Origin of the sequence: Cellulophaga sp. Hel_I_12, from assembly GCF_000799565.1 — a bacterium.
Classification (GTDB): Bacteria; Bacteroidota; Bacteroidia; order Flavobacteriales; family Flavobacteriaceae; genus Cellulophaga.
Window position 1 is genome coordinate 2023528 of sequence record NZ_JUHB01000001.1, and the last position, 115343, is coordinate 2138870.

At 35.7% G+C, this 115343-nt stretch carries 86 protein-coding genes (1 of these 86 running past the window's edge); 39 read left to right on the plus strand and 47 right to left on the minus strand.

Annotated features, from left to right (window positions below; genetic code table 11):
* Together GQ45_RS08990 and greA are read right to left on the minus strand one after the other, a co-directional pair.
* Positions 1–182: the beginning of an HIT family protein gene (locus GQ45_RS08990; RefSeq protein ID WP_047416938.1), read on the minus strand. 208 nt of this gene lie to the left of the window's left edge; 182 of the gene's 390 nt are visible here — the first part of the coding sequence; its start codon is at positions 180–182; the stop codon falls past the left edge of the window.
* Between the two features lie 10 nt (positions 183–192).
* Entirely contained in the window at positions 193–669 is a 477-nt protein-coding gene (gene greA / locus GQ45_RS08995; RefSeq protein ID WP_047420239.1) for a transcription elongation factor GreA, read from the minus strand.
* A 113-nt stretch (positions 670–782) separates the two neighbouring features.
* Here greA and GQ45_RS09000 point away from each other — a divergent pair, with 113 nt between their 5' ends.
* On the plus strand, positions 783–1232 hold the full coding sequence (locus tag GQ45_RS09000; protein ID WP_047416941.1) for a hypothetical protein: 450 nt from the start codon (positions 783–785) through the stop codon (positions 1230–1232).
* Between the two features lie 163 nt (positions 1233–1395).
* On the opposite strand, the gene GQ45_RS09005 is transcribed toward GQ45_RS09000, so the two are convergent.
* Entirely contained in the window at positions 1396–2370 is a 975-nt protein-coding gene (locus GQ45_RS09005; protein ID WP_047416943.1) for a Gfo/Idh/MocA family protein, read from the minus strand.
* A 138-nt stretch (positions 2371–2508) separates the two neighbouring features.
* Positions 2509–4665 (minus strand): TonB-dependent receptor, encoded by a 2157-nt coding sequence (locus GQ45_RS09010; RefSeq protein ID WP_156125492.1) that lies wholly within the window; start codon positions 4663–4665, stop codon positions 2509–2511.
* Between the two features lie 628 nt (positions 4666–5293).
* Here GQ45_RS09010 and GQ45_RS09015 point away from each other — a divergent pair.
* Both GQ45_RS09015 and GQ45_RS09020 read left to right on the plus strand, forming a co-directional pair.
* Entirely contained in the window at positions 5294–7792 is a 2499-nt protein-coding gene (locus GQ45_RS09015) for a TonB-dependent receptor plug domain-containing protein (protein ID WP_047416946.1), read from the plus strand.
* Between the two features lie 282 nt (positions 7793–8074).
* Positions 8075–10618 carry an MG2 domain-containing protein gene (locus GQ45_RS09020; RefSeq protein ID WP_047416949.1) on the plus strand — a complete coding sequence of 848 codons (2544 nt, stop codon included), beginning with the start codon at positions 8075–8077 and terminating at the stop codon, positions 10616–10618.
* 131 nt (positions 10619–10749) lie between these two features.
* On the opposite strand, the gene GQ45_RS09025 is transcribed toward GQ45_RS09020, so the two are convergent.
* The 5 genes from GQ45_RS09025 to GQ45_RS09045 all read right to left on the minus strand — a co-directional run bounded on the left by GQ45_RS09025 (position 10750) and on the right by GQ45_RS09045 (position 14412).
* Entirely contained in the window at positions 10750–12291 is a 1542-nt protein-coding gene (locus tag GQ45_RS09025) for a DUF4301 family protein (RefSeq protein ID WP_047416951.1), read from the minus strand.
* Positions 12288–12851, minus strand: coding sequence for an AAA family ATPase (locus tag GQ45_RS09030; RefSeq protein ID WP_047416954.1), 564 nt, complete (start codon positions 12849–12851; stop codon positions 12288–12290). The genes GQ45_RS09025 and GQ45_RS09030 overlap by 4 nt, the downstream gene beginning before the upstream one ends.
* Complete coding sequence (gene pnuC, locus GQ45_RS09035) at positions 12812–13444, minus strand: nicotinamide riboside transporter PnuC (RefSeq protein ID WP_047416957.1); 633 nt, start codon at positions 13442–13444, stop codon at positions 12812–12814. Before pnuC ends, GQ45_RS09030 begins: the two co-directional genes overlap by 40 nt.
* Positions 13428–13688, minus strand: a complete 261-nt coding sequence (locus GQ45_RS09040) for a thiamine-binding protein (protein ID WP_047416959.1) — start codon at positions 13686–13688, stop codon at positions 13428–13430. Before GQ45_RS09040 ends, pnuC begins: the two co-directional genes overlap by 17 nt.
* 88 nt (positions 13689–13776) lie before the next feature.
* A complete protein-coding gene (locus GQ45_RS09045; RefSeq protein WP_047416962.1) occupies positions 13777–14412 on the minus strand; it encodes a 4'-phosphopantetheinyl transferase superfamily protein in 636 nt (211 codons plus the stop codon).
* 76 nt (positions 14413–14488) lie between these two features.
* On the opposite strand from GQ45_RS09045, the gene ahcY reads away from it, so the two are divergent.
* Positions 14489–15805: an adenosylhomocysteinase gene (ahcY, locus tag GQ45_RS09050; RefSeq protein ID WP_047416964.1), complete on the plus strand. Its 1317-nt coding sequence runs from the start codon at positions 14489–14491 to the stop codon at positions 15803–15805.
* 85 nt (positions 15806–15890) lie between these two features.
* The gene (locus GQ45_RS09055) at positions 15891–16997 is read left to right on the plus strand and encodes an SDR family oxidoreductase (protein ID WP_047416966.1); all 1107 of its coding nucleotides are present in this window, start codon (positions 15891–15893) and stop codon (positions 16995–16997) included.
* A gap of 196 nt (positions 16998–17193) precedes the next feature.
* Here the strand turns inward: GQ45_RS09055 and rpmA are convergent, their stop codons facing one another.
* The 3 genes from rpmA to GQ45_RS09070 form a co-directional block, all read right to left on the minus strand.
* Positions 17194–17454: a 50S ribosomal protein L27 gene (gene rpmA, locus GQ45_RS09060; RefSeq protein WP_047416970.1), complete on the minus strand. Its 261-nt coding sequence runs from the start codon at positions 17452–17454 to the stop codon at positions 17194–17196.
* A 48-nt stretch (positions 17455–17502) separates the two neighbouring features.
* Positions 17503–18195, minus strand: coding sequence for a 50S ribosomal protein L21 (gene rplU, locus GQ45_RS09065; RefSeq protein ID WP_047416972.1), 693 nt, complete (start codon positions 18193–18195; stop codon positions 17503–17505).
* Positions 18196–18376: 181 nt separating this feature from the next.
* On the minus strand, positions 18377–18835 hold the full coding sequence (locus GQ45_RS09070; RefSeq protein WP_047416975.1) for a DUF4199 domain-containing protein: 459 nt from the start codon (positions 18833–18835) through the stop codon (positions 18377–18379).
* A 217-nt stretch (positions 18836–19052) separates the two neighbouring features.
* Between GQ45_RS09070 and GQ45_RS09075 the strand changes: the two genes are divergently transcribed.
* From GQ45_RS09075 to GQ45_RS09085, 3 genes are all read left to right on the plus strand, one after another.
* Positions 19053–20375, plus strand: a complete 1323-nt coding sequence (locus tag GQ45_RS09075; protein ID WP_047416982.1) for a pitrilysin family protein — start codon at positions 19053–19055, stop codon at positions 20373–20375.
* A gap of 8 nt (positions 20376–20383) precedes the next feature.
* A complete protein-coding gene (locus tag GQ45_RS09080) occupies positions 20384–22453 on the plus strand; it encodes a pitrilysin family protein (protein ID WP_047416987.1) in 2070 nt (689 codons plus the stop codon).
* Between the two features lie 177 nt (positions 22454–22630).
* Positions 22631–23047: a hypothetical protein gene (locus GQ45_RS09085; protein WP_047416989.1), complete on the plus strand. Its 417-nt coding sequence runs from the start codon at positions 22631–22633 to the stop codon at positions 23045–23047.
* Between the two features lie 350 nt (positions 23048–23397).
* Here the strand turns inward: GQ45_RS09085 and gldD are convergent, their stop codons facing one another.
* The 4 genes from gldD to mutY are packed head-to-tail and all read right to left on the minus strand — an operon-like array spanning position 23398 to position 26822.
* Positions 23398–23958 (minus strand): gliding motility lipoprotein GldD, encoded by a 561-nt coding sequence (gene gldD / locus GQ45_RS09090; protein ID WP_047416992.1) that lies wholly within the window; start codon positions 23956–23958, stop codon positions 23398–23400.
* Positions 23948–25273, minus strand: a complete 1326-nt coding sequence (locus GQ45_RS09095; RefSeq protein WP_047416994.1) for a gliding motility-associated protein GldE — start codon at positions 25271–25273, stop codon at positions 23948–23950. The genes gldD and GQ45_RS09095 overlap by 11 nt, the downstream gene beginning before the upstream one ends.
* A gap of 22 nt (positions 25274–25295) precedes the next feature.
* On the minus strand, positions 25296–25760 hold the full coding sequence (locus tag GQ45_RS09100) for a single-stranded DNA-binding protein (RefSeq protein WP_047416996.1): 465 nt from the start codon (positions 25758–25760) through the stop codon (positions 25296–25298).
* Between the two features lie 24 nt (positions 25761–25784).
* Positions 25785–26822, minus strand: a complete 1038-nt coding sequence (gene mutY, locus GQ45_RS09105) for an A/G-specific adenine glycosylase (protein WP_047416999.1) — start codon at positions 26820–26822, stop codon at positions 25785–25787.
* A gap of 290 nt (positions 26823–27112) precedes the next feature.
* Here mutY and GQ45_RS09110 point away from each other — a divergent pair, with 290 nt between their 5' ends.
* The 4 genes from GQ45_RS09110 to GQ45_RS09125 all read left to right on the plus strand — a co-directional run bounded on the left by GQ45_RS09110 (position 27113) and on the right by GQ45_RS09125 (position 30201).
* A complete protein-coding gene (locus GQ45_RS09110; protein ID WP_047417000.1) occupies positions 27113–27403 on the plus strand; it encodes an HU family DNA-binding protein in 291 nt (96 codons plus the stop codon).
* A 276-nt stretch (positions 27404–27679) separates the two neighbouring features.
* Complete coding sequence (locus GQ45_RS09115; protein ID WP_047420245.1) at positions 27680–29230, plus strand: ribonuclease E/G; 1551 nt, start codon at positions 27680–27682, stop codon at positions 29228–29230.
* A gap of 83 nt (positions 29231–29313) precedes the next feature.
* Positions 29314–29724, plus strand: a complete 411-nt coding sequence (locus tag GQ45_RS09120; protein WP_047417003.1) for an RDD family protein — start codon at positions 29314–29316, stop codon at positions 29722–29724.
* Positions 29725–30201: a regulatory protein RecX gene (locus GQ45_RS09125; protein WP_047417005.1), complete on the plus strand. Its 477-nt coding sequence runs from the start codon at positions 29725–29727 to the stop codon at positions 30199–30201.
* A gap of 382 nt (positions 30202–30583) precedes the next feature.
* Here the strand turns inward: GQ45_RS09125 and GQ45_RS09130 are convergent, their stop codons facing one another.
* The 3 genes from GQ45_RS09130 to bioB are packed head-to-tail and all read right to left on the minus strand — an operon-like array spanning position 30584 to position 33156.
* Positions 30584–31078 carry a DUF6646 family protein gene (locus GQ45_RS09130; RefSeq protein ID WP_047417007.1) on the minus strand — a complete coding sequence of 165 codons (495 nt, stop codon included), beginning with the start codon at positions 31076–31078 and terminating at the stop codon, positions 30584–30586.
* Positions 31079–31134: 56 nt separating this feature from the next.
* Positions 31135–32004, minus strand: coding sequence for a cupin-like domain-containing protein (locus GQ45_RS09135; RefSeq protein WP_047417009.1), 870 nt, complete (start codon positions 32002–32004; stop codon positions 31135–31137).
* 60 nt (positions 32005–32064) lie between these two features.
* A complete protein-coding gene (gene bioB / locus GQ45_RS09140; RefSeq protein ID WP_047417012.1) occupies positions 32065–33156 on the minus strand; it encodes a biotin synthase BioB in 1092 nt (363 codons plus the stop codon).
* A 200-nt stretch (positions 33157–33356) separates the two neighbouring features.
* Here bioB and GQ45_RS17570 point away from each other — a divergent pair, with 200 nt between their 5' ends.
* Positions 33357–34748, plus strand: a complete 1392-nt coding sequence (locus GQ45_RS17570) for a sensor histidine kinase (protein ID WP_052188174.1) — start codon at positions 33357–33359, stop codon at positions 34746–34748.
* Positions 34745–35422: a LytTR family DNA-binding domain-containing protein gene (locus GQ45_RS09150; RefSeq protein ID WP_047417015.1), complete on the plus strand. Its 678-nt coding sequence runs from the start codon at positions 34745–34747 to the stop codon at positions 35420–35422. The genes GQ45_RS17570 and GQ45_RS09150 overlap by 4 nt, the downstream gene beginning before the upstream one ends.
* Positions 35423–35477: 55 nt before the next feature.
* On the opposite strand, the gene GQ45_RS09155 is transcribed toward GQ45_RS09150, so the two are convergent.
* The 4 genes from GQ45_RS09155 to bioA are packed head-to-tail and all read right to left on the minus strand — an operon-like array spanning position 35478 to position 40013.
* Positions 35478–36920, minus strand: coding sequence for a flotillin family protein (locus GQ45_RS09155; RefSeq protein ID WP_047417018.1), 1443 nt, complete (start codon positions 36918–36920; stop codon positions 35478–35480).
* A gap of 4 nt (positions 36921–36924) precedes the next feature.
* Entirely contained in the window at positions 36925–37503 is a 579-nt protein-coding gene (locus tag GQ45_RS09160) for a hypothetical protein (protein ID WP_047417021.1), read from the minus strand.
* 20 nt (positions 37504–37523) lie between these two features.
* Complete coding sequence (locus tag GQ45_RS09165; protein ID WP_052188175.1) at positions 37524–38744, minus strand: beta-ketoacyl synthase N-terminal-like domain-containing protein; 1221 nt, start codon at positions 38742–38744, stop codon at positions 37524–37526.
* Complete coding sequence (gene bioA / locus GQ45_RS09170) at positions 38745–40013, minus strand: adenosylmethionine--8-amino-7-oxononanoate transaminase (protein ID WP_047417022.1); 1269 nt, start codon at positions 40011–40013, stop codon at positions 38745–38747.
* A gap of 193 nt (positions 40014–40206) precedes the next feature.
* Between bioA and GQ45_RS09175 the strand changes: the two genes are divergently transcribed.
* Positions 40207–41694, plus strand: coding sequence for a glycosyltransferase family 39 protein (locus tag GQ45_RS09175; protein ID WP_047417025.1), 1488 nt, complete (start codon positions 40207–40209; stop codon positions 41692–41694).
* Here GQ45_RS09175 and bioD read toward each other — a convergent pair.
* Genes bioD through GQ45_RS09190 form a run of 3 tightly spaced genes read right to left on the minus strand, consistent with a single transcriptional unit; the run spans position 41686 to position 43869 of the window.
* On the minus strand, positions 41686–42303 hold the full coding sequence (gene bioD, locus GQ45_RS09180; protein ID WP_047417028.1) for a dethiobiotin synthase: 618 nt from the start codon (positions 42301–42303) through the stop codon (positions 41686–41688). The genes GQ45_RS09175 and bioD overlap by 9 nt on opposite strands.
* Before the next feature lie 2 nt (positions 42304–42305).
* Entirely contained in the window at positions 42306–42686 is a 381-nt protein-coding gene (locus GQ45_RS09185) for a hypothetical protein (RefSeq protein WP_047417030.1), read from the minus strand.
* Positions 42679–43869, minus strand: coding sequence for an aminotransferase class I/II-fold pyridoxal phosphate-dependent enzyme (locus GQ45_RS09190; protein WP_047417032.1), 1191 nt, complete (start codon positions 43867–43869; stop codon positions 42679–42681). The genes GQ45_RS09185 and GQ45_RS09190 overlap by 8 nt, the downstream gene beginning before the upstream one ends.
* A 243-nt stretch (positions 43870–44112) precedes the next feature.
* On the opposite strand from GQ45_RS09190, the gene GQ45_RS09195 reads away from it, so the two are divergent.
* The 11 genes from GQ45_RS09195 to GQ45_RS09245 all read left to right on the plus strand — a co-directional run bounded on the left by GQ45_RS09195 (position 44113) and on the right by GQ45_RS09245 (position 68953).
* On the plus strand, positions 44113–46569 hold the full coding sequence (locus GQ45_RS09195) for a TonB-dependent receptor (RefSeq protein WP_156125391.1): 2457 nt from the start codon (positions 44113–44115) through the stop codon (positions 46567–46569).
* 77 nt (positions 46570–46646) lie between these two features.
* Positions 46647–52211 carry a fibronectin type III domain-containing protein gene (locus GQ45_RS09200; RefSeq protein ID WP_047417035.1) on the plus strand — a complete coding sequence of 1855 codons (5565 nt, stop codon included), beginning with the start codon at positions 46647–46649 and terminating at the stop codon, positions 52209–52211.
* A complete protein-coding gene (locus GQ45_RS09205; RefSeq protein WP_047417037.1) occupies positions 52212–52691 on the plus strand; it encodes a hypothetical protein in 480 nt (159 codons plus the stop codon). It abuts the gene before it with no gap.
* 171 nt (positions 52692–52862) lie between these two features.
* Complete coding sequence (locus GQ45_RS09210) at positions 52863–53459, plus strand: hypothetical protein (protein WP_047417038.1); 597 nt, start codon at positions 52863–52865, stop codon at positions 53457–53459.
* 200 nt (positions 53460–53659) lie between these two features.
* Positions 53660–54055, plus strand: a complete 396-nt coding sequence (locus GQ45_RS09215; RefSeq protein WP_047417040.1) for an endonuclease domain-containing protein — start codon at positions 53660–53662, stop codon at positions 54053–54055.
* Positions 54052–59112 (plus strand): hypothetical protein, encoded by a 5061-nt coding sequence (locus GQ45_RS09220; protein WP_047417041.1) that lies wholly within the window; start codon positions 54052–54054, stop codon positions 59110–59112. The genes GQ45_RS09215 and GQ45_RS09220 overlap by 4 nt, the downstream gene beginning before the upstream one ends.
* Positions 59113–59275: 163 nt before the next feature.
* The gene (locus GQ45_RS09225) at positions 59276–61339 is read left to right on the plus strand and encodes a fibronectin type III domain-containing protein (protein ID WP_156125393.1); all 2064 of its coding nucleotides are present in this window, start codon (positions 59276–59278) and stop codon (positions 61337–61339) included.
* A 3-nt stretch (positions 61340–61342) separates the two neighbouring features.
* Positions 61343–66196, plus strand: a complete 4854-nt coding sequence (locus GQ45_RS09230; protein ID WP_081980909.1) for a T9SS type A sorting domain-containing protein — start codon at positions 61343–61345, stop codon at positions 66194–66196.
* An 81-nt stretch (positions 66197–66277) separates the two neighbouring features.
* The gene (locus GQ45_RS09235; protein ID WP_047417051.1) at positions 66278–68089 is read left to right on the plus strand and encodes a M61 family metallopeptidase; all 1812 of its coding nucleotides are present in this window, start codon (positions 66278–66280) and stop codon (positions 68087–68089) included.
* A gap of 85 nt (positions 68090–68174) precedes the next feature.
* Positions 68175–68747 (plus strand): DUF2975 domain-containing protein, encoded by a 573-nt coding sequence (locus tag GQ45_RS09240; RefSeq protein WP_047417054.1) that lies wholly within the window; start codon positions 68175–68177, stop codon positions 68745–68747.
* A 2-nt stretch (positions 68748–68749) separates the two neighbouring features.
* Positions 68750–68953, plus strand: a complete 204-nt coding sequence (locus tag GQ45_RS09245; RefSeq protein WP_047417056.1) for a helix-turn-helix transcriptional regulator — start codon at positions 68750–68752, stop codon at positions 68951–68953.
* Positions 68954–69003: 50 nt separating this feature from the next.
* On the opposite strand, the gene GQ45_RS09250 is transcribed toward GQ45_RS09245, so the two are convergent.
* The 6 genes from GQ45_RS09250 to GQ45_RS09275 form a co-directional block, all read right to left on the minus strand.
* Positions 69004–69285 carry a F0F1 ATP synthase subunit epsilon gene (locus tag GQ45_RS09250; protein WP_047417058.1) on the minus strand — a complete coding sequence of 94 codons (282 nt, stop codon included), beginning with the start codon at positions 69283–69285 and terminating at the stop codon, positions 69004–69006.
* A gap of 81 nt (positions 69286–69366) precedes the next feature.
* Positions 69367–70875 carry a F0F1 ATP synthase subunit beta gene (gene atpD, locus GQ45_RS09255; RefSeq protein WP_047417060.1) on the minus strand — a complete coding sequence of 503 codons (1509 nt, stop codon included), beginning with the start codon at positions 70873–70875 and terminating at the stop codon, positions 69367–69369.
* Between the two features lie 213 nt (positions 70876–71088).
* Positions 71089–73968: a TonB-dependent receptor domain-containing protein gene (locus GQ45_RS09260; RefSeq protein WP_047417062.1), complete on the minus strand. Its 2880-nt coding sequence runs from the start codon at positions 73966–73968 to the stop codon at positions 71089–71091.
* A gap of 196 nt (positions 73969–74164) precedes the next feature.
* The gene (glmS, locus tag GQ45_RS09265) at positions 74165–76012 is read right to left on the minus strand and encodes a glutamine--fructose-6-phosphate transaminase (isomerizing) (RefSeq protein WP_047417065.1); all 1848 of its coding nucleotides are present in this window, start codon (positions 76010–76012) and stop codon (positions 74165–74167) included.
* 115 nt (positions 76013–76127) lie between these two features.
* Positions 76128–78017, minus strand: coding sequence for a DUF4270 domain-containing protein (locus tag GQ45_RS09270; RefSeq protein WP_047417068.1), 1890 nt, complete (start codon positions 78015–78017; stop codon positions 76128–76130).
* A 5-nt stretch (positions 78018–78022) separates the two neighbouring features.
* Positions 78023–78832 carry a glycogen/starch synthase gene (locus tag GQ45_RS09275; RefSeq protein WP_047417071.1) on the minus strand — a complete coding sequence of 270 codons (810 nt, stop codon included), beginning with the start codon at positions 78830–78832 and terminating at the stop codon, positions 78023–78025.
* 103 nt (positions 78833–78935) lie between these two features.
* Between GQ45_RS09275 and panC the strand changes: the two genes are divergently transcribed.
* From panC to GQ45_RS09305, 6 genes are all read left to right on the plus strand, one after another.
* Entirely contained in the window at positions 78936–79781 is an 846-nt protein-coding gene (panC, locus tag GQ45_RS09280) for a pantoate--beta-alanine ligase (protein WP_047417074.1), read from the plus strand.
* Between the two features lie 18 nt (positions 79782–79799).
* Positions 79800–80150: an aspartate 1-decarboxylase gene (gene panD / locus GQ45_RS09285; RefSeq protein ID WP_047417077.1), complete on the plus strand. Its 351-nt coding sequence runs from the start codon at positions 79800–79802 to the stop codon at positions 80148–80150.
* Position 80151: 1 nt separating this feature from the next.
* Positions 80152–81120 carry a lysylphosphatidylglycerol synthase transmembrane domain-containing protein gene (locus GQ45_RS09290; RefSeq protein WP_047417080.1) on the plus strand — a complete coding sequence of 323 codons (969 nt, stop codon included), beginning with the start codon at positions 80152–80154 and terminating at the stop codon, positions 81118–81120.
* Between the two features lie 35 nt (positions 81121–81155).
* A complete protein-coding gene (locus GQ45_RS09295; protein WP_047417083.1) occupies positions 81156–82298 on the plus strand; it encodes an alpha/beta hydrolase in 1143 nt (380 codons plus the stop codon).
* A 122-nt stretch (positions 82299–82420) separates the two neighbouring features.
* Positions 82421–83782 (plus strand): DNA repair protein RadA, encoded by a 1362-nt coding sequence (gene radA / locus GQ45_RS09300; protein ID WP_047417086.1) that lies wholly within the window; start codon positions 82421–82423, stop codon positions 83780–83782.
* A 53-nt stretch (positions 83783–83835) separates the two neighbouring features.
* Positions 83836–84885: a proline iminopeptidase-family hydrolase gene (locus GQ45_RS09305; RefSeq protein WP_047417089.1), complete on the plus strand. Its 1050-nt coding sequence runs from the start codon at positions 83836–83838 to the stop codon at positions 84883–84885.
* Positions 84886–84968: 83 nt separating this feature from the next.
* Here GQ45_RS09305 and GQ45_RS09310 read toward each other — a convergent pair whose 3' ends face one another.
* Positions 84969–86009 carry an aldo/keto reductase gene (locus tag GQ45_RS09310; protein WP_047417092.1) on the minus strand — a complete coding sequence of 347 codons (1041 nt, stop codon included), beginning with the start codon at positions 86007–86009 and terminating at the stop codon, positions 84969–84971.
* 73 nt (positions 86010–86082) lie between these two features.
* Entirely contained in the window at positions 86083–86844 is a 762-nt protein-coding gene (locus GQ45_RS09315; RefSeq protein WP_047417095.1) for an exodeoxyribonuclease III, read from the minus strand.
* A gap of 123 nt (positions 86845–86967) precedes the next feature.
* On the opposite strand from GQ45_RS09315, the gene GQ45_RS09320 reads away from it, so the two are divergent.
* On the plus strand, positions 86968–89049 hold the full coding sequence (locus tag GQ45_RS09320) for a TonB-dependent receptor domain-containing protein (protein ID WP_047417099.1): 2082 nt from the start codon (positions 86968–86970) through the stop codon (positions 89047–89049).
* A 149-nt stretch (positions 89050–89198) separates the two neighbouring features.
* On the opposite strand, the gene GQ45_RS09325 is transcribed toward GQ45_RS09320, so the two are convergent.
* Both GQ45_RS09325 and GQ45_RS09330 read right to left on the minus strand, forming a co-directional pair.
* Entirely contained in the window at positions 89199–90740 is a 1542-nt protein-coding gene (locus GQ45_RS09325; RefSeq protein WP_047417103.1) for a glycine--tRNA ligase, read from the minus strand.
* Between the two features lie 37 nt (positions 90741–90777).
* A complete protein-coding gene (locus GQ45_RS09330) occupies positions 90778–91674 on the minus strand; it encodes a hypothetical protein (protein WP_047417106.1) in 897 nt (298 codons plus the stop codon).
* A gap of 45 nt (positions 91675–91719) precedes the next feature.
* Between GQ45_RS09330 and GQ45_RS09335 the strand changes: the two genes are divergently transcribed.
* Together GQ45_RS09335 and GQ45_RS09340 are read left to right on the plus strand one after the other, a co-directional pair.
* On the plus strand, positions 91720–92433 hold the full coding sequence (locus GQ45_RS09335; RefSeq protein WP_047417109.1) for a ComF family protein: 714 nt from the start codon (positions 91720–91722) through the stop codon (positions 92431–92433).
* Between the two features lie 86 nt (positions 92434–92519).
* The gene (locus GQ45_RS09340; RefSeq protein ID WP_047417114.1) at positions 92520–94136 is read left to right on the plus strand and encodes an Ig-like domain-containing protein; all 1617 of its coding nucleotides are present in this window, start codon (positions 92520–92522) and stop codon (positions 94134–94136) included.
* On the opposite strand, the gene GQ45_RS09345 is transcribed toward GQ45_RS09340, so the two are convergent.
* From GQ45_RS09345 to katG, 3 genes are all read right to left on the minus strand, one after another.
* A complete protein-coding gene (locus GQ45_RS09345; protein WP_047417116.1) occupies positions 94120–94896 on the minus strand; it encodes a nitrilase family protein in 777 nt (258 codons plus the stop codon). The genes GQ45_RS09340 and GQ45_RS09345 overlap by 17 nt on opposite strands.
* 2 nt (positions 94897–94898) lie before the next feature.
* Entirely contained in the window at positions 94899–95372 is a 474-nt protein-coding gene (locus tag GQ45_RS09350) for an ankyrin repeat domain-containing protein (protein ID WP_047417119.1), read from the minus strand.
* Positions 95373–95484: 112 nt separating this feature from the next.
* Positions 95485–97737 (minus strand): catalase/peroxidase HPI, encoded by a 2253-nt coding sequence (gene katG, locus GQ45_RS09355; protein ID WP_047417121.1) that lies wholly within the window; start codon positions 97735–97737, stop codon positions 95485–95487.
* Positions 97738–98231: 494 nt separating this feature from the next.
* On the opposite strand from katG, the gene GQ45_RS09360 reads away from it, so the two are divergent.
* From GQ45_RS09360 to GQ45_RS09370, 3 genes are read left to right on the plus strand one after another with little or no spacing between them, the layout of a single operon-like run.
* Entirely contained in the window at positions 98232–98639 is a 408-nt protein-coding gene (locus tag GQ45_RS09360) for a response regulator (RefSeq protein ID WP_047417126.1), read from the plus strand.
* Between the two features lie 27 nt (positions 98640–98666).
* Positions 98667–100502 carry a PAS domain-containing protein gene (locus GQ45_RS17575; RefSeq protein WP_052188177.1) on the plus strand — a complete coding sequence of 612 codons (1836 nt, stop codon included), beginning with the start codon at positions 98667–98669 and terminating at the stop codon, positions 100500–100502.
* A gap of 10 nt (positions 100503–100512) precedes the next feature.
* On the plus strand, positions 100513–100911 hold the full coding sequence (locus GQ45_RS09370) for a response regulator (protein WP_047417129.1): 399 nt from the start codon (positions 100513–100515) through the stop codon (positions 100909–100911).
* A gap of 15 nt (positions 100912–100926) precedes the next feature.
* On the opposite strand, the gene GQ45_RS09375 is transcribed toward GQ45_RS09370, so the two are convergent.
* Together GQ45_RS09375 and GQ45_RS09380 are read right to left on the minus strand one after the other, a co-directional pair.
* Entirely contained in the window at positions 100927–102318 is a 1392-nt protein-coding gene (locus GQ45_RS09375) for a DUF5689 domain-containing protein (protein ID WP_047417132.1), read from the minus strand.
* 11 nt (positions 102319–102329) lie between these two features.
* Positions 102330–105059: a TonB-dependent receptor gene (locus GQ45_RS09380; protein WP_047417135.1), complete on the minus strand. Its 2730-nt coding sequence runs from the start codon at positions 105057–105059 to the stop codon at positions 102330–102332.
* A 116-nt stretch (positions 105060–105175) separates the two neighbouring features.
* Between GQ45_RS09380 and GQ45_RS09385 the strand changes: the two genes are divergently transcribed.
* Entirely contained in the window at positions 105176–106219 is a 1044-nt protein-coding gene (locus GQ45_RS09385; RefSeq protein WP_047417137.1) for an endonuclease/exonuclease/phosphatase family protein, read from the plus strand.
* A gap of 118 nt (positions 106220–106337) precedes the next feature.
* On the opposite strand, the gene GQ45_RS09390 is transcribed toward GQ45_RS09385, so the two are convergent.
* The 6 genes from GQ45_RS09390 to GQ45_RS09415 all read right to left on the minus strand — a co-directional run bounded on the left by GQ45_RS09390 (position 106338) and on the right by GQ45_RS09415 (position 115072).
* Complete coding sequence (locus tag GQ45_RS09390) at positions 106338–106775, minus strand: hypothetical protein (RefSeq protein WP_047417140.1); 438 nt, start codon at positions 106773–106775, stop codon at positions 106338–106340.
* A 95-nt stretch (positions 106776–106870) separates the two neighbouring features.
* Complete coding sequence (locus tag GQ45_RS09395; RefSeq protein WP_047420251.1) at positions 106871–110098, minus strand: carboxypeptidase regulatory-like domain-containing protein; 3228 nt, start codon at positions 110096–110098, stop codon at positions 106871–106873.
* A gap of 174 nt (positions 110099–110272) precedes the next feature.
* Positions 110273–111910 (minus strand): glucose-6-phosphate isomerase, encoded by a 1638-nt coding sequence (gene pgi, locus GQ45_RS09400; RefSeq protein ID WP_047417143.1) that lies wholly within the window; start codon positions 111908–111910, stop codon positions 110273–110275.
* Positions 111911–111912: 2 nt separating this feature from the next.
* A complete protein-coding gene (locus tag GQ45_RS09405) occupies positions 111913–113187 on the minus strand; it encodes a peptidoglycan DD-metalloendopeptidase family protein (RefSeq protein WP_047417145.1) in 1275 nt (424 codons plus the stop codon).
* Positions 113188–113190: 3 nt separating this feature from the next.
* A complete protein-coding gene (locus GQ45_RS09410) occupies positions 113191–114159 on the minus strand; it encodes a tryptophan 2,3-dioxygenase family protein (RefSeq protein ID WP_047420252.1) in 969 nt (322 codons plus the stop codon).
* A gap of 133 nt (positions 114160–114292) precedes the next feature.
* The gene (locus GQ45_RS09415) at positions 114293–115072 is read right to left on the minus strand and encodes a DUF3108 domain-containing protein (RefSeq protein WP_047417147.1); all 780 of its coding nucleotides are present in this window, start codon (positions 115070–115072) and stop codon (positions 114293–114295) included.
* Positions 115073–115343 lie beyond the last annotated feature (271 nt).

The window sequence follows — 115343 nt, forward strand, 5'->3', positions numbered from 1 at the left end:
ATTAAGCCTGTATAGGTAGCCTCATCTAAATCCATAATTTTATTGACTTCCTTTTTGGGAATACAAAGCGTGTGGCCTTTCGCATTAGGGTTTATGTCTAAAAAAGCAAAGAAATTTTCGTCTTCTGCTATTTTGTAGGATGGTATTTCTCCAGAAATTATTTTAGTGAAAATACTTGCCATAATACGCTACTTAAGATCTTGTAATTTCTAGAATCTCCAATTTCAAAACTCCGTTTGGAATGGTAATTTCTGCCACATCGCCTACTTTTTTACCTAATAATCCTTTTCCGATTGGAGAGTTCACTGAAATTTTCCCTGTTTTTAAATCAGCTTCGCTTTCTGCCACCAAGGTATATTTTACCTCGGCATTATTGTTGTGATTTTTAAGCTTCACGGTAGAAAGCACTAAAGCCTTTGAGGTATCTAGTTGTGATTCATCAATCAGTCTCGCGTTGGCATAAACATCCTCTAATTTAGCAATTCTAAGCTCCAGCAAACCTTGCGCCTCTTTAGCTGCATCATATTCCGCATTTTCGGATAAATCTCCTTTATCCCTAGCTTCGGCTATATCCCTAGACGCTTTTGGACGCTCTACATCTTTTAATTGATTAAGTTCATCTCTCAATTTTTTTAATCCTTCTGCGGTATAGTAAGATGTTGTACTCATGATTCTGCGTTTTTGTAAAATACGAAAATCCTCTTTTTTTCTAGAGGATTTAAGACAAATATACATTTTTTTTGTTCAACTTTGTGGGTGTATTCATAAAATACAAAGTTGTTATGCGTAGCTATTTAATTCTTCTAGTATTCCTATTACTTTTTGCCTGTGACAAGAATACCACAAACAGAAATCCGTATTTACAGGAATTTAGTTTTAGGTTTGATATTAATACAAGCCTACCCTTATATAGCAACCTTACCAATGAAGGTAGTGCCATTTATATTGGCAACGAGGAAGCGGGTACAAGAGGTATTTTTGTCATAAAAACATTAGCTTCATTTAGCGGTTATAGGGCTTTTGAAGCCAGTTGCCCAAACCATGTTCCCAATAGCTGCTCGACCATGACTTTAGATACCAGTAGAAATTCGGTTAGCTGTAGCTGTGAAGCCTATAACTACACTTTATTTACAGGTCAACTTTTAAATGCCCCTGAAGATGGCACTCGGTTTTATAATATGCTAGAGTACAGAGTCAATGTTAGTGGAGGTGTTATTTCGGTAACGAATTAGTTTTTTTGGGAGCTGGTTTAAGGCTTCAAAAATTATTTAAGGCTTAAATTTCTTTTTGTTGTACGGAAAAAAATGAATACTCAACATCTAAAACTTAAAACTACTCCTTTTTACTTTCGACCTGGGACTTTCGACTTTCGACTTTGGACATTAGACACCCATTTCACTTCAAAACCGCAGTCATGACCCAACTGGTGTGCAAGGCCGTTTCACTTGTAGAAGGATGCGTTTTACCCTCCAGTAAAGCAGCTTTTAAATTCTCCACATGATATTGCTGCACGTGTTTAGGGTTTTCAATAAAGAGTGATTGTACCCCGTTTGCATTTTGCAAAACAACATCTTCATCATTGAAGACAGAAAACATAATTTTTCCTTTTTCTCCGATAATCTCAACCTTATCTTCCCTTTCTTTGGCGCCAAAATTCCAACTTCCATTCCCCGTAATTCCGTTTTTATGAATCCAACACGAAGTAATTGCATCTTGAGCTGTATATAAGCCTTGTTGATTGGTACTTAGACCATAAACTTCCTTAAAATCACCTAATAAATAGGCAAATAAATCTAAGCCATGACTCGCCAAATCGTCAAAATACCCTCCTGCGGCAACTTTACTATCGGTTCGCCAATTGTAAGCGCCACTTATATCAATAGCACTAGCCGGTTTAGAAAAATTCCAGTGGATATGCCTTACCACTCCTATTTCATTAGCTTTTAGCCATTTTTCTACGTGTAAAAAACGAGGTAATGAACGCCTGTAATAGGCCACAAATAAGGGGATATGTGTAGCTTTAAATGCGGCAACAATAGCCAAAGCCTCCTGGTAACTTGGCGCTAGCGGTTTTTCAATACAGCAAGGTTTACCCGCTTTGGCTACCTGTAAACCGTAAAATTTATGAGTATCTGGTGGCGTGGCAATGTAAATGGCATCAATTTCTGGGTCATTGATCAGCTGTTCCGCTTGATCATAGTATTTTGGTACGCCATGCCGTTGCGCAAAATCTTTCGCCTTTTCAATATCTCTACGCATCACAGCTTCTAAAGAAAAGCCTAGGGTATTTTGGTACGGTGGACCACTTTTTACTTCGGTCACTGCGCCACAGCCAATAATTCCCCAGCGAATATTTTCTTTGTTCATCATGCGAATTTTTTTAAAAACTAAGCTTTGATTACAAATATAAAAAGTAATCAGTAACAGTGTAGACGAAGCTAAAAATCTAGTCGTTTCCCTAGGGTTTAAAACCTAATCCTGGCCACTGTTACTGAAAACTGTTTGCTTCTAAAAGCTCAATGTTGCCCCTAGTAAAAAGTTAGCCCCTGCTTGTGGGTAAAAAACAACAAAACCTCCACCATAATCGGCGCCGTTAGACACGATATCCGAATTAAAAATATTATTGACTAAGCCTGAGAAAGCGATGCTTTTCGCAAATGAATTCATTGGAATGCTATATTGAATATTAAAATCGGTCTGAGAATAGGCTTTCAACACCGAATTTTCATCCTGAATATTATTCATAAACTGCTTCCCTACGTACTTGGTCAATAAAGAAATTTGAAGGTCATTATTTGGTACGTAACTTAACATATTACCTACAATTAAATTTGGAGAAAAAGCGATATCCGTATCGCCCAAAGACTCTAAACCAGTGGCCCCTTCAATAAAAAAATCTACATTTTTATTTGTGCTTAAGGCAACATTGGGTTGAATTTTAAACTTATCTCCTAATTGGATGGCGGCATCTATTTCTAAACCCAAACGGTAACTATCACCTACGTTTTGTCGCAAAGGCGCACCCACATCATTTAAACCACCGGTAAGTACCAACTGATCTTTGTAACGCATATAATAGGCATTGGTATTGATTTGAATCTTTGAATTAATATAACGCCAGCCTAATTCAAAATCATTTAGGCGCTCAGGTTTTGGACTTCCATTTTCATAATCGTTTCTGTTGGGCTCTCTATTGGCAACAGCATACGAAAAGTAGAAATTATGATTAGGGTTCATATCGTAGGTAATCCCTGCTTTTGGATTAAAAAAGTTAAAGGTATCATCAACCAAACCTGTATCCTCACCATTGGCTGTAAAATCAACCCTTCTGTACTGCAAGTCGCCAAACAAACTCCATTGCTGGTTTAGGCTATAGTTGGCTTTAGTAAACATGTTAAAATCGGTCTTCGTTGACCTATCTTCATAATACCGATCTCTGATATTGCTATTGCCGGCAAATCTTGCCCAGATAATTTCACCAAAATGATCCCCAACGTAGTTGTTTAGTCCACCACCCACAATAAAATCGATATTTTCATCTTTGTAATTGGCTGAAAAAACAGTACCATAAAAATCATTATCTAACCAGCGTCTTCGAATTAAATCGGTAGTGTTGACTTCCGCTCCATCGACCTCAATAGGTGTAAAACCATAAGTTTCAAAATCATCTTCTTCTTTAAACTGTTCAAAATAACCACGGCCTCTGGTATAATGTAAAGCAAAGTTGGTGCTCCAATGGGCATTCCAAGTTTCGTTCCATAAAAGCTGAGCGTGGTCTTGTTTGTAGTTATCGGTTTCATTATCATAAAACTGAGTATTCCCATTTTCATCGGTATATTGACCCGCAACATTAAACGTTCTGTTCTCTCGTAAAGTCTGGGCATCAATGCCATACCAAGCTTGGTAGGTGAGCTGATTTCCACCAAAGAGCAAGCCTTTAATTAGGGTGTTTTCATCTTTATAGGCCGCTTGTAAAAAATACGAATCCATGTTCACACGAGCTCTATCTACATACCCATCAGAATCTAATTTTGAGAGCCTTCCTGAAATTTCAACCTGATTATTCAATAAACCAGTACTGAACTTTAGGTTGTTACGTAAGGTGCCAAAACTCCCGATAGAGGATGCTATTTGCGCATAGGCATCTTCCGAAACCGCGTCGGTTAAGATATTTAAACTCGCTCCAAAAGCACCAGCGCCATTGGTGGAGGTACCTACGCCACGTTGCAACTGAATACTTTCTGTAGATGAAGCAAAATCGGGCATATTTACCCAAAATGTTCCATGCGATTCGGAGTCGTTATACGGGATACCGTTAATGGTTACGTTTACGCGTGTAGCATCACTGCCACGCACTCGAATGCCCGTATAACCAATACCTGCTCCTGCATCTGAAGTGGTCACTACCGATGGTAAAAAATTAAGTAAAATAGGAATGTCTTGACCTAAGTTTCGAGGTGCAAGTTCTTCTTTGTTAATGTTTGAAAAAGTTACTGGCGTAGCCTTGGTAACCCGAATAGCAGACACAAAAACCTCGTCTAAGACGACCTTTTTGCCTTCTAACGAATCGAGTTCTTTGTCTTGGGCATGAAGGCCAAGAGCCCCTACTAATAAAATTGTGGTACATATACTTTTAATGCTATACTTACTTTTGGTGTTTAGCATTACTTCGTCTAGAAAACGGACGGGAAAAGAATTGAAAATTGAAAAAAACAGTTTCATTCGTACTAAAATTTAGTGACGAATAAAAGGGGCTGTTATTCTTGTTAATATTAGATTGTTTTGGTTTTTACTTTAAAAGCGCTTTTAAAATAAGAAACCCTGCGTGTTCCTAATGGCGATAAGCTTTAAAAAAACCTATCGTATCCCTTGGCAGCATTACCTGCCCAGGTTCATTGGGTATAATCTCAGCATCTTCTTAGCTACTTTCAGTAATTACTCGAAAATAAATTTAGAATTAGCACCCCTTTGAGATGGGGCAAAGCTACAACTCAATTTTGGAATTATCCTAAAAAAAGAAAAATAAACATAAAAAATATTCTTGAAATTAACAGTTAGTGCTGGACTTTTTTACCAGCCCCAAACCGTCTCTCTGATCCTGCAAAACAATCAAAACCTAAAGCTAAATTTAACTTAGCCATACCTGAACCGTATATTTCACGACGACCTCTAGGCTAAGGTGTAGCTATTTTGAAGTAAAATTATTTATTAAAATTATGTTAAAAACATAAAATTTTAACAAAAAAGGAATAATTGTTGATGTAATAAAAATCTGACGAACAAATCAATTTATATGAAACTACCATACCTTCTTAGCCTTGTATTTATAGTAATATTTTCATTCTTAGGCTTTACACAACAAAATGAACTTCTTCAAAATATTAACGGAAAACTCAATCGGTACACAGCTACTGAAAGTCCCGAAAAAGTCTATGTTCAAACTGATAAAGATATCTATGTAAACGGTGAAACGGTTTGGTATAAAGCTTACCTCTTAGATGGTGTTACCCATAACATCAGTGATAAAAGTAATGTAGTTTATGTAGAATTGGTAAATGCTCAAGACAGCGTAGTCGTACAGCAAAAACTATTTGCAGAAAGTGTTGGTGTTGCAGGAAACATAGATATACCAGAAAGCTTAGGTGAAGGAAATTATAGGCTTAGTGCATATTCTAAATACATGCTCAATGAAAAACAACCAGCCATTTTTTCGAAACAAATTGCTATTTGGAAGCCTGAAAATAAGGTCAGTAAAATGATTCCTGCACCTAGGAGTAAAGAGAGACCATCAACTACGAAACCTGATAACAAGTTAACTGTCGACTTTTTTCCAGAAGGTGGCACCCTAATATATGGCATAGAAAATACGCTTGGCATTAAAATTACAAATGCCAAAGGAAATGAAATTTCGACCTATGGAAAGATTGTAGATCAGAACAACACTTTTATCAAAGATTTTGAAACCTTTGAATTTGGACTCGGAAAAGTTAGTTATTCACCAGAGGCAGGCAAGACCTATTACGCCAGCATAACTATTGAGGGTCAAGAAAAAAAATACAATCTTCCGACACCAGAAAATAAAGGCTATGTATTAAATGTGGTACAGACGCCAGAGTACATTACGATTAAAGCCACTAGCAATATTAATGATGGCCTTAAAGGTAGTTTGTTGGTTGGTCATAGTAGAGGTCGTGTTTTTCTTAGCCATACCAAAGAATCTAGCGACCCTAGTTTTTTAATTAAAATTCCGATGGAAACTATGGTAGATGGCGTAGCCCATTTTACCCTGTTTACGTCAGCCGGAGAACCTGTTTGTGAACGTCTTATATTTATCAATAATCCTGATAACGATTATACGTTAAAAATAGAAACGCCACTAGCTAATTACCAAAAACGACAAAAAGTTGATGTAGCCCTTATTTTAGAAAGTATGCAAGGAAAAGAACCTTCTGGAAGCTTTTCTGCATCGGTAATTAGCAAGGCTGCTAAAACAGGGCATGCCGCTCAAAATATTGAAAGTTGGCTCTTATTAAATTCAGACCTGGGTGGTACCGTTCAAAATGCTGGTTTCTTTTTCGAAGAAGAGACTGCTAAAAAAAGATTTTTATTAGACGCTTTAATGCTTACCCATGGTTGGAGACGTTTTGTATGGAAAGAAATGCTGAATAACAATGTAAGCAAAAACCTCGTTTATGAACCTGAAAAAGGAATTATGATATCGGGTAAAACAACAGCTTTCGACAATAAATACCAGCCAAAAGCGTCAAAAGTTAAATTACTGCTCATAGACGATGATTTTTATCAAGAACAAAAGGCTACTGAGCTTAATGGAGATTTTAGCTTTGGTCCCTTTTTCTTCCAAGACAGCATTCCATTAGTGTTACAAAGTACGCCTATCACTAAAGCCAAAAATAAATCGGATAACGATTTTAGTATTCAAGTAGAAACAAGGCAACCAGCTATCAATTATAGTAATTTATCACAACCTGAAAATAATACCTTAGCCTACAAATATCCTAAAGAATACATTGACATAGCATCCCAAAAAAAGCAAGTAGATTTTATACTAAACCCTAATACCATTAGGCTTGAAGAAGTAGTGGTTACTGAAAAACAAAAAACGCGTAAAGAAATTATCGATGAAAGAATAAGTGAAGTAGTTTTTCACAACGAGCCAGATCACCGAGTTTTTGCAGATTCGATAATAGGTGGAACGGGATCTTATAATTCTGTTTTTGATATGTTGAGAGGCTTGCCAGGTGTTCGGGTTTTTGGACCTGGCTTAGATTCTATACGGATACGATCTTCTGGCACGCCCCTTATTCTTGTAAATGGATCCCCAACACCTATCGAATTTATCAACACTATAAATCCTTTTGATGTTGAGTTTATTGATGTTTTAAAAAACTCAGGGGCAGCGGCCTATGGTCATAAAGCTTTTGATGGTGTAGTTGCCATATATCTAAAAGGGGTGTTAGGCCTTTCTGGCCTTGAAAAGAACAAAACCCCTAATCCTAATATACTCAATAGCACTTTTAAAGGCTTTTATAAAACAAGAGAATTTTATAGCCCTAATTATGCTATTGTTGATCAGAAGGATGGCCTTCAAGATTTTAGAACAACCCTGCATTGGCAGCCAGATATTATAATGAACGAACAAGGAGCACCTAGTCTTAATTTTTACACAGGCGACGTTTCAGGTAGCTATATGATTCATGTTGAAGGCATTACCGAAGATGGCACACCTGTAAGCGCTAGTCAATTCTTTGAGGTAGAGGATGATACTAATTAGGTGTCTATTGACGAGCAAATAATTCAGAAAAAAATACAAACAAAAAAACAAAAGTGGTCTATATTTTTTACAGAAAAAAGATAGACCACTTTCATATGAGTATAATGGTAGATTAACAAATTACAAAATCTAAACCTGATGCGCAGGCTTTAATAAATCGTTTATCTTGTTAAGAAATAAGTATGTAAATTTCTATTTAATATACCGTAAATTCTTATTAAATTATAACAAAAAAGGAATGATTGTTGATATCATAAAAATCTGACTAATAAATCAATTTATATGAAACCATCTAACCTTCTTAGCCTTGTATTTATAGTAATATTTTCATTCTTAGGCTTTACACAACAAAATGAACTTCTTCAAAATATTAACGGAAAACTCAATCGGTACACAGCTACTGAAAGTCCCGAAAAAGTCTATGTTCAAACTGATAAAGATATCTATGTAAACGGTGAAACGGTTTGGTATAAAGCTTACCTCTTAGATGGTGTTACCCATAACATCAGTGATAAAAGTAATGTAGTTTATGTAGAATTGGTAAATGCTCAAGACAGCGTAGTCGTACAGCAAAAACTATTTGCAGAAAGTGTTGGTGTTGCAGGAAACATAGATATACCAGAAAGCTTAGGTGAAGGAAATTATAGGCTTAGTGCATATTCTAAATACATGCTCAATGAAAAACAACCAGCCATTTTTTCGAAACAAATTGCTATTTGGAAGCCTGAAAATAAGGTCAGTAAAATGATTCCTGCACCTAGGAGTAAAGAGAGACCATCAACTACGAAACCTGATAACAAGTTAACTGTCGACTTTTTTCCAGAAGGTGGCACCCTAATATATGGCATAGAAAATACGCTTGGCATTAAAATTACAAATGCCAAAGGAAATGAAATTTCGACCTATGGAAAGATTGTAGATCAAAACAACAGCTTTATCAAGGATTTTGAAACCTTTGAATTTGGACTCGGAAAAGTTAGTTATTCTCCAGAGGCAGGCAAGACCTATTATGCCAGCATAACTATTGAGGGTCAAGAAAAAAAATACAATCTTCCAACACCAGAAAATAAAGGCTATGTATTAAATGTAGTACAGACGCCAGAGTACATTACGATCAAAGCCACTAGCAATATTAATGATGGCCTTAAAGGTAGTTTGTTGGTTGGTCATAGTAGAGGTCGTGTTTTTCTTAGCCATACCAAAGAATCTAGCGACCCTAGTTTTTTAATTAAAATTCCGATGGAAACTATGGTAGATGGCGTAGCCCATTTTACCCTGTTTACGTCAGCCGGAGAACCTGTTTGTGAACGTCTTATATTTATCAATAATCCTGATAACGATTATACGTTAAAAATAGAAACGCCACTAGCTAATTACCAAAAACGACAAAAAGTTGATGTAGCCCTTATTTTAGAAAGTATGCAAGGAAAAGAACCTTCTGGAAGCTTTTCTGCATCGGTAATTAGCAAGGCTGCTAAAACAGGACATGCCGCTCAAAATATTGAAAGTTGGCTCTTATTAAATTCAGACCTGGGTGGTACCGTTCAAAACGCTGGTTTCTTTTTCGAAGAAGAGACTGCAAAAAAAAGATTTTTATTAGACGCTTTAATGCTTACCCATGGTTGGAGACGTTTTGTATGGAAAGAAATGCTGAATAACAATGTAAGCGAAAACCTCGTTTATGAACCTGAAAAAGGAATTATGATATCGGGTAAAACAACAGCTTTCGACAATAAATACCAGCCAAAAGCGTCAAAAGTTAAATTACTGCTCATAGACGCTGATTTTTATCAAGAACAAAAGGCTACTGAGCTTAATGGAGATTTTAGCTTTGGCCCCTTTTTCTTCCAAGACAGCATTCCATTAGTGTTACAAAGTACGCCCATCACTAAAGCCAAAAATAAATCGGATAACGATTTTAGTATTCAGGTAGAAACAAGGCAACCAGCTATCAATTATAGTAATTTATCGCAACCTGAAACTAATACCTTAGCCTACAAATATCCTAAAGAATACATTGACGTAGCATCCCAAAAAAAGCAAGTAGATTTTATTTTAAACCCCAATACTATTAGGCTTGAAGAAGTAGTGGTTACTGAAAAAGAAAAAACGCGTAAAGAAATTATCGATGAAAGAATAAGCAAAGTAGTTTTTCACAACGAACCAACTCACCGAGTTTTTGCAGATTCGATAATAGGTGGAGCAGGTTCTTATAATTCTATTTATGAGATGTTGAGAGGTCTTGTTGGTATTCGCGAAAGATTGACGATGGGTACTTTTAATCCATATGCTGAGCCAGCAAATGATAGTACAAGTACCACAAGTACCCTAGGAGAAGAAAAAATAGGACCGACATATCTTCTAAATGGAGCACCTATACCCTTTGAATTTGTTAATACCATAAACACTTTTGATGTTGAGTTTATTGATGTTTTAATAGGCCCAGCGGCTGCGCCGTATGGGATGAGAGGTGGTGGTCTGGTTATAGCCATATATTTAAAAGGTGTGCTCAACCTTTCCGGCCTTGAAAAAAACAAAACCCCTAATCCTAATATACTCAATAGCACTTTTAAAGGCTTTTATAAAACAAGAGAATTTTATAGCCCTAATTATGCTATTGTTGATCAGGAGGATGGCCTTCAAGATTTTAGAACAACCCTGCATTGGCAGCCAGATATTATAATCAACGAACAAGGAGCACCTAGTCTTAATTTTTACACAGGCGACGTTTCAGGTAGCTATATGATTCATGTTGAAGGCATTACCGAAGATGGCACACCTGTAAGCGCTAGTCAATTCTTTGAGGTAGAAGATGATACTAATTAGGTATCTATTGACAAGGAAATAAGTCAGAAAAAAATACAAACAAAAAAAACAAAAGTGGTCTATCTTTTTTTACAGAAAAAAGATAGACCACTTTCATATGAGTATAATGGTGCATTAACAAATTACAACATCTAAACCTGATGTGCAGGCTTTAATAAATCGTTTACTGTTTTTACCGGATTAAAAGTCACTAAGGGCACTTCTACAAAAATGGTATTCCAGAAGGCCATGGCACCATTCCATAATCCTGGTAATTCTAAAGCCTTTAAATAGACACCGTCTTTGGTTTTTTCGGTGATAAACCCTTGTTTGGCATCTACAAAATCTAATAAATTGTACCCTTCTCCTTTATAATTTTTTACACCACAAACCAAGTCGACCGGATTAAAATGGGTAGAATTTTTAAAAATCTCCATTTGATGGGCATCAGCTGTATTTACTTGGGCCGATTCTATAATTTGCAACGAGATATCCCCTTGGCCATCCTGAATCCAAAAAGGACCACCGCCAGCTTCGCCTTCATTTTTAACCATCCCACAAACGCGGATAGGCCTATTGATTTTATTTTTTAAAATTTCAACTTGCTTGCTGCTATCAAAATTTTTAAAAGTAGTCGCAAAACGCACGTTAAGTTCAGTTTCTAAAAATTGTTTAATTTCTTCGATTTTTGTAGCCTCTAGGTTTGTTTTTTCTTCTAAAACTGATGCGTAGGCAAAAGCTTTTTCTTGAGTTTTCAAAAGTAGTCCTGCCAATATTTTTTTACTATCCGCAATTTTAGCCAACGCTTTATTGGTCACTACATTGTCGATATTTTTTATAAATATAAGATCTGCTTCTTGTTCGTTTAAATTTTCAATTAAAGCACCGTGACCTCCAGGCCTGAATAATAAGGAACCATCCGCATTTCTAAACAAGGTATTATCCATACCCACGGCTATCGTATCGGTTTCTGATTTCTGGTATGAGTAACCAACCGTAAAAGAACAATGGGTTTCTTTAGAAACGCGTTCTTTTATCGCATCAAATTCAGTAGTAAACATTTCGCCATGCTGTTCTGAAATCGTAAAATGAAGTTTCGCTTTACCCTTTGTACTCGCATACAAAGCGGCTTCTTTGAGATGTTCTTCGAAAGGTGTTGCGGCAAAGTCTCCATAATTATGAAAAGGCAAAAGCCCCTTTGGATAAAAACCATAATTTAGCGCCTCCTCTGACAGCATTTCGTTAATAAATAAGTAGAGCTCTTCGCCTGGATTGGTACTTTTTAGGTGTATTCTCCCCTGTATAATTTCATAAAAGGGAAGCTCTTTTAAGTGATCCGAAAAAAATTTAAGGTCTTTATCGTTTGTTCTTTTAAAATAACTTTCTAATGTTTCCTTTTGTGGTTGGTAGACTTCTAAAAAATTAAAAAATGCCTTAAACATTCTTGATGCTGCTCCTGATGCTGGCACAAATTTTAACAAACTGTACTCACTCTTTTTCGCATCAAAAGTCTCCATTAACTTTTGTTCTTCATCGTCAGTAAATTTTCGGATACCGTCACCGACAATCGCAGCTTTGTTTAAGGTTACAAAAGGAATACCTTCTTTGAAGGTCTCTACTTGATTCAGTACTTTTTCTTGTACTATGCCTTTCTCCTTGAGTTGCTGTTGATCTTTTTCCGAAAATGTATTCATGAATCTAAAAGTTTATCGATATGTGCTATTGCCGTTTTTAGCCTGGTATTCTTATCCCCTTTCAACAGTACATATGTTCTATTATACGTATCTAAAGTATTTTTAAAATATTGGAACATCCGTTCCCTTTCCCCGGGTTTATCGCGTAAATCGTCTTTTTCCCACGGAACATCAATATACGTCAAAAAGTACAAATCGTAGGTATTTTCTAATGCATATTTTTCTAAAATAGGATCGCAATGACCAATATAATAAGCTTCAGAATATACTTTAGTTTCCAATAAATCGGTATCGCAAATCAAAACTTTATTCGCCTTTTTAACCAATTTATTTTCCAGTCTCATTTGTCCTTCAGCGATGGGCAGTAGATCTTTAGGCTCGCAAGTTTTGCGCTGCTCGTTCCATTTATCTTGTAAATATTCTCTAGCATACTCAGGTACCCAAACGGAATGATAATGCCGAGCTAGTTGTTCTGATAAGGTAGTTTTACCCGTAGACTCAGGACCAAATAAAACTATTTTTATAATGTTTGAATGGATTTGTTTAAACTTTTCTTCCATGCTAAGTACCCTTGGATCGCTAAAATTGTAAAAATAAGATACTGTAAAGATAGTATTCCTAGTCCACGATAGGCATAAAGTGGCACCGTAATTATGTCGGCAATAATCCAAAGGGTCCAGTTTTCAAGCTTTTTTGTCGCCATAAACCACATGGCTGTAAAAAAGAGACCTGAGGTAAAAATATCGATGTAATTTTCAAGTTTTATCTCTGAATTAAAGGCTTGATACACCAAATAGGTCACTATCATCGTCGCGAGACCCAAAATAACACCTATTATTTTTTCTTTCCCTGAGGTTCTTGAAATTGGGACTAAAACGGTATCTCCTTTTTTTCTACTCCAATTATACCAACCGTATATGCTCATGATTGAATAATAGAAATTCATCATCATATCCCCAAAATATCCTGCTTTGTATAACAAATACACCGTAATAATGGTAGCTATTAATCCCGTGGGATAAACTAAAATATTCTCTTTTTTAGCATAGACTACACTCGCAATTCCGAAGAAAAAAACAAGTACTTCTAAAATAATGACATAGGTTGGACTATCTTGATAGGCCTCTAAAAAAAAATCAAAAATGGGGTACATAGTCGCTTCTATCTGATTTTACTATTTTTAGATACAAAAGTCCTTTATCCATAAGCTCAAAAGCTTCTTTTATTTCTGTATTTAAAATTTTCATTACTAGATCATATTCACCATATACCTGAGTGCTTAATGGGTTTTCAAGTACCCTAAGACCAGAAGCTCTTAGCTTTTTGATGAAATTGATAATAATGGGTTCAAATGTATCTTGTAAGGGGGATAAAGTAAGTTCTACAGAAATATTCATGCTTAAAAAATTTAAAAATAATGTATTACAGGTTAAAAAATAAAGGTGTTAAATAGGCTAGCCCACCAATTGTTGTTTTGAACGTTTTTTACAATTTTACCGCGTACACACAAGTATACCCTTGAAACTCTAAAAAGTCAAAAGCATAGGCAGAATAATCCCCTTTATAATTTATTTCGGCAATACTTTCGGCATCGTCTAAATCGAACTCCTTAACATCAATATGATGCAAAAAACTAAGCCCTTTATGGCTGTAAATTTTATAAAGTGATTCTTTAGCGCCCCAAACTACGGTTAACTTCCTGACAACAGCATCTGAATTTGCTAAGGTTCTATATTCTTCAATGGGCGTAAATTTATGTGCTATTTTTAAAATTTTATCGCGTTGCAATTCAATGTCTATCCCTACTTCATCACTGTGTTGTGCTACAATAATTGCCGTAAAATCATTAGAATGCGTAATTGAAATTTTATTGCCATCTTTCAAATGAGGTTTTCCGTTTTCATCGTAAAATAAATCGTGATCTACGTACCCTGCCTCAGCTAATAAATGTCGGATACTTAAAAAAGCCCTTCGGTGCTGTTCGGATTTCATACCCGCCATTCGTTCAGAACAAACCCTTGTGAGGCTGATATCTTTAGCAAGATCAACTTCAGACTCTGTTACGTTCCAAATGTAAACGGTAATGCTCGGTGTTACGCTAATTGTTTTGTAAAGAGGCATGGCTTTAGTACCTTTGCAACCACTAAAATTTTAGTGGTAAAATTGCTATATAACGAAAGTAAAAATAAAAAAGGATATGAGCACTAAAACTATTCCCTATATACCGTACAAGGTAAAAGATATTTCTCTAGCAAATTGGGGGAGAAAAGAAATTAATTTAGCAGAATCAGAAATGCCAGGACTTATGGCCTTGCGGGAAGAGTATGGTGATGATCAGCCTTTAAAAGGGGCTCGGATCGCTGGATGTTTACATATGACCATACAAACTGCCGTGCTTATTGAAACCTTAGTGGCCTTAGGTGCTGAAGTTACTTGGAGTTCTTGTAATATATTTTCTACTCAAGACCAAGCCGCTGCTGCCATAGCAGACGCTGGAGTTGCTGTTTATGCTTGGAAAGGTATGAACGAACAAGAATTTGATTGGTGTATTGAACAAACCTTATTTTTTGGAGAAGATCGCAAACCTTTAAATATGATTTTAGATGATGGTGGCGATTTAACCAATATGGTCTTAGATCGCTATCCTGAATTAGCAGATGGTATTAAAGGACTTTCTGAGGAAACTACAACTGGTGTACATAGACTTTACGAGCGCATGAAAAAAGGCACTTTACCAATGCCCGCGATTAATGTGAATGACTCCGTAACCAAATCTAAATTTGATAATAAATACGGTTGTCGTGAGAGTGCCGTTGATGCTATTCGAAGAGCAACAGATACTATGCTTGCGGGTAAAAGAGTAGTTGTTGCCGGCTACGGTGATGTAGGTAAAGGAACTGCCGCTTCTTTTAAAGGAGCAGGCTCTATTGTTACCGTTACTGAAATTGACCCTATTTGTGCGCTACAAGCTGCCATGGATGGTTTTGAAGTAAAAAAACTAGAAAATGTAATTGCCAATGCCGATATTGTGATCACCACAACCGGAAATAAAGATATTATTCGTGCAGCACATTTTAAAGCGGTAAAAGACAAAACAATCATTTGCAATATAGGCCATTTTGATAACGAGATTGATATGGCTTGGTTGAACAAAAATTACGGGAATACCAAAGACGAAATTAAACCACAAGTAGATAAATATACTATTGACGGTAAAGATATTATTATTTTGGCAGAAGGTAGGTTAGTGAATTTAGGTTGTGCTACGGGCCACCCTAGTTTTGTGATGAGTAATTCATTTACCAATCAAACACTAGCTCAAATAGAACTCTGGAAATACAGTGAAAAGTATAAAAACGAAGTATATATGCTGCCAAAGCATTTAGATGAAAAAGTGGCTTTTTTACATCTTGCGCGCTTGGGTGTTGAATTAACAGAATTAAGTACGGATCAAGCAGAATATATAGGAGTTACGGTTAAAGGACCTTTTAAACCTGAATATTACAGGTATTAATTTAAAGGGATAAAGCTAAAAATTATAGTTCCAAAAATCCTCGTTTCTATAAAATGGGGATTTTTGGTTTTTTACACCAAGCTAAATGAATATACTTTTAACAGGAGCAACAGGAACACTAGGCTCAAGAGTCTTATACGCGCTATTCGAAGAGCGTTTTAATACCATAACAACTATTTATCTTCCCGTTCGTAAAAAAACCACGGTTCATCCTGAAAAACGTATTCAGAATGTGCTTTTAAGTGAATTTGCCCCGCAATTTATAAAAGATAATTCGGCTGCTATTTTTAATAAAATAATAGTGATTGATGCCGACAATTTTTTAAACCCAGCGTCATTTTTAGGCAATACTACTAAAATAGATTTTTTTATCCACGCAGCTGGCTTTGTCAATTTATCCACCCTTCCAAGTGCAAAAACTGAAATATTTAAAGAAAATTTACAATTCACTAAGGATATATTTTTTGCTTTCCATAAGCACATATCTAAATTTATTTATATCAGTACTGCCTTTGCCTCAGGTAATGTAGGCGGGCGTATTGAAAATGATTTCAGTACTCTAAAAGCAGCGGAGTATCGCAATCATTACGAAGCCTCTAAACATGCTTCAGAGTTATTTTTAATCAAAGCTTGCAAGGAGAAGAATCTTCCCATTCAAATACTACGCCCCAGTGTTTTAGGAGGAAACATATGGGAAAAACCGACCTATTTTATTTCAAAATATATGGTTTTTTACTTGTTTGCGAAATTCTTTAAAAGTGCTCCTACGGATCACAGCGTCCGGATTACCACTACCGAAACTACAGGATTAAATATTATCCCTACGGATTATGCTGCTCAAGTAATTGCCAAAGTAATTTCGAGAGATATTGAACAATTAAATATTGTGCATCGTAAAGAAACAAATATGATGAAGGGTATTGCTCAAATTCTAAACACGGTAGGCTTTACTAATTTTAGTTTCACCACGGATGAAATCAATGCCACAACAGGGTACAAGTCCGAATTAGAGGCTTATTATTATGAAACTATTGGCGTGCATTTACACCCTTATATGACATCTAAACCCAATGAATGGGATACCGAACTTTTAGAAAGTATTTTACCCATTCCGGAGTACACCCTAGAAGAGTATTTGGCAGAAACAGTGGCTTTTGCCGTAAAACATAATTTTAGAAATCAGAAGTGGTAATGGGGCTGTTAGGTTTTAGTTGAGGAACATTCTTTACCTAGTAGCTGTATTCTTTTCCTTATCAAGCCTTGTACTTTTTATAGGCTGGGCTCCCTATTTCACTTCTTACACCCACTACCTAATGGCCATAAGTACGAAAACCCTTCATTATCATTAGTGATAAGAAGGGTTTTATATTGTCGTAAGAAATGAACTCTTAAGCTTCGAAAGGCTCAATAGATACGAAAGATTTTCCTCCCGATTTCTTCTGGAATTTTACCATACCATCTACACGTGCGTGTAAGGTATGATCTTTACCAGCGTATACGTTATCTCCTGGATTGTGTCTAGTTCCACGTTGTCTAACAATAATGTTACCAGCGATAGCGGCTTGACCACCAAAAATCTTAACACCTAAACGTTTTGATTCTGATTCTCTACCGTTTTTAGAACTACCTACACCTTTTTTGTGTGCCATTTTGTTATGGTTTTAAGTTCCTGTTTTGCAACAGGATAAAAGTTATACTTATGCTGGTTTCCCACCATCTAATTCATCTTGCCATTTCTTAAGCTCATCCCACTTACCATCAGCTGCTAATTTAGCTTGTGCTGGCCATGTGTCTGTTACGTGATTTCCACGTACATCAGCGATGATCTCAGAAATTTTAGCTGCGTCGGTTTTAGCCAATTCTGCAAAAGTCGAAATACCTGCCGCTGCTAATGTTTCAGCAATTTTAGGTCCAATACCTTCCACTTTTTTCAAATCATCTACCGCAGTAGCTTTCTTTGGAGCTGCTTTTTTAGGAGCTTCAGCTTTCGCTTTTACTTCCTTCTTTGGAGCTTCCTTTTTTGGAGCGGCTTCTTTTTTAGGAGCTGCTTCTTTCTTTGGAGCTGATTTTTTAGCACCTGAAGTAACAATACTTTCGATAACTAATTCCGTTAAATACTGTCTATGACCGTTTCTAACCTTGTAACCTTTACGTCTTTTTTTCTTAAAAACGATTACCTTATCACCTTTTAGGTGCTTAATGACTTTTGCCTCAACAGCGGCTCCGTCTATAGCTGGGGCGCCAATCGTGATGTTACTACCGTCTTCTAATAAAAGAACATTGTCAAAAGTAACTTTGCTACCTTCTTCTTCTTGTAAACGGTGAACATACACTTTTTGGTCTTTCGCAACTTTAAATTGCTGCCCTGCTATCTCTACAATTGCGTACATAGCTTGTGTTTGTTATTTATCAATAAATCAGTTTGCCTATTTTAAATAGGCGGGTGCAAATATACTGCTAATTACTTAAATTGCAAGATTTTTTTAAAAGAAGTATTTAAAAATTTTATCACTCTTAAATCGCTGGTTTTAAAAGGGTATTTAGCTTCAATGTGAACTGAGTACAGTGCTTTTAATTTTTATGCTGTTTTTTTAAATTATTCGAAGATTTGAATAATTGCATAAATGCCAAGGTTAAGACAATAGAAGTTGCAAAGCCCATGATGGCCACGGTAAAAAAGACAATACCTACTTCTTTGTTGTTATTTTTAAACCACTGCTCTGAAAGCTCTGGTAAAAATTCTAGGTTAATTTCTGTCGCATAGAAAGCAAAAAAAACGGTGAAAATCAAGGTGGCCACGAAGCCCGTAACAATACCGGCTGAAAACCCCCTACCGTAATTAAAGGTATCTCTATTCTCGATGCGCAAGTATTTTATAGCTTCATAAATACCAAAACCGGTAATAACACCATTAAACAGACTGTAAAAAACGTTAGTGTGAAGTCCAAAAAGTGACAGTATTAAAAAATATGCTATTAAAGACCCGCTAGTGGCTATTCCGAATCTTACGGGTAATATAAATCTCATCATTGTTTTACGAATTTTAAAAATGTTGGCTCAAATTAAGGAAAAACTATGAATATTTTTAAAAAGTCATGTTAAAGAGTTAAGATTTTTCTTCATCTAATTAATAAAACTTTTATTTTCGTGTAACAAAATTCAAAATACCGATACTAACCTAGCATGTATATGGTGTATTTGACCAGTTTACAAAAATTGCTAATTTAATTTAAAACACTTATCAAGAATGAAAAGAAATTTATTTCTAGCTGTTACGCTTTCACTAGCGGGAATAACAGCTAAAGCTCAAGAGGTGGCTTATGAAGAATACAAATTGGACAATGGTCTCCATGTTATTCTTCACCAAGACAATAGTGCGCCTTTGGTAACAACATCAGTTATGTACCATGTGGGTGGCAAAGATAGAACAGAAGGAAGAACAGGTTTTGCTCATTTATTTGAACATTTATTGTTTGAAGGAACTGAAAATATCGAAAGAGGAAAATGGTTTGAAATTGTTTCTTCTAACGGAGGCACAAATAATGCAAACACATCTCAGGACAGAACCTATTACTACGAAGTTTTCCCTTCAAATAATTTAGAATTAGGCCTTTGGTTAGAGTCTGAGCGCTTGCTTCATCCCATCATCAACCAAGTAGGTGTTGACACTCAAATTGATGTGGTTAAAGAAGAAAAAAGAAGAAGCTATGACAACAGACCTTATGGTCAAATTTTGCAAGTGGTTGGAGATGCTTTATTTTCAAAACACCCTTACAAAGACCCTAATATTGGGTATATGAAAGATTTAGAGGCAGCTACCCTAGAAGATGTAACTGCTTATAATAAAATGTACTATGTACCTAATAATGCGGTGTTAACCGTAGCTGGTGATATTGATATTGCCAAAACCAAAAAAATGATTCAAGATTATTTTGGCCCTATTAAAAGAGGTGCTGATGTGGTTCGTAATTATCCAAAAGAAGATCCTATAACGGTAGAGACTAAATCAGTTACTTACGATGCGAACATTCAAATTCCAGCCTCTATCATTGGGTATCGCACCCCTGGTTTTAAAGAACGCGATGCCTATGTTCTTCAAATGATTTCTAGTTATTTAAGTGACGGTCCAAGTTCTAAGCTTAATAAAAAAATGGTTGATGATCAAAAACAAGCATTATCAGTAGGTGCTTTTAACATTGATCAAGAAGATTACGGAATGTATCTTGTTTTTTCATTGCCCCTAGGCGAAACAAGTTTAGAGACTTTAAATACAGAGATTGAAGAAGAAATCACGAAAGTGAGAACCGAATTGATTTCAGAAAAAGATTACCAAAAATTACAAAATAAATTTGAAAATCAGTTTGTTAATTCAAATTCAAGTATTGAAGGTATCGCTGGATCATTAGCCACGAATTACATGCTATATGGTGATACTTCTTTAATTAACAAGCAAATTGATATTTACAGATCTATAACTCGTGAGGAAATTAAAACTGTCGCTGACAAGTATTTAAAGCCTAACCAACGTGTTATTATCGATTATTTACCACAAGAAAAACCTGCAAATTAAACACTACAATGAGAAAAATATATATCACCTTAGTTTTTGCATTCGTTGCCTTTGCAACCAATGCACAAATAGACAGGAGTACCATGCCTAAAGCAGGCCCAGCTCCTGAAATTAATTTAAAAGAACCACAACGCTTTGAGCTTAAAAACGGTTTAAAAGTACTAGTGGTAGAAAACCATAAATTACCTAGAGTTTCGGTACAATTACGGATAGACAATCCTCCGGTTGCTGAAGGGAACAAGGCAGGGGTAAGTTCTTTTGTCGCCAGCCTTTTAGGCAATGGATCCACTAATATTTCAAAAGATGCCTTTAACGAAGAAGTAGATTTTTTAGGGGCCAGAATTAATTTTGGCTCACAAAGCGCTTTTGCAAGTTCTTTATCTAAATACTTCCCTAGAATTATGGAATTAATGGCCGATGCTGCCCTTAATCCAAATTTTACTCAGGAAGAATTTGATAAGGAGAAAGAAAAAATCTTAACGAATTTAAAATCTTCGGAAAAAGATATTGGTGCTATTGCAGGCAGAGCACGATCGGCTTTAGCCTACGGAAAAGATCATCCTTACGGAGAATTTACAACCCCTGAAACTGTAGCAAATATTAAACTTGCGGATGTAAAGCAATATTACAGTAACTATTTTGTACCCGCAAATGCCTATTTGATCGTTATTGGCGATGTAAATATAAAGGATGTTGAAAAATTAGTAAAGAAAAACTTTACGCCTTGGACAAAGGCAACACCACCATCATTTCAATTTTCAAAACCAACAGATGCACAATACACACAAATAAATTTTATTGATGTTCCCAATGCCGTACAATCTGAGGTGGCGGTTCAAAGTTTAGTGAACTTAAAAATGGGAGATGCAGACTTTTTCCCTGCATTAATTACCAACCAAATTTTAGGAGGCGGTGGTGAAGGTCGTTTGTTTTTAAATTTGAGAGAAGATAAAGGCTACACCTACGGATCGTACTCCAATATTGGAAATGACAAATACGCTCCCTCAAGATTTACAGCCACAGCACAAGTAAGAAATGCTGTAACGGATAGCGCTGTTGTTGAAATTTTAAAAGAGATTGATAAAATTAGAAAAGAACCTGTTTCTGAGAAAGATTTAGCCAATACAAAATCTAAATATATTGGACGATTTATCATGGCCTTAGAGCGTCCTGAAACTATCGCTGGTTATGCGCTTAATATTGAAACAGAAAACCTTTCTAAAGATTATTACAAAAACTACTTAGAGCGTATTAATGCGGTAACTATTGCTGATGTTCAAAAAGCAGCACAGAAATATTTTAGCACAGAAAATGCAAGAATTGTAGTTGCCGGAAAAGGTAGTGAAGTACTTGAAAACCTTGAAAAGGTAAGCTTTAATGGCAAAACCATTCCTGTGATGTACTATGATAAAATGGTAAATAAAGTAGAAAAACCAGATTACACTGCTGCCATTCCTGAGGGTATGAATGCAAAAACTGTAATTGAAAACTACATGAAAGCCATTGGCGGAAAAGATAAACTCGCTGGTGTATCGTCTTATTCCATGTCAGCAGAAGCCGAAATTCAAGGTATGAAGTTAAACCTTGAAATTAAAAAAACCACCAACGATCAGTTCATGCAAGATGTGAAAATGATGGGGAACTCTATGAGCAAACAAGTTGTGGATGGCAATTCGGGTTATATGGTTATGCAAGGGCAAAGAAAAGATTTAGACGAAACAGAGCTTGCTAAAATAAAAGTTGAATCTGCTCCTTTTGCAGAACTAAACTATGACTTTGAAAATTTACAGCTAGAAGGAGTTGAAGATGTAGATGGTAAAAAGGCGTATAAGATTAAAATTTCTGATGAAAAAGCATCCTTTTACGATGTTACTACTGGTCTAAAAGTACAAGACGTAGTTACTGCTGAAATGAACGGTCAAAAAATGAGCAGTTCTTTTAATTTTTCTAATTACAAGGAAGTTTCAGGAATTTTATTTCCGTTTACTTTAACGCAATCTATGGGTCCTCAAAAAGTAGATTTTAATGTAAATTCAATTAAAGTAAATGAAGGCGTTTCTGATGCCGATTTTGAATAAAGGCCTTAGTCAGTAATGCTAAAAAAGTAGTACTGACCTATCCAAAGGAGAGGGAAACAAAACCTCTAAAGTCTACGTCTAGACTTTAGAGGTTTTTCTTTTTTATTAGTTTAAGTAGATATCATTTAAAGTCTTATGCCGAAAGTATTATCTTTATATTTCAATAAACTTCACATCATGAAAAAATATATTTTAATTGTCTCAGCACTTTTTGTAACTGTTTTATTCTCTTGCAAAGAAAGTACTAAAGCCGAAACTCCGACCCAAATGCAACAGGTAATAGCTGTTCATGACGAAGTGATGCCTAAAATGGGGCATATTGGGAAATTAATTGCTCAATTAGAGGATAAAATTGAAGAAACAGACACCCCTGAAGCTTACATGCAAGCTAGAAAAGACCTACGCGAAGCCAATATAGCAATGATGGATTGGATGAAAACTTTTGGCGATAGTTTTGACGGGGAAGAAATCATGAAAGGAAAAGCCCTAAGTGAAGAAAAACAAAACGTTTTAAACCAGCAAGAAGCTGCCGTAAAAGCACTTAGGGACCAAATAAATACGAGTATTGAGAATGCTGAGAATTTATTGAACTAGGGACTTATGCGATAGGTCGGGCATACTTCATGGACTGCTTATAGCTTACTAACGAAAATCCTCTCAGATTTTCTTTTGAGGAACTAGGTACTATTTTTTATGCTTTGCCCAACAACTAAGGCTACAAAAAACCTTTATCGCAAAGTAATGCAACTTGTTGAAGCGTAAAAATAAAGATCTAAAAAACGCAATAATGCTATGTTTGATGGCCTTTCAAGCACGCCCTCATTCGTGAAAATCAACGATGAAAACGAAAACAAAGAGAAAAGTGCTTGTTTAACCCTTCGGTATAGGTACCAAGCTTTTTAATGGTGTACTAGTGACAATTCACTTTTTAAACCCCTTCTAAGCTATTCTTTCCATCTTAATGTTTCCATAATAGCGCGCATATCTGCTTGTAGGTAATTGGCAGCAGGCAAGATAGAATCGTAATTTGGTTTTGTATAAAAGTAGACCGAACCCGTCACAAAATGATGAATACTATCGGTTACGTAAAACTGCGATTGAGAAGCAGCATCACCTATAATTTGAAAATACGTGCCATATACTTTATCATCTTCATTTATAAAAGTTCTGGGCTCAATATGATCTGCCTTCCTCATGTGTTCGAAAGATAATTTTTGGGCGTCACCAATTAAGGTCTCTAAATTGTTTTGAATTGCTTTATAGGTAATAAAAATAGACCCTTTCATGGCCGGGTAGTCTAAAACAATAGCATTTTTATTTTTGACAACAGGCTTCGCTAATTCGTTATAATTAAAAATAAAACTATCATTTTCAAACTGTGCCTCAACAGGTGTTGGAAAATCTAACCGGAGCATTGCTTTTGGCTTCGGAACATACACCTCTTCTTGACAAGCTATAAATAATAAAAAAAACAGTATTACAAATCCAGAAATTTTAAAGTTCATTTGGTAATGTTATTTTAATTTGCTTTAATCTTTTTTTATCTAAGCTTTCTACTACAAAGGCATACTCTTTAAAACTTATGATCTCGCCGCGCTTAGGAAAGCTACCTGCTATTTCTAAAACAAAACCTGCAATGGTTTCGGACTCTCCTTTACGTTCTTCAAAATCGTTCTCATCATCAATCTTAACCACTCTGTAAAAATCTTTCAAGGTGGTTTTACCATCAAAAACATAATTAGTTTCGTCTAGTTTGGAGTAAATTAAATCTTCATCATCAAACTCATCACTTATATCGCCTACTATTTCTTCGATAATATCTTCTAGCGTAACAATACCTGAAGTACCTCCAAACTCATCCACAACAATCGCTAAATGATTTTTCTTTTCTTGAAATTCTAGCAGCAAATCATCTAACTTTTTGTTTTCAGGCACAAAGTAAGGTTCTCGGATAAGATTCATCCAATTAAAGGTCTTACGGTCAATGTAAGGCAATAAATCTTTTACATATAAAACACCTTTAACATTATCTACATTTTCAGAATAAACAGGAATTCTTGAATAGCCCATTTTTTTTATTTCTTCTAAAACTTCGAGATATTTCATTTCGGTATTCAATGCAAAAATATCAATTCTGGGACGCATAACCTGTTTGGTATCCGTATTTCCAAAAGACACTATACCTTCTAATATTTTCTGCTCCTCTTTGGTTGTATCACCTTCAGAGGTAAGCTCTAAAGCTTGAGATAAGTGATCGACACTTAAACTCGATTTTTGCTTTCCTAACCTGCTGTGTAAAAATATCGTTGCCGAGCGCATAGGTGCACTTAAAGGTGTAAACAAAAAATCTAGTGCCCTTAAAGGAAAAGCCATCATGTGGGCAAATGTTTTTTGATTTCTATTGGCGTATACTTTGGGTAATATTTCACCAAACATTAAAATCAAAAAAGTTACAACGACCACTTCCAGTAAAAAACGAACAGAAATAAACCCTAAAATTCGATAGGTGATGTCTGAAAAAATGACATCGCCAATAGCACTAAACAATAACACAATGGCAATATTAATGGTATTGTTGGCAATTAATATGGTCGCTAAAAGCTTTTTAGGTTTTTCTAAAAGTTTAACAATAATATTTCCTTTAGTAGACTTTTCATCTTCGATGGTATTTACCTCGGTACCTGAGAGTCCGAAAAATGCGACCTCGGCACCTGAAATTAGCGCAGAGCAAAAAAGTAAAATAAAAAGAATACCTATCTTAAAGGCTAAAGCACTATCAAAAACAACACTTAATACGGTACTAAAGGGGTCTGGGTCCAAAGATTATAATTTAGGTTTTAAATTAAAAGGGTAGATCATCTTCTTGATGGGGTTCATTCGAGGGAGAAGATGCTGCTTGTGTTGTACTGCTATTTTGTGTATTTTGAGTGGCAGTATTGGGTTCGTTACCCTGACTATTGCCAGAATTTGATTTGGTTGTCAAAAAAGTAAAATCTTGCACATGTACTTCGGTGGTATAGCGTGGTTGACCATCTTCTCCTTGCCACTGCCTATTTTTTAAGCGGCCTTCAACATATACCTTATCGCCTTTACTTAAATATTTTTCACAGATTTCTGCTGCTTTATTGCGAATCACAATGTTATGCCAGTCTGTATTGACTACTTTTTCACCAGTTTGTTTATTGGTATACGATTCATTGGTAGCTAATGGAAAGCGCCCTATGCAATTACCGCCTTCAAAATAATGAACTTTTACTTCGTCGCCTAAATGTCCTATTAACATGACCTTATTTAATGTACCGCTCATAACCAAAATATTTTGTCAAAAATACTAAAATTTAAATGCATTTATAAAATCTGCGATTAAAACTGGTACAGGATATTCATATACTTCTGAAACAGGTATCCTATCTTTCATTTCATCCGTTATACTCACAATCCAAAAAGTGGTGTATAAATGCTGGTGCGACAGCTTATGAACAATTTCGGTCGTGTTATACTGATACACCTCAAACGCATTTTTAAAATTAAATTGCTTTTCAATTTCACTTTTAATTTTAGACGCCGCTAAGCTTTGATCAGATTCTACTAAGGGAAATTCATATAAGTTTTGCCAAATACCCTTTCCTGTTCTTTTTCTAAGGATTGTTTTCTTTTGATCATCTAGTAGAACAAGGTAATTAAAATACCTTAGCTTTACTTTTAATTTTTTAAGTTTTACAGGAAGCGCATCAATTCTTCCCTCCTTTAAAGCTACACAACTATTTTGCAAGGGGCAAGCCCCACAGTTTGGATTCCTAGGCACACACTGGATAGCACCAAATTCCATAATAGCTTGGTTATATTCACGAATTGCTTCAACATCCATGACGCGCTCTGCTAATGCTTTAAAATAGTGAATACCCTCCGAACTGTTTATGGCTAATGAAACTCCATAATAACGGGCTAAAACTCGATATACGTTGCCATCTACCACAGCCTCGGGCCTATTAAAGCTAATCGACGCTATGGCACTCGCAGTATAATCGCCCACCCCTTTTAACTTTATGAGCTCTTTGTAGGAATCGGGAAAGCGAGCATTGTATTTATCCGTTACTATTTTGGCGGTCGCATGTAGGTTTCTAGCCCTGGAATAGTACCCCAGCCCTTGCCAAAGTTTTAAAACTTTTTCCTCACTAGCAGCAGCTAGATGTTGTACGGTCGGAAAATTATCAATAAATTTCAAATAATAAGGCGTACCTTGAGCAACTCGGGTTTGTTGCAACATAATTTCTGATAGCCAAATATGATACGCATCAGTTGTGTTCCTCCAAGGAAGCTCTCTTTTATTCTTGGCATACCAAAGCAAAATTTGTTTTGAAAATATCATGAAGAAATAATTAACCTATATTTTTGTGCAAAAATACGGAGTAAGAAAAATAATTTGTTTTATTATTCATGTAAAGAGTAGAAATTAAGTATAGCAATAGGTAGCGACCATTTTAAACTAAAAAAAAACCTTAAAAAACCCTATTATTCGACGATAAAATCACACAAGAATCGCTCTATCGCCAAAAGTAATGGTTTATATGCTTAAAAATGAAGTTCTTTAATGCGAACATTGAATTTTAATTTATATATTTGCAACCCGAAAAAACATAGATAAATCTAGTACAGAAAATGACGAAAGCGGATATTGTAACGAAAATCTCAGAAAAACTGGGAATTGAAAAAGGAGATGTACAGGCTACTGTAGAATCTTTTATGGAAGAGGTTAAATATTCATTGGAAAATGGAGACAATGTATATTTAAGAGGTTTTGGTAGTTTCATTATCAAAACAAGAGCTGAAAAAACAGGTAGAAATATTTCAAAAAATACTACCATTAAAATTCCGGCACACAATATTCCTTCTTTTAAACCAGCAAAGGTTTTCGTAGAAAGCGTAAAGAGTAACGTAGAAGTAAAATAAAATATTAATCCTAAAAAGTCATAATTTATGCCAAGTGGTAAAAAAAGAAAAAGACATAAGGTAGCTACACACAAGCGCAAGAAGCGTAGAAGAGCTAACCGTCACAAGAAAAAGTAGTTGTATCAACTACTTTTTCGTTTTAAAACGTTCATTGACATAGAAATTCGTGAACGAATTTCATCAGGTTTTAAAGAACCTGTTACATACATTGTTTAATCATTTATTTAACCACTACCTTATCGTAGGTTGCGCTTAAATAAATAAAAATTGATTCAGGTGAATAGAGAATTAATCGTAAGATCTAGTTCCGATACCGTCGATTTTGCCCTATTAAAAGATGGAAAATTAACAGAGCTTCAAAAAGTAGAAGACAGTAATAATTTCTCAGTTGGCGATATTTTTATCGCAAAAGTTAGAAAACCTGTTACTGGATTAAATGCTGCTTTTGTAAATGTGGGTTATGAAAAAGATGCTTTTTTGCATTATCATGATTTAGGCCCACAGCTTTCTACCATGCTTAAGTTTATAAAAAATGCAAGTACTGGTAAATTAAAAGATTTTTCATTAAAAGATTTTCCGTTTGAAGATGATATTAATAAAGATGGTGTTATTACCGATGTAATAAAAGCAAACCAATCGTTATTAGTGCAAGTTGTTAAAGAACCAATATCTACAAAAGGACCACGAATTAGCTCTGAATTGTCTATCGCAGGACGATACTTAGTTATGGTTCCCTTCTCGGAACGCGTTTCTGTTTCTCAAAAAATAGAAAGCGGAGAAGAAAAAGACAGACTTAAAAGACTTGTTAAAAGTATTAAGCCTAAAGGATTTGGTGTTATTATTAGAACAGTTGCAGAAGGCAAAAAAGTCGCAGAACTCGACAAAGATCTACAAAACCTACTGACAAAATGGTCAGTAATGTGCAAAAAATTATATAAAGCCCCGCACCCGTCAAAAGTTCTCGTAGAACTTAACAGGGCATCGTCTATCCTTAGAGACGTTTTCAACGATTCTTTTACAGGAATTTATGTTGATGATGAAGTGCTTTATGAAGAAGTTAAAGATTATGTGGCAGAAATTGCCCCAGAGAAAGAATCTATTGTTAAATTGTACAGTGATCATACTACTCCGATTTTTGAAAAATTTGGAATAGAACGACAAATAAAAACTTCATTTGGTCGCACCGCGGCTATGAGCAAAGGTGCCTATCTTATCATAGAACACACTGAAGCGCTACACGTAGTAGATGTAAATAGTGGAAACCGCTCTAACAAAGCAAAAAATCAAGAAGATACCGCATTAGAAGTAAATCTTCTAGCCGCTTCTGAAATTGCAAGACAATTACGCCTAAGAGATATGGGTGGTATTATTGTGGTTGATTTTATTGATATGACCAAAGGAGAAAACAGGAGAAAACTTTTTGATCATCTTAGAGATGAAATGAAAGATGATCGTGCAAAGCATAAAATTTTGCCTCCTAGTAAGTTTGGACTGATACAAATTACAAGACAACGGGTAAGGCCCGAAATGAATATTAAGACAACAGAGGAAGACCCCAATCAAAAAGGAAAAGAGGTTGAAGCTCCTATTGTTTTAATCGATAAAATAAATGCTGATCTTGAAAAATTACTCAACGGTCCGGCCAAGGATAATGTTATTACTTTAAACATTCATCCGTTTATCGCAGCCTTTATAAGCAAAGGCTTCCCATCCATACGCACTAAGTGGTTCTTAGAGCATAAAAAATGGATTAAAATACAACCCAGAGATGCGTATACGTATCTAGAATACCGTTTTAAGAATAAAGACGGAAAAACCATATATTAAATTTTAAAAGCGACTCCAAAACGGGTCGCTTTTTTTGTTTAAAAAATATCCTATTTTAGTACTTTAAAATTTTATATAATTTTATGCAAGTTTCATATGCCGTATTACCTGAAAGAGTAAAGGCAGCAATCATTGATAGTATCGTATTAATAGTCATGATGTACGCCGTATCTGAGTTGTTTGGAGTTTTTGAAACTGTTCCAGATTCATTTAGAATTCTAGCGTTCATCTCAATTTTCATACTTTATGATCCTATATTAACAAGCATATATGGAGGAACAATAGGTCATTCTTTTAGCAAAATTTTGGTTAAAAGCGCAAAAAATCCTTTAAAAAATATTTCTTTTCCCTTAGCCATAATCCGTTTTATTATAAAATTCTTTTTGGGTTGGCTATCCCTATTAACCGTTACTTCAAATGAAAAAAGAAAAGCACTCCATGATTTTGCTGTTAATTCAATTGTAATTCGTGAAGAGCCTGAAATCTTAGAATAAATGTTTAACACTACACCTTCATACACCCTTCATGAAGCTACAAAAAAAATTGAAAGCTACTGCGCTTATCAAGATAGGTGCCACAAAGAAGTGGAGAAAAAACTCCGTGAAATGGGGATGATTCCCATAGCTATCAACCAAATTATAGGGCACTTAATTCAAGAAAATTATTTAAACGAGGAGCGTTTTGCAAGAAGTTATGCCAGGGGAAAGTTCAATATTAAAAAATGGGGTAAAAAACGTATTGTAAACGACCTAAAACAGCGCGATATCTCTAAATACAACATAAGCTCGGCATTAAAAGAAATTGATGAGCATGAGTATCTCGAGGCCTTAGACGCGCTTGCCAGGAAGAGATTAGCAGCCATTACCGAAAAAAATAGTCAGAAAAGAAAAAAAAAGTTAGCTGATTATCTTTTATATCGGGGTTGGGAAAGTCATTTAGTATATGAAAAAATCACTATGCTGATAAAATAAAGCGTAGCGATTGGTCTTCGACAAGCTCAGACAGGCATTAGTTTTCATGATTGTCTGTTTAGAAAAAATTATAATTTTAGTATCATTCAAATAATGAAGTTTACAACGATGAATTAAACTACTCTGTTGAGCCCTTCGACTTAGGTCAGGACAGGGCCTATTGAGGCATTTTAGCAAGGTCTTCGACAAGCTCAGACTCACATTAGTTTTCATTATTAGCCTAATAAAAACCTTTTTTTATTTGCAGTATTTTTCAACTTTCTAAAATCACAATTACTAGTTCCATTGCTTTGCTGAACTTGTCGAAGCATTTTTTAAAAACAAAAAAAACCAAACTATTTATAAAAAATAATTTGGTTTCCTAAAAAGATAAAATATTTTACTACAAATTAAATACAGCTCCAAAACTAAACACAAACTGGTTGTGTAATTCTTCAGCTGGTGTTAAAGTTTCTGTTTTATATTTTGCAAATGGCAAAGAGGCTTCTGCAAACAAACCAAAACCATCACTAAAAAAGTAACGCGTTCCTAAATGTCCACCAAAGTTTTTTAAGCCTAAATTTAAACCTGGGTATACATCCATATTGTCAGGCAATTCCATAACGCTACCTAAGTTTGCATTGAAACGTACTTTTACGTCGAATCGATCTACAAAATCAGCATTTATAACTTCTTCTACACCTAAAATATAAGAAGTTGTTGCTCCAATCGAGAAATTTTCTCCCATCCCGTAATCGTAACCCAATACCAATCCTGTTCCGTTCTCTTGAAAGTTGATACCTACTTGAAACTTTGCGTCATCTTTTCCGCTGTATGCCTGAGCATTGACAAAAGAAACTCCAAGAATCATAGTTAAAATGACTAGTGTTTTTTTCATGATTTATTATTTAAGTTTTTGTGATATTCAAATTATGGGCGCAAAGATACTTATTATTAGCTAATTGTATTGCGCAAATAACGGTTTGTTCTTGTAATTGCTTTTTCATTTTTTTTATCAATCCATTTTTGGCCTTGACGCTTACGCATAAAAGTATCGTAATACCGCATGATAAAAATATTATAAAAGGCTTTACCTAAGTTTTTCGGATCCCGAGCTATGGCTCGTAAACTCATGGAAAAGCCAGGGGTTATATATTTCATATAATGCCAATAGCCTTCAGGGATGTACAACACGTCACCGTGTTTTAAATTTGTGGTATACCCGGTTGCATTTTTCAATGCAGGCCATTGCTCAAAATCAGGATCAGAAAAATTGATACTTTCATGGGTGATTAAAGAGTGTGGTACTTTGTACAGATGTTTATTCTGAGATTGATCGAATAAGATAACCTCTTTTTTTCCTTCAAAATGAAAATGAAAAATATTGGCTAAATCAATATCATAATGCATGAAGGTATAAGAATTGGTACCCCCAAAAAATAGCATTGGCAAACTTTTCAGTAACTTTAATCCAAAATCAGGATAGGTAAAATCGTTTTGTAATTGCGGTACTTCTTTTAATATATTCCACAAAAAAATACGAAATTTGGTAGGCTCTTTTTTGAGCAAGTCTACATAATCAGCCATTTTCATTTTGGCATGAGGTTCATTAAAACCATCCTTATGACTTACCGGGCGATCGTCGTACAAGGGCACTATTTTGTCACCAGCAACGGCTTTCATATAGTCTAAATTCCATTTCGTATACGCAGGCCATTCTTCAATAAAACCTTGAATTACTACAGGTTTTTGAGGTTTAAAATACTGCTCTATAAAATCGCTTTTAGAGATACGATCTACTGATGGAATAGCTGTCAAATGCAATGTAAATCAATTTTAAAATGACTTCAAAAATAAAAATACCCACTAAGTTAACTCCAAATACTAAGACGTTTTTGCTTTAGCTTTCGCTGCTTCATTCCGCTCAATGGCATGACCAGGTCTTGACCATTTTGGTTTTTCTCCTAATGTTTTATATTCAGAATCTTGTGCTTCTACAGTTTTGGGTTGCGAAACTTTAGTAAATGGTTTTTGCGGATTTAAGCCTAAAAGCTGAAACATTTCCATGTCTTGATTTACATCAGGATTTGGAGTCGTTAACAATTTGTCACCTGCAAAAATGGAATTTGCTCCTGCAAAAAAGCACATCGCCTGCCCTTCTCTACTCATTTCTGTTCTCCCTGCTGAAAGTCTCACTTGTGTTTCTGGCATCACAATTCTGGTGGTAGCCACCATACGGATCATATCCCAAATAGCAATGGGTTCAATATCTTCCATGGGGGTGCCTTCTACAGCCACTAAAGCGTTTATCGGCACTGATTCTGGTTGTGGGTTAAGCGATGCTAAAGCGACTAGCATTCCTGCTCTATCTTCTAATTTTTCTCCCATCCCGATAATACCACCGCTACATACCGTAACATTGGTTTTACGCACGTTGCTAATGGTATCTAAACGATCTTCAAAAGCTCGGGTAGAAATAACATCTTTATAATAATCTTCAGACGTGTCTAAATTATGATTGTAAGCGTATAACCCTGCTTCAGCCAAACGTTTTGCTTGGTTTTCAGTAATCATCCCTAAGGTACAGCACACTTCCATATCGAGTTTGTTGATGGTCCGCACCATTTCTAGCACCTGATCAAATTCTGCCCCGTCTTTTACATTACGCCATGCGGCACCCATACAAACTCTAGAACTACCAGAAGCTTTTGCTCTAAGCGCTTGCGCTTTTACATGCGGTACGGTCATTAAATCGTTACCTTCTACGTTGGTGTGGTACCGAGCGGCTTGCGGACAATAGCCACAATCTTCAGGGCAACCACCCGTTTTTATAGAAATTAAAGTAGATACCTGAACCGTATTGGGGTCGTGGTGTTCTCTATGTATGGTGGCAGCATCGTATAGCAACTCCATTAAAGGTTTGTTGTAGATGTCTAATATCTCTTGTCTTGTCCAGTTGTGTCTTGTCTCGCTCATGTAGCTCAAATATATCAGGCTCAAAAATAACCTATTTGTTATTCATATCCCAAAAAAGAAAATTTATGATTTTAAAATTTTGACTTTTAAAATTACTATTTCACAGAAAAATAGCTTTATTTAACACCCCTTGAAGTAATTATACCATTGAATTTTTTCTTTACTTGCTGAATGTTAGTTTCGCTTGAAAATAAAAAAACATGAAATTCAATCTTCTATTCAACTCAAAATATAAAATAGCGACTCATATTTTTGTTTTTAGTTTATGTGCTTGGAGTATTTTTAATGTTTTTAGCTTCGCCCAAAAGTTCGACGCTTCGTTCATATGGAGTGAATTATTTCCTGTTCTAATTTTTATAGGTACCCTCTATATTTTATCATGGTGGTTAATTCCAATACTTTTTAAAAACTACAAAAGAGGCATCCTATTTTTAGTTTTATACCTTGGTATTTATGTAACTTTTTTAAGTTTTATTAAAACGATAGAGTATGGTCTTAGTTCTATAAATAGTGCCAAAAGTTACAATGTCTTTGATTGGATTTATTATTCCTTCAGGACGTTTATTCCATTTACAGTGATGTCTTTTGCATACAGTGCTGTTATTATGGATAAAAACTTATTAAAAAAGATTTTTGACATTAAGCGATTAGAACCGATTATTAATACTGGTGCTATTTTTTTTATCATTCTATATTATTTTTTAATGAATAGTGCTCCAAAACTTACAGAGGTGTTATTACTATGTTTGTTCATATCCACTTTTTATGCTAATGTATTTTTTGTTTCACCAATTTTATTCTCAAAAAAAAACAAACTAAAATACACGCCATCCATCATCCTGTTAATTGTAATTTATTTTTTTTTAATATGGCAGTTAGGGTATTGGAAATTGAATTTGGATATTTACTTATTTATTTGGGGTCTTACCTTAATTGGAATTTTGATAGCCTCTACGTATTATGGGTATTTGAGATTAGAAACTAAAAAAAATAAATTGAAATTTGAGCAAAAAGAAAGTGAATTAAAGTTACTTAAATCTCAAGTAAATCCACACTTTTTATTTAACACATTAAACACGCTTTATGCAACAGCTTTGCAAGAAAATGCACCCATAACAGCTGAAAGCACGGCGAAATTAGCAAACTTAATACGCTATATGCAAAATGATATCTCTGAAGATTTTATACCCTTGGAAAATGAAATTAAATACTTAGAAGATTATATTTATATTCAAAAATTACGATGTGAAATAACTCCAGAAATTAATACGAACTTCAAAAATGTCGAGCATCATAAAATAAGTCCAGGTTTATTAATCCCTTTTGTAGAGAATGCTTTTAAATACGGTATTGACCCTAACAAACCATCTAGCTTGAACGTATCGGTAATAGGGACTGGTAAAAGCATTTTTTTTAAATGCATAAATAGCTATGATGATTCATTTAATACCTATTACAAAGAAAAAGGATTTGGAATTGGTATTGAAAACACCAAAAAACGTTTAGCACTTGTTTACCCAAAAAATCATACTTTAGAAGTACTAAAAGAGAATAACATTTTTTCAGTAAAAATAAGTATTGAAAGCAAATGATACGAGCCATAGCTATAGATGATGAACCAAAAGCAATTCAAGTGATTCAACATCATGTGTCAAAAAGCAGTAAAATTTTACTTTTAGCTGTCTTCTCAAATGCCCAAGAAGGTTTGATATTTTTAAAAGAAAACCCTATTGATTTATTATTTTTAGACATAAATATGCCCCATTTGTCCGGTTTAGAACTTTTAGCTGAACTACATGTAAAACCTTATGTAATTTTTACCACTGCCTATTCAGAATTTGCTGTTGATAGTTACATCTATGACGCTGTGGATTATCTATTAAAACCATTTGAATACAATCGCTTTGAAATGGCCATCAAAAAAGTGGAAGATCGCATGGCAAATGCTAAAGAACAAAACGCCTATTTTTTTATAAAAGACGGATTTAAAACTATAAAAATAGCTTTCGAGGACATTCTTTTTATAAAGAGTTCTGGCAACTATTTAGACATCGTAACCCAAATAAAAACACACAATACAAGAATGACATTTTCCGAATTCATAAATAAACAGTTACCCTTTGGTTTTGCAAGAGTACATCAATCTTACCTAGTTCATAGCTCCAAAATTGAAAAAATTGAACATAATCAAATATTTATTGACACTCACAAAATACCTATAAGTACTAAATATAGGGAGCTTTTTTATAAAAATTTAGGCACTTAAAAAAGCCCCAAGAATATAAATTTCCTTGGGGCTAGTGCTACTTAAACATAGCAGACTATTGCTCTGAATCCTTCTTTTTAGAGATACCCGATTTTTTCAAGGCATCTTGTACTTCTTCGGAATCTAGATCTTTCCCTTTTAAATATTCGGGCAATTGCATACCTGCCATATTAAACATTTCTTGTAAAGGAGGTACCGATTTGTACATGCCTGAAATAAAATTGGCGGTAGAGTTTTTGCCATCTTCTGATTTTGATCCAGAATCCCAAACCGTTACTTTATCAATCTTAATATTTTTAATGGCTTCGGCTTGTGTTCTTACCAGTTCCGGTAATTTATCAGCAATAAGTAACAAAACAGCATCTTTAGGGCTATTGCCAGCCGCTTTTACAATTTCGTCTAAACCTTTTGCTTGCTTGGTTAATACCTCTAATATACCTTGTGCTTCGGCCTGTGCTTTGAATAAAATAGCATCAGCTTCCCCTTTGGCTATGCGTCGGGTGCGTTCTGCATCAGCTTCAGCATCAATCTCTACTTTTTTCTTATCTATTTCTGCAGGAACTACAATATCGGCCATTTGTGAGCTTCGCACACGTTCAGCTCTTGCCAATTCTGCCAGTTGCTCTGCAGCATACGATTCTTCTAGGGCTTTTGCGTTTTGTACTTTTTCTGAAGCTGTAGCAGTGCGCTCTGCTTCTGCTTCACGTTGGCGACGTAGGGAATCTGAATTGGCAACGTTTATTTTTGCAATGTTTTCTCCTTCAACCGCCTGTGCGTTAGCAGCGGCAACTTGTGTACGTTCGTCTTGTACTGCATTTGCCTCACCAATAGCACCATCTCTGTTTTTTTCTGCCACCGATTTACGTGCTGCGTTTATCGCGTGTGCGGCTGCTTCTTTTCCTAAAGCTTCAATATAACCCGATTCGTCAACAATATCGGTGATGTTAACGTTGATTAATTTAAGTCCTACTTTCTTTAATTCGGACTCGACACTCTGAGAAATATTGGTCAAAAACTTATCTCTATCTGAGTTTATTTCTTCAATATCCATTGAGGCAACCACCAAACGCAATTGACCAAAAATAATTTCTTTTGCTAAATCTTGTACTTCTTGCATGCCCTGACCTAACAAACGCTCTGCAGCATTCTGCATAATGCCTGGTTCTGTAGAAATTCCAATCGTAAATCGTGACGGTACATTTACACGAATATTTTGCTTACTCAAGGCGTTGACCAAGTTAACTTCTATAGAAATAGGCGTTAAATCAAGAAATTCATAATCTTGAATTACAGGCCAGATAAAGGCAGCTCCACCATGAATACAACGGGCAGAATTTCCTGTACCTACTTTTCCATAAACGACCAATATCCGATCTGAGGGACAACGTTTGTAGCGTCTGATAAAGGATATGATAATGATAAAAAAGAATAAAATTGCAAAACCAATGGTCAGCAAGGTGGCACTACCACCACCTAATTGTAAGGGTAAAAAAAACATAGGGTTATTTATTTAGGAGTTCAACAATTAATATCCCGTTATCGGTAACGGCTTTTACACGAACCACATTGCCTTGGTGCAAATCGGTTATTTCTTCGGTTAGCGCATCTAACTCAGGTAAAGTTCCTTGAACTGTAATACTTACTTTCCCGATAGAAGAACGCTTGGCACCAATAGTGAGGTATACCTCACCTACTTGATTAATCGCATTTTTTAACAATAAAGTACCACTACTCTGCAATTTTGCTAAGTAATAGAATATGGTCGCCATAGCAAACATCATCGCTAAGCCGCAAACTATTGATATAAAAACTACTGCAAATTTTGATAATTCAGCATTTAAGCACGCGATACCTGACCAGCCAAAAATGGTAAAAAATCCCATTAAGTTCTTAAAAGATAAAAACTGAAAATCTATTCCCGTATCGCTTTCAATCTCAGCATCTACATCACCGTCGATGCCGCCGCCATCACCGCCGATTAGTGTTAAAATTAGGAGAATCACAAATATTACAGATGAAATACCTGCTACTACCCAATATATTTTTTCAAACAAGCCCAGGGCTTCAAACCATATTTCCATAGGTTGTAATTTAAAGGTTACTATACACTTTTTAAAACTATACTCACTGCATTTCCTCCAAAACCGACGGCGTTAACCATCACTTTATGTATTTTAGTAGGAACCTTCTCATAGGATACAAAAGGTACCTTTATTGCTTTTTGGTGTTGCAGCATTAAAACAGCAAGTTCTACGCTCAACATTCCAGAAGCTCCGAAAGTATGACCTATCTTCCATTTATTGGTAGTGCAAAAAGGTTTTTTGTTACAAAATATTTTATCGATAGCCTCCATTTCTGATACATCGCCTTTAATAGTACCCGGGGCATGCATCACGATCACATCAATTTCATCAGGGTGTAGCACACCTAAAGCCATTTTCATAGAACGTTGAAAACAAACAGCATCGGTAGAAATAGAGATGTTGTGCTCTAGAAGTTCAGTGGCATAGCCTATACCTTCAATAACCGCCAAGGCATTGTCTGGCAGGCCTTTTTCTAAACATGCCACCGCAGCACCTTCACCCAAAACCATCGTATTTTGAGTTTTATCTAGGTCTAAAGCACGGCAAGGGTAGCCTTCAGATTCGTTAGCACCCGAAGTTTTGGCGTAAATTTTTAGCGCTTTCATTTGCGCAATAGTAAAAGGGGTTAATGGAGCTTCACTACCCCCCACTAAAAATTTATCTGCCATACCGCCGCGTAGCCATGCCACTCCGTTTAAAAGCGAATGCAAGGCCGTAGAGCAGGTGATAGAATGTGAAATTTCAGGGCCTTGAGTTTGTAAATCGTGCGCAATCCACGATGATATATTTCCTAAGGTGGTTGTGGGTGAGGCTAAAGTAACTGCCTTTCCTCTTTCTAGAAACTCTTTGTGGTATTTTTCAAACAAGCCTGTGGCGCCTCTGGAAGACCCTATATTTATCCCAAAATTATCGCCAGCAACCCAACCTGCATGGGCAATAGCATTTCTCGATACGCATAAGGCAAACAAAACACTATCGTCTAAGTTTTTATATTTAGCATCTGATTTTTTTAAGATCTCAATTTCCTCCCTGCTCTCATTTGCTAAAGCCCCCACCCAAACCTCTTCTTTTCCTATCCTTTTAAGATGCACAGAGCTTGTCGCTGTTTGGTAGGCATTCCAAATAGCATTTTGAGAAATCCCTAAAGGTGAAATAGACGAAATTGCGGTGATAGAAATAGCTTCCTTTACGGCTAAATCCGGTTTTTTTTGATTTGTATGTGCTACAGCATTCTTCATTTACATTAGATCCAAAACACTTTTTATGGCATCATAAATTTGTTGTAATTCTGCTTCAGATATTACATAAGGTGCCGAAATGTAAATTGTATTTCCTAAAGGACGTAAAAACACCCCATTATCCATAAAATGCTTCATCAATTTATCCCGTAAATTACCGTATCGCTCCATTTTGACATTTAAATCTAAAGCAAAGATTGTTCCTGTTTGGCGTGTGGTTAACACCTTTGGATGGTCTTTTATCTCCTCATTAAATTTTTGATGCGAAGCGATTACCCGTTGAATATTCCCTTGAATTTCAAAAGATTGTAACAGCTCAATACCTGCTAAAGCAGCAGTGCAAGCTAAAGGATTTGCAGTATAGGTATGCCCATGGAATAAACCCTTAGAAATTTCATTACTATAAAAAGCATCATATACCTTTTGGGTACAGCTCGTTACCGCCATAGGTAAAAGTCCGGCTGTTAAAGCTTTAGACATGCACATCACATCTGGTTTTTCATTTAAATAATCAGAGGCAAAATACTTTCCTGTTTTACCGAAACCTGTCATGACCTCATCGGCTACGGTGATTACATCATGTTGTTTTAAAAGTGCCAAAATTTGATCTAAACCAGCAGCATCATGCATTTGCATGGCGGCGGCTCCTTGAATTAAAGGCTCAAAAATAAAACCTGCAATATCATTTTGTTGTAATCGCTTTTCTAAGTGTGCTAAAATGGTAGTTATAGTATCTTTTGTAGGTGTTGCAATGCGCTCTACATCGATAAAATAATCCTCAAAAGGACCATTATACACCGATAATCCGGAAACCGACATGGCCCCGAAGGTATCGCCATGAAAAGCATCTTCAAAAGCTAACAACACTTTACGACCCGTGCCTTTGTTAAAATGATACTGTAAAGCCATTTTAATTCCGATTTCAGTGGCCGTAGAACCATTATCCGAGAAGAATAATTTTTCTTGATTGCTAGGTAATATGTGGATTAAAGCTTCAGACAATTGAACAGCGGGTTCATGCGTAAATCCACTAAACACCACCTGGTCTAATTGTTGCATTTGGGCGTATACTTTCTCGATAATATAATCGTTACAGTGTCCATAAACACAAGTATACCAAGAAGCTATTCCATCAATATAGGTTTTACCCGCTTCATCCGTGAGCGTACAAGCCTTAGCCTTGGTAATGGCCAACATCGAGTCATGTAATTTATGTTGCGTTAAAGGGTGCCAAATATGCTTTTTATCGCGTTCAGAAATATTTTTCAATGGGAATAAATTTTTGAATCCGTGTTTTTATATATCTTGCAAAGATGCTAATAAAAAATTTCTTGAAAATGAAATTTTTTATTTTGCTTCACCCAAAACTACTCTAAAAAGTAGTTTTGACCTCTCCAAAGGAGAGGTGAGTTAGAAACCCAAGGCTCAGGCCTCGCGCAATCTTTAGATAATTAGCCAAATTATGCTAACCAAGCTTATAAACTATTTGACTCCCAACTACCCACATCTTAAAAACAGGACTGTTTTTTTAATCCTATTTTTCGTTTCTTTTTTTATCAGGCTTCCCTTTTTCTTTAGGGATTATATAGATCGTGATGAAAGCACCTTTATTTTAATGGGACAATCATGGGTAAACGGACATTTACCCTATCTTGAACTTTGGGATTTAAAACCTCCCATGAATTTCTTGTTTTTCGCTGGTATCATCTACTTTTTTGGAAAGAGCATGATCGCCATTCGTTTTTTTGGTGTTCTTATTGTAGCCATAACAGCTTGGTACACGTATAGTATTAGTAATCTTGTGAACTCCAAAAAAATTGGTTTTTGGTGCGCCATCTTTTGTGTTTTTCTTCAAAGTTTATTTGGCAGTATGCAAGGGGTGATGTCCGAACATATTTCTGTGTTGTTTTTTATGCCAGCCCTTTACTTTTTAATAAAATATAAAGAATGGTATTGGTTTCTATTGGCGGGCCTATTAATGGGCTTAAGCACTATGGTAAAATTAAATATGGCCTATCCTATAGCTTTAATTGGTTTGTATTTATCCTATGGATATATCATAAAGAAGCATATTCGTACAGGGTTTTTAAATATGATGATGTTTAGTATTGGGGTCATCACTATAATTCTATGTGCTATTTTACCCTATTACCTCCAGGGAAATTTTGATTTATGGTGGGATTCTGTTATCCAGGCACCCTTACTATATTCAAATTACGGGCGCTCATCTATTCTTATTTTTCTACCGCTTTTGCTATTCTTAGCCTTGTTTTTATGGTTGGCTCGTAAAAAAAATTACATTAATTTTAAAACGGATACGATACAACTACTTACTGTCGCCATTATTGGGATTGTACTGTCATTTATAAAAGGTGGACGATTAAATGGTCACTATTTAATTCAACTTTATCCGAGTTTATTAATTTTGGTCTTTGTTTTTATTAGCGCAATCCCCTCTCTAAAACGTGCTACCTATAAGCCCTTATTTGCGCTATTATTACTTTTAATCCCCATGGAAAGTTATCTTGAATATGTGGCCATTTTAAAGAATAAAATTGACAAAGGCACTTTTTACAATGGAGAAGGCATTGAGGTACCTAGGTATATTAGCGCCAATAATTTAGACTATACCAATATTTTATTTACTGAATATCATATTGGGTATTGGTACTTAGGTACAAATCCACCCTCAAAAACAGCAACTCATCCTAGCAATACTTCCCGACCAGAACTTTTTCAGTATGCACAAAACCCTAGAAAAACGGTCATGGAAGAAATACAGTTTATTTTAGAAGTAAAACAACCACAACTCATTGTAGCTCGGCAAGGTGACCTATTGCTATTTGATACTCTTATTGACGAAAACATTTACGTCAACCACTATCTAAAACAATACTACCAACCTATAAAAACTATAGGTAAGGCTATTATTTATCAACGCTTAAAGTGATTCTAAAACCGACTTAAACGCTACTGCATATTTTTTAATGGTGGCTTTATTAAAACTGGCTTCTTCGTTAATTCTACCAATAACGGTAGCACCTGTTTTTTTTACAATAATTTCTTCGGTTGTTTTATGCTCATTTCCACTAAATAAAATAGCAACATCATAGCCTTTTTTTTGCAACCAACCCACCGTTAGCAAGGTGTGATTTATACTCCCTAAATAATGCCTTGAGACCACAACAACTTTATAACTGGGCATGATAATATCTAAAATGGTATCTTCATCATTGAGGGGCACAAGCAAACCTCCTGCACCTTCAATCACCAAATGATTCGTGGTTTCAGGGGCGTTAATTTCATTGATATCAATTTCAATACCTTCTATAGCGGCAGCGGCATGCGGACTCACAGGTGTTTTTAGCGCATAGCTATTTTTATGAATTAGGGTTTTGGTATTCGAAATTAGATGCTCTACTTTATGGCTGTCAGAATTTTCAAGTTCACCCGCCTGAATGGGTTTCCAATAATCGGCTTCTAAAGCTTCCACCAAAATAGCCGAAGCTATTGTTTTACCAACTTCTGTAGAAATTCCTGTGACAAAAAAAGTATTCATAATTAGGGCTTTGTAATCATGTTACAATGTAAACATTTGTATTTTCTTTTTTCAAAAAAAGGAAAAAGTTTATGAAAAATAGTTTTCCGCTCGTAGTACGACTCTGATTTTTGTGCCTTACAATTAGGGCACTGTATTAAATTTCCCTCATCATCTATGGCATAATGGCGCAATTCGTCATAAATTTCTAAGGCTCGAGCCTCATCTTCCTTAAACACCTGCAATTTTGCGCCGCCAATAGCATAACTTATCATCGGATCAGAATTGAGCACGTTGTGATCTTTCAAAATCACTTGTATGCCTTCGAACTCTAGTTTTGTTTTTAAAACCTGTAAGTCTGACACATATTCAAAAGAAGCAATGGTTACTAATTTACTACTCATGCGCTTTAATTGATGTTTGCAACAAACGCAACACGCCTGTAATTTCTTTTTTAGTATTATAACTATGCAGGCAAAACCGCAAACGCTCTTGCCCTTTCGCTACTGTTGGTGATAAGATAGGTTTTACAGCAAAGCCTTCTTTTTGTAGATAGGATGACACCTTTTTTACCTTTTCAATTCCCGAAATAACACAACAATGAATTGCGGAAGTACTTGGTATAAATTGAGTATCTAGGCCAAATACCTCTATTTGCGCGTTAAAAAAAGTAATGTTCTCTTTTAATTTTTGCCTTGAATTTTTGGTTTTTAATTCGCTATAGGCACTACTTATGGTTGCTAGTGCATGCGGGGGCATACCTGTAGTATAGATAAAACTACGCGCAAAATTAATTAAGTAGTTTTTCAAGTTTGCACTCCCCAAAATAGCAGCGCCATGGCATCCCATAGCCTTACCAAAGGTTACAATTTGGGCAAAAATTTTAGGCTGAAGTGTCGCATCAAAAACTAAACCTTGACCTTCGCTGCCAAAAACTCCTATAGCATGGGCTTCATCAACTACTAAATGATATTTTTCTAAGGCACAAAAATGGGCTAATTCGGTTAAGTTAGGGGTATCGCCATCCATCGAAAAAACAGACTCGGTGACAATGTAAATGTCTATGGTGTCACTACCACTAGATTGATCGGCGCTGACTTCGTTTTTTGATATATGTACTCTTTGCAGTAATGCTTTTAAATCATCTAGGTTATTGTGTTTAAACTTATAGCTCTTCGCCACACCCATGGCAATGCCATCGCGAATGCTGGCATGTATATATTCATCGTATAAAACAAGATCACCACGTTGCGGAACCGAACTAAAAAAACCAATATTAGCATCATAGCCAGAGTTAAACAGCAAAGCTTCTTCAACGCCATGAACATGGGCGATCTGGTTTTCAAGCTCAAAATACAACTCAGAATTACCCGATAGTAAACGCGATCCTGTTGCTCCGTTTTGAATTATTTTTTTCTGAAAAAGCAAATTACTAGATCTTTCAAAAATTGCCTTATTCCTAGCGAAACCGAGGTAATCATTAGAAGAAAAATCAACTAAATTATTTGGCAACCCTAAGGATCTTAGCGCATTATTCGCTGTTCTTTCTTCTAATTTAGCCTGTAGCTTTCTAGGAAAATGTACCATAGCGTAAAGGTAGTAATTCGTTAAATAGCCTTACTCAAAAATTTATGGCTTTTAACACAATTGTACACCTGAGTTCAAGGACGCTACCCTAAAAATCGCACGCTTTTGCATTTGACTTTATAAGTTGCAGTAATTTTCTGATTAAAAATTAACCTTTAAGGGAAAAAAATTGTTGTATTTCATCGAAAATAAATTTAACATTTCTGTTTTTAACGTATTTTTAACTACCTAACTGTGTTTCTATTGAAGAAATTTCTACTCGCTTTTTTTATGTCTTGGACCTACTGCTTTTCGCAAAGTATTAATTTTGACCAGCTTGAAAAAGAGAAATGGTTAAGGTATAATGGCGGTATTTCAGCAAATAGCGTCTTTTATGATGGTACGGCAAATCGTCAAAATTTGACCTACTTTGTTTCTGGGAACTTAAACTTCAATATCGCAGGCTTATACTCCATTCCTTTATCGTTCACGTATTCTAACCAAGATTTTAATTTTCCGAGTCCGTTTAATTTTAATCGCCTAAGCTTACACCCATCTTACAAATGGGTAACGGCGCATATTGGCGATGTAAACATGACATTTTCACCCTATACCCTCAGCGGACATCAATTTACCGGTGGTGGTTTTGAACTTAATCCAGAAGGTAAATTTCAGATAAGTGCCATGTATGGCCGTTTGTTGCGCGCCACAGCATACAATGCAGAGGCACCAGGTGGAATTACTGCGTACAAACGTATGGGCTATGGCGTAAAAACTGCTTACGATTTTGAGTTTATGAAATTGGGCGTAATTCTATTCAAAGCTACTGATGAAGAGAATTCTATTGAAAATTCGTTTCCTGTGGAATTAAATTTAAGCCCTAAAGATAATGCCGTACTTTCTTTCGAGAGTGATTTTCGAGTATTTGATAAAGCCAATTTTCATATAGAATATGCCATCTCAGGTGTTACAGAAGATAGCCGATTAACCGAAGAAAAACCTTCAACCGGATTGCTTGCTTTTCTACTCGATGAAAATATAAGTACCACGTATTACAATGCCCTAAATGCATCGTTTAACTACCCCGCTGGTTCGGGTAGCTTGGGCGTAGCTTATGAACGTATTGATCCAGATTATAAAACTTTAGGTGCTTATTTTTTTAATAACGATCTAGAGAATGTTACGGTAAATGCCAACCAGACTATCTTCAATAACAAACTTAATTTAAGTGTTAATGCTGGTGTACAGCGTGATAATCTTGATAAAGCAAAATCCTCTGATCAACGGCGAATCGTAAGCGCTGTTACGGCTAGTGTCATGCTTTCCGAAAAATTGACATTAAACGGCTCCTATTCAAATTTTCAATCGTTTACCAATATTCGCGATCAATTTGATTTTATCAACCAAGTAGGTGATTTTGACAATGTGGACACCCTAAATTACCGCCAAATTTCACAAAATGCGAATTTAGGTATTAACTATATCCTTAAAAAAACGGAACAAAAACAACACAGTACCAATTTAAATTTAGTGTATCAAAACTCGAGCAACGAGCAAGAAGGGGAAACCATTGCGGATGGGCAAAACGCTTTTTACAATGGTACCGCAGGGTACACACTAGGCTATCCCAACAAAGATTTAACTGTTTCGATAGCCGCAAATACTTCATACAACACAGCAGGAATCGACAAGAGCTTAACCTTAGGCCCTACTTTAGCCGTGGGTAAACAATTCTTTGACAAACAATTGCGCACCAATATTTCAAGTTCCTATAATACCTCTTACAACAATGGTGAACAACAAAATAGCGTATATAATTTTAGGTTAGGTGGTACTTATGTATGGCTAGAAAAGCACAATTTTAGCCTTAATTACCTAATGCTTTTTCGCAATGCGAATCTAAATACGAATCGCGATTTAACCCTAACTTTTGGTTATAGTTATGCCTTTGATAATTTTAAAATACAATTCAATAAAGGCAACAGAAATACGCCGAACAGCAGTATTAATTCTAGAGATATTTGGAATTTTAGATATAGAGGTATTACCTACAGTGGCACGATACCTGAATTAAACGAACAACTAACCAACGTATTTGCCAGCGAACAGTTTAGTACTATCCCTAGATTTAAAAAAGATGATTTAGGGCTCTTATTGCAAATTACCAAAGAACAAACCAAAGAAGCACCTTACAAAGAAAATGGCCTACTTTTCTTGAAAGAATTATACAGCTTTGAAGATTTTCAAGAAGTATATGACAAAACACTTTTTACCGTGATCAGAAAAATACAGCTCGATATGCGTAAAATAGATATGGCGCTAGAGAACTTATTTGTAGCTAAAAAATTAGAAGTCGACAGCCACCCTTTGTTCACTAAAAAGGAAACAGCGTACAGCATCGATGATTTAGCCTTAGCAACCGAATACAAGACACTTTTAAGTGAACAAGAAGACCGCTTAAGAAAGTTAGTGGGTCACCGATGGATGGAAGAAAAATTTAATGACTTTACGGACATTAGCGTGGTAAAAGAACCCAGCGGCTATTTAAAAGAGTTTAAAACAAATACTGCTTTAGCAGCCTATAAAATTTATGATGAAACAGATGACTCCAAAAACCTGGAAAACTATTTAGAAAATGAAATCATAGATTTCTATTACAAAAAGTCACTAGACATAGTGAATCCAGAAGGTTTTGAGTTGCGGTATATTAATAAGAACTAGCCCCTAACCCCCAAAGAGGGAATTTTAAAGGATTAATGGGTAAAAATGCATATCGTTAAGCAAAAAAAAAGATTATTTTGAAGATAAAACTACTTATTAGAATTCTAAAAAAGATAAGCCTTTTAGGCTTACTAGTTTTAGCACTCCCCCTTTGGGGACAGGGGGGCATTTTCCCTGTTCAAATAATTCCGCAAGTAACGCCACCACCACCTATATACCTATCGAACTATGCTGATGCAAGTACCATTAACAGTCCGCTACGGGTACAATTAATACTCAACGACTTTAATATTCAAAGTAGAGCAGTACGACTAAAAACGTATTTTCAGGGCAGTGGACTTAATTTTCAGAGTACCGATTTAGTGACGGGAGCCACACCATTATTTTTAGAAGCGGGCGTACCCTTAATCTTAACGAATACCGAATTAGCCCCTTATTTTAGATTTGAAAACATCGCAGGTATTTCGCCAAATGTATATGGCAATGCTATTCCCGAAGGTACCTACCAATTTTGCTTTGAGGTTTTTGATGTCGCTACCGGCAACCGACTATCGAGTAAAACCTGTGTTACGACGGTAATTTTTAAAAACGAACCGCCTTTTTTAGTCACTCCACGTAATAGATCGAATGTTGCAGAAATAAACCCACAGTATATTGTTTTTCAGTGGACCCCACGAAGCATTAATGTTAGCAATGTGGAATATGAGCTCAGTCTTGTTGAAATCTGGGATACTCAAATAGACCCACAGGCTGCTTTTTTAAGTTCACCTCCTATTTACCAAACCACCACCAATGCCACGACCTACGTTTACGGACCTAGTGACCCGCTATTACTATCTGGAAAAAATTACGCCTGGCGTATTCAGGCCAAAGCGAAACAAGGTACCGAAGAAATAGGCCTCTTTAAAAATGAAGGCTATAGCGAAATATATTCGTTCAGCTATGCCACGGCTTGCGATTTACCAGAAGGTATCAACCACCAAGTAAAAGGCAGTACCATTGCCAATATCTTTTGGGAAGATTTCTCTAATGACGTTCCAGAATACACCATTAGATACCGGAAGGCTCCCTCCAACTCTCCCGAAGGTGGAGAGCAAGAGTGGTTTTATAATAAAACCACTTCAAATACCACCTCACTTTGGGGTTTAGCGGCAGGCACTAGGTATGAATATCAAATTCAGAAAAAATGTGCGGTGACCAAAAGCGATTGGAGTATCGCAAAGCAGTTTACCACCCATATTGCCGATAATGAGGCTAGTGTATACGAGTGTGGTATTACGCCCGATTTTAGTTTAAGCAATACAGAGAAATTAGCAAGTCTGACTAAAGGGGATACGTTTAAGGCAGGCGATTTTCCAGTAAAAGTACTGAGCACAAGTGGTAGTAACGGCAGGTTTACAGGTACAGGTTATGTAACCATCCCGTACTTAAATAGCATTCGCGTCAGTGTACAATTTACCAATGTACTAATTAATACCGACAAACAACTCGCCGAAGGTACGGTGGTTACCTATTATGATGAAAACTTAAGCAATATTTTAGATCTAGATGAGGCCATTGAAACGGTTGGGAATATTGGCGAAGCCGTTGGAGAACTCTTCGAAGGAAATAACGATCTCGATGAAATTCGTATTAATTGGGTGCTCGATCCTGAGAAGGACATTGAAATTAAAGATGGTATATTAGTTATTACCAATCCCGCCAACGGAGCTACAGAAACGAGTCCGCTTGGTGATGACAAAGTTATTGTTGATGCTGCAGGTAATGTATACCATGTAGACGCCGGTGGAAATGTTACGAAAGGCGGACAAATAGACCCTAGTGGCTCGGTAACTACAGGAAATATTACCGGTGTTTCAAAGCAAGGAGAACTAGAAGCCCTAACCGCAGAAGGCATTCAAGTACGTTTTGAAGATCAAGGTACCTATGGCTTTGATAAAATACCTTCAACTGCTAATGACCAATTAAAAAAAGAATACACCACCATCCCTGATGTTACAGGCAAGGAATATACTTTAGCACATATAGCCGTAGAAAAAGGAAATTCGATTAGCGTCACGGCTAAAGTAGACCTAGTGGCCAATTCGGCTTACCGTTTAGCTGACCTAAAATTTAAAACCAAAGCGGGTGAGTTGATCCCTGCAAAAATAAATGAACGTACTAATACGATTGACCTCAGCATAAAAGGCTATTACACCTTAGAAAGTGAAACTATTTATGCCGTAGTCAACTCCAAACAAGACAGCACCCAACAACTCACCGCTGGTGCATTTACCCTTTGGCATTTAACGGATAGAACAGTAAATGTGGTACTCGTTTCGGTAGATGGCGCGCCGCTACCCAATAGTACAACCATAGAGAATATTTTTAAAAAAGGGATTGTTAGTTTAACTATCGAAACGGCAGCCGCCGAGTTAGATGATAGTACCCTAGGCCTGGATAAGCGCCTAGAAATTGGCGATAGCCCATGGCTAACCGCCTACAACGCTGAACAAAAGGAGGTCATAACGCATTTAAAATCACAAATAGACTATGACAAAAGCAAGTACTATGTATTTGTATTCCCTAAATCTTTTGAAACTACAAAACCTATCGCAGGTTTTATGCCCTTACAACGTCAATTTGGTTTTGTATTTAGTGCTGATTTAAATGCCGGCGAAGAAAGTAAAAATAGCCTTGAAGGCGTAACCGCTCACGAATTAGGCCACGGTATTTTTGCCCTACAACATCCATTCACCCAATACGGCACAACAGAAGGCAGCACTAATTGGTTGATGGATTATGGCGAGGGTATAAAATTACCCCACACCCATTGGGCTCAAATGCATAACCCTGCCCTTAAGTTTTATGTGTTTCAAGATGAGGAGGATGGGGAGATAGGAAAAAAAATATGGTTTACACCAGATTGGGAACCATTTACTGTAGGCACATCTCATACTATTTTAACTATAAAATCAGAACACGTTAACGGTACTGTTTGGGGTTTTCAACTTGAAGATAAAGAAAAAACTCAATATAAGGCTACACTTAGAAGTGATGGAAAATACGAATATATAATATATCCAAATGATAACTCTTCCGCATTACCTATCTATCCTATTGAAAAGGTACAACTAAAAGAAAACGCTATCATTTATCTTTTTGATTCTAGTAGTGAATGTAATAAACGCTGGGAGACCAAATATAAAAAGGGACTTACAGGATTTGAAAATTATGCTTTACACGCTTCAAAGCCTTACGAATATCCTTGTGAAAATTGCGATAAAGGACAAGAATTTATTGCTAAATATAAAGAAATAAACGACCCTAAAATTCAAGGTGTAATAATTGAAATATCAAAACTAATATGTGCTCCAAACGCAGACCCTTCATTCATTGATGAATTAGAAAAAAGAGGCATAAGTAATATGTTTGGTTGGCAACAAATGGACTATTACGATGGATTTGGAGATATAAGTTTAGAGGCTTTTAAAAAGTTTAAAAAAGTCTACGAGCTTTACATTGCATACTTCAATGCTGCGAAAGAAATAGTCAAAACATCAGAAGATAGAAAAGCAATTATACAAATAGCATATAATCTTTCTGAAAGTCAACTTACTCTTTTGACCGTTCCTGAGCGCTTGGTCATGCTTAGATTGATGGCTACTGGTCCAATGCTCGGCTACTGGACCAGTTCAGATTATAATGTTGAAGCATTGGCGTTAAAGATCATTCGTTCAATTTCTTTCGAAGAAAGTGACGAATTTATTAATGGATTAGTCGATCAAACCTATTCTATTGATAACCAAGTCTTATACAAAGTTCTTTTCAAAAGGATCGATGATGCTCTTGAAGGTGAAAATTTTACACAGTTAATACTTTATTTAACCGATCTAACCTTACAAAGACATAATATAGACAAATCGGCTGCTAATAGTATTTCTGTAATTGAGGAAAAAGCTCAAGGACGCTTTGTTTGGGATGTTCAAAATGAAAGTTTTTTATGGATATTTAATCGTGTAAACGATAATAATAAAATTTTAATAAAACCAGGGTCAGGTGAAAGTCTGAATTTTAAACAAGGTTGTATTAAATATAATATTCAAGGGACAGGAGAATATGTCACATATGTTTGCAGTGAATATGAAATTGACATTGATTTAAATCCATTTGATTTAGTTTCTATTCAAATAATCAATGACATCACTTTTATCAAAGGAAGTGGAGCATGTGATAATTCAAATGTGGTTATTTGTGGCAAAGAAGTTATGGTTCCTGCTGCATTCTTAATCTTTTTAAACGGTAAAAAGAAAAGTGCCATTACTCAGAATATTGTTACCAATACTTTGACCGCTGCATCTATATATTTCTCTGGTGCTGAAATTTTGGCTGCAAAAGGTGCATTATCAATAGCAACGTATGCTGCTTATGCAGATTTATTCGTAACATTTACGGATCCCTACTTTTCTAGCCCTAATTTTAGATCCCATGCCTCAGAAACAGCTAAAACCATTTTTGATATAAACCAAGAACAGGCTGATGAAATTGCTGATGTACTTCAAATTACATGGACAATAGGGTTAACTGTAATGACTATTGATACTGCCAAAAAATTACCCGACCCAGATGAACATGTAAAAGCTTTAGCTACTTATAAGGCCTTAGTGAATAAAGTTGGAGAATTTGATGCAAAAAAAATGTTGTCTCCTGATCCAGTTTTAGCTAATAAAACTGCCGATGGATTTAAAAATGTTGAGAATGACTTTATTAAGCAAGGACGTGCTAATGAATTGGCTGAAGAAACGAAAAAGGCAGAAGATAATATAAATAAGTTTATAGGGAGAAACGCAAGTTTCAAATTAGGCAAAGTTACAAAAAGTTCAAAAGCTCTCATTATAGAAAATCTACCAGATCCTGCTGGACTTTTTAGACAATTTGCATTAAAAGTTGATGATCAAGTTAAGAATCTTAGGGCGGCAAATTTTGCAAAAAAAGCAGATGAAAGTTTTAATCACTATAGAGATATTACTGGCAAATACTACATTAAACACAATCCTAATACTGGAGAAGTTTTGTTGATTGATGTAATTGACAAAAAATACCTAGCGTATGCTATTGATGAAGTCTATGATTCGCAGAAATTTATTCAAAACGCCACGGAAAATGAATTTGAAAACTTACTAGCAAAATGGCAAACAATCAAAGGTCTTAATGAAATAGATGAGATTTTAGTCAGTGGCAAAAGCATTAAGTTTCCAAAAGATAAAATAACTCTTATTTTAGGCAAATATGAAATCTTAAACAATACTAATAAATATATAACAACAAAAGCGGTTTTAAAAGAACTTGGCTTAAATCATCTAAAATATTGGGAACTTTCAAAAGATTTATTACCAAGCACTCAAAGAATTCATATGCTCAATGTGCCTAAAAACACATACGTAAAAGATACTTGGTGGACGTCTTATAATGCACAGCTTATAGAGGATATAGCAAAAGATCCATCTAAATATAATGTAGTGATCTTAACAAATGTAGCTAATCCAAACTATACAGACGAATTGAAGGTTTTAGGAGGGGCTTATGAAAAAGAAATACTGGAATTAAGCAAGAATTTCCATTTTATTTCTAAAGATGATTTTTGGACCATAAAAACTAAATAGGTGAAAAAAATAGAACTAGAAAAATATTATCATTTAAAGAGTAAAAAAAGGTTGTCAAATAATGAGTTTTTTGAACTTAGTAAGTTGTCTTTTTTAAAAAGACAACACGATTTTGAAAAAATGATCATTCCTAATTTTGAAAATTTTGCTAAAAAATTTGATTTTGAATTAACCCATAGTTTTAAGGAGTTATCTCGTATAGTTTTAAAAAAGGAGGGTTTGGAAATTTTCTTTGTTGAGGAATATCAGCCTAGAGCTATTTACAACATAAATTTCAAATTCTCAATTGATGATAAGGAGATCAATTACAACTTATCTAATATAGTTTTTGAAAATGAAGACAATTTGCAATTAGAGTTAAACTGTTTTAAGGAAATAGATTTGGTAAAAGCATTGTTATTTATAGAAAAAAAAATTAAAAATAACCTAACACCTATTAATGTCAAGACTATACTTGATCAGTTTGAAGAAAAAATATAAATGATTAAAAAAATAAACAAAAAACGAACAAGTGAATTTATTAAAAGAACAGTAATATAAACATTGGAGGTTTTAACCTCCAATGTTTATCTGCAAAGTCTCCAAACTTGGCAGACAAACCAATATCATATCCTTTTATTACAGAAGAGTATGAGTATATAATGTAGTTAAATGAACGTAAAAAAAGTAAGCAAATCATTATATCCCAAATATTGGGCAGGTCGCATTCCTATCTACTTGTTTATGGGGATTATTCCTCTATTGACTGGGATAATGTATTTAAGCCTTTACTTCAGTACCGATGAAAGTTATTTCCAAGATTATAAATATGATTTAAGTGTAACAGAAATAGAATCGTCAATGTCAGAACCTCAATTTATTTTAGAAATCAAAACTATTGATAAAACAGTAAATGATAGGCTTGATTATGATGCTTGGCTTGATTTTTTAGACAACTATGGCAAGCCTGGACTGCGACAAAGGGTGTTAAATACCGAGAATTTAAAATACGCCTTTGACAGGATAAAAAAAGAATCTCCAGAATTGAAGTTCTTTTATAATAACGATAAAAAAAAGATAACTGGTTTAAAGTTTAATGGACATACAATAATATTTCATTACAACCATTTTTTGCTTGGGTTCATAATTACTTTAATAGGATTATTTATGATCATTGGATCACTTTATATGATTATCAAAGATCCTAATGAATGGTATAAAAAAATAACCTCCCGTTCCGCTAAGTCCCCCGACTTTGAGGACGACTAAGGTACAAACAAAGTCGAAAAACTAAAATAAACTAAAAAAATAGAAACAAAACAATTCCCCCTTACAAGGGGGTGCCCGCAGGGCGGGGGATGTAAAATGCTAAACACAACTAGTACGTAAAAATGAGTAGCAATTAATAAACATAACACCAACACCCCTATAGTCCCCTCAAGGGGACAAGTGTTAGTAGAAAAATATCGATGACAAAAAAACGCAACAACATAATACCCTATAACCCTAAGCTAAAAGCCTATGCTAGACAGTTGCGTACTAATAGCACCTTATCTGAAGTTTTACTTTGGCAAAAAATAAAAGGGAAAGCATTAGGGGTACAATTTCATAGGCAAGTACCCATCAATGAATTTATAGTAGATTTTTATTGTCATGAAATACAGCTCACTATAGAAATAGATGGCAGTAGCCACGACAACAAATATGATTATGATTGTAAACGCCAAAACGTTTTAGAAACAAAAGGCGTGCAATTTATACGCTTCACGAATAATGAAATAAACAAACAACTATTTAGTGTTTTACTAGCTCTAGAAGATAAAATAGTAGACTTAATGAACAGCAATCATAACCAACAATTATGACTAAAAAATACATATATACAATTTCACTACTGTGGAGCTTTCTGCTTAGCACAACAATACACGCTAAGCATTACACATCTCGTGCTGAGCGTCCTGTGCTAAGCGAAGCCAAAGTAAGTCGAAGCGTAGAATGGGGATTAAGGGGGATGTTATACACTGTTTCTACAACACCAACCGATTCGGTAAAAGTTAAAAAAACAAATACTAGCCAATTAACCTATTTACAGCAATTAAATAAGGTGTACTCGAGAAGTTCAGCTACTACGAGTACAGCCCTGCCTATAGGAAGTCCCACTTCGGCAAGCTCGGCGCACCGCCTCAAAGAAACAATTATTGATGTAAATAATTCCCCCTTAGAAACAGTAAAGAGGCATAGAACTTTTCCAAGCCTACAAGAAAATCAAAACTTGACTACCGGACAATCAGGTTTCAACTTCCCTTTAGCAACTAGAAAACCCGAATTTACGGAGAAATATATCGCAGCTAATTTCAGCAAAAACCCGAAAGTAGACACCTTAGTAGCTCAAGCCAAAAAAGCATTTGACCAACTAAAAAAATTAGGCAATTTTGTGGATATTATCACAGGTAAAGAACTACTAGAATTACCCGTAGGCTTGCGTAAAAAAGATTCTACCTCTCAAAATAGCGTAGAATTAGCGATTGTAGAAGTAAAATTCACCCCTCAATATGCCGAATTTAAAGCCTGGGGTAAACTAAGCATTCCACAAAAAGGGCCCAATGGAGAGCCACAACGAGAACTTTATTTTGGCGCAGAAGGCATTAAACTATCCCATGACGGGGCATTGTTGGGCGATATGAAATTGGTGTTGTTAGGCGATCAAGCGATTCCTATGCAAGGCGATAATTGGCTCTTGACCTTGAAAGGAGGTATCAATCTTGAAACAGGAGTTTTTGGTGACCAATCGTATATAGAATTCGACTGTGCGGGTCTAAAAGGTATTGGCTTAGAAGGTGACCTACGTATTTCGCGTCAGGTATTGCTGCCGATTACCAGTGGTGGTAATTACACCTGTGGCGATAAGATTGAGAATAAATACCTAAAAGATCAAGAAGGAGTGGTTAATAACAAATGTTATGTCGGGACCAGCTTTAGCGTTCAAGCCAATGGATGGAATGACATTCTACTGGAAGTAAGCTTACCCAAATTTGAAGTAGTGGGACTCAAAGGATGGGGCTTTAATGTACAGAGAGCTGTTCTCGATTTAAGTGATACCAAAAATGCTTCTGGTATTAAGTTTCCCGAAGAGTACAAATCTCTTTACAATAATGCGACCCGCAAGTTATGGCGCGGCTTTTATGCAAAAGAAATAAGTATTACGCTTCCGAAAGGTATTGAAAATACTAAAACTTCAGATGGTCGTGTACAATTTGGCGCAGAACATTTGATTATAGACAGCCAGGGCGTTTCAGGTACTTTTTATGGTGAAAATGTATTGAACAAAGGTGATGGTACGGCTGGAAAATGGGCGTTTTCAGTGAGCGATGTGAGCATAAGCTTAGCCATGAACGCTGTTACAGGTGGCGCTATGGCCGGTGAAATTGCTGTTCCTATCTTAAAGGAGGCTATGGAGTATGAAGGCTATATAGCGGCTACTGGTTGGGGACTAGAAGTTGGCAGAAAAAGTAATTATCAAGCACCAGTATTTTTAGGTGAGATTTTCCTAGAACGCAATTCAAAAATAGGGATTGATGTCAAGGATGGTAATGTGTACCCGTTTGCGCACTTGACAGGACAATTATCTGTAGTTGGTAAAATCAACCAAAAAGAAGGTGAAGAACCACCTACACCCGAAGACATAGCAAACGATACTAAAGGTTTTTCTTTCCCAGGAATTGTTTTTGAAGAACTTGCCTTAGAAACCGAACCCGGCAAAAAGCCGATTAGCGCAAAATCATTTGGTTTTACGGGGGATATGAAATTAATGGGTTTCCCTGCATCAGTATCTAAATTAGCTTTAGTAACTCCGGCTAATGAACTGGGTTTATCATTCGATTTAAGCATAAACCTTGATGGAGATGGCTCGCACGCGACGACGAGCATGAATATTATCGGAAAACTTGACGAGGGTGCTAAAATTCAAGAATGGAAATTTAAAAGTGTAAAAATTGAAGGTATTGAAATAGACTACAAAAAAAGTGGTATAGCACTTAAAGGGAGTTTAGAAATCATGGAAGACCATAGTTGGTATGGTGATGGATTTAGAGGTGATTTAACAGCCACTATAAAAGACCTTGATTTTACAGCCAAAGGAAAAGCAATATTCGGAAATAAAGATTTTAGGTATTGGAATATAGACATATGGACTGAGGATAACACTTCACCTCAGAAAAACAAACTACTCATCACTGCTTTTGCAGGTGGTATTTCTTATAAGATGAAAAAATCTAGAGGAAATAATGATGGTTTTTCTCCTTCATCTGCAGTATACCGTCCTAATATAGACTATGGTTTGGGGGTCAGAGCTGGAGTCGCTATAAGTGCTCAGAACAAAAGTGCCTTTAACGGTCGAGCCTATTTAGATATGGAATTCAACACCCATGGCGGACTCAACCGCATTGGATTTACGGGGCAAGGCACCTTTATGAGCGATTATGAAAGTGGCTTTTCAAGTGGTACCGAAGGAATGGGCGCTTTAGAAAAAACACTTGAAAAAGTAGAAGGTTTTATTGAAAAAAACGAAGCTAAAATTGCTAAACTAATGAAAGATGGCAATTATATGGAAGTTGCTCAAGAGGCCATTCCACAATCTGATGTCGCCGATAAAGGAAGCATTGGGGTGTATGTTGGAATTGAAAAAGATTTTGTAAACAACACCTTTGATGGAGAGTTCGAGTTGTATCTTGACCTAGAAGGTATCCGCGGTGGCGGTGCTAATAATTTAGCAGGTTATGCAAAAATGCATACCAGCCCTGAAGATTGGTACATCTACATAGGCACACCTCAACAACGAATTTCACTGGTATTTTCAATCCAAGCTTTCGAAGTAGAAGTGGGTGGATATTTTATGACAGGCACCAAACTACCTTCACAATTAGATCCGCACCCGCAAGTAGTGAAAATATTAGGTAGCGATATGCTCAATAATAATCGGCGAGAAAACCAGTTGCAGGCGGCTAAGGGTTTTGCCTTCGGACTTAATTTTATCTATCGCCAAAATTACAGCTTCGCTATATTTTATGCTTCATTAGAAGCGGGTGCCGGTTTTGACGTCATGCATGCCTATTATCCCGATGCGAAGTGCGTTGGCAGACCAGGACCCATTGGTAACGATGGTTGGTATTCTATGGGGCAAGTCTACGCTTACCTCTATGGAGAATTTGGCGTGCAAGTAAACTTAGTATTCATAAAAGGAAAGTTTCAAATTGCGGAGGCAGGTGTGGCTGCAATGTTGAGAGGTCAATTTCCTAATCCTTTATACATACAGGGCTATGTGGGCATGTATTACAATATTTTAGGAGGGCTCGTTTCTGGACGTATGCGCCTAAAGGTAGAAATGGGCGAAGAATGTGAATTGGAAAACATCAATAATGCCGTCGGTGTACCGATGATTTCTGATGTGACCCCAGCCGATAAAAGTGATGATGTTTCTGTTTTTGCAGCACCACAAGCTGTATTTAATTATGCCGCGAACCAAAGTTTTGATGTAGAATTAGATGAAGGAAAACGTACTTTCAAATTACAATTGAAAAACTTTACCGCCACATCGGAAGGAAAAACCTTAGCGGGAGCATTAGAATGGAATGATACGAATGATGCGGTAACCTTTAAACCTGCTGAAACATTACCTTCTGAAAAGGAAATACAACTTGTCGTTGAAGTTAGTTTTGACGAAAAAATAGGTGGTAATTTTCAAACCATGGTCGAAAATGGAAAGCCTGTTGTTGAGAAAAAAGAAGTTGTTTTTATAACAGATAAAGCACCTGATCATATTCCGCTAGAAAATATCGTGTACATGTATCCTGTTTTAGAACAGCAAAGCTTTTATCCTGAAGAGTTTGATAAAGGCTATGTAAAAATGAAAACACCTCAGCATTATCTCTTTGAAAGTGGGTATGAAATGCGGGCAGAATTTGCTAATATCAACACGGGGCTAGCCATTCGCTCTAATTTATCCTATGATCGTAGTAAAGCAACTATTTTTTATGAGGTTCCTGATATGATGTTAAATGTGCCTTACACCTTAAATTTAATTGCGTTTCCTCCAGGTACTGAAATACAACAAGAAGTAACTATTGTAAAAGAAGATGTATTTACCGATGCCGAAAGTGGCGATACCAATTGGTTCGATGTTGCTTCAAATACACAAAATAAAGAAACCGTAAATACCTCTGGGTCTGCTGTAGTTGCCAGCAAGAAAGCAAATAATGTGATTCTGGCTAACGGAGCACCGAAATCTATTTTAGCGTACAGCTTTAAAACTAGTAAACACGAATCTTTTAAGGATAAAATCCGTGACCTATCGGTAGTTGATAATTTAACCAACTTTATATATGCCGATGTTCATTCGCTTTCTATAAAAGTGGCAGATTATGAATACCTAGACAAGCTAGAAGTACTAGGTGGTAAATATACCGAATCAATCCCTTTGGTGTATGCACAGGCTATTTTAGATGACCAATATTATAAGCGAATAATTTATCCCTTACTGTACGAAAATTATCCTTTAGATGGAGATATTCGTGTTAACCGAGAGGAAGAATTGTTAGGTATTCCTCCAATACGTTCTTTTTACGTGGGCAATGAATATTTGGCTAATTTAGAGAACAATCCAAATTCCCCTTGGGTGAAAAATAGGATTCCCTTTGTTTATAATATGCCTTACCAGTATAAATCAGATATGGTGTATTTAAGAAATAGAATTGTAAATCGATACAATAGTACACAAGGCGATCCTGTAAAATATGAAGCCTATAAATACCTATTACAGAGTTCGTTCCCGCCTTTGCCTTTAGGTAGTTTTAAAGCACAATTAATCTATAGAACACCGGGTAATTTATATCAAAAGGGCTACGAGCTTAAATATAAGAATGATTAGCCCCCTAACCCCCAAAGGGGAATTATTGCGCAAACAATTCCCACTTATAAGGGGTTGCCCGCAGGGCGGGGGATGTTTTGAATGTTGAAACAAACGCAAAGCGGTAAGCGGTAAGCGGTAAGCGGTAAGCGGTAAGCGGTAAGTAAGAAAAAATAAAAAAATAATGAAATACAGTATCATCATCTTATTAGTATTTACAAGCTTTTTAAAAGCTCAGGAGACTAGGCCTACCGTTCAAGTTCTTGCGCGTTCTTTGCCGAATAAGGTATTGTTACGTTGGGCAGTAGATCAGCCCTTGGCATGGAAAAAAGCAAATGAATACGGGTTTTTAATTGAAAAAAGTACTATTTCTCGCAATGGACAGGCCGTCATCCCCATTCAAAAAGAACAACTCATACAAAGCCCCTTACAACCAAAGCCTTTGAGAGATTGGGAAGCACTTGCTACACGTGATCAAAATGCCGCTGTATTAGCCCAAGCTTTATATGGAGATACCTTTGAAACCGATGCCCCGAGTGATGCTCTAGGGAAAATATATGCTATAAATGATGAACTAGAGCAACGCTTTACATTTGGACTTTTAGCCGCTGAGCAAAATTTTGAAGCAGCAAAATTAGCTGCTTGGGCTTTTGAAGATATTAACGTCATTAAAGGGGAACAATATGTGTATAAAATTTCGGTTGCCGTTCCTTTGGAGGATACTTTAGAAATTACGGCAGGTACCGTATTTGCTGGACCTGATTTATATGAAGAATTACCACAACCAATAGGGCTAGCTGCCGTTTTCGGAGATGGTAATGTACTATTAAGTTGGAACTTTAATTTACTTCAAGGGCTTTATACAAGTTACACCATAGAACGTTCTTCCGATAATCAAACCTATGACCCACTTAATGCTGTACCCCTATTCAACGCACAAGAAAATGATGGTCAGAGCGAAATTTCTCTATATTACACCGATTCTATCCCCAATAATACGGACTTCTATTATCGTATTAAAGGTTTAACTGCTTTCGGGGAAACAGGCCCATCAACAGCACCCCTAAGTGGTAAGGCCGAAAAAAGTTTGGGCTTTGTACCGCGCATTTATAAAAAAGAAATCCCAACAGACGATTCTGCCATCTTGTATTGGGAATTTGACGAAAAAGGAAATGATTTGATCAATGGCTTTGAAATCCGACGCGCTAATTCGGATAAAGGCACTTATGAAACAGTACAAAATAATATTCCAATAACACAACGACAAGTCACAATAAAGAATTTAAAACGCGTGAATTATTTTACCGTTGTAGCCCTAGGTAAAAATGGAGTAGCCAGTGAATCCTTTGCCACTTTAGTGCAACCTGTAGATTCTATTCCACCTTCACCGCCTACAGGCTTAGAAGCAGTTTTAGACACCATGGGGATCTTAAAATTAAGTTGGACTAAAAATACTGAGGAAGATGTAGCAGGCTATAGAATATTTAAAAGCAATAACCCTGAAGTAGAATTTAGTGAAGTCACAAAAACCACCTTTACAGGGGGAACTTTTGTAGATACTATCCCTATAAAAAACCTAAATGAAAAAGTTTATTTTAAACTAAAAGCAGAAGATTATAGGTATAACCGCTCTGACTTTTCTGAGATTTTAATAGTAGATAAACCTGATGTTACGCCGCCTTCTCCTCCCCTTTTTAAAAATTATAAAGTAACTAGCGAAGGTGTGGAGCTACAATGGATCAATAGTACTAGTACAGATGTTATAGCACATATTTTATATAGAAAAAATAATACTATGTCTGATAGACAATGGGAAGAAATTAGCGTTTTTACAAGTATTGTAGATAGTATCTACGTGGATAAAAGTATCATTGCGGCCGGAAATTATGACTATACCATGATAGCCAAGGACAAAGTAGGATTAGAAAGTACTCCAACAGACCCACTCAGTATTACCTGGAACGGATTAAACATAAATGAAGATGCTATCAAGCTTTCAGGCACGGTAAATCGTGAGTTGCGTTTTATTAATTTATCATGGAAAATAAAAGATGTGAGCGTTGTAGAATATCGTTTGTATCGGGGCACCGCTGCCAACGACTTGAAATTATACAAAACCTTCAACGGAGATACCACTAGTTTTAACGATACCACTTTAGACATCAATAGTGACTATTGGTATGGCTTGCAGTTAGTATTATCCAATGGAAGAATCTCAGGGATAAAGGGGATTAATTTAAAATATTAGGTTATGAGGAACGATGGACTTTTTACAATAGTTTTCTGTTTTTTGGGCTTTTCTTTATTTTCACAAACATACTCGATTGATGAAATAAGTTTTTTTAACAATCCAGGATGTGGGCAAACGACTACCAATTACATTATAAATTTTAGATTTAGTGCCAATTTCAGTAATGGAAATATCACTGGTTATACTGTTATTGATACGGGAACTGCAACATTTGATGGAGTACAACAATGTGATTATGATAATACTCGCGATGAATATTTAAATACTTCCGAGGCTATTTGTGCAATTTTTACAGAGTCCAATTCGCATTGCTGTGATGATGAAACAGTTAATTTTAGAATTGTTCCTAATTTGACAATTACGACTCCAAACACTCAAACACCAAATTCTACTTTTACTTTAAATGCAACTGCCGGATTTAATCCTTTAATCTACAATTGGCAATATTTTGATCCTTTTACAGGGATTTGGACAGATCTTCGAGCAGCCTTTCTAGGACAAAGTAGTTTTACTTTCACACTTCCTGAACTTTTTCAAGGCACTGGCAGGGATTATAGAGATTATTTGAATTTATTTTTGGACTTCAGAATCGGATTATGCAATGGTTGGGTATCTGATGAAACAATTCAGTTGCAATTTGTAGAACCATCTCCTGAATGGCAAAACACCACAAAATCAGATGCCACATGTAATGGGGATAATGACGGTAGCGTAACCTTAACTTTTGATAGAAATGTTGATATTGCTGGTGGCTTTGAGATGCGGTATTTTTTATATGAAGGAGACCCCGCAACCTTTCCACAAACACGCTTAACAGATGTTAACCAACCTATTCTAACAGGTATTCAAGTGGTAGCAGACCCTTTCATTACACTTAATACTAGTTTTGAAGGAAGCTATTCAGGACTTGGCGAAGGTGAATATTTTATTGTTTATCAAGAAGTAAAATATGATCGTGATCCATCAAATGGCACAGATCCTCCTATCGTTAAAAGTGGCAAAATAACACCCCAGTTCACTATCAGTCAACCTACCCCAATAACCCTTAACACTTCTAGTCCCAACTTTTTTACCCAAGCTAATTGTGGTAATCCAGCTATTTTTCAATTAAATGGCACAGCAACAGGAGGTAATAATCTAAATGCGAGTGGTACGTTTGGGTACGAATATAGTTTAAATGCTGGACTAAATTGGCTTCCTGTGACGGGTACAAATAATGTATTGGAAATACCTGCTACCACCAATACACAATCGGTTCAAGTTCGTGGAGTTTATAATGTAAACAATGAAATTTGTGTTGGGCAAAACTATACATATCCCATTTCAGCGATTGTAAACCCCATTGTAATTATAAACCCTACAAAGGTAAATACCTCAACAGCATCTGCCGTTGACGGAAGTGTACGTATAGAATTTTCTGGAGGTACTCCTAATTACACTTACGAATTAAATAGTAGTACATCCATCCCAAACCCTACTCCTTTAATAACTTCACTACCTAGTGGAGATATTGTTGTTACTTATAACGATTTACCTGCCGACACTTATCGAATTACGGTTACAGATGGCAGTGGCTGCCCACAAACATCACCCGATTTAGTCGTAGGCACAGATCCTATACCCACTTTAGGAACACCTATAGTAACTCAAATTTCTTGTACTGGTCCTGCTGGTCGTATTTCAGTACCTGTTGCTGGGTTTGACACGAGTTACCGCTACCAATGGAGTATCAATGGAACTTTAAGTGCTATAACAACCAGCAGTTCGGAAAATCTTGAATTAAATAATATTAACACTGGTGGAGAATACATTTTAAGAGTCTCCAGTGCACGAGTTTCAGTTCCAGATTTTGATAACGATACCAATGTAGCAATTGCGCCTATTACTATGGCTGTTCCTTCTGTAGTAACGATAGATAGTGCTACACCAAATGATGCAGGTTGCCATGGCGGTAATGACGGAAATATCATATTGACACTTTCTGGTGGTACTACCTATGAATACGCTTTAGGAAATAGTCCAACTACTTGGCTGCCATTAACAGCAAACACCATAACAGGATTAGCTGTAGGCACCTACAGTGTAACGGTTCGTAATCAAAATAACTGTGAATCTCAAACAAGAACAAATATTATTATTGGGGAACCAGGCCCAATTATTATTGAAGAGATCCCAAATAGCCGACAAGATGTAAGCGTAAATGGTGGAAATGATGGTGCTATTTCTATCGCTGTAACGGGGGGTATTACTCCTTATACCTATAGCTGGTCGGGCCCTAACGGATTTATAGCAACCCAACAAAACCCATCTGGCTTAAGTACAGGGAATTATAGTCTTACGGTTACTGATGCCAATAATTGCCAACAAAATTTTGGTCCCATTTTCATCAATGAACCTGGTCCTTTGGGTATTGTAAACTTAATACCTACATCAGTATTGTGCAGAACTACTGCTACAGGGAGTATTACAGCAGCAGTAAATGGAACACCGCCCTTACAATTTGTTTGGACCAAAAATGGAGACCCTAGTTTTAACGCACCCAACCAAGCAAGCATAGCAGGATTAACAGCAGGCACATATACCTTAAGTTTAACGGATGCTTCTGGAGACCCAGCCGTGACAAGTACTATTTTTGTTGATGAACCTTTAGAGTTTTTAGGAGCCACAGCAACACCTACTGTGACGTCCTGCGCTTCGCTAAATGATGGCGAAATTAACATTAGTACTACTGGTGGCACAGCTCCTTATCGCTATAGTTTAAACGGCTCAGCGACACAAAACAGTACTAACTTTAATGCGCTCGCTCCTGGAGTTTATACCGTCACGGTCTTTGATGCCAATAATTGTGAATTTATCATCAATCCTATAACTGTAAATAGTGCCACTGCTATCGCTATTACGACAGATGTAGTCCTAAATATATCAGAGTCTGGCCAATCTGATGGTGCCATTAGCACCTCAATTACTGGTGGAACATTACCCTACAGTTTTAGTTGGTCTGGTCCTAATGGATTTACGGCCACCACGAAAGATATCACCAATCTCGCCGAAGGTATTCATATTTTAAGGGTTACCGACGCCAATAATTGTTCTGCTTCTCAAGCTTTTAATATTACCGAACCTAGTGAGCTCACTGTTACTGCTTCGCAAAGTTTATTTTTAGATTGTACTTATGATGATTATGCCGAAATTGTAGTAACGGTGACCGGAGGAATCCCCAATTATAGTTACCAATGGTTTCAAATTGAGAATGGATCTACTAATCAACTTAATGAAACTTCAACTATTTTAGCCAATTTAAGTGTCGGTAGTTATTTTGTGATGGTCACTGATGCGAATAACGTTTCTAGAACGTCAAATACGATATCAGTTACAGAACCCGACATTTTAAATGCAGCAGTACTTAATAAAGTTGATGTGCTTTGTAGCGGAGAAAGTACAGGAAGTATTCAAATTGCAGTTTCTGGCGGTACTTCACCCTATACGTTTTATTGGAATGGAGACCTAAGCACGCAAAACCTGGACAATGTAGCTGCAGGAGATTATTTTCTAGAAGTTATAGATGCTAATGGTTGTTCTGATGATCTAGTAATCACTGTAGCATCGCCAACCGATCCTTTACGTATTCAAGATGCCACGGTTATTAATGCTTCTGACTATCAAGTTACGGATGGCAGCCTAAGTATCGCAGTCGCTGGTGGCGTTCCTGACTATAGTTTTGAATGGACGCGTAGTTCTGATAATACCGTCATCAGCAATCAATCTAGTATTAGTAATTTAGCGGCAGGCTTTTATGAAGTATTGATCACCGATACGAACACTTGTGCTATCCGTCAAACCTATGAAATTACGCAACCTGATACCATAGAAGAAACCATAACCAACCCCACTTGTGCTGGTTTAGCCGATGGGAGTATAAGTTTACTAGTGAATAGAGGTAATGGCAATTTTACCTATAGTTGGTCTACGGGAGCAACCACAAATAGTATCACTAATTTAGCTGCTGGAACTTATACGGTGACCATTACAGGTTTTGATACTCCTGAAACGCGCACCTATACCATTGAAGAACCGCTACCCATTTTGGTAGATTTAGGTGGAGATAGAGTTCTTTGTAAAGGACAGAATTTAGAACTAGACGCCACCGTCGAAAATAGTAACGCAATATATACCTGGATCTCCGATACTGGTTTTTCTAGTTCAAGCCCAATAGTCACAGTTTCAGAAAAAGGAAATTACACTGTATCCGTAAGCAGCAATGGCAACTGTACCCAAACTAGCACTATTTATATAGATATAAGCGATCAAGAAATAAGTGCTGAATTTGCTGCTTCTTCTCAAGTATATGCAGGAGAAACACTCGTTTTAGTAGATATAAGTTTTCCAATTCCTGATAGTATGGAATGGATTATTCCTTCCTCAGCACAAATTTTAAAGCAAGATAAAGACGAAGCAGAAATAGTCTTTGCGACGCCTGGTGAATACGAAGTCGGTATTATTACCCAACGTGGTTCGTGTACCGAAATGCAAATTAAGAAAATAATGGTTTTGGCAAAAGATCCTACAGTCACCGAAGAAGATACCCAAGGCGGAAAAAAGTTAGTGGAAAATTTTATTATTTATCCAAATCCTACCAGTGGAGAATTTACGGCACAAGTAGACCTTACGGATAGAGGCAATATTAGCATTAAAGTATTCAGTTTTACAAACAATATGCTTATTGCTAGTGAAAAAGCAAGAGGAGAATCTTCCTATACTATTCCCTTTAATATCGCTAACATGCCCGCTGGGGTCTATGCTGTTGTTTTAGAAACTCCTTATGGATCAACCCTACGGAAAATTATTGTGAGGTAGAAAAAAGCTCAAGTAAAATTTTAAATCTACTTGAGCCTTTTATTTAAAATAGTACCTTAGTGACCCTTAAAGTATACTACTATGAAAACTTCTTTTGCATTTATCTTATGTTTACTATATACCCTTACTTCAACGAGCCAAACCAACACCTATAGCATATCCTTTGAAAATGCGGTGCACCATGAAGCTTTTATAACTGCTACTTTTCCAGAAATAACTTCTGAGGTTTTAACCTTAAATATGGCTCGAAGTTCACCAGGCCGTTATGCCGTACATGAATTTGCTAAAAATGTGTATGGTTTTAAGGCTACCGACAGCAAGGGTAAAGCATTACAAGTAACGAGGAACAACCCATACCAATGGAACATTTCGGGTCATGACGGTGCTGTAACGGTAAACTATATTTTATTTGCCAATCGTGGTGATGGTACCTACTCACAAGTTGATGAAACTCATGCACATTTAAATATTCCGGCTACCTTTATCTATGCTCCAGAGCTTGCTGATAGAGACATAAAAGTTGATTTTAAAGTGCGTAAAGATTTGAATTGGAAAGTTGCTACGCAATTACCCAAAGTTTCTGGCACCACGTATAGCGCGCCTCATCTGCAGTATTTTATGGATAGCCCTACTGAAATTAGTGATTTTGGACTTAGAGAATTTGTAGTTACGGAAAGTAATGGCGATAAAAAAACTATACAATTGGCATTGCATCATAACGGTACTGAAGCGGAGCTAGATACCTATTTTGAAAAAGTAAAAAAAGTTGTTTTAGAACAGCAAAGTGTATTTGGCGAATTACCAGACTACGACTACAATACCTATACTTTTTTAGCTTGCTATATTCCGAATGCCTCTGGCGATGGTATGGAACACCGAAATTCTACGATTTTAACCAGCACCAGAAGTTTAGCGAATGGTGGTATGGAAGGGAATATTGGTACCGTATCGCACGAATTTTTTCATGGTTGGAACGTGGAGCGTATTCGCCCAAATGATTTAGAACCTTTTAATTTTGCAGAAGCCAATATGAGTGGCGCCCTATGGTTTGCCGAAGGATTTACCAGTTATTATACAAATCTTATTCTGTGCAGAGCAAAACTAATGTCAGAAACGGAATACGTAGAAGGTTTAACAGGAACCTTTAATTATGTATGGAATTCCCCAGCAAGGCAATTCTTTAGTCCAATTGAGATGAGTTACCAGGCACCTTTTGTAGATGCGGCAACCTCCGTTGATCCTGTAAATAGAGAAAACACCTTTATTTCATATTACTCCTATGGTAGTGTTTTAGGGCTGGCCTTAGATTTGTCCTTGCGCGAAAAAGGCTTGAATTTAGACGATTATTTTAAATTGATTTGGAAAACCTATGGTAAAAATGAAATTCCATATACGATAGAAAACTTGCATGCCAGTCTAAAAACTTATGCTGGAAATGACTTTGGAGATACTTTTTTCAACAAATACATTTACAAAAGTGAAATGCCTGATTATACCTCCTTATTAAATGCTGTAGGAGTGACCTTAAAACAAAATGCTGAAGCTCCGTATTTTGGTGCTTCCGTGGCTATAGATAAAGATTTGAATGGAGAAATTAAAACTAATTCAATTATTGGGAGCCCTGCTTATATGGCCGGTTTAGACGAAGGTGATCGTATAACAAGCATCAACAATACCCCATTTCCAAACGGCTTAAGCTTTGCCAATTATATTAAAACACTAAAGGTTGGCGATACACTTGAAATCGATTTCACTCGGTTTGGCGTAGCCAATAAAACGACAGTTACCTTGGCTTCAAGTCCTGAATATTCGATTCAATTAAGTGAAAAAAATGGAGAAAAAGTGTCAAAAAAGATACTAGAAAAAAGGAATCAGTGGCTTAAAATAGAGTAAAAGGGAATTTATTTTTTTAATTTTATTATTGTTTTTCAATAATTTTATTATATTTGTTATCGTTAAACAATAATATTTTAAGATTATGACGAAAAACAAACTATTAAATATTGTAATTATCATTTGTAAATTATTGCAATTTATCTATATCGTAACTGTCGTAGCATTAACCGCATTTTTTTTACATTTTCAAATAGATAAAACCTTTTATAGTGATGTTAACATAAATTTTAATACTACTGAATTTCAATACACTACACTTTCCACCTGGACTATAGATAGTCTAGAAAATAGCGACGAAAATCAGTATAGCTTGGATAAGATAAGTACGTTCTCATTGTATCTAATCTATCTGCAATATATTGGTGTATTAATAATTCTATTTTTAATAGCGAAAGAATTTCGGAAGGTAATTCAATCGGTAAAAAATTTAAACACTTTTAGAGATGATAACATCAAGTCTTTTAGAAAAATTGGAAGGTATATTTTTTTATATTTTTTACTGACTTCTTTTTATTTCATCCACTTCGAAACTGCAAGTTTTGGTGGTTTTAAAGTTTCATTTACACCTTTAGCTTTAATGGGTTTTGCATTTTTAATGGCCGAAATATTCAAAGAAGGAAATTCTTTGATGTTAGAAAACGACTTAACCATATAAGTATGCCCATTTTTGTACATCTAGACAGGGTATTGGCTGAACGTCAAATCAAAAGCAAAGAACTTGCTGAAGCTATCGGCATCACCGAAGCAAACTTATCTATTTTAAAATCAGGTAAAGCCAAAGCGGTACGTTTTTCGACCTTAGAAGCCATTTGCGCTGTTTTGGAGTGTCAGCCAGCAGATTTACTGGAATATAAACCATAAAAAAAGCCACACATTGCTGTATGGCTTTTCATTATTTGTAGTATGCGTTCTTAATCCGCTAAAACAATAATTTTATTATTTTTCATTTCCACCGTACCACTTGAAATAAGCAAGCTTGTAGCACTGGCCGTTGTTTTAGAAAAATTATGTTTATTAGCCTCAGCTATTTTAATAGCATTTCCTTGAATTTTAACCTCTCCTTTTTGCAATAAAGATACAATAGGTGCGTGATTCGATAACATTTGAAATTCTCCGTTAATACCTGGAACAGTTACCGAGGTAACTTCTCCTGAAAATAAGGTAGCTTCTGGTGATACAATTTCTAAATACATAGTTTTTCAGTATTCCGTATCCAGTGTTCAGTAATTAGTAAGCAAAACTGCTAACTGTGACTGAAAACTGTTTACTAGTTTTTAAGCCTCGGCTAACATTTTATCTCCAGCCTCGATAACTTCTTCGATTGTTCCTTTAAGGTTGAAAGCAGATTCTGGTAAGTGATCTAACTCACCATCCATAATTCTATTAAAGCCATTAATGGTATCTTTAATATCCACCAATACTCCTTTTAAACCTGTAAACTGTTCCGCTACGTGAAAAGGTTGTGATAAGAAACGTTGTACTCTACGCGCTCTACCTACCGCTAATTTATCTTCTTCAGATAATTCTTCCATTCCTAAAATGGCAATAATATCTTGCAATTCTTTATAGCGTTGTAATAACTCTTTTACTCTTTGGGCACAACCGTAATGTTCTTTCCCTAAAATATCTGCCGTTAAAATTCTTGAAGTAGAATCTAAAGGATCAACCGCTGGGTAAATTCCTAACTCCGCAATTTTACGAGAAAGTACTGTTGTTGCATCTAAATGCGCAAATGTCGTTGCTGGTGCTGGATCCGTTAAATCATCCGCAGGAACGTAAACCGCCTGTACTGATGTAATTGACCCTCTTTTAGTTGATGTAATACGCTCTTGCATGGCACCCATTTCTGTTGCCAATGTAGGTTGATATCCTACCGCAGAAGGCATACGACCTAAAAGTGCAGATACTTCTGATCCTGCTTGTGTAAAACGGAAGATATTATCTACGAAAAATAATACATCTTTACCTTGTCCCTCACCTGCACCATCGCGGAAATATTCCGCAATTGTTAAGCCAGATAATGCTACACGAGCACGAGCTCCAGGAGGTTCGTTCATTTGACCAAAAACGAAAGTCGCTTTTGATTCTTTCATGATATTTTTATCTACTTTGGTTAAATCCCATCCACCTTCTTCCATAGAGTGCATAAAATCATCACCGTATTTTATAATTCCTGATTCTAACATTTCACGAAGTAAATCGTTCCCTTCACGAGTACGCTCACCTACACCAGCAAATACCGAAAGACCACCGTGACCTTTGGCTATATTGTTGATTAATTCTTGAATCAATACTGTTTTACCAACACCTGCACCACCAAATAAACCAATTTTACCTCCTTTTGAGTAAGGTTCAATTAAATCGATCACCTTTATCCCTGTAAATAAAACTTCTGACGAGGTAGATAAATCTTCAAATTTAGGTGCTTCTCTGTGAATTGGAAGTCCGTCTTTACCAGCCTTAGGCAAATCACCAAGACCGTCAATAGCATCACCGATAACATTGAATAAACGACCGTAAACATCGTCACCTATAGGCATTTGTATGGCTGCTCCTGTAGCCACTACATCAGTACCTCTACTTAAACCATCGGTAGAATCCATACCAATTGTTCTTACAGAATTCTCACCAATATGAGATTGTACTTCTAGAACTAAAAGTGAACCATCTTTTCTCTTGATCTCAAGAGAATCGTATATTTTTGGAAGATCTGAACCTGATGGAAATTCAACATCAACAACGGGTCCTATTATTTGAGAAACTTTACCTGTAACTTTAGACATTACTTACCTATTTATGTTTAGAATTAAAGCGTCGAAAAAGATAATTGACTACGAAATAGTTAACATTCTTTTTCAGGGTGCAAAGATATGTTTTTACATTTAAATTAAAAATTGTTTTTTTACATTTTATTCAACCCTTTTTTTACTGGATTATATGCATAAAAAAAAGCGTCATTTTATGACGCTTTTGCTTACTAAATAAGTTTTTTTACCTTATAGATTAATACCCCAAGAGATATAGTATATAGAACCGATATTACCAGTTCCAATAGCCGTTACATACTCTTGATTAAGAATATTTGAACCTCCTATTTTAAATAAGGACTTCATACTTGGTACTGAAAAATTCACCTGTGCATCTAGCACAGTAAATGCAGGTACATCACCATCGGCAAAAGTTGCTTGCCAGAAATACGTATCCGTCCATCTGTAATTGATATTAAAGCCCACATTTTTAAAAACTTCTGTATTACCAAAAGAGGCTCTCACCTTGTGTTTCGGCGTGTTGAAACTAGGTCTAAAATCAGGAAAAGCAGCTTGGTCAAAATCAAATTCTGCATAGGTATAACTAGCGCCTAAATCAAAATTTCCTAAAACTTTAGCATCAACACCAATAGTGGCGCCATACGAATTTATGTCTGCTTCTGCATTGGTGTAGGTTTGATACGCCTGTACATCAGTGTTACTTAAAGCTGCTATGGCTACTGGCGTTGAAGTACCAGGAATAACTTCTTGTAATTCTGCATCGCCATAAAATGGTGCTACCACAGTTGTATTTGAAATAAAGTTGGCATAACTGTTGTAATACCCACTTAAATCAATACTCACTTTACCTAATTGAGCTCTATACCCAAGCTCATACGCGGTAATTTCTTCTGGCTGCACAAAATCTGTATTCACAGATTCTAGTAATGCCAATCGCTCCTGAAGTGGCAGGGCTGCTGATTCTCTAAACGCTGTAACAGAACTCAAAGACCAAGCATTTTCATAGGCATTTCTACCAGTTAAGGTTGAAGTGGTTCCTTGCCCTATGGCTTGCGCATTACCTTGAGGATTATTATTCAGTACACGAACATCTCTGTCTAAGTTTGTTGGTGCAGAACCCACTAAAATAGCTCTACCTGCATTTAAGCCAATAAATAAATCTTGTGTTGTTGGGTTTCTAAAACCTTGTTGTACCGATAACCTAACATTATGATTTTTCTTTTCTCCTAGAGTCATCACACCTGATAATCTAGGGGATAAAAATCCGTCAAAAAATTCATTCTTATCATAACGAATAGACCCTGTTAATTTTAAACGATCATCAATAAGTTTTTTCTGAACTTGCATGTAAGCCCCAAATTCACTGTACGTGATAGGACCATCTTTATCGGTAAAAATAGTACCGTTCGAGTTTAACTCGTATTCTCTAAAAGAACCACCTACTTGAATGTCGGCAAAATCTTTAGTCAAGTGCGTAAAATTATAATTACCATCGGCATGACGTAATTTGGTATTATCCACAAAACGTGCACCACCTTGATCTAAATTTCCATTCGTTATAACACTATTAAAAGCGTTCTCAAACTCTGGAGTACCAGGTAACAATCTACCTCGGTCAGCGGCTTGTCTCGCCAAGGCATGCGCCGTTGTTTCATCTAATTGAACTCCCGTACCTACGCCTAATCTAGCACCGATAAATGTTCTTGCATAATCGCCAAACCATGATGGAGTTGCAGCGTTATTTGGATCCGGAGCATCTTGTTTCCAAGACCTGTTTACATTAATTGCGGCAAATCTAGTATCATACGAATCTCCAGAATTTTCAACAGTCAAATAGCCTCTTAGGAAAAAGTTATTATTTCTGATCTCAAATTTATGCTGCTGCATGATAAAGTTCTTGATAGAATATCTATTAGTTCCTTGGTATATGGTATTACCTCTACCTACTCTACCATTGTATAAAATTTCAAAATCATCAGCGAAAGGTTTGTAGTGTACAGAAAAGTCTGTTTTTACACTTTGTGCCTCGTAATTCGCCAAATCTAACTCATCATACCCTGTCCTAGAAACTAAGGCTGAACCCAAAGTACCTGAAGGCAAAGAGTTTACCTGTCCGTTTGGACCATCAGGAACCGCTAAATCATCAAAATTTAAGGTAGTTGAAACCTCATCGCCATATACATTTAAACCATCGAACGCTGGGTTTTCTCTGGTCGCCCCTGGTCTTGCTAAATCTTGTATACTATTCGCATGCCAATCTTCCCCTTGTAAATAAGAGAAGTTTGCTTTTATCGCAAATTTATCACTAAAAGCGTGTGCTGCACGAATACCAAAATCGTAATAAGCGTTATTTCCAGCAGCTTCTTGCGAGGTATACCCTGTTTTATAATAAGCACTTATTCCCTGATAGTCAAAAGGATTTTTACTGGTCATAAATAAAACACCGTTAAAAGCTCCTGCACCATACAAGGCCGAAGAAGCGCCTGGCAGAATTTCAACACTCTGAACTTCTAACTCTGACATCCCCACTAAGTTACCTAACACGAAGTTAAGACCTGGTGCCGAGTTATCCATACCATCTACCAATTGCAAAAATCTATTATTAGCAAAAGTGGCAAAGCCTCTCGTGTTAACAGATTGAAATGTTAAACTGTTGGTATTTACATCTACCCCTTTTAAATTTTGTAATCCTGAATAAAAGGATTCAGAACTGGTATTTTTAATTTCTTTGAGTCCAAAACGCTCAACAGACACGGGTGATTCAAAAATACGTTCTGGAGTTCTAGAAGCTGAAATCACAATTTCATCTAAAAGTGTTTGAGACTCATTTAAGATAACCGAAACAACTTGATTGTTGGTCGTCACGTCTACGGATGCTTCTGAATACCCAATACTTGTTATGATAAGTTTAAATGGAGGAACTTCAGAGGTTACAAGGACAAAATTTCCATCAAAATCAGTAACTGTTCCTACTGATTTTCCTTGTATAACTACGTTCGAGCCTGGAATTGGCTGGCTATTTTGGTCCACAACAGTACCTTTTACTGTTGTTTGAGAAAAACCAAAAACTCCTAACAATAGAAAGGAGAAGTATAGAATTTTTTTCATTCGAGGGTTTTATGTTAAATATTAGTTAAGTACCGAAGATACAGAAATTTTTAAACCGACAATATGAAAATGAAAAAAATTATGCATGCATAGTACAATTTTAGCAATTGACCGCAGTTGTTTTTTAGAATATGCCAAAAAAAAGCAGGACGCCTATAGGAACATCCTGCTTTATATTTTTTTTGAATCAACTAACCTACTCTACCGTAACCGATTTTGCCAAGTTACGTGGTTGATCTACATTACAACCTCTCATCAAGGCAATATGATAGGATAATAACTGTAAGGGTATGGTAGTTAATAAGGGCGTAAGACTTTCAAAAGTTTCAGGCACCTCAATAACGTGATCCGCTAATTCGGTTACCGTGGTATCGCCTTCAGTGACAACTGCAATGATTTTTCCCTTACGCGATTTAATTTCTTGAATATTACTGACCACCTTATCATAATGCCCTTTTTTGGTGGCGATAACGATTACAGGCATGTGTTCATCAATTAAGGCAATTGGCCCATGTTTCATTTCAGCCGCAGGATAGCCTTCCGCATGAATGTAACTAATCTCTTTTAACTTTAAAGCACCTTCTAAGGCCACTGGAAAATTATAACCTCTTCCTAAATACAAACAGTTCGTGGCATCTTTATAGACCTCTGCTATTTTTTCAACCACGTTGTTGGATAGCAATGCCTTTTCAACTTTTGATGGTATATTTTCTAGTTCTGTCAAAAACTCATGCAACTTGCTTTTGGAGAACACGCCTTTTTCCTTTGCTAATTTTAATGCAATTAAGGTTAAAACTGTAATTTGAGTGGTAAACGCTTTGGTTGAAGCTACTCCAATTTCTGGTCCTGCATGTGTGTAAGCCCCAGCATCTGTTTCTCTTGAGATCGATGAACCAACTACGTTACAAACTCCAAAAACAAATGCCCCTTTTTCTTTGGCCAATTTAATAGCTGCTAAGGTATCTGCCGTTTCTCCTGATTGTGAAATGGCAATGATGACATCTTTATCTGTAATAACGGGATTCCTGTAGCGGAACTCTGAAGCATACTCTACCTCAACTGGTATTCTTGCTAAATCTTCAAAAATATATTCTGCCACTAAGCCAGCGTGCCACGAAGTTCCACAGGCCACAATGATAATTCTATTTGCGTTTAAGAATTTTTCTAAATTATCATCAATACCCGACATTTTTATGATTCCCTGATCCGCTAATAAACGGCCTCTGTAGGTGTCTAAAATAGCTCTTGGCTGCTCGTATATTTCCTTCAACATAAAGTGATCATAACCACCTTTTTCAATCTCTTCTATATTTAATTGTAGCTCCTGAATGTTTGGGTAAACTACTGAGTCGTCTTTAATTTTACGAAGTTTTATTTCTTTCCCTAAACGAATAATGGCCATTTCCTCATCTTCGAGATACATAGCATTATTGGTAAACTCTATAAATGGCGATGCATCCGATGCGATAAAAAATTCGTTCTCACCAATACCAATAGCCAAGGGACTACCTAATTTAGCAACTACAATTTCATCGGGTTTATTTTTATCAAAAACAGCAATAGCATAGGCACCAACTACCTGATTCAATGCTATTTGAACCGCTTTTCCTAGTTTTACACCTTCTTTTTTCTTTACTTCTTCGATAAGGTTAACCAAAACCTCAGTATCTGTATCTGAATGAAAAACATAACCTCTTTTGATCAGCTCTTTCTTAATAGAGTCGTAATTCTCTATAATTCCGTTGTGAATGATCACTAATTCTTCTGAGTTCGAGTAATGGGGATGAGAGTTTACATCATTCGGTACACCGTGAGTAGCCCAACGCGTGTGCCCTATTCCTAATTTACCATTTAGTGACATACTAGCTTCAGATTTCTTTCTTAAATCCTCAACTTTTCCCTTGGTTTTACTTAGGTTGATGTTTTTTCCGTCATAGATGGCAACACCTGCACTATCGTATCCGCGATATTCTAAGCGCTGCAATCCTTTCATTACAATAGGATAAGCATCTCTATGACCTATATACCCAACAATTCCACACATATTGATTTAACTATTTTAATTAATGATTTTAGTATCGCACAAAGTTATTACACTTTTCACCCAAACTGTGCAAACATTAGACGTATTACGAAAAACTACTTTAAATGGTATGTTTTTAATTAGCTTTTGTGTAAGAAATTTCTAGTTGAAGCTTTTTATCGCTATTCGCCGCGTCAACATTACTTCCATATAGTACTGTTCCAAAGGGATTTACAGTAGACATTACTGGAATTTTAGACATCACCGAAACTCCGTTTTCAATAACCATGGCATTACCCACACTACTATTGACGATGTCAGAGGTAAGTGCCAGACCTATAGAAACATTTTCAGCATCTCTAACCACCAGATTATTTATATAATCTGTAATGCGCACCTTATACTTGATCCCTTTATCATTTTCTTTACTCAAAATCCCATCGAAAAATAAGTTTTTTCTCAAGGTATTTCTTGTGTTCGGCTCACTTAATTCTGTAATTAAATTGTATAAAGGAGCATTAGTTTCTGAATTATAGAGGTACAACCTTGGTGGCTCAATAGTGCCACCAGCAGCATCTAAAGTTTCACGATCCACATAAAAAACCAGGTTTGCCTCGTTAATAATCCAATTATTACTTTTTAATTGAGAAATTATACTTTGACTGGTAGCTTCATCTTCACCAAAAAGTTTTAATTCGGCATAAGCACCAGCACCACCTTTTAAATATATACGTTCCGCATTGGAAGTAGCATTTAGTGCGTTTGTAATTTCAGAAGGATAAGCTTCATTTACAAAAGTATTCACAACATTCCCTATTAAAGGAAGCGTAGCCCCAGTTTGAGGGTTAATACCACCACCCGCAATTAATCTAAAAACATAATTATCTTCTAAGGTTTCTACGAAATCATCGGATGCATCGGTAGCGGTACCATTTGTATTCACTGCTTGATAACTATAATTCATGTTGATACTGGCACCCAACATATTTAATAGCATGTAAATGTCATCGGTAGGACTAATTGAGATATGTAAGCCTCTTAAAAAGTTTTTAAAATTTTGATTGTTCAATAATTCTTGACTACCTTCTTTGTCCAAAATATTTTCTTGAAAAAAGTCGTTACTCAAAGGCAGATAAAGACCTACACCTATTGTTGATTTAACCGTTTTACTTTCGTCTTCATCTTCAGTATCAGGATCATCCGTATTGAAAATCAAAATTTCCTTGTTCCTAACGGTAAGCGTATCAACATCAGCAATAGTTTCGGCGAGGAAACCATTAAAATCTGGTGTATTCGAAAAATATTCTTGTGATTGTTGAAAGTTGGCATTTGGATCTAAATCTCTTAAAAAATAAGTTGATCGCTGTACTTTTACATTAAACGTTTGGTTTACACCACTGCCAAAAATACTGTCTAAAACGAACTCTTTGGGGAAAGCCGCTCTATCATTTACAGGATCTTCACCATCTAAAATACCATCTCCATCTGTATCATTACTTAATGGGTTTGTATTTTGAAGGCGCTCTTGGTTATCTGAAACACCATCACCATCCGTGTCACTATTAGGATCTGCCGGATCTATATCTAAATCATCTGGTACCCCATCTTGATCCGCATCTTTGATATTCGTAAGATTTGGAATAAAGAGAAAAACACTTGTTACCGTTTCATTTTCAGCTATTCGAGTTGGGAATTCGTCATCTGCTACTTCTTCTGACGGTATAAATTTACCAAAAGTTGGATTTACTGTTGATAATTGTATTTGCGATACAATGGCAGCTGTTGTTTTACCGTAAATAGGATCTTGAAAATTACCCAATTGGTACACAGGTAGCTCATTTGTTTTAACAGCGCTTATTTTTTTATTATACGCAAAAACATCAAAATTAACTTTACCCGTTTCAAAGGGCTCTCCCCCGATTATTCCGTCGCCAATAGTCGTAATTTCCTCTTCACAAGAAGAAAAAAAAGCAATCAACATAATTCCTGATAAAACAGGAAGCGCGATTTTTTTATAAAATGTCATGTAATTTATTTTAAGACTTCAGTGTTATAAAAGTTTGCATAGGTCTCTTCAAATTCATGAAAAGGAACGTATGCTAGCACCGGTTTTTGAAGGTTGGCAATATGATTATTTAAATCTTCTGGAACATCTTCCGAGGCTAAAATAATAGCATCAGAATAATCTATCGCTACTTTTAACAAATTATTATAGTCTGGCGTCGCCAAGCCACTAAGGTGTTCTCCTGGAATACCATCAAAAGCTATTTTTTTAACTAAATCGCCACTTAAAGCACCGTCAAAACCTTTTGAATACACCGATGTTACAATCTTGCTTTCTGAAAAAAGTGGTTCATCGGCATAATATTGCTTTAAATACAATGGCACTAAAGAAGCCATCCAGCCATGAACATGAATAATATCTGGGGACCAGTTTAGTTTTTTTACCGTTTCCACGATTCCTTTTGCAAAAAATATAGCACGCTCATCGTTATCAGGAAAAAGAGTGCCGTTTTCATCCGTAAATGTAGCTTTACGCTTAAAATATTCTTCGTTATCAATAAAATATACCTGAATTCTTTCTTTTGGAATGGAAGCAACTTTTATGATTAACGGCATATCCATATCGTTAATCACTAAATTCATCCCCGAAAGTCGAATCACTTCATGCAATTGGTGCCGTCTTTCGTTAATATTGCCGTAGCGCGGCATAAAGATTCGTATTTGACCTCCATTGCTATTAACCATCTTAGGGGTTTCATAAGACATCAGGGAAACTTCATTCTCTGGCAAATAGGGTACTAATTCTGAAGATACAAACAATATCTTTTTACCATTCATAAAAATTGTTTTTTATTTATTTTATTGGCGTGATTGCAAAATTACAAAAATTATGCAGATTACGAGTAATTATCTAAGTTTGCGGGCTGTTAAATACGTCTTAATGCAATTATTACATACAAAACAAGAGTTAAAAAAGTATTTATTTCCATTAATTTCAAAGTCTAAAACCCTTGGCTTAGTGCCTACTATGGGTGCTTTACACCTAGGTCATGTCTCCTTGATTCAAAAAGCGTACCATGAAAATGAACATGTTGTGGTGAGTATTTTTGTGAACCCTACACAATTTAATAATGCCGATGATTTAAAAAAATACCCTAAAACACTAGACAAAGATATTGCCCTTATTAAAAAAGTTTCTCCTGACATCATCATTTATGCACCAAGTGTTGAAGAAATATATGAAAATCAAGTGAAGGCTGAAAAATACAATTTTGAAGGTTTAGATGTGGTCATGGAAGGTGAATTTAGAGCTGGTCATTTTGATGGCGTTGGCACTATTGTCGAAGAATTATTAACCTCTATAAAGCCTAACCGGGCTTATTTTGGTGAAAAAGATTTTCAACAGCTGCAAATCATTAAAAAATTGGTAGCGATAAAAAATATTCCGGTTAAAATTATAGGTTGTGCTATTGTAAGAGAAGAAAACGGACTAGCCATGAGTTCTAGAAATGAAAGGCTAAGCCCTAAACTGCGACAAAGAGCCTCGTTCATCTATGAAACATTAAGTACTGCCAAAGAAAAGTTTGGCACAAAAAGTGCTTTAGAGGTAACAAATTGGGTGAAAGGTCAATTTGAAAAAGAAGAAGATTTTAAATTAGAGTATTTTCAAATTACCGATATAGACCGTTTAAAACCTTTAAAAAGAAAATTAAAAAACAAACAATATAGGGCATTCATTGCCGTTTTTGCTGATGATGTTCGGCTAATCGATAACATTGCCTTGTAAATTTACTATCTTTGTATCATGCACATAACAGTTGTAAAATCTAAAATTCACCGTGTAAAAGTTACCGGGGCAGATCTAAATTATATTGGTAGTATTACCATTGATGAAGATTTAATGGATGCGGCTAATATTATTAGGGGCGAAAAAGTTCAAATTGTCAATAATAATAATGGTGAACGCCTAGAGACTTATGCTATTCCGGGCACAAGAAAAAGTGGAGAAATAACCTTAAACGGGGCTGCTGCTAGAAAAGTAGCGGTTGGCGATGTGCTTATTTTAATTACTTATGGTAGTATGGATATTGAAAAAGCAAAAAGTTTTAATCCAGCATTAGTATTTCCTAACGAACAAAATAACTTACTAGAATAAGTTGAAAAAATCCATAAAAAAAACGCTTAAAACAATACTCCCAATTACTTTGGGAGTTTTTTTAGTTTGGTATTCTTATCATGTTACCTCTCCTGAAGATAGAAAGCAAATACTCTTTTACATCAAGGAAGCTGATTTATTTTGGGTTGGTATTTCTGTGCTTATGGGTATTTTAAGCCATGTATCTAGAGCTATTCGTTGGAACTACCTATTAGAGCCCTTAGGCTATAAACCTAAGATAGCCAACAACATTCTTATTATTTTGACGGCTTATTTTGCCAATTTAGGGATTCCAAGATCTGGTGAAATTTTACGTGCAACCGCTTTATCTACCTATGAAAAAGTTCCTTTTGAAAAAGGGTTTGGGACTATTGTAACTGAGAGAGTCATCGATTTAATAATGCTTTTGCTTGTGGTCGTTATCGCATTTTTTTTGCAGACTGATATTATTCTTGAGTTTTTTAAAAATAGAGGTTTCAATCTCAACTCATTATTGCTTTTACTAGGTGTAGGCGTGGTTGGTTCAGTTTTAACTTTCTTTTTATTAAAAAAAACGAAACATCCCTTTATTAATAAAATTAAAAGCTTTTTAACTGGTTTACTACAAGGGGTTTTAAGCATTTTTAAAATGAAGCATAAATGGGCGTTTCTTGCGCATACCTTTTTTATTTGGGCAGTGTACATTGGAATGTTCTGGGTGATAAAATATACCGTTCCAGAAACCATTGCTTTAACCACTAGTCAACTTTTGGTGGCTTTCGTTTTTGGCGCTTTTGCTATGACCGCAACAAATGGCGGCATTGGCCTGTATCCTATAGCGGTAAGCAGTGCCTTAGCTATTTTTGGCATCAGCAGCACTTCTGGGGATGCTTTTGGCTGGATCATGTGGATTTCACAAACACTGATGATTGTTGTATTTGGTGCAATATCTTTTCTTGTTTTACCGTTATGGAACAGGAATAATCAATGAACTAATTACAATTAGTTCTCTACCAAATTTAACAGATGAAACCTACGCTAGTACTTTTTGTGCTCTTTTTGTGCTTTGGAGCTAAGGCTCAAGTAACTCAAGAAATATTTGAATCGTTTAAACTTCAAGAAAGGCGCGATGTTAGTTATTATTTCCCCGAAGATTATACGAAAGAAAAAAAATACCCACTTATCATAGTTCTTGATGCCGATTATTTATTTGATAATGTGGTGGCTAATGCCAAGTTTTACAGCACATTTCATGGCATGCCTCAAGCTATAATCGCAGGTATTCATCAAAGTAAAAATCAACTACGCCTTGAAGATTGTGCTTTCGATGAGAGTACTGGCTTGCCCAGCGAAAAAGCAAAATTATTTTTTGAATTTTTGGGAATGGAACTCATCCCCTATTTAGAAACAAGCTACAACACGGCCCCTTTTAAAATGATTGTAGGTTATGATATCACCGCAAATTTTGCGAATTATTATCTATTTAAGGAAGAATCACTTTTTAACTCTTATGTGGCTATTTCACCAACCTTAGCGCCTGAGATGGAAACTAGAGTTCCTGCACGATTAACTGCGATGCAAAAAACTATTTTCTATCATTTAATTACCGATGGAGAATTATCTAAAAATGATAATCAAATTCCAGTTTTAAATACGGCTCTAAAAGCGATGGACAAGGAAAATTTGCGTTATTTTTATGACAATTACAGCAATGCCGACCATATTTCTGTGGCGACCTACGGCATCGGAAAAGCATTTGATAATGTGTTTACTATGTTCAAGCCCATAAGCCCAACGGAATATAAGACTCAAATTTTAACCTCTGAAGAACCTGTTTTTGACTACTTAACAAATAAGTATGATATGATCGAAAAGCTTTTTGGTTTTAGAAAAACTGTGGGCTTAAATGATATTATGGCTATCTACGCAGGGTCTCGCAAGAAAGAAGATGTTGAATCGCTTAAGTCACTTGCCGATTTATGCAAAAAAGAGTATCCTAGCACCATGCTCGGGTTTTACTTTGAAGGGGAGTACTACGAACAAATAGGCGAACCTAAAAAAGCACTAAGAACTTTTGAAAAAGCATTTGGTATGGAAGAAATAGACTTTCTAACAAAAGATATGGCCTTAGAGAAAATAGATGCTTTAAAGGCCGATTTTGGCTATTAGATTACTGGGTTTGGCATCAAAGGTGTCAAAAGAAGATTTCTGGTTTCAAGCATTGTTAAATTAAACAAATTGTTACATTGTTACATTAATTATTACCTTTGATTTTATACTAAAAACAGGTAATGGCCAAAACAAAAACAGCTTTTTTTTGTCAGCATTGTGGTACGCAATATGCAAAATGGGTAGGACAATGTTCCGCTTGTAAAGAATGGAATACAGTCGTAGAAGAGCTGGTTCAAAAAGAAGAAAAATCGAGTTGGAAAACGGCTTCGAATACGACAAAACAAGTGGCCAAACCACTGCTGGTAAGCGAAATAAGCAGCGAAAAAGAAATCCGATTAAACACTTTCGATTTAGAATTTAATCGCGTTTTAGGAGGTGGCCTCGTACCAGGATCCCTAACCCTTTTAGGCGGAGAGCCTGGAATTGGAAAAAGCACGCTTTTACTTCAAATTGCTTTAAAACTTCCTTACAAAACCTTATATGTCTCCGGTGAAGAAAGTCAGAAACAAATAAAAATGAGGGCTGATCGGATTCATCCTAATAGTGAAACCTGTTTAATTTTAACGGAAACAAAAACCCAAAACATCTTCAAACAAATTGAAGCAACAGCACCAGATATTGTGGTCATCGATTCTATTCAAACGCTTCATTCCGATTATATAGAATCTGCCGCTGGAAGTATTTCCCAAATTAGAGAATGTACCGCTGAACTTATAAAATTTGCCAAAGAAACCAATACCCCGGTACTATTAATTGGTCATATTACAAAAGATGGTTCTATTGCAGGTCCTAAAATTTTAGAGCATATGGTAGATTGTGTCCTTCAATTTGAAGGTGATCGCAATTACGTATATCGCATTTTACGTTCCCTTAAAAATAGGTTTGGCTCAACTTCCGAATTGGGTATTTATGAAATGAAGGGCAGTGGATTACGAGAAGTAAACAATCCGTCTGAAATATTAATTTCAAAAAATGACGAAGGCTTAAGCGGAACAGCTATCGCCTCAACGGTTGAAGGTATGCGTCCCTTAATGATTGAGATTCAGGCTTTGGTAAGCTCTGCCGTTTACGGCACACCACAACGCTCTACTACGGGTTACAATGCCAAGCGCCTAAATATGTTATTGGCGGTTTTAGAAAAAAGAGCTGGTTTTAAACTAGCAACTAAAGATGTATTTTTGAATATTACAGGAGGCATATCGGTAGATGATCCTGCTATTGATTTAGCGGTTGTTGCCGCAATATTATCTAGTAATGAAGATATGGCCATTGACAAAGGTATTTGTTTTGCCGCCGAAATTGGCCTTGCAGGAGAAATCAGGCCTGTTCAACGCGTTGAGCAACGAATATTGGAAGCGGAAAAATTGGGCTTTCATACCATCTTTGTGTCTAAAAACAATAAAATTACCTTGAAAAACGCAAAGATTAAAATTCAATTAGCGGGAAAAATTGAACATGTTGCAGAAAACTTGTTTGGCTAAAACCTCATCTTAATTGGCTATTATTGTAAAACCTATACATAAAATTTAAAACCATGAAAAAACTACACATTCTGTGCCTCATTATTTTAGTTGCCTCTGGCTGCAAAGATCTAGCGAAAGAAACCAGTACTACTCATACTAACATCGAGACTGATTATTTAAGCTTTCAGAACCGAGACGACCAATTTACGGGCGGCATTAAAATGATTCCTATTACCACTGATAAAGGTACCTTCAAGGTTTGGACTAAAACCGTAGGAAACAACCCAACTAAAAAAGTGCTTTTATTACACGGTGGACCCGGTATGACGCATGAAATTTACGAATGTGCAGATGGTTATTTTCCTCAAGAAAGTATTGAATACATTTATTATGACCAACTGGGGTCTTATTATAGTGACCAACCAGACGATTTAAGTTTATGGAATACAGCTCGTTTTGTTGAAGAAGTTGAACAAGTTCGAAAGGCCTTAGAACTAGATAATACCAATTTTTATCTTTTAGGACAGTCTTGGGGAGGAATTTTAGCCATGGAATATGCTTTAAAATATCAGAAAAATTTAAAAGGATTAATTATTTCAAATATGATGTCTAGTATTCCTGAATATAATACCTATGCCCAAGAAGTTTTAGGCCCACAATTAGATCCTATAGTCTATGAAGAAATTAAGCTTTTGGAAGCAAATAATGATTTTGCTAATCCTAGGTATTCCGAACTTTTATTTGAGCATTATTATACCCAACACGTGCTGCGAATGCCAGTTGCTGAGTGGCCAGAATCAATATTAAGAACCTTTAATCACGCAAATAATCAGGTTTATGTGCACATGCAAGGCTATAGTGAATTTGGCATCACAGGAGACGCAACTTTAAAAGATTGGGATATTAAAAATCGATTAAAAGAAATTGAAGTCCCTACTTTGGTCATTGGCGCAAGGTATGACACTATGAACCCTGAACATATGGAATGGATGTCAAAAGAAGTGCAAAACGGATCTTACCTATTTTGCCCCAACGGAAGCCACCTTTCGCAATATGACGACCAGAAAAACTATTTTAGCGGCATTATTTCGTTTATCCATAACACCGACGCTATACGGTAACCAAGTAGTTGATTCATAGAAATTTATATATGCTTTAAGAACAACATGCATTTTTGTTTCTTACCGTTCAATGGCACATTGCCTTAAGGGGCCGGATTGGGTATTTCGTTATGAATAGTTTCAATTTTATTTAAAATTTCATCCGTCAAGCTAATATCAATACTAGCTATATTTTCTTCTAATTGGTGCATATTGGTTGCACCGATAATATTGCTGGTGATAAAAGGACGAGAATTCACAAAGGCCAGGGCCATTTGTGTTAGACTCAAATCGTAGTCTTGTGCCAGTTTATAATAGTTTTGGGTAGCTGCAACCGCCGTTTTTCCGCTGTAGCGTTTGTAATTTGGAAATAGTTTTAGACGTGAATTATCAGGTAGCCTTTCCCCTAAATATTTTCCACTTAACACACCAAAAGCTAAAGGAGAATAGGCCAATAGCCCTATATTTTCTCGATGTGAAATTTCTGCCATTCCTATTTCGTATTCTCTATTGAGTAAATTATAAGAATTTTGAACCGTGATCATCCGGGGCAACCCTGCGTGCACTTTACTTTCTTCCAAAAAACGCATGGTACCCCAAGGTGTTTCATTAGATAAACCTACATGCCTAATTTTCCCTTCCTGAACTAAATCTCTTAAGGTTTCTAATACTTGATGTATATTATCTTCCCAAAAGTCTGAGGCATCATACACATAGCCTCGTTGTCCAAAAAAATTAGTTTTACGCTCTGGCCAATGCAATTGATATAGATCGATATAATCAGTTTGTAAACGCTCTAAACTACCTTCAACCGCTGATATTAAAGCGTCTTTTTGGAACCCTGTGGTTCTAATAAATTTAGTCATATCAGCCTTACCTGCAATTTTTGAAGCTAAGATAACTTTATCCCTATTTTGATTTTTCTGAAACCAAGAACCAATAATTTTTTCCGTATTAGAATGTCTTTCCGCACTTGCAGGAATTGAATATAGCTCCGCTGTATCAAAGAAATTTACGCCTTGGTCTAAGGCATAATTCATTTGCTCATGGCCCTCTGCTTCCGTGTTTTGGTTTCCCCAAGTCATGGTGCCTAAACAAATTTTACTTACTTCAATATCCGTATGTGGTAAGGTGGTCAATTCCATAAAATGAGTCAAAAAATTAGAAGTACAAATTTAAGAATATTCTCATCTATACATTTCTCTAATGCGTTATTTATTAATGCAATTCAATTAAAATAGGACAATGATCGCTATGTTTTGCTTCTGATAAAATCACAGAACGTTTAAGCCTATTTTCTAGGGCTTGGCTTACTAAAGCGTAATCTAAACGCCATCCTTTATTATTATTTCGTGCATTAGCTCTATAGCTCCACCAAGTATAATGATTGGGTTCTTGATTAAACACTCGAAAACTATCAATAAACCCATTGTCCATAAAACTGCCTATCCATGCTCGTTCTGCAGGTAAAAAGCCCGAGGTATTTTTAAGTCCGACTGGGTTATGAATATCAATAGCTTCGTGACAAATATTATAATCGCCTAAGATCACTAAATTAGGGTGTGTTTCTTTTAATTGATCAATGTAGTCTTGAAAATCAGCCATATATTGAAACTTAAAATCTAGCCGATCTAAATTTGTTCCTGAGGGTAAATACATGCTCATGATTGAAACGCCATTAAAATCTGCGCGAATATTTCTACCTTCAAAATCCATGTAATCAATACCGGTTCCAAACTCTACATGATCCGGTTTTTCTTTGGATAAAATCGCCACACCGCTGTACCCTTTTTTTTGTGCACTATACCAATAATGGTATTTGTAGCCTGCATCTTCAAATAAAGTAAGTTCTAATTGATCTTCCTGCGCCTTTATTTCTTGAAGACAAATCACATCAGGATTAACCGTTTGCAGCCAGTCTAAAAAGCCTTTTTTTAAGGCCGCCCTAATTCCGTTGACATTATAGGAAACAATTTTCATTCTAATTTTTTTTCGAAATTAAGGAATGTTTGGCATACAAGGCAAACCACAGTAAATTTATATCGCCTGTTTTTCAAGTCATATCGACTATATCTTATTACTTTTGCAAGCTTAATATATCATATGACAGATCGTATCTTAATGACTCTTTTTGTATTGGGTATGAATACTTTTGTTTTAGGACAAAACCCGATTAAAAAAGACAGCATCACCAATCTCGAAGAGGTAATTGTCCTAGAATCTATACTCACCAAAAAAGCGGAGGGCATCACACCCTCGGATCTTATCGGTGCAAAAATATTTGAAAATTATAGCCCTATTGACGCTGTTTCAGCTATCAATCAAATTCCTGGAGTCTATGTCCTTTCTGGTGCCTTAAACACCAATCGAATTACAATTCGCGGTATTGGCGCTCGGACCTTATTTGGTACCGATAAATTGCGCTTATACTATAACGAAATCCCCATTACAAACGGCTCTGGTTTCTCCTCTATTGAAGCTTTTGATTTAGAAAGTTTACATCAGATTGAAGTCGTAAAAGGCCCAAAAGCTACAAGTTTTGGCAGTAATTTGGGTGGTGCAATGTTGTTGCAATCGAAAGAAGCCTTAGGCAATTCAACGAACTTTAATAACAACTTCACTGTTGGATCCTACAATTTATTGAAGAATAGTTTTTCTTTCTCTCATACCGATAAAAAGCTCTCCTTAAGTTTAAATTACGATCACATAGCCACAGATGGCTATAGAGAAAATAACAGCTTTGAGCGTGATGCTTTACTCTTAAATGCTTCTTATCGTTTTAGCCAAAAAAGTACCTTAGGCTTACTGGTTAATTATGTGGATTACACGGCTCAAATTCCCAGCTCTTTAGGAATCACAGCTTTTACAGAAAATCCAAAGCAGGCGGCCTTTACTTGGAAATCCGCCCAAGGTTTCGAAGCAAATAAATATAATTTGGTTGGGGTTTTTCACAACTACCGTTTTAATGAAAAAATAAAAAATTCAACCAGTATTTTTTATACCTATTTAGACCATTATGAACCTAGGCCCTTCGGTATTTTGGATGAATTTACAAATGGTTTCGGATTTAGAACTCGTTTTTATGGGGATATTACCCTTTTTTCTAAAACAAGCTCGTACTCCTTCGGGTCAGAACTTTATAAAGACGAATACAATTGGAGTGAATTTGAAAACCTTTACCAAGAAAATAACGGGAATGGCAGTCTACAAGGTGCTATTTTCGCCAAAAACAAAGAGTTTAGAACTCAATTAAACAACTTTGCTACACTGTTGATTCCTTTCGATGCCCATTTTAGTGCGCAGTTTGGTGTAAATATGAACAACACAAGCTATAATTATAGGGACTTATTTAATGAGCTAAACAACAAAAGTGCGCGTCGTGATTTTAAAACTATTGTATTACCGAGTTTTACCTTGAACTATTCATTTTTGGAAAACCAAGTAGTATATACCAATATAAGTCGAGGCTACTCTAACCCAACTTTAGAAGAAACCTTAACGCCAAGTGGCGTTATTAATCCAGATATTGAACAAGAAACTGGGATGAATTACGAAGTAGGTACTACGCTACATCTAGCGAATAAAAAGCTAATGGTAAATGCTGCGATCTATCAAATGAATGTTAAAAATTTATTGGTGGCACAACGGGTGGGTGATGATCAATTTGTGGGAAAAAATGCCGGTAAAACTAAACATCAAGGACTTGAAGTTGCCGCAAATTACAAACTCGATATTTCGTCAAACCTAAGTCTAAGCCCTTTTGTAAACTATACTTTTAACCATCATAATTTTGTTGATTATATAGATGGTGAGAACGACTTTTCGGGCAACGAATTAACAGGTGTTCCCAAGCACCGGCTTAGTTCTGGATTACAACTTAGTTTTTTAGGCGATTTTTACTGGAATACCGTACATCAGTATGTGGGCGCTATTCCCCTTACGGATGCGAATACCCTGTATAGTGAAGCTTTTTCTATTTTTAATACAAAAATGGGCTATCAAAAAAAATTAAGTAGCAACTTTTCAATCCATGCCCAAGTAGGTGTTAATAACCTTTTTAACCTGCGTTATGCACAATCTGTTTTAATCAACACTCAAGCCTTTGGAGGTGCAGAGCCGCGTTACTATTACCCAGGTAATGATCGAAATTATTATACAAGCTTGCAGCTGAGGTATACCTTGTAAGATTTAACAATGTTCAGGCCCCATGTAAAGCATAGGTTATATCTAAACATCGCAAAGACGACTAAAAACGAGGATTCCACCTATACTTATATTAAAAAAGGCTTGTGAAGTAACTTCACAAGCCTTTTTTAATTCTATACTTATGAAAATTACATTTTCATCAACCACTGCTTCATATCTACTTGCTTGCCAATAATAGTTTTTAAATCGCTAATGGCTATACGCTCTTGTTCCATGGTATCTCGATGGCGAATCGTCACCGTTTTATCTTCTAAAGACTGATGATCAACGGTAATACAAAAAGGAGTTCCGTTGGCGTCTTGCCTTCTATAGCGGCGCCCTACAGCATCTTTTTCATCGTAAGCTACACTAAAATCCCACTTTAAATCTTCTACAATTTCAGTAGCTAATTCTGGCAACCCATCTTTTTTAACTAAAGGTAAAATAGCAGCTTTTGTTGGGGCTAATACCGATGGCAATTTTAAAACCGTTCTAGTGGTACCATTTTCTAATTCCTCTTCTTGTAATGAATTTGAAAAAACGGCTAGAAACATACGGTCTAAACCTATGGAGGTTTCTACTACATACGGTACATAATTTTTTTGCAAGTCATTATCAAAATACTGTAATTTTTTTCCTGAATGTTTTTCGTGCTGTGATAAATCAAAATCAGTTCTAGAATGTATGCCTTCTAGCTCTTTAAAACCAAATGGAAATTTAAACTCAATATCAGCAGCGGCATCGGCATAGTGTGCTAATTTTTCATGATCGTGAAAACGATAGTTTTCTGCACCCATTCCTAATGACAAGTGCCATTTCATACGGGTTTCTTTCCATTTTTCGTACCACTCTTGTTGGGTGCCTGGCTGAATAAAAAATTGCATTTCCATTTGTTCAAATTCGCGTTGGCGGAAGATAAACTGTCTGGCCACAATCTCGTTACGAAAGGCTTTACCCACTTGGGCAATTCCAAACGGAATTTTCATTCGACCTGTTTTTTGAACGTTTAAGAAGTTTACAAAAATACCTTGTGCGGTTTCAGGGCGCAGGTATAAATCCATAGCACTATCAGCAGAAGCGCCTATTTTGGTGCCGAACATTAAATTAAACTGTTTTACATCAGTCCAATTTTTTGAGCCTGAAATAGGGCACACAATGTCTAATTCGTCAATTAAATTACGTACGTCTTGTAGGTCCTCACGTTCTAAAGATTTTCCTAGACGTTGTAAGGCAGTATCAATTTTTTCTTGATAGGCTACAACTCTTGGATTCGTCGCTAAAAATTGAGCTTTATCAAAAGCCTCACCAAAACGTTTTTCAGCTTTAGTTACTTCTTTCTCTATTTTAGCTTCTATTTTAGCTGCGTAATCTTCAACCAATACATCGGCACGGTATCTTTTTTTAGAATCTTTATTATCGATAAGGGGATCGTTAAAAGCATCTACGTGGCCAGAGGCTTTCCAAACGGTAGGGTGCATAAATATTGCCGAATCAATCCCTACAATATTATCATTCATTTGAACCATGGCTTTCCACCAGTATTCTCTAATATTTTTTTTGAGTTCTGCGCCATTTTGTGCATAGTCATACACGGCACTTAATCCGTCGTAAATTTCGCTTGATTGAAAAACATATCCATACTCCTTGGCATGAGATATTACTTTTTTAAATTGATCTTCTTGATTTACCATGGGGCAAAAATAGAATATTACCCTAAAATGAAATAATTTATTTCAATTGAAATTCAGAACTAGTAAGTAATTTTTCGTTTTCAAAAACATTGAGGGTGTAGGTACCCGATGGTAAAGAACCTTCAGGAATCGTAATAGATTCACAAACGCCTATTTTTTCTCCTTTAAAGACAAAAACTACACGTTTGCTATAGGTGTTTCCATTGACGTTAATGGTAGTTGCATTATCTGCAATTATGGCTTTATTAGGGTCCAGAAATTGTAGGTAAAGTACTTTATCTTCTTTAATAATATTCAAATCTTCCTGAATCGTTACACAGCCTTTTAAACGCGAAATAGTAGATGCTTTATTGGTTTGTATAGCACTACTACCTCTAATTCTAAAACCGGAGCCTTCTGGGTCTTCCAGTCTTAAGTAACTTTTAATTTTTAACTCTTCACTTATTTTTTTATTTTGTCTTCTTAAGTTGGCCTCTAATACTTCTAACGAAGCTGTTTTATTTTCAAGATTTTCCATCCTATTTTTGGTCTCATTGTATTTATCAGCTAAAATAGAATTATTGTAACGTAAGGAGTTATTTTTAAGTTTTAAACTATCGAGCCTGAGTTCCATAGTACGTAACTCTTTTTTATATTCTCTTAATTTAGTAATATCGAAATTTAACCTCCCAATAGAATCTTCAAGTTGTTGTAATTTATAGTTTGAAGCTTGCATTTCTAGATCGTTAATTTCATTCGCAACAGATAAGCGATCAACTTCGGCCTTCATAAGGCTAAGGTCTTTCACTAAAATTTGTTTTTGATCTTCTAAGAATTCAATTTTATTTTTTGATTGGGCATTGTTATAATAGAATGCAATTAAAATACCTATGACTAATGCAAGTAAGGCCGCTAGCAGTATTTTATAATTGAATTTAGTATCTTGAGAACTCATTTAGGCTAAGTAGGTTTTTTATGCTTATTCTTTATTCTGTTTTAAATGTACGTACAATTATCAAAGATACTAAATGACATTAACAGCATCCTAGTACCTAAGGGGTGTTTTGGATGTAATGTGCGTTTAAATCGAGGAGAGAAGTTGTTATGTACCGTTTGTCGAAACCAAATACCGCTTACCGATTACAATTATAACGAAGAAAACCACTTCGATAGTATTTTCTATGGCAGAGTTCCCATAAAAAAAGCAAGTTCATTCTTATTCTTTACGGAAAACGGTACGGTAAAAAATCTAATACATCATTTAAAATATAAAAATCAGGAAATAGTCGGTGAATTTTTAGGTGATTGGTGCGGATTAGTACTTAAGGATGATCCCCATCTCCAAAACATACATATTGATCTTGTTTTTCCTGTACCCTTACACAAAAACAAACTAAGAAAAAGAGGCTATAATCAAGTCTCACTTTTTGGAAAACGAATTGCACATCACTTAAGTACTAATTTTTATGAGGATGTGCTTATAAAAAATCAAAACACAAAAACACAAACCAAAAAAGATCGTTTTTTTAGATGGCAGAGTAATCAAGGTTTATACTCTTTGAATAAAAAGTATTCGCTTGCCCACAAAAAAATTCTTTTACTTGACGACGTGGTCACCACTGGTGCCACACTTGAGGCATGCACCAAAGAGCTTAATACCATCGAAGGTATTACTATATACATACTGACCATGGCAATGGTGCGTAAAAGTTAACATTTCGTTTAAGTTTTTCGTTCCGTTCTAAACTATAGTTTTACCAAAATAATTGTTTCTTTGTGCTTTAGACTCTTAGGTATATTATGATCAGACGCATATTAGCTTTTATATTTTTAGTACTTGCCACTTTTTCATTTTATCAATGTGGTAGAAAAGGAACTCCTACCGGTGGTATCAAAGATATTATTCCTCCTAAATTAGAAGAAGCGCAGCCCGCCCAAATGACCACCAATTTTAAAGCTGATAAAATTAGACTGTATTTTGATGAATATATAAAATTAAAGAAAGTACAGGAACAGTTGATCATATCACCACCGCTAAAAAACACACCAATTATTACTCCAGCTGGTACTCCCAGCAAATATGTAGAAATTAAACTTAAAGATACCTTAAGGGAAAACACCACCTACACCTTTAATTTCGGCCAGAGTATTATTGATAATAATGAAGAAAATCCGAATAGCTTTTTAACCTATGTATTTTCTACTGGCGATTATATCGATTCTTTGCAATTAAAAGGAGTAGTTGAAAATGCTTTTGAAAAAGATACAGAGACCTTTGTTAGTGTGATGCTTTACGAGATCGATAGCACCTATAATGACTCAACAATTTATAAAAAACCACCTACCTATATCACCAATACATTAGACAGTACTGTGTTTTTTACCTTGAATTACTTAAAAAAAGGAAGCTATGCGCTATTTGGCTTAAAAGACAATAACAAGAATAACTTATTTGACCAAAAGTTAGATAAGATTGCTTTTTTGAAAGATACCATAACATTGCCTACTGAAGAAACCTATCTACTCACCCTATTTCAAGAGAAACCTAATTACAGTATCTCAGTACCTAAATATGAAGCTAAGAATAAAATTATATTTGGGTATCAAGGCGATAGTAGAGATATTACGATAGAAAACTTAAGTGTTTTACCTGATAGTGTTCAGACTATTATCACCAAAGAGCGAGAAAAAGACACCTTAAATTATTGGTTTACGCCTTTTGCAGCGGACTCACTTATATTTACAGTGGCGAATGAAAGACTTAAACTCAAAGACACTTTTGTACTTAAAACGAGAAAATTAGCCTTAGACTCTTTAATCCTTAAGCCTAGTGTCTCAGGGGCCATAGGTTTTGAAGAAACCTTTTCGATTTTAGCAAATACACCTATTGTTAAAACCAATCCGAGCAACCTACAATTAATGAATAAAGATTCTCTAGCGATTGATTTTACCACAAGCTTAGATACCTTGAATAATAGTTTGAAGGTCGCCTTTAATAAAGTGGAAAGCGAGCAATATAAATTGACTATTTTTCCAAACTTGATAGAAGACTTTTTTGGGCATACCAACGACACTGTGGTGTATAACCTAAAGACCAATAAATACTCGGACTACGGTAATTTTGAGTTATCCCTTAGTGGAAATATTACGTATCCAGTCATCATTCAACTTACTGATGATAAAGCGAAAGAAATAAAAAGAGAACTGTATGCTACAGAACCCAAAAGCTTTAAGTTTAATCACCTAAATCCAGGGAAATATAGTATTCGAGTAATTTTTGACAGCAATAAAAATGAAAAATGGGACACAGGAGATTACCTACAAAAAATACAACCCGAACGTGTCAGTTATGCTCCTAAACCCATAGACATGAGGGCTAATTGGGAAGAAAAATATGAATTTATATTGTTAGACTAAAATCATCCTTATCCTCTAGAAATTTCAGTTTATTTCTAGTGGTTTCTATATGTTCTTTGTATAAGCTAATCGTTTTAATTTCTTCTTTCTTAGAAAACACTAATTCATTCCCCAATACGTCATATACTGCAGAATGACTGGGATACTCGTGGCCTAAATCATCAGTACCTACTCTATTTACACCAATACAATACGCCATATTTTCAATGGCCCTTGCTTGTAAAAGAATATCCCAAGCATTAATTCTTGGTTTTGGCCAATTGGCAACATATAACAACACATCGTAGTTTTCCGTATTTCTTGCCCAAACAGGAAATCGTAAATCATAACAAATTAAAGGGCAAATAGTAAAGCCTTTATAATTTATCATAATTTTAGTGCTTCCTGCACGATATGCATCACTTTCACCCGCTAATGTAAAGGTGTGTCGTTTATCATAAAACACAATTTCAGCATTTGGTGCAACAAAAAATAAGCGATTGTAATACGTACCATTTTCGTAAAAAGCTAAGCTACCTGTAATGGCCACTTTTTTGCTACTAGCTATCTTTTGCATCCAAGCCACCGTTTTCTCACCTTCTGAAGGCAATATTTTCTCCGGATGCATCGTAAAACCTGTAGTAAACATTTCGGGAAGTACAATTAAATCAGTAGCTATTGAGATGGCATTGATTTTCTCAAGGAGCAGTTCTCTATTTAAGGATGGGTTCTCCCAATAAATAGAGGTTTGTACCAAGGAAACTGTTAGTTTTTCAGACATTCCTACTTATTAGATGCTAGTAAATCAATTAATGAAGGCATACCTTGCATTTTCGCATGATCTAAAGCTGTTTTACCCCTTACATCCTTCAGTGACCTATCGGCACCGTTTGCTATTAGTAATTTAGCAATTTCAAGACGATTAAAGGTCGCGGCATAAATTAAACTAGAAGCACCCATGGTATTTTGTTCATTAATATTTGCTCCCTTCTCAATTAATAATTTAGCAATATCATCAAAACCTTTAAAACAAACGCCCATTAATGCGGTATTTCCGGTGGCATCTTTTGCATCTAATCGTGCGCCACTCTCTAACAGTAATTTTGTGATTTCGATTTGATCGTAATAGGTGGCTAGCAATAATGGCGTTGAACCTCTCTGGTCTTTACTGTTTAAAAGCACAGGATTTTGTTTTAGCATTGCTGTCACTTCAGCAACATTGCCATTTCTTATCTCATTAAAAAAAAATTCGTTCATAGCGCTATGCTTTCTTCTGTTGTGATATAAAAGTAAAAAGAAACTGCTTCATCTCAACGAGATATAACAGTTTCTTTTTAAAATAAAAGTTAGGTTAAATAGTACTAGGAATTTACGCCAAGTCAAAACGATCAAGGTTCATTACCTTCGTCCAAGCAGCTACAAATTCACTTACAAATTTACCTTTCGCATCATCAGAAGCGTACACTTCAGCAAGTGCTCTTAATTCTGAATTGGATCCAAAAATTAAATCAACACGAGTTCCTGCCCATTTTACTGCTCCAGTTTTTCTATGTAAACCAGCGAACACATCATCAGCATCGCTCGTTGCTTCCCATTTTGTACTTAAATCTAAAATATGAACAAAGAAATCATTAGATAAGACCCCTGGTTGATCGGTAAAAACACCATGTCTTGACTGATTGTAATTGGTGTCAAGCACGCGTAGCCCACCTATTAAAACTGTCATCTCTGGCACTGTCAAGGTCATAAGTTGTGCCTTATCCACCAACATTTCCTCTGCAGATAAATTATATTTTTGTTTCATGTAGTTTCTAAAACCATCAGCTGCCGGTTCTAAGACTGCAAAGCTATCTACATCCGTTTGTTCTTGTGTGGCATCTGTTCTACCCGCAGAGAATGGAATGGTTACTGGCTGCCCTGCTTTTTTAGCAGCTTGTTCCACACCAACATTACCAGCCAATACAATTAAATCGGCCAAAGAAACTTTTTTAGTTCCAGTTTGAGACTCATTAAATTTCTTCTGAATATCCTCTAAGACACTTAAAACCTTAGCCAATTGAGTAGGGTTGTTCACCTCCCAATTTTTTTGTGGCTCTAAGCGAATTCGGGCTCCATTGGCTCCACCTCGTTTGTCAGAACCTCTAAACGTTGAAGCTGATGCCCAAGCAGTACCGACTAGTTCGGAAACTGAAAGTCCTGTGGCAGCAATTTTTTCTTTTAATGTTTTAAGATCTGCATCAGTTACCAAATCATGATTTAAAGCAGGAATGGGATCTTGCCAAATTAATTCCTCTTTTGGAACTTCTGGTCCTAGATACCTAGATACAGGTCCCATATCTCTATGCGTTAATTTATACCAAGCTCTAGCGAAAGCATCTTTAAAAGCCTCAGGATTTTCATAGAAATGTCTGGATACTTTTTCATAAGCTGGATCTGCCTTCATAGAAAGATCGGTTGTTAACATAAAGGGTTGATGCCTAAGGTCGGTGTCATGTGCGTCTGGTACTGTTCCTGCACCTGCATTATTTTTTGGCTTCCATTGATGTGCACCAGCTGGGCTTTTCGTTAACTCCCATTCAAACTCAAATAAATGCTTAAAATAATCATGGCTCCATTTGGTAGGAGTAGTTGTCCAAGCGCCTTCAAGACCACTGGTTATGGTATCTTTGCCAACACCCGATTTAAAGTTGTTTTTCCAGCCCATGCTTTGTTCAACAATACCTGCACCTGCTGGTTCTGCTTCAACGTATTGCACAGGATCGGCAGCACCATGGGTTTTTCCAAAAGTATGTCCCCCTGCAATTAAAGCTACGGTTTCTTCATCATTCATCGCCATTCTACCAAAAGTTTCACGAATGTCATAGGCGGCAGCCAATGGATCTGGCTTACCTTCTGGACCTTCTGGATTTACATAAATCAGCCCCATGTGCGATGCCGCAAGTGGATTTTCAAGTTCGCGCTCACCAGAGTATCGTTTATCCGAACCCATCCATTCTGCTTCTGAACCCCAGTACACGTCTTGTTCTGGTTCCCAGATATCTTCACGACCACCAGCAAAACCGTAGGTTTCAAACCCCATAGATTCTAATGCACAATTTCCTGCAAGAATCATTAAATCTGCCCATGAAAGTTTATTCCCATATTTTTGTTTTATGGGCCATAGCAACAAACGCGCTTTATCTAAATTGGCATTATCAGGCCAGCTATTGAGAGGTGCAAAACGTTGAGAGCCTGAACCAGCACCACCACGACCATCAGAAATTCTATAAGTTCCCGCGCTATGCCATGTCATTCTAATAAAAAATGGCCCATAATGTCCGTAATCGGCAGGCCACCAATCTTGGGAATTCGTCATTAACTCGAAAAGATCTTTTTTAACTGCAGCTAAATCTAGAGATTTAAAGGCCTCAGCATAATTAAAATCTTTCTCCATAGGACTTGACAAAGAAGAGTTTTGCCTAAGAATATTTAACTTTAATTGATTTGGCCACCAATCTCGGTTTGTAGTACCACCGCCCGCTGCTTGATTCACAACGCCACCCATAAAAGGGCATTTATTTGCTTCGTTTACATCCCATACTTTACCATGAGTTGATCCGTTTGAATGTGTATTATTGTCCATATTTTTTATTTTAACCTTATAAAGGAAATCAAATTTTATGATTTTTAATAATAGTTTTTATCTATATATTTTATGTATTGATAGTTATGCTCTATAGTTTTAGCTACTAACCTCTGTTAGGCTCAGTTTTAAACTACTTATTTTCTTTCTTTTAATTCATTTAACTTGCGAAAATTATAAGTGTTTTCTTACTATTAAAAAAAATAAAATTATCTTTGCTGCGCTATTACCGGCATCCATACTGTCGAAAATTAAATATTTTAATTTTCATTTTAGTATTTTATTAAAAATCCGCTGCACATCTTTTTTCGAAATTTTATGGTTAGGTGTTTTTAAATTTGCTTTTAGCAGTTCGTATTGTTTTTAAAATCTAAAAAAATGAGTATCACAGCTCAAAAATTGAAAGGGGTATTATTTAAACCATAAGAGGTATAACGAATAAAAACAAACCTGTACATTGCACAGGTATTTTAAAAAAAAATTAGAATTAAATTATGTCTAGATTTAAGAGTATTTGCATTATTGATGACGATCCCATATGTGTTTTTGGTATTAGGAAAATGATTGAGCAAGTTAATTTTTTTAATGATATTACAGTGTACTCCAATGGTCTAGAAGCCATACAAGATTTTAAGAAAAAATTGGATGAAAATTTAATTTTGCCAAGCACCATCTTTTTAGACTTAAACATGCCTATCATGGATGGATGGGATTTTTTGGAGGATTTTAAAAAAATTCCATTAGAGGACAGAAAAAATGTTCAGATTCATATTGTAAGTTCGTCGGTTGATTCAAGAGATTTTACAAGAGCAAATGGCTACAAAGAAGTAAATAATTTTTTTACAAAACCAATTACAAAAGAAAATATCGATAGGGTTGTCGAAGAAATTCATTTATCGTAAAAATGAAATAATTATAGATTATAGCGTATGAACTCGTTTCTCAAAGAACTAAAAATTAATTCAGGTTTCATTAAAGACACGCCAGTTCCAATAGCAACGCTAGATGAAAATTTAATTTTTCTATCTCACTCCAACCTCTTTTCCGAAAACCACCAACTAGGTACATCAGATATTAATGGATCCTATTTCTTTGATGTACTCCAGGATGTTCCAGCTAATTTTAAAGGCATATTCGACAATTGTTTACAGGGAATACCGTCTCAAAACGATGGTAAAAAATTTATTTTAAACGATGGTAAAGTCCTTTGGTTAAAATGGAAAATAAACCCTTGGAAAAAGGATAATGATACTGTTGTTGGTTTAGTACTAATTTTAGAAAACATTACAGAAAAAAAGGTTATCGATGAGTTGACGCGAGAAGCCCAAGAAGTTTCAAGAACAGGTGGCTGGCAGGTTAACCTATTAACAAAAAAAACACTTTGGACTCCAATGGTGAATAGTATTCATGAAATGCCATTGACCTATACGCCTCAAACTTTTGAAGACAACTTCATTCATTTTAAAGAAGGTGAACATAGAAATAGGATAATTAATGCCGCTGAACGTGCCATTGAACTTGGAACGCCTTGGGATGAAGAGGTTATTGTTACGACAGGAACTGGACAGCAAATTTGGGTGCGCACTAAAGGCAGGGCTGAGTTTATTAACGGGGAATGTGTTCGTATTTATGGTATTTGTCAAGACATAGATATTTATAAAAATGCGCAACTAGAGTATAGAAAATCTACAGAATTATTAAGAAATGCTATTACTGCCTCACAAGTTGGCACCTGGGAATATAACATCGCTAATGGTGAAACCGTTTGGGACGACATGAATTGTCAACTGTATGGAGTAGATAAAAAAAAATTAACAAACAGCCTCTATCGCATCTGGAAAAACAGGTTACATCCAGAAGATTTAGAAAGAGTCATCAAGGAGGCAACTTTAGTTTATAACGGGAAAAAAAAGGGTAGCGTGGAGTACAGGATAATCTTGGACGATGGTACTATTCGATTTTTAAAATCGACAGTAACTTTTGTGTCAGATGTTAAAAGTACTACTCAAAAAGCAATTGGTATCACCCAAGATGTAACAGTTGAAAAGATCGCGGAGAAACAGCTAAAAGAATTTGCACAAATTACTACCGAACAAAACAACAGCCTAACCAATTTTGCGCATATGGTATCGCACGACTTACGGTCACACGCTACAAATTTATCGGTTCTCACCTCATTTTTAGAAGATGAAAAAGATGAAAATGAAAAAAAGCAAATCTTAACAATGTTAAAAAATGCAACAGAAAGCCTTAATAGTACCGTTTTTAATTTAAACGAAGTAGTACTAGCTACAGATACGAATTTAAGTAACAAAATGGTGGGCATTAATTTGCTAGATGCTATTTACAGCGTACAAAATAACATATCAGTCTTGTTATTAGACAAAAAAGGACAGTGTATCATCGATGTTGATCCAGAACAAGTAATAAAAGTAGTTCCTGCTTATTTAGACAGTATTTTATTAAATTTATTCACAAATAGCCTAAAATATAGTTCAGCTTCAAGAAATCCTGTGATTAAAATTACAACTCAACAAGAAAATAGTGAGTTAGTAGTAACATTTTCTGACAATGGTAAAGGTATTGATATCGAAAAATTTGGAGGCTCTATTTTTGGAATGAATAAAACATTTCATCGAAATAAAGATGCTAGGGGGGTTGGGCTTTATATTACGAAAAATCAGATAAATGCCATGGGAGGAAGCATTTCTGTAGAAAGTAAGGTTAATGTGGGTACGACCTTTATATTGAGGTTTAAAATATAAATTGATTAAAATGGGAAAGATGTTTGAAAATATTTATATGATTGATGATGACCCTATTTACCTATTTCTAGCAAAAAAACTATTTATAGAACAAAAATTTTCTCAGAACATTAAAACTTTTGAAAACGGGAAAATTGCGATTGAAAGCTTGCTTAACAGTCAAAATTTAAAAGAAAATTTACCTGACATCATTTTTTTAGATCTAAACATGCCTTTGATGAATGGCTGGGAGTTTTTAGATAGTTTGAATGCTGCACCCATCCCAAATAAGGAAAATATTACAATTATAGTCATGAGCTCATCTATTAACCCTATGGAGATTGATATGATCAAATCTTATCCTGTAGTGCAAGACTACATTGTAAAACCCTTAACGCCAGCAGATTTACAAAAACTATTAGCTTTTTGATATAACACGCAACAATTAACGAATTTTTGGAGTAAAGTTTTCAGGTGCATTTTGTGGTAAATTAATAGTACCCGAATCCCCGGTATCATTATAGATTTCCCATTCATTAAACGTATATGTAGGATTCCCAAATTCAATCGCTGATTTTCGTAAGGCACGACCATCTTCAAACTCATGATTAGTACCTGAACCATCTTCTCCTATAATTCCAAAAACATCAATGTCATTTCCAAAAGGGTCTACTAAAACAAAGTTATCATCGCCATTAGAATTGGCAGCACTGTTAGATCCCCCAACCAAATCAGGCAAAAACCCATACCTTGCTTCAAAAACTAAACTGTTTGCTGCAATAACTAGTGTGCTTTGAGCATTAATCACGAAGTCTGATAAATCTAAGCTATTACTCACTTCTGTATTTTCGTTCGTATACCTATTTAACCTCCAACCCTTTAAACTTAATGGGCTTTGGTCCGAATTGTACAACTCAATAAAGCGGGCATCGGCATCGTTATCGGGATCTGCAATTTCTGAAATCAATATTCGATTTGAGGTAAATTCATCGACCACATCCTCACAACGTTCTTGAATAAAGTTTAAATCACTTTGATTATTTACGACTAGAAAATACGCATCATTTTCTTTTTGCAGTAAAGCGCTCACCGTTCCACTCTTATTTGGCAGTATCATGGCTTGAAAATCGGAAAAACCACTATTTAAAAGGTTTATTTCTAAATCATCACAGGCGATCAAGGTGCGTTGTGTGGCTTCCCGATCCAGGGCAAAAGGTTGCCCCAATTCTTCTTCCACAAATTCTAAGCGATTTAGTGCTACCCATGTGTTTAAATAAGTATCTAAATTTTCATTCAATGAAATTTCTGTAGGAATTATAGACCTAGTTTCATCACAGGAGTTAAAGATGTGTTGCTGAACTATACTGGCGGGTAACCTACCCACAGAAGCATTCCCAAAAGAAGTAAAAACGCCACCAAGCTTATAAATACCCTTGCTTCTTCCTAAATATAAGCCCTTGAGTTTTATCAAAATTTTAGAACCCACGGGATAAAACAAATGACTGTCTCGAACATCAATTTCAATTTGAAATCCGCTTGTAGGGTTTACTGGTGTATCTTGAAAATGTAAAACACTAAAAAAGTTACCCGCTTCATCCGAAGAAATGACATAACCCTCTAAAATTAAATCTGTTTGAATTTGCAAGGTTTGATCTGTGTAAAGTGCTTTTACATCAGCATAGGTTGTATTTGCAATCATATCCGAAGTACAATCTATCTTTGGAAGATCGAAATTTCTACTGTCTACACATGAAGTTAAAAATAGTAGAACGCAGCTGATAGCAAACAATAAGGTTTGAACCTTAAAAAAAATACTAGGTTTGTGTATTACATTCATTGGACCATTTTTTAAAAACTTATGGCTAGGTTTAAAAAATACGTTCTCCCATATCCGTACCAATATTTAGGTGCAAACGAAGGATTGCCGCTTAAATTATCTTGCTGTAGTTGTCCATAGTTGCCATTTCTACTTTGCTCATAACCTCCTGTTCTAAAAACAGTATCAAACACATTATTTACACTCGCAAATACACTTACATATTTACCTGCTTTTAACCACGATTTACCGCCAATTAAATTCAATAAATAAAAATTATCTAATGGTTTTTGAGCTAGTAGTTTAGCGACGTTTTCAGAAGTTGCCTCCGGAAAGTTAAGTCCCGTTTCGGGATCTAAATAAAAGCTTTCAGTTCTGGTAATAGTAGAAATATTGGCATAATTGTTAGCCAAGTAATTCGCCGTCAAGCCCACCCACCAATACTTAGGATCTCTATAATTAATACCAAACGCAAAAGCCTGTTGTGGTCCCTGAGCTAGTTTGTAATCTTTAATAGCAGCGGGACCCAAATCAATGGAGCCTTCTAAATTGATCAAATCTTCTTCGGCACCTGCCGTGTCAAAATTTATAGCCACAGAAGGGTTACTTGCGTAGACCAGTTTATTAATTGCCCCTACAGCCGTTAATTGCACCGATGAAGATAATTGGTATTCAAAACCTATTTCTGTTCCTAAATGTAACTTATCCAAATCGGTAACTACTTCTTGAACAAAATCAGATCCTATACCCGTATCTACAAAAAAGAAATTTATATCAGTTGTATTTTGAAATCGCGTATAAAATCCTGTTATTCTTCCCGTAAGTTTTGGTAAACGCAAGTAATAATTAAGATCTACGGTAGTTATTTTTTCTGAAGCTATTTCCCCTACACTCTGGTTATTTTCCCTTGGGTTTATAAATACATTTTGTAAAATTGGCGCTTCATTCAATAAAGCTCCATTGAGTTCTAGCCAATGTCTTCCGTTTAATTTGTAGGTTGCTCCGCCCTTTATTCCAAAGTCTGAAAAGCTTAGTAATGCACTTTTACCCAATGAATTATTTAAAAAGCGTTCATTTTGAAAAATACCCTCTCTTTGGTAATGATTCGTGGTATACATAGCAGCTAAAAAGGCAGTAAGACTTTGTTTTTCATAATTCAATTGAGCAAAAGCCTCTAGTTTATCGGCAAATAATTGATAATTATAATTAAAAATAGCTCCATTACCCTTCTGAATGTCTGCATTTACATTATTTCGAGTATCGGAAAAGCTGTCTATATCTTCATGGTATTCAGCGCCTAATAAATCATTAATTTGAGCGTAATTATCAGAAATCATTTTTTGATAATTTATTCCCAAATCAAACCTTAAACTACTACTTAAGCTCATGTTAGCAGTGGTACTTATGGTAATTTGCTTGTCTTTAGATACATCATCATAAAGCAAATATGCAGCATTGGCGTTTTGATTGGCCCTATAAACTTGGTTCCAATTTAATTGAGGATTTTCTAAAAATCCCTGTTTGGCCAGATTTGCACTTATAAAATTAGCACCAATCGGGCTATTGATATAAAAGCTAGGTAAATATCGGTAATACGTTGGGTCAGGATTTGGCGCGTTGTAATAGCCCAATCTACTTCTTGAATGTATACCCGATTGATAGGATATACCCGTGGTTAATTTAAGAAAATTTGAGGTGTAAAAATGATTCAAAATAAATAGGGGCTCTGCTATTTTTCGCTCTCTAGAGTTTCTAATTTTACCATCCTGTTCACCCCAAAATGGATTGTAACGGTTCCCTATAAGATCAAAGACTTCTTCTGTAATTGCCGAGGATCGTCCTCGTCTGTTTGAAGCTACTATTCCAGTGAACAAAAAACTATTCTTTTCGTTCCACTTAAATTCTAAAGCTCCAAAAAAAGAAAATGCATCATATACTGTTCCCTCAACATACCCTTCTTTAGCCCATCTTCTAGAACCTGACACAGTATAAGCCAATTTGCTAGTATTCATAGGGGCTGTATAGGTTGCCATAAGTCTACCGCCATAGGTTCTATTCGATGCTGATGATGATAATCGAATTCCAGAGCGCATACCCGTTGGCCTAGTGATGATATCCGTAGTTCCTAAAATAGCGCCAAAATTATTGTCAGATGCTTGTAAGCCACTTGTAAACTCTTGATTTCTGGTGACATCATTTAAGCCACCCCAATTATTCCATTGCGGCCGTCCATCAAAAAATTTATTCATTGGTAAGCCATTTATGAGCACTTTGCCATTTTTTGAATCATAGCCTCTAACACGGAAAAAAGCTTGCCCAAAGTCGAACGCAGCTCTGTTTAAAAATACATCTCTTGTCGCTTGCAATAAGCCTGAGGCATTAGCGCTTATTTCGTCATCAAAAAGTTCCGTATCGGTTAAAGTAATCAAGTTATCTTTTTGTTCAAGCATACTGTCTATTTCTAAATAAAGGACTCCTAAATCGAGTACGGCTCCCGTTAAGGTTATCGGAATACGTTTAGTAATAAAATCTTTTGCGCTTATTTGCAGTATAAATTCACCTTCCAAAGCTGTTGAAATTACAAAACGACCATCAGCCATTGAATTTGTTGAAATTTGTGAGTTTTCAAGTGTAATACGGACTGAAGAAAGTACATTTTTAGACTGATGATCTACGACAATTCCCAAGATGGTTGTATTATTTTGCGAAGAAATAATACCCGGTGATAACAGAAAAAAGAAAATAAAAATTGTAGTATGCATGAAATAAAAGTGTAAGATTTTTATTTATTCATGTTCATTTTATTAACAATACAACAGCTATTATCTTACAAATTAACTTATTTTTGTGATTATATAATAATTTTTTTATTAATAAAATGAATATTGTCTTATTTCTTTTGATATACAGCGTTTCTTTCAACCTAATGGCTCAAAAGAAATCATATCAAATAAGAACCATTGCTTTCTATAATGTTGAGAATTTATTTGATATAAAAAATGACAGTTTAAGCTTCGATGATGACCGAACACCAGAAGGCAAAGATCAATGGACATTGGACCGCTACTTTAAAAAAATTGAGCAGCTCACTAAAGTAATATCAGAAATTGGCGCTGACATCCCAAAAACTTCTCCCGATATTATTGGCTTATGTGAAATAGAAAATAGAGCCGTTTTAGAAGATTTAATTCAGCATAATCATTTAAAAAATAAAGAATACGGAATAATTCATTTTGATTCTCCCGACGAACGCGGAATAGATGTTGCTTTATTGTATAAAAAGGCGGCATTTATACCCAACACTTTTAGAAGTCATCGTTTGCTGTTGTTTAATGAAGATGGCTTTAGAGATTATTCACGTGACCAACTAGTGGTTGGTGGTTTTTTAGACGATGAGCAATTTTATTTTATTGTAAATCATTGGCCTTCTCGAAGCGGCGGTGAAGCAAGAAGTAAACCCAACAGAATGGCAGCCGCTGAATTAAACAAAAGAATCATAGATTCAATTGTTAGGTTTGATGCATCCGCAAAGATTATAAGCATGGGTGATTTTAACGACGATCCCACAAGTGATAGTCTTAAAAAAATATTGAAAACTAAGGGCGAGTCTACAAATTTAGAACCTAACGACCTTTATAATCCTATGGAACGCTTGCACAAAAAAGGAATAGGTTCTTTAGCCTATAGAGATAAATGGAATTTATTTGATCAGCTTTTTTTTACCTCTAATTTGATCACTAAGCACAAGAAGACGTATTCATTTTGGCAAGCTTTTGTTTACGCTCCATCTTATTTAATTGACCCTAGTGGCAGGTTCAAAGGCTACCCCTTGCGAACCTATGCCGGAGGAAATTATGTAGGTGGCTTCAGCGACCACTTTCCTGTGTATATGTATTTGATAAAAGAATCCAAAGCCCCATAACAGCCCCCTCTAACTTCCCCAAAGGGGGAGAACTCTTTAAATTTTTAAAGATATTCCTTATTTATTTTCGTAATATATGCCATTCTCCCTTTAGGATTAGGGGGCTTTTGCTATTTTTTTAAAACCATTGACTCCAAGGCAAACGGCTTAGTATTAGTAACAAACCTATTCCGTAAAAAATGGCAATTGTTTTAAATTTTCTACTCGCTTCCATTAAATTTTTATGTTTTGACCAACCTATGGTAATAAAAACCAGGGCAAGGATGTTTATAAAGGGGTGTTCAACCGCTAATAAACGAGCAGCGGAAGTTAAGCCGCCCATACCAAATTCTTGAATTGCGCTAAATCCTCTGGCAGAAACAAAATAAAGCACCAAACCAACCAACAACTGCAGATGAGAAAGAATTAGTGCAAAAAGGCTTATTCTAAAATCTTTTTCTAAGGTAAAATCTTTTTTTCCTGTTAATCCCAAGATGGCATTTATAAGGGCTATCCCCAATATGGCAAGAACGATATAGGCTAAAAAAGAATGCAGGTTAAAAATTATTTCGTACATGGTTTTTGAATTTAGTTTGTACGTTAAAAATAGTAAATTTTAGGCATAAAAAAACCCTGCCGAAGCAGGGTTTTTAAATTTTAATAGTTTTAAAATTAGAAGCTATATCTAAGTCCTAATTGCATTTGCCATCTTGATGAATTTAAGCCAGCATCATCAATAATATTTTTTGTATCTGGCGCACTAGCATTATACGTAAAATTAGGTGTAGTCCCATCTGATTGAAAACCTGCAAAATTTAACAATTGTACCTGGTTAAAGTTAGCAAATGTTCTAACTCCCCATTCTTTATTTAAAAGATTTGTAAAGTTAAATATATCAGCGGTAAATTCAATTCTATTTAGAGTTTTTCCTACCTGAAAACGAAATTCTTGGGCAAATTTTAAATCTAATATGTGTATCCAATCAGTTCTACTTGCATTTCTTTCTGCAAATTGACCTCTTCTATCACGTAAGTAATCATCACCTTCGATAAAAGCATCTAAAGCCGCCCACTGCTCAGCAGGGGTTGGTGTACCTGGTATTATTGTGCCACGATTTCTAAAGAAATCTAATTGAGCTTCTGCTTCATTTCTTGGCACATATGCTAATGCCGAAGCAAAAGCTCCAGTATCATTGATTAAACCACTACCGGCTACCACATAACTAAATGGCTCTCCTACTGCTCCTTCATAAAACAAACCTAATCTTGTTCTAAGATTTTCAGTCCACTTTAATTCAACGGTAGAATTCGCAATAATACGGTGACCTGGTGAAAAATCAGATCTTGAAAGTACTGGTCTATTGGAGCCGTTTACAGTCTCTAAATTTTGCCATTGAGAACTGTTCTGTGACGACGTTGCATCTATTAATACATCCGAATCACCATAAGAATAAGTTGCCGAAGTTCTAATATCAACTTTAGGTGTAAAAATATCTTTACTTAAAGTTCCACTAACATTATAAGAGCTACCTTCTCCAGTGTTTGAAGCCAAAAATATTTCATTGTAAGTACCGTCTAATCTTACGTTTCTATAATTTACTCTAGACCCTGCACCAGTTGTTTCAAATTGCGGGCCTGCTAAGTTTAAATTTTCATAAGCAATAGCCGTAATATTATCATTCCAAATAAAATCAGTAGAAAGTGTAAAACCTCCTGGTAATTTTTGGTCGAATGCAATATTCATCTTCAAAATCTGGGGTAATTTAAAGTTTTCTTCAAACAAATCTATATTACCTCCTAAACCTCCTGTTCCAGGAGCTGGATTAGAAAACTGTTGATTTACATCTGGATTAAATGCAGGAACAGCACCACCTGATAAATCCAAAAGACCAGCTGTTAATCCATTGTTGTTATATGCACCACCTGGCCAAACTAATGGAATCCTTGAAGTAAACACTCCTAATCCACCTCTTATTTGAGTTGAACGATCACCATTCACATCCCAATTAAAACCTACCCTTGGTGAAAAGTGTACATTTGCTTTAATTCCTTGACCAACTCTAGCTCCTTTTAAATCTTTACCATTTGCTTCTAATAAAGCCACTGTTCTTGTATTAAAATCATCATTAGCTAAACCATCTGCCCAATAAGGAATATCAATTCGAGCTCCCATGGTAAATTTAAAATTATCTGTTACGTTAACAATGTCTTGTACATATAAACCAAACTGAAAAATATCAAATTCAGCCGCCCCTTCAGAGTTATCCCCTATACCTCCTAAAAGTGAGTATCCGCGACGAAATCTATTAGCACTTTGACCTGTTAAAAAGTCATTTAAACTACTAAATCTATAGTACCCAAAATTACGACCAAAAAACACATTCTTTGCAGAAGAAAATTCGTTATTAGTTCCTATAGTAATAGTGTGAGGACCCGAATAAATCTCAAAATTATCGGTTATTGTTAGTACGCTTTGTTCTAACAAATTTGCAGTAGAAAAGGCTTCAGATCCAAAAAATATTCTATCGTTTGTAGATCCTGCACTAATTTCTACCGCTGGAAAAGGATTTCCAACAAAATTACGATCATCATTAACTGTAGTATAACCCACAACAAGATTGTTCGCCATATTATCCCCAATTTTAGAATTTAATTCTAAAGCTGTCGAATTTGTAGTTGAGGAAAAATCAATTGCTCCATTAAGAAAACTAATAGAGCCTTGGTTTGAACCAGGAGCATCGAATTCAACTGCCTTTACGTAACTGTGTTTTAAAGAAAGTTTATGATTTTCATTAATATTCCAGTCAATCTTAGCGATTAATTTATCACTTACAAGACTTGATGTATTATTTGCATATCCTCCTGGATTATATCCATAGTTATTAACGAGAAAATCAGAAAGTTGCTGAAGATCTGCTGCCGTAGCAGCTCCTCTGTAGGTGCCTATATCAAAAGGCTGTGGTGTTTCATTATCTTGTCTTTCGTAATTAACGAAGTAGAATAATTTATCTTGTACAATTGGCCCTCCAACACGAATACCGTAAGTTTGGGCTGAAAATTCATCTAATTTAGTTCTCTCGTTATCTCCAGCTATGCCAACAGGTGTTTTACCAACCATATCCTGATTTCTATAAAATCCGTAAACAGAACCTTCCGTAGTGTTTGTTCCAGATTTAGTGATAGCATTGATACTAGCACCTGCAAAACCAGATTGTCTTACATCAAAAGGAGCTACGTTAATTTGAAATGATTCTATAGCATCTAATGAAATAGGGCTCACTCCTGTTTGACCACCATTGGTACCACTTCCAGCAAGACCAAATACATCATTATTGACAGCACCATCAATATAAATGGCATTATAACGATTGTTCTGCCCTGCAACAGAAATGATATTATCTCCAGAAACTTTAGCTTGTGGGGTAAGCCTAGCAAAATCAGAAATATCCCTGGAAATAGTAGGAAGGCTAGTAACTTGTCTTTGACTTACATTTGTTTCTGCGCCTGTTTTTCCTGAATCGAAAACACCATTAGCTTGTGCTACTACCACAATCTCGTCAAGTGCATTTAAGGCCTCACCTAATTGAGTGCTAATTCTTTGAGTATCTCCTAAATTCAAGAAGAGGTTATCATTTTTGTAATCCTCGTAACCGATATACGAAATTGTAATTTGATAAGGCCCACCAGTCCTCATGTTTGAGATTCTGTAATACCCATCAAAATCAGTTGCGGCTCCGTAGGTAGTTCCTGAAGGTGTGTGGATTGCCACAACGCTTGCTCCTGGTAACGGCTCGCCTGTTTGGTCAGTTACTTGCCCACCAATGGAAGCTGTAGTAACCCCTTGTGAAAATGCAATTGCCGTAAATAAAAATGCGACAATCGCGAAGTACATTTTTTTCATTTTTCTAAGTGTTATTTTTAGTTTTTTATTTTGTTGCAAAAGTGTAACATTTATTACACTTGAACATTAACAAAACGTTAAATTAGTTTTGCCAAAATTAACATAAAAAAAGAAACTTAAACCTTGAAAAAGAAGAAGTTATTAGACTTTATTAAGAAATTTGATAATTACTATTTAAATCTTAAAATTATGCAAAAGATTCAATGTAGAAGCGTCATGTTTAGACATTTCTGAGTTTTCAATATCATTTAATACTGTTGTCGCGAGTTGCTTTCCTAATTCAACACCCCACTGGTCGTAACTAAAAATATTCCAAACCACCCCTTGTACAAATATTTTATGCTCGTACATGGCGATAAGCGCTCCTAAGCTTTTGGGCGTTAGGGAATTAATCAATATCGTATTTGTAGGATTATTGCCTTTAAAAACTTTAAAAGGAATTAACTTTTCAACAGCACTAGACGTCATTTTCGACGTAGAAAGCTCTTTTTTTACCTCCTCAGCTTCTTTGCCATTCATCAAGGCTTCGGTTTGAGCAAAAAAGTTAGCCATTAACTTGTTGTGGTGATCTTTCTCTCCATAAAGAGAGTGTTTATAGCCAATAAAATCAGTTGGAATTAGCTTTGTACCTTGATGTATTAGTTGAAAAAAAGCATGCTGGGCATTAGTTCCTGGCTCTCCCCAAATAATAGTTCCGGTTTGGTAATTAACCACATCTCCGTTCCTATCTACGCTTTTGCCATTGCTTTCCATGATACCTTGTTGAAGGTAGGCCGAAAAACGACTTAAATATTGTGTATAGGGAATAATAGCTTCCGTCTCTGCCCCGTGAAAATTATTATACCAAATGCTTAACAAGCCCAAAATAACGGGTATATTATCCTCAAAATCTGCTGTTTTAAAATGTTCATCCATTTCGTTAGCACCAACTAATAGCGCATCAAAATTTTCATAACCTACAGCTAATGCAATAGAAAGACCTACCGCACTCCATAAAGAAAAACGACCACCAACCCAATCCCACATGGGAAATACGTTTTCGGCTGAAATACCAAACTCACTTATTTTTTCGGTATTGGTAGATACGGCAGCAAAATGCCTGGCAACATCGGCTTGAGTGGCGTGTTGTAGAAACCATTTTTTAATGGTGGTTGCATTGCTCAAAGTTTCTTGTGTGGTAAAAGTTTTTGAAACCACCACAAATAAGGTCGTTTCAGGATTTAAGTATTTTAAGGTCTCAAAAACATGATCACCATCGACATTACTTACAAAGTGCATTTTTAAATGATTTCCATAAAACTTTAAGCCCTCTACCACCATAGCAGGCCCTAGGTCAGATCCGCCAATGCCAATATTTACCACATCAGTAAAAGCTTTTCCTGTAAATCCTTTTTTTGCTCCTGAAATAATGGCTTCTGAAAACGTTTTAATCCTATTTTTTACTTCATAAACTTCGGGCATAACGTTAGCGCCATCTACCAAAACCGAGTTGGTTTTCTTAGCTCTCAAAGCCGTATGCAAAACCGCACGATTTTCAGTTTCATTAATAAGAACTCCTGAAAAATAATCTTGAATAGCTTCTTTCAAGTGCACTTCCTCCGCTAATTCTAAGACTAACTGAATGGTTTCTGAAGATATTCTATTTTTGGAAAAATCAACTAAAAAATCATTCCAAGTAATGCTAAAATCTAATGCTCTATTGGAATTGGTATTAAAGTACTCCTTAATTTGATGGTCTTTCGTTGCTTCAAAATGTGCTTCTAATTTTTTCCACGCCTTTGTTGTCGTCGGATTGATCGATTGTAATGCCATTATTAATTTTCTGTTATCAGTTGGTTATCTAAAGTAACCTCAGTATAAGGAATACTATCTAATTTTGATTTTAAAGGCGCTATAAACGCTAAATACTTTGTTTTCAATGAGTCTGCAATAGGATCCGCTACAGGAAGTTTTTCTCTTAGAGGGTCTACTTGCACTCCGTTTTTCCAAAAGCGATAACAAACGTGGGGACCACCTGAATTTCCCGTCATTCCAATCCAACCGATAACATCGCCTTGTTTTACATACTGCCCCTTTTTTACATTTTGGTTTTTCATATGTAAATACTGGGTACTATAAGTTCCGTTGTGTTTTATTTTTACAAACTTTCCGTTCCCTCCCCTACGGGTTGATTCTTCAACAGTACCATTAGCGGTAGCAATAATAGGAGTCCCCATAGGTGCGGCATAATCGGTGCCTTTATGTGGCCTAACTTTATAGCCATAATAGGCAATTCTTCTATTTAAATTGTAACGCGAAGAAATTCTTACCTTTTTAAATTCTACAGGAGCAATTAAAAAGGTTCTTCTCAAATTTTTAGCCTCTTCATTATAGTATTCTGTTACCTTATTTAAGGAATCAATTTGATAGGCAAAAGAATAGAATGATTCTCCATTATGTTCAAAATAAGCAGCTTCAATAGGTTCTGCTCCAGCATAAATAGTATCGTTTATATATTTTTCTTTGTAAAAAACTTTAAATTTATCTCCCTTTTGCAATCTAAAAAAATCAATAGACCAAGCATAAATTTCAGATAAATTATTCGTGACCATATAATCTATACCTTGCTCATTTATCGCTACTGATAAATTAGAATTTATGACTCCAGAGGCCACTCTGTCTACATATTTTACATTCTTTTTACTTCTATAGGCGTTTATAGAATCTCTTAAATCTAATACGGTATAGTTTATTTTATCGTCTTCGTAAATAAAAAATTGAGCAACTTCTGAAGTATCTTTAGATTTTAAAATGGCATAAGGCTTACCCACATTAAATTTACGAACATCAAATGTATCTTTAAATTCAGTCGAAATTCTGAATATTTTTTGATAATCTACCTTATTCTTTAGCATTAAATCGCCAAAAATATCGCCCTTACGAACGGTGTCTCTTAAAACTACAAAATCGTTTAAATTAAAACCATAAGCTTCAATCACGACTGGTTTTTCTATTATTTCTACTTTTTCATTAGCATCGTTTGATATTTTTTCGTCTTTACATGAAGCTATAAGAAGACAGCTTAGCAGTATGATATAAATTCTCTGCATCTTTTAATTTTCTATTTTTTCGGGGTTAAAGATATGGTCTATCCATTGTTTTCCCCAATCATTTAACTCATCTTTAGAATATAATTCTGGAAAAAAAATAACTTTTTGAAAACTTGGCGGTAAATATTCTTTCCAGTTGGTGCCTCCCGTAGCGTCAATTGGTTTTTTATCTTTCGCTAAATATTTATACGCTGAACCCAAGTGCATTAATGGCCAGTTAACATTGGCATTCAAATCTAAATCTTTTAAAGCCTTAATCAACTCTTTATTTTCACGATCTTCTGTTGGTAATTGCAGGTATTTATGATAGATTGTTTTATTTTCTATTTGCTTTGCAATTCGTATAAATCTTGGCGTATAGCGGTATTCAAATTGTTTTAAGGTTAAGGTTTTTTCACCCGTATCTTTATCCGTTGCCCCTTTTTTCCAATATATATTTTCGTACAAATCCTCGATACTGTTTTCCGAAGAGAAAGAGTTTCTTTGGGTATGATGCACTAAATTTTCTAAAGGAGTGGCATACATTTCAATCATTCTATATTGGGCAGACTGAAAACCGCTAGCGGGCAAAAGCGCCATTCTAAACTGAAGAAATTGCTCACGCTGCATACCAGTGATCATCACTCCAAATGAAGATATTAACACCTTAAAATAACTATTAATCCGATTTGCCTTTTCAACAAAAAAAGCTATTTCTTGCGTTTTATCGTCTACCAATTGCTTCTGCTCATGCAAAATTAGTTTAAAATACAATTCAGTAATTTGATGATACATGATAAAAATCTCTTCATCAGGAAAGTGTGTTCTGGGTATTTGAAGGCTCAAAAGGGTGTCTAAGTGTATATAGTCCCAGTATGTTAAATAACGCTCGTACAAAAGACCATCCAGGTACGAGCTGAGGTCCTGACCAGAATCTTTATACTTCTCTTCTAGTTTTGATATTTGCAGCTTTATATTTTCGTTATTTTCCAAATTAAGAAAATTTAATTGACAGCATAACACCATCTATGTTATGGACAAAAATAACATAAAGTTTAAGCTATTAATACTGTACCTTGTAATTATTACCAGAGATTCTTCAAAAAAGAACCTATACCCGAAAAAATCAATCCATTATAATTTTAAATTGATTCTCTAAGCCATTGTATCCATCTAAATCTGCTTTAATAGATCCTACCGCAATATCTGCTTTTATTCGTATCGGAATTTTGTTTAAATCGTTAGAAACCCAAAGTGATAGACTTTCTTCTTCTTTAAAAACTCGACCAGATTGTACATAAGGTCTAAATTTTAAACATTGTACTTTTCCGTATTTAGTTTTTAAGGTATCGATACCTAAATACTTTAATTTAAATTGAAAAATACCATCATCATCATACAACATGTCTAACTTTATAAACTCACCTATGACTAAATCTTCGAAATCATAATTTTTCCGAATGTAATAGAAAGCTGAAATTAAATCTTGTACTCTATTGGTTATGGTAAAGTTTTGCTTTTTATTATTTTTTTTATCGTTTAGCTCGGCCTGTTTTTTGGTGTAATCATAATTAATTTCAATATCCTTGGTATAGCCACCTTCATCTATTTTTCGAACAAACCTATAGGGTTTACCATCTTCTTTATCAAAATAACTTTCGTAAACATCATCTACCTTATAAAAAATTCGCGCAGCTCCAGTAGTTTTACCTTCACCTCGAACCTTATACACACTTTTTCCATTCAAATTATCATTGGTTAAATGTAATGTTGCAGAACTTGCATTAAATATTCCATAATGAATTCTAAACTTAAGCCATTCTCCCGATGTGAAAGGGGTACTTGTCTCCTGAGAAAAAGCACCTATACTCCAAATAGTTAAAACAAAAACTACTATTTTCTTCATATTTTTTTAGCTTGGATGATGCCTCAAAAAAATCAACACCATTTTTTTAATGAAAAGGCTAATATGGTAAAATTAGCAAAAACTTTTTTTACAATATCTGCATTATCCGTATAGATAAACAAAATTTATTCCAAAGTATTGTGTAGGTGTTTTTTCCTTTCAACATTCTCTTTAAAATTAACAGAAAATAGCTCAAATAGTCATCGTAAAAAGATGTAGAGTAGCTATCTGAATAAGTTTCCTTCATAAAAAAAGCCCAGTGTTTCCACTG

Coding starts and splice junctions, on each gene's coding strand:
- rpmA (WP_047416970.1), bottom strand. CDS start 17,454: ATGGCACACAAAAAAGGTGTAGGTAGTTCTAAAAACGGTAGAGAATCA.
- GQ45_RS09070 (WP_047416975.1), bottom strand. CDS start 18,835: ATGATGAGATTTATATTACCCGTAAGATTCGGAATAGCCACTAGCGGG.
- panD (WP_047417077.1), top strand. CDS start 79,800: ATGCACATAACAGTTGTAAAATCTAAAATTCACCGTGTAAAAGTTACC.
- rplU (WP_047416972.1), bottom strand. CDS start 18,195: ATGTACGCAATTGTAGAGATAGCAGGGCAGCAATTTAAAGTTGCGAAA.
- GQ45_RS17575 (WP_052188177.1), top strand. CDS start 98,667: ATGAACTCGTTTCTCAAAGAACTAAAAATTAATTCAGGTTTCATTAAA.
- GQ45_RS09210 (WP_047417038.1), top strand. CDS start 52,863: ATGAACGTAAAAAAAGTAAGCAAATCATTATATCCCAAATATTGGGCA.
- GQ45_RS09025 (WP_047416951.1), bottom strand. CDS start 12,291: ATGAATACATTTTCGGAAAAAGATCAACAGCAACTCAAGGAGAAAGGC.
- pnuC (WP_047416957.1), bottom strand. CDS start 13,444: ATGTACCCCATTTTTGATTTTTTTTTAGAGGCCTATCAAGATAGTCCA.
- GQ45_RS09320 (WP_047417099.1), top strand. CDS start 86,968: ATGACAGATCGTATCTTAATGACTCTTTTTGTATTGGGTATGAATACT.
- GQ45_RS09080 (WP_047416987.1), top strand. CDS start 20,384: ATGAGAAAAATATATATCACCTTAGTTTTTGCATTCGTTGCCTTTGCA.
- GQ45_RS09415 (WP_047417147.1), bottom strand. CDS start 115,072: ATGAAGAAAATAGTAGTTTTTGTTTTAACTATTTGGAGTATAGGTGCT.
- atpD (WP_047417060.1), bottom strand. CDS start 70,875: ATGTCTAAAGTTACAGGTAAAGTTTCTCAAATAATAGGACCCGTTGTT.
- GQ45_RS09360 (WP_047417126.1), top strand. CDS start 98,232: ATGTCTAGATTTAAGAGTATTTGCATTATTGATGACGATCCCATATGT.
- GQ45_RS09335 (WP_047417109.1), top strand. CDS start 91,720: ATGTACGTACAATTATCAAAGATACTAAATGACATTAACAGCATCCTA.
- GQ45_RS09375 (WP_047417132.1), bottom strand. CDS start 102,318: ATGAATGTAATACACAAACCTAGTATTTTTTTTAAGGTTCAAACCTTA.
- GQ45_RS09270 (WP_047417068.1), bottom strand. CDS start 78,017: ATGACATTTTATAAAAAAATCGCGCTTCCTGTTTTATCAGGAATTATG.
- GQ45_RS17570 (WP_052188174.1), top strand. CDS start 33,357: ATGAAATTCAATCTTCTATTCAACTCAAAATATAAAATAGCGACTCAT.
- GQ45_RS09175 (WP_047417025.1), top strand. CDS start 40,207: ATGCTAACCAAGCTTATAAACTATTTGACTCCCAACTACCCACATCTT.
- GQ45_RS09240 (WP_047417054.1), top strand. CDS start 68,175: ATGACGAAAAACAAACTATTAAATATTGTAATTATCATTTGTAAATTA.
- GQ45_RS09250 (WP_047417058.1), bottom strand. CDS start 69,285: ATGTATTTAGAAATTGTATCACCAGAAGCTACCTTATTTTCAGGAGAA.
- GQ45_RS09325 (WP_047417103.1), bottom strand. CDS start 90,740: ATGGTAAATCAAGAAGATCAATTTAAAAAAGTAATATCTCATGCCAAG.
- GQ45_RS09220 (WP_047417041.1), top strand. CDS start 54,052: ATGACTAAAAAATACATATATACAATTTCACTACTGTGGAGCTTTCTG.
- greA (WP_047420239.1), bottom strand. CDS start 669: ATGAGTACAACATCTTACTATACCGCAGAAGGATTAAAAAAATTGAGA.
- GQ45_RS09120 (WP_047417003.1), top strand. CDS start 29,314: ATGCAAGTTTCATATGCCGTATTACCTGAAAGAGTAAAGGCAGCAATC.
- GQ45_RS09030 (WP_047416954.1), bottom strand. CDS start 12,851: ATGGAAGAAAAGTTTAAACAAATCCATTCAAACATTATAAAAATAGTT.
- radA (WP_047417086.1), top strand. CDS start 82,421: ATGGCCAAAACAAAAACAGCTTTTTTTTGTCAGCATTGTGGTACGCAA.
- glmS (WP_047417065.1), bottom strand. CDS start 76,012: ATGTGTGGAATTGTTGGGTATATAGGTCATAGAGATGCTTATCCTATT.
- GQ45_RS09015 (WP_047416946.1), top strand. CDS start 5,294: ATGAAACTACCATACCTTCTTAGCCTTGTATTTATAGTAATATTTTCA.
- GQ45_RS09005 (WP_047416943.1), bottom strand. CDS start 2,370: ATGATGAACAAAGAAAATATTCGCTGGGGAATTATTGGCTGTGGCGCA.
- GQ45_RS09155 (WP_047417018.1), bottom strand. CDS start 36,920: ATGTTTTTTTTACCCTTACAATTAGGTGGTGGTAGTGCCACCTTGCTG.
- katG (WP_047417121.1), bottom strand. CDS start 97,737: ATGGACAATAATACACATTCAAACGGATCAACTCATGGTAAAGTATGG.
- GQ45_RS09245 (WP_047417056.1), top strand. CDS start 68,750: ATGCCCATTTTTGTACATCTAGACAGGGTATTGGCTGAACGTCAAATC.
- bioD (WP_047417028.1), bottom strand. CDS start 42,303: ATGAATACTTTTTTTGTCACAGGAATTTCTACAGAAGTTGGTAAAACA.
- GQ45_RS09000 (WP_047416941.1), top strand. CDS start 783: ATGCGTAGCTATTTAATTCTTCTAGTATTCCTATTACTTTTTGCCTGT.
- GQ45_RS09040 (WP_047416959.1), bottom strand. CDS start 13,688: ATGAATATTTCTGTAGAACTTACTTTATCCCCCTTACAAGATACATTT.
- GQ45_RS09150 (WP_047417015.1), top strand. CDS start 34,745: ATGATACGAGCCATAGCTATAGATGATGAACCAAAAGCAATTCAAGTG.
- bioB (WP_047417012.1), bottom strand. CDS start 33,156: ATGAGCGAGACAAGACACAACTGGACAAGACAAGAGATATTAGACATC.
- GQ45_RS09370 (WP_047417129.1), top strand. CDS start 100,513: ATGGGAAAGATGTTTGAAAATATTTATATGATTGATGATGACCCTATT.
- GQ45_RS09235 (WP_047417051.1), top strand. CDS start 66,278: ATGAAAACTTCTTTTGCATTTATCTTATGTTTACTATATACCCTTACT.
- GQ45_RS09160 (WP_047417021.1), bottom strand. CDS start 37,503: ATGGAAATATGGTTTGAAGCCCTGGGCTTGTTTGAAAAAATATATTGG.
- GQ45_RS09275 (WP_047417071.1), bottom strand. CDS start 78,832: ATGAATGGTAAAAAGATATTGTTTGTATCTTCAGAATTAGTACCCTAT.
- GQ45_RS09165 (WP_052188175.1), bottom strand. CDS start 38,744: ATGAAGAATGCTGTAGCACATACAAATCAAAAAAAACCGGATTTAGCC.
- GQ45_RS09125 (WP_047417005.1), top strand. CDS start 29,725: ATGTTTAACACTACACCTTCATACACCCTTCATGAAGCTACAAAAAAA.
- GQ45_RS09260 (WP_047417062.1), bottom strand. CDS start 73,968: ATGAAAAAAATTCTATACTTCTCCTTTCTATTGTTAGGAGTTTTTGGT.
- GQ45_RS09100 (WP_047416996.1), bottom strand. CDS start 25,760: ATGAGCGGTACATTAAATAAGGTCATGTTAATAGGACATTTAGGCGAC.
- GQ45_RS09075 (WP_047416982.1), top strand. CDS start 19,053: ATGAAAAGAAATTTATTTCTAGCTGTTACGCTTTCACTAGCGGGAATA.
- GQ45_RS09395 (WP_047420251.1), bottom strand. CDS start 110,098: ATGAAAAAAATGTACTTCGCGATTGTCGCATTTTTATTTACGGCAATT.
- GQ45_RS09185 (WP_047417030.1), bottom strand. CDS start 42,686: ATGAGTAGTAAATTAGTAACCATTGCTTCTTTTGAATATGTGTCAGAC.
- GQ45_RS09380 (WP_047417135.1), bottom strand. CDS start 105,059: ATGCATACTACAATTTTTATTTTCTTTTTTCTGTTATCACCGGGTATT.
- GQ45_RS09085 (WP_047416989.1), top strand. CDS start 22,631: ATGAAAAAATATATTTTAATTGTCTCAGCACTTTTTGTAACTGTTTTA.
- GQ45_RS09350 (WP_047417119.1), bottom strand. CDS start 95,372: ATGAACGAATTTTTTTTTAATGAGATAAGAAATGGCAATGTTGCTGAA.
- ahcY (WP_047416964.1), top strand. CDS start 14,489: ATGAGCACTAAAACTATTCCCTATATACCGTACAAGGTAAAAGATATT.
- GQ45_RS09340 (WP_047417114.1), top strand. CDS start 92,520: ATGATCAGACGCATATTAGCTTTTATATTTTTAGTACTTGCCACTTTT.
- GQ45_RS09305 (WP_047417089.1), top strand. CDS start 83,836: ATGAAAAAACTACACATTCTGTGCCTCATTATTTTAGTTGCCTCTGGC.
- GQ45_RS09010 (WP_156125492.1), bottom strand. CDS start 4,665: ATGCTAAACACCAAAAGTAAGTATAGCATTAAAAGTATATGTACCACA.
- GQ45_RS09230 (WP_081980909.1), top strand. CDS start 61,343: ATGAGGAACGATGGACTTTTTACAATAGTTTTCTGTTTTTTGGGCTTT.
- GQ45_RS09045 (WP_047416962.1), bottom strand. CDS start 14,412: ATGCCTCTTTACAAAACAATTAGCGTAACACCGAGCATTACCGTTTAC.
- GQ45_RS09190 (WP_047417032.1), bottom strand. CDS start 43,869: ATGGTACATTTTCCTAGAAAGCTACAGGCTAAATTAGAAGAAAGAACA.
- GQ45_RS09295 (WP_047417083.1), top strand. CDS start 81,156: ATGAAACCTACGCTAGTACTTTTTGTGCTCTTTTTGTGCTTTGGAGCT.
- GQ45_RS09055 (WP_047416966.1), top strand. CDS start 15,891: ATGAATATACTTTTAACAGGAGCAACAGGAACACTAGGCTCAAGAGTC.
- GQ45_RS09215 (WP_047417040.1), top strand. CDS start 53,660: ATGACAAAAAAACGCAACAACATAATACCCTATAACCCTAAGCTAAAA.
- GQ45_RS09405 (WP_047417145.1), bottom strand. CDS start 113,187: ATGCAGAGAATTTATATCATACTGCTAAGCTGTCTTCTTATAGCTTCA.
- GQ45_RS09110 (WP_047417000.1), top strand. CDS start 27,113: ATGACGAAAGCGGATATTGTAACGAAAATCTCAGAAAAACTGGGAATT.
- GQ45_RS09330 (WP_047417106.1), bottom strand. CDS start 91,674: ATGAGTTCTCAAGATACTAAATTCAATTATAAAATACTGCTAGCGGCC.
- GQ45_RS09310 (WP_047417092.1), bottom strand. CDS start 86,009: ATGGAATTGACCACCTTACCACATACGGATATTGAAGTAAGTAAAATT.
- GQ45_RS09130 (WP_047417007.1), bottom strand. CDS start 31,078: ATGAAAAAAACACTAGTCATTTTAACTATGATTCTTGGAGTTTCTTTT.
- GQ45_RS09315 (WP_047417095.1), bottom strand. CDS start 86,844: ATGAAAATTGTTTCCTATAATGTCAACGGAATTAGGGCGGCCTTAAAA.
- GQ45_RS09385 (WP_047417137.1), top strand. CDS start 105,176: ATGAATATTGTCTTATTTCTTTTGATATACAGCGTTTCTTTCAACCTA.
- GQ45_RS09390 (WP_047417140.1), bottom strand. CDS start 106,775: ATGTACGAAATAATTTTTAACCTGCATTCTTTTTTAGCCTATATCGTT.
- mutY (WP_047416999.1), bottom strand. CDS start 26,822: ATGATATTTTCAAAACAAATTTTGCTTTGGTATGCCAAGAATAAAAGA.
- GQ45_RS09020 (WP_047416949.1), top strand. CDS start 8,075: ATGAAACCATCTAACCTTCTTAGCCTTGTATTTATAGTAATATTTTCA.
- gldD (WP_047416992.1), bottom strand. CDS start 23,958: ATGAACTTTAAAATTTCTGGATTTGTAATACTGTTTTTTTTATTATTT.
- GQ45_RS09345 (WP_047417116.1), bottom strand. CDS start 94,896: ATGTCTGAAAAACTAACAGTTTCCTTGGTACAAACCTCTATTTATTGG.
- panC (WP_047417074.1), top strand. CDS start 78,936: ATGCAATTATTACATACAAAACAAGAGTTAAAAAAGTATTTATTTCCA.
- pgi (WP_047417143.1), bottom strand. CDS start 111,910: ATGGCATTACAATCGATCAATCCGACGACAACAAAGGCGTGGAAAAAA.
- GQ45_RS09225 (WP_156125393.1), top strand. CDS start 59,276: ATGAAATACAGTATCATCATCTTATTAGTATTTACAAGCTTTTTAAAA.